The organism is Nostoc cycadae WK-1 (assembly GCF_002897135.1).
In the GTDB taxonomy this organism is placed as follows: domain Bacteria; phylum Cyanobacteriota; class Cyanobacteriia; order Cyanobacteriales; family Nostocaceae; genus Nostoc_B.
The window spans coordinates 1-115343 of sequence record NZ_DF978435.1; the positions used below are offsets into that span (position 1 = coordinate 1).

The 115343-nt window shown below is 40.5% G+C and carries 92 protein-coding genes, 3 pseudogenes and 1 CRISPR repeat array (1 of these 96 running past the window's edge); of the genes and pseudogenes, 52 read left to right on the plus strand and 43 right to left on the minus strand.

Annotated elements, in window-relative coordinates:
• Positions 1–163 (plus strand): annotated as a pseudogene (locus tag NCWK1_RS30245) (ISAzo13-like element transposase-related protein); the annotation flags it as partial.
• A 176-nt stretch (positions 164–339) separates the two neighbouring features.
• On the opposite strand, the gene aat reads toward NCWK1_RS30245, so the two are convergent.
• Positions 340–915 (minus strand): leucyl/phenylalanyl-tRNA--protein transferase, encoded by a 576-nt coding sequence (aat, locus tag NCWK1_RS20700; protein ID WP_103126005.1) that lies wholly within the window; start codon positions 913–915, stop codon positions 340–342.
• Between the two features lie 104 nt (positions 916–1019).
• On the opposite strand from aat, the gene NCWK1_RS20705 reads away from it, so the two are divergent.
• Positions 1020–1349 (plus strand): hypothetical protein, encoded by a 330-nt coding sequence (locus NCWK1_RS20705; protein ID WP_096578966.1) that lies wholly within the window; start codon positions 1020–1022, stop codon positions 1347–1349.
• Positions 1350–1410: 61 nt separating this feature from the next.
• Here NCWK1_RS20705 and rpsN read toward each other — a convergent pair whose 3' ends face one another.
• From rpsN to rseP, 3 genes are all read right to left on the minus strand, one after another.
• Complete coding sequence (rpsN, locus tag NCWK1_RS20710) at positions 1411–1713, minus strand: 30S ribosomal protein S14 (protein WP_044500173.1); 303 nt, start codon at positions 1711–1713, stop codon at positions 1411–1413.
• 72 nt (positions 1714–1785) lie between these two features.
• Entirely contained in the window at positions 1786–2454 is a 669-nt protein-coding gene (gene nth, locus NCWK1_RS20715) for an endonuclease III (RefSeq protein ID WP_103126006.1), read from the minus strand.
• Positions 2455–2595: 141 nt separating this feature from the next.
• The gene (gene rseP, locus NCWK1_RS20720; RefSeq protein WP_103126007.1) at positions 2596–3669 is read right to left on the minus strand and encodes an RIP metalloprotease RseP; all 1074 of its coding nucleotides are present in this window, start codon (positions 3667–3669) and stop codon (positions 2596–2598) included.
• 644 nt (positions 3670–4313) lie between these two features.
• On the opposite strand from rseP, the gene kdpA reads away from it, so the two are divergent.
• The 8 genes and pseudogenes from kdpA to NCWK1_RS20760 form a co-directional block, all read left to right on the plus strand.
• On the plus strand, positions 4314–5999 hold the full coding sequence (kdpA, locus tag NCWK1_RS20725; protein ID WP_103126008.1) for a potassium-transporting ATPase subunit KdpA: 1686 nt from the start codon (positions 4314–4316) through the stop codon (positions 5997–5999).
• Between the two features lie 169 nt (positions 6000–6168).
• Positions 6169–8274, plus strand: coding sequence for a potassium-transporting ATPase subunit KdpB (kdpB, locus tag NCWK1_RS20730; protein ID WP_103126009.1), 2106 nt, complete (start codon positions 6169–6171; stop codon positions 8272–8274).
• 86 nt (positions 8275–8360) lie between these two features.
• The gene (locus NCWK1_RS20735) at positions 8361–8609 is read left to right on the plus strand and encodes a potassium-transporting ATPase subunit F (RefSeq protein ID WP_096578956.1); all 249 of its coding nucleotides are present in this window, start codon (positions 8361–8363) and stop codon (positions 8607–8609) included.
• Between the two features lie 35 nt (positions 8610–8644).
• Complete coding sequence (gene kdpC, locus NCWK1_RS20740; RefSeq protein ID WP_103126010.1) at positions 8645–9247, plus strand: K(+)-transporting ATPase subunit C; 603 nt, start codon at positions 8645–8647, stop codon at positions 9245–9247.
• A 129-nt stretch (positions 9248–9376) separates the two neighbouring features.
• Positions 9377–10525 carry a universal stress protein gene (locus NCWK1_RS20745; RefSeq protein WP_103126098.1) on the plus strand — a complete coding sequence of 383 codons (1149 nt, stop codon included), beginning with the start codon at positions 9377–9379 and terminating at the stop codon, positions 10523–10525.
• A gap of 24 nt (positions 10526–10549) precedes the next feature.
• Positions 10550–11491: a SprT-like family protein gene (locus tag NCWK1_RS20750; protein ID WP_103126011.1), complete on the plus strand. Its 942-nt coding sequence runs from the start codon at positions 10550–10552 to the stop codon at positions 11489–11491.
• A 167-nt stretch (positions 11492–11658) separates the two neighbouring features.
• Complete coding sequence (locus tag NCWK1_RS20755; RefSeq protein ID WP_103126012.1) at positions 11659–12333, plus strand: hypothetical protein; 675 nt, start codon at positions 11659–11661, stop codon at positions 12331–12333.
• A 60-nt stretch (positions 12334–12393) separates the two neighbouring features.
• Positions 12394–12606, plus strand: a pseudogene (locus tag NCWK1_RS20760) (glutathione S-transferase family protein); the annotation flags it as partial.
• Positions 12607–12635: 29 nt separating this feature from the next.
• Here NCWK1_RS20760 and NCWK1_RS20765 read toward each other — a convergent pair.
• A complete protein-coding gene (locus NCWK1_RS20765) occupies positions 12636–13856 on the minus strand; it encodes an ISAzo13 family transposase (protein ID WP_103126013.1) in 1221 nt (406 codons plus the stop codon).
• An 82-nt stretch (positions 13857–13938) separates the two neighbouring features.
• Here NCWK1_RS20765 and NCWK1_RS20770 point away from each other — a divergent pair.
• Positions 13939–14748 (plus strand): annotated as a pseudogene (locus NCWK1_RS20770) (glutathione S-transferase family protein); the annotation flags it as partial.
• 114 nt (positions 14749–14862) lie between these two features.
• Positions 14863–15903, plus strand: coding sequence for a glycosyltransferase family 2 protein (locus tag NCWK1_RS20775; protein WP_103126014.1), 1041 nt, complete (start codon positions 14863–14865; stop codon positions 15901–15903).
• Here the strand turns inward: NCWK1_RS20775 and NCWK1_RS20780 are convergent.
• From NCWK1_RS20780 to NCWK1_RS20795, 4 genes are all read right to left on the minus strand, one after another.
• The gene (locus NCWK1_RS20780; protein WP_103126015.1) at positions 15892–16662 is read right to left on the minus strand and encodes a hypothetical protein; all 771 of its coding nucleotides are present in this window, start codon (positions 16660–16662) and stop codon (positions 15892–15894) included. The two genes, NCWK1_RS20775 and NCWK1_RS20780, sit on opposite strands and share 12 nt — an antisense overlap.
• A 589-nt stretch (positions 16663–17251) precedes the next feature.
• Positions 17252–20035: a GAF domain-containing sensor histidine kinase gene (locus NCWK1_RS20785; protein WP_103126016.1), complete on the minus strand. Its 2784-nt coding sequence runs from the start codon at positions 20033–20035 to the stop codon at positions 17252–17254.
• Positions 20036–20361: 326 nt separating this feature from the next.
• The gene (locus NCWK1_RS20790) at positions 20362–20847 is read right to left on the minus strand and encodes an NADAR family protein (RefSeq protein WP_103126017.1); all 486 of its coding nucleotides are present in this window, start codon (positions 20845–20847) and stop codon (positions 20362–20364) included.
• Between the two features lie 233 nt (positions 20848–21080).
• Positions 21081–22106, minus strand: a complete 1026-nt coding sequence (locus NCWK1_RS20795; RefSeq protein ID WP_187308200.1) for a Gfo/Idh/MocA family protein — start codon at positions 22104–22106, stop codon at positions 21081–21083.
• 271 nt (positions 22107–22377) lie between these two features.
• On the opposite strand from NCWK1_RS20795, the gene NCWK1_RS20800 reads away from it, so the two are divergent.
• From NCWK1_RS20800 to NCWK1_RS20830, 7 genes are all read left to right on the plus strand, one after another.
• Positions 22378–23139 (plus strand): DUF928 domain-containing protein, encoded by a 762-nt coding sequence (locus tag NCWK1_RS20800; protein WP_103126018.1) that lies wholly within the window; start codon positions 22378–22380, stop codon positions 23137–23139.
• A gap of 90 nt (positions 23140–23229) precedes the next feature.
• Positions 23230–25461, plus strand: a complete 2232-nt coding sequence (locus NCWK1_RS20805) for a CHASE2 domain-containing protein (RefSeq protein ID WP_103126019.1) — start codon at positions 23230–23232, stop codon at positions 25459–25461.
• A gap of 70 nt (positions 25462–25531) precedes the next feature.
• Positions 25532–26935 (plus strand): folate/biopterin family MFS transporter, encoded by a 1404-nt coding sequence (locus tag NCWK1_RS20810; RefSeq protein WP_103126020.1) that lies wholly within the window; start codon positions 25532–25534, stop codon positions 26933–26935.
• A 39-nt stretch (positions 26936–26974) separates the two neighbouring features.
• Entirely contained in the window at positions 26975–28480 is a 1506-nt protein-coding gene (locus tag NCWK1_RS20815) for a carotenoid oxygenase family protein (RefSeq protein WP_103126021.1), read from the plus strand.
• Between the two features lie 179 nt (positions 28481–28659).
• Complete coding sequence (locus NCWK1_RS20820) at positions 28660–29949, plus strand: Glu/Leu/Phe/Val family dehydrogenase (protein ID WP_103126022.1); 1290 nt, start codon at positions 28660–28662, stop codon at positions 29947–29949.
• A gap of 199 nt (positions 29950–30148) precedes the next feature.
• Positions 30149–31429, plus strand: a complete 1281-nt coding sequence (gene serS / locus NCWK1_RS20825) for a serine--tRNA ligase (RefSeq protein WP_103126023.1) — start codon at positions 30149–30151, stop codon at positions 31427–31429.
• Positions 31430–31552: 123 nt separating this feature from the next.
• On the plus strand, positions 31553–32071 hold the full coding sequence (locus tag NCWK1_RS20830) for a hypothetical protein (protein ID WP_103126024.1): 519 nt from the start codon (positions 31553–31555) through the stop codon (positions 32069–32071).
• 266 nt (positions 32072–32337) lie between these two features.
• On the opposite strand, the gene NCWK1_RS20835 is transcribed toward NCWK1_RS20830, so the two are convergent.
• Positions 32338–33636, minus strand: coding sequence for an FAD-dependent oxidoreductase (locus NCWK1_RS20835; RefSeq protein WP_103126025.1), 1299 nt, complete (start codon positions 33634–33636; stop codon positions 32338–32340).
• Positions 33637–33648: 12 nt separating this feature from the next.
• A complete protein-coding gene (priA, locus tag NCWK1_RS20840) occupies positions 33649–36195 on the minus strand; it encodes a primosomal protein N' (RefSeq protein ID WP_103126026.1) in 2547 nt (848 codons plus the stop codon).
• Between the two features lie 784 nt (positions 36196–36979).
• Here priA and NCWK1_RS20845 point away from each other — a divergent pair.
• From NCWK1_RS20845 to NCWK1_RS20895, 10 genes are all read left to right on the plus strand, one after another.
• Entirely contained in the window at positions 36980–38149 is a 1170-nt protein-coding gene (locus NCWK1_RS20845; protein ID WP_096578922.1) for an RpoD/SigA family RNA polymerase sigma factor, read from the plus strand.
• A 1044-nt stretch (positions 38150–39193) separates the two neighbouring features.
• A complete protein-coding gene (locus NCWK1_RS20855) occupies positions 39194–41551 on the plus strand; it encodes a family 2 encapsulin nanocompartment cargo protein terpene cyclase (RefSeq protein WP_222838803.1) in 2358 nt (785 codons plus the stop codon).
• A gap of 68 nt (positions 41552–41619) precedes the next feature.
• Positions 41620–43029, plus strand: coding sequence for a family 2B encapsulin nanocompartment shell protein (locus tag NCWK1_RS20860; protein ID WP_103126027.1), 1410 nt, complete (start codon positions 41620–41622; stop codon positions 43027–43029).
• A 104-nt stretch (positions 43030–43133) separates the two neighbouring features.
• A complete protein-coding gene (locus NCWK1_RS20865; protein ID WP_103126028.1) occupies positions 43134–44543 on the plus strand; it encodes a family 2B encapsulin nanocompartment shell protein in 1410 nt (469 codons plus the stop codon).
• Between the two features lie 41 nt (positions 44544–44584).
• Positions 44585–45067 (plus strand): GNAT family N-acetyltransferase, encoded by a 483-nt coding sequence (locus NCWK1_RS20870; RefSeq protein WP_103126029.1) that lies wholly within the window; start codon positions 44585–44587, stop codon positions 45065–45067.
• A 557-nt stretch (positions 45068–45624) separates the two neighbouring features.
• Positions 45625–45960 (plus strand): cytochrome c6 PetJ, encoded by a 336-nt coding sequence (gene petJ / locus NCWK1_RS20875; RefSeq protein ID WP_103126030.1) that lies wholly within the window; start codon positions 45625–45627, stop codon positions 45958–45960.
• Positions 45961–46038: 78 nt separating this feature from the next.
• Positions 46039–46956: a tetratricopeptide repeat protein gene (locus tag NCWK1_RS20880; protein ID WP_103126031.1), complete on the plus strand. Its 918-nt coding sequence runs from the start codon at positions 46039–46041 to the stop codon at positions 46954–46956.
• Positions 46957–47161: 205 nt separating this feature from the next.
• Positions 47162–49252 (plus strand): TonB-dependent receptor plug domain-containing protein, encoded by a 2091-nt coding sequence (locus tag NCWK1_RS20885; protein WP_103126032.1) that lies wholly within the window; start codon positions 47162–47164, stop codon positions 49250–49252.
• Positions 49253–49291: 39 nt separating this feature from the next.
• On the plus strand, positions 49292–49588 hold the full coding sequence (locus NCWK1_RS20890) for a hypothetical protein (protein ID WP_103126100.1): 297 nt from the start codon (positions 49292–49294) through the stop codon (positions 49586–49588).
• 223 nt (positions 49589–49811) lie between these two features.
• Positions 49812–50072, plus strand: a complete 261-nt coding sequence (locus NCWK1_RS20895) for a MoaD/ThiS family protein (protein WP_096578908.1) — start codon at positions 49812–49814, stop codon at positions 50070–50072.
• 101 nt (positions 50073–50173) lie between these two features.
• Here NCWK1_RS20895 and NCWK1_RS20900 read toward each other — a convergent pair whose 3' ends face one another.
• Positions 50174–50698 (minus strand): DUF937 domain-containing protein, encoded by a 525-nt coding sequence (locus NCWK1_RS20900; protein WP_103126033.1) that lies wholly within the window; start codon positions 50696–50698, stop codon positions 50174–50176.
• Between the two features lie 213 nt (positions 50699–50911).
• On the opposite strand from NCWK1_RS20900, the gene ypfJ reads away from it, so the two are divergent.
• Both ypfJ and NCWK1_RS20910 read left to right on the plus strand, forming a co-directional pair.
• Positions 50912–51760 carry a KPN_02809 family neutral zinc metallopeptidase gene (gene ypfJ / locus NCWK1_RS20905; protein WP_103126034.1) on the plus strand — a complete coding sequence of 283 codons (849 nt, stop codon included), beginning with the start codon at positions 50912–50914 and terminating at the stop codon, positions 51758–51760.
• 207 nt (positions 51761–51967) lie between these two features.
• On the plus strand, positions 51968–52291 hold the full coding sequence (locus NCWK1_RS20910; RefSeq protein WP_103126035.1) for a DUF1825 family protein: 324 nt from the start codon (positions 51968–51970) through the stop codon (positions 52289–52291).
• A 113-nt stretch (positions 52292–52404) separates the two neighbouring features.
• Here the strand turns inward: NCWK1_RS20910 and NCWK1_RS20915 are convergent, their stop codons facing one another.
• Positions 52405–54327 (minus strand): transglycosylase domain-containing protein, encoded by a 1923-nt coding sequence (locus NCWK1_RS20915; RefSeq protein WP_096578900.1) that lies wholly within the window; start codon positions 54325–54327, stop codon positions 52405–52407.
• A 174-nt stretch (positions 54328–54501) separates the two neighbouring features.
• Between NCWK1_RS20915 and tyrS the strand changes: the two genes are divergently transcribed.
• From tyrS to NCWK1_RS20930, 3 genes are all read left to right on the plus strand, one after another.
• Positions 54502–55698 (plus strand): tyrosine--tRNA ligase, encoded by a 1197-nt coding sequence (gene tyrS / locus NCWK1_RS20920; RefSeq protein WP_103126101.1) that lies wholly within the window; start codon positions 54502–54504, stop codon positions 55696–55698.
• A 40-nt stretch (positions 55699–55738) separates the two neighbouring features.
• Entirely contained in the window at positions 55739–56452 is a 714-nt protein-coding gene (pyrF, locus tag NCWK1_RS20925; RefSeq protein ID WP_103126036.1) for an orotidine-5'-phosphate decarboxylase, read from the plus strand.
• Between the two features lie 93 nt (positions 56453–56545).
• Positions 56546–57154 carry a hypothetical protein gene (locus NCWK1_RS20930; RefSeq protein WP_103126037.1) on the plus strand — a complete coding sequence of 203 codons (609 nt, stop codon included), beginning with the start codon at positions 56546–56548 and terminating at the stop codon, positions 57152–57154.
• Between the two features lie 37 nt (positions 57155–57191).
• Here the strand turns inward: NCWK1_RS20930 and NCWK1_RS20935 are convergent, their stop codons facing one another.
• From NCWK1_RS20935 to NCWK1_RS20960, 6 genes are all read right to left on the minus strand, one after another.
• On the minus strand, positions 57192–58052 hold the full coding sequence (locus NCWK1_RS20935; protein ID WP_103126038.1) for a bile acid:sodium symporter family protein: 861 nt from the start codon (positions 58050–58052) through the stop codon (positions 57192–57194).
• Between the two features lie 112 nt (positions 58053–58164).
• Positions 58165–60519, minus strand: coding sequence for an arylsulfatase (locus NCWK1_RS20940; protein ID WP_103126039.1), 2355 nt, complete (start codon positions 60517–60519; stop codon positions 58165–58167).
• Between the two features lie 75 nt (positions 60520–60594).
• Positions 60595–61032, minus strand: coding sequence for a YidH family protein (locus NCWK1_RS20945; protein WP_103126040.1), 438 nt, complete (start codon positions 61030–61032; stop codon positions 60595–60597).
• Positions 61032–62330: a cytochrome P450 gene (locus NCWK1_RS20950; RefSeq protein WP_103126041.1), complete on the minus strand. Its 1299-nt coding sequence runs from the start codon at positions 62328–62330 to the stop codon at positions 61032–61034. The genes NCWK1_RS20945 and NCWK1_RS20950 overlap by 1 nt, the downstream gene beginning before the upstream one ends.
• Positions 62331–62704: 374 nt before the next feature.
• On the minus strand, positions 62705–62908 hold the full coding sequence (locus tag NCWK1_RS20955) for a hypothetical protein (protein WP_245894962.1): 204 nt from the start codon (positions 62906–62908) through the stop codon (positions 62705–62707).
• Between the two features lie 187 nt (positions 62909–63095).
• Complete coding sequence (locus NCWK1_RS20960) at positions 63096–64280, minus strand: NAD(P)H-quinone oxidoreductase subunit H (protein WP_096578886.1); 1185 nt, start codon at positions 64278–64280, stop codon at positions 63096–63098.
• Positions 64281–64910: 630 nt separating this feature from the next.
• On the opposite strand from NCWK1_RS20960, the gene NCWK1_RS20965 reads away from it, so the two are divergent.
• From NCWK1_RS20965 to rsmH, 4 genes are all read left to right on the plus strand, one after another.
• The gene (locus NCWK1_RS20965; protein WP_103126042.1) at positions 64911–70340 is read left to right on the plus strand and encodes a trifunctional serine/threonine-protein kinase/ATP-binding protein/sensor histidine kinase; all 5430 of its coding nucleotides are present in this window, start codon (positions 64911–64913) and stop codon (positions 70338–70340) included.
• A gap of 380 nt (positions 70341–70720) precedes the next feature.
• On the plus strand, positions 70721–71425 hold the full coding sequence (locus tag NCWK1_RS20970; protein WP_096578882.1) for a nuclear transport factor 2 family protein: 705 nt from the start codon (positions 70721–70723) through the stop codon (positions 71423–71425).
• Positions 71426–71627: 202 nt separating this feature from the next.
• The gene (locus tag NCWK1_RS20975) at positions 71628–73541 is read left to right on the plus strand and encodes a M48 family metallopeptidase (protein WP_096578880.1); all 1914 of its coding nucleotides are present in this window, start codon (positions 71628–71630) and stop codon (positions 73539–73541) included.
• A gap of 199 nt (positions 73542–73740) precedes the next feature.
• Positions 73741–74637 (plus strand): 16S rRNA (cytosine(1402)-N(4))-methyltransferase RsmH, encoded by an 897-nt coding sequence (gene rsmH / locus NCWK1_RS20980; protein WP_103126043.1) that lies wholly within the window; start codon positions 73741–73743, stop codon positions 74635–74637.
• 125 nt (positions 74638–74762) lie between these two features.
• On the opposite strand, the gene NCWK1_RS20985 is transcribed toward rsmH, so the two are convergent.
• The 6 genes from NCWK1_RS20985 to NCWK1_RS21010 form a co-directional block, all read right to left on the minus strand.
• Complete coding sequence (locus NCWK1_RS20985) at positions 74763–75401, minus strand: MotA/TolQ/ExbB proton channel family protein (RefSeq protein WP_096578876.1); 639 nt, start codon at positions 75399–75401, stop codon at positions 74763–74765.
• 69 nt (positions 75402–75470) lie between these two features.
• Positions 75471–76223 carry a DevA family ABC transporter ATP-binding protein gene (locus tag NCWK1_RS20990; protein ID WP_103126044.1) on the minus strand — a complete coding sequence of 251 codons (753 nt, stop codon included), beginning with the start codon at positions 76221–76223 and terminating at the stop codon, positions 75471–75473.
• Between the two features lie 13 nt (positions 76224–76236).
• Entirely contained in the window at positions 76237–77397 is a 1161-nt protein-coding gene (gene devC, locus NCWK1_RS20995; RefSeq protein WP_103126045.1) for an ABC transporter permease DevC, read from the minus strand.
• A gap of 39 nt (positions 77398–77436) precedes the next feature.
• Positions 77437–78723 carry an ABC exporter membrane fusion protein gene (locus NCWK1_RS21000; RefSeq protein WP_103126046.1) on the minus strand — a complete coding sequence of 429 codons (1287 nt, stop codon included), beginning with the start codon at positions 78721–78723 and terminating at the stop codon, positions 77437–77439.
• Between the two features lie 23 nt (positions 78724–78746).
• Positions 78747–79337, minus strand: a complete 591-nt coding sequence (locus NCWK1_RS21005; protein WP_103126047.1) for a TetR/AcrR family transcriptional regulator — start codon at positions 79335–79337, stop codon at positions 78747–78749.
• Between the two features lie 374 nt (positions 79338–79711).
• Positions 79712–80692 carry an aldo/keto reductase gene (locus tag NCWK1_RS21010; protein ID WP_096578866.1) on the minus strand — a complete coding sequence of 327 codons (981 nt, stop codon included), beginning with the start codon at positions 80690–80692 and terminating at the stop codon, positions 79712–79714.
• A gap of 389 nt (positions 80693–81081) precedes the next feature.
• On the opposite strand from NCWK1_RS21010, the gene NCWK1_RS21015 reads away from it, so the two are divergent.
• On the plus strand, positions 81082–81768 hold the full coding sequence (locus NCWK1_RS21015) for a hypothetical protein (RefSeq protein ID WP_103126048.1): 687 nt from the start codon (positions 81082–81084) through the stop codon (positions 81766–81768).
• A gap of 392 nt (positions 81769–82160) precedes the next feature.
• Here NCWK1_RS21015 and NCWK1_RS21020 read toward each other — a convergent pair whose 3' ends face one another.
• Positions 82161–83516 (minus strand): hypothetical protein, encoded by a 1356-nt coding sequence (locus NCWK1_RS21020; protein ID WP_340641211.1) that lies wholly within the window; start codon positions 83514–83516, stop codon positions 82161–82163.
• Between the two features lie 225 nt (positions 83517–83741).
• Positions 83742–85664: a tRNA uridine-5-carboxymethylaminomethyl(34) synthesis enzyme MnmG gene (gene mnmG / locus NCWK1_RS21025; RefSeq protein WP_103126049.1), complete on the minus strand. Its 1923-nt coding sequence runs from the start codon at positions 85662–85664 to the stop codon at positions 83742–83744.
• 419 nt (positions 85665–86083) lie between these two features.
• On the opposite strand from mnmG, the gene NCWK1_RS21030 reads away from it, so the two are divergent.
• Positions 86084–86917, plus strand: coding sequence for a D-alanyl-D-alanine carboxypeptidase family protein (locus NCWK1_RS21030; protein ID WP_096578860.1), 834 nt, complete (start codon positions 86084–86086; stop codon positions 86915–86917).
• A 56-nt stretch (positions 86918–86973) separates the two neighbouring features.
• On the opposite strand, the gene NCWK1_RS21035 is transcribed toward NCWK1_RS21030, so the two are convergent.
• Positions 86974–88068: a glutamate--cysteine ligase gene (locus NCWK1_RS21035; protein WP_103126050.1), complete on the minus strand. Its 1095-nt coding sequence runs from the start codon at positions 88066–88068 to the stop codon at positions 86974–86976.
• A 204-nt stretch (positions 88069–88272) separates the two neighbouring features.
• Between NCWK1_RS21035 and NCWK1_RS21040 the strand changes: the two genes are divergently transcribed.
• The 3 genes from NCWK1_RS21040 to NCWK1_RS21050 all read left to right on the plus strand — a co-directional run bounded on the left by NCWK1_RS21040 (position 88273) and on the right by NCWK1_RS21050 (position 90795).
• Positions 88273–88944 (plus strand): Mo-dependent nitrogenase C-terminal domain-containing protein, encoded by a 672-nt coding sequence (locus NCWK1_RS21040; RefSeq protein WP_103126051.1) that lies wholly within the window; start codon positions 88273–88275, stop codon positions 88942–88944.
• A gap of 129 nt (positions 88945–89073) precedes the next feature.
• Positions 89074–90102, plus strand: coding sequence for a GTPase ObgE (gene obgE, locus NCWK1_RS21045; RefSeq protein ID WP_103126052.1), 1029 nt, complete (start codon positions 89074–89076; stop codon positions 90100–90102).
• A gap of 111 nt (positions 90103–90213) precedes the next feature.
• A complete protein-coding gene (locus tag NCWK1_RS21050) occupies positions 90214–90795 on the plus strand; it encodes a Uma2 family endonuclease (RefSeq protein WP_103126053.1) in 582 nt (193 codons plus the stop codon).
• Positions 90796–90818: 23 nt separating this feature from the next.
• On the opposite strand, the gene NCWK1_RS21055 is transcribed toward NCWK1_RS21050, so the two are convergent.
• Complete coding sequence (locus tag NCWK1_RS21055) at positions 90819–91946, minus strand: acyltransferase family protein (protein ID WP_103126054.1); 1128 nt, start codon at positions 91944–91946, stop codon at positions 90819–90821.
• Between the two features lie 475 nt (positions 91947–92421).
• Here NCWK1_RS21055 and NCWK1_RS21060 point away from each other — a divergent pair, with 475 nt between their 5' ends.
• A complete protein-coding gene (locus NCWK1_RS21060) occupies positions 92422–93318 on the plus strand; it encodes a UTP--glucose-1-phosphate uridylyltransferase (protein WP_103126055.1) in 897 nt (298 codons plus the stop codon).
• A 161-nt stretch (positions 93319–93479) separates the two neighbouring features.
• On the opposite strand, the gene NCWK1_RS21065 is transcribed toward NCWK1_RS21060, so the two are convergent.
• The 3 genes from NCWK1_RS21065 to NCWK1_RS21070 form a co-directional block, all read right to left on the minus strand.
• Positions 93480–93779, minus strand: a complete 300-nt coding sequence (locus NCWK1_RS21065; RefSeq protein WP_245894963.1) for a hypothetical protein — start codon at positions 93777–93779, stop codon at positions 93480–93482.
• 116 nt (positions 93780–93895) lie between these two features.
• The gene (locus tag NCWK1_RS30465) at positions 93896–94021 is read right to left on the minus strand and encodes a hypothetical protein (RefSeq protein WP_281259151.1); all 126 of its coding nucleotides are present in this window, start codon (positions 94019–94021) and stop codon (positions 93896–93898) included.
• Positions 94022–94110: 89 nt separating this feature from the next.
• Positions 94111–94299 (minus strand): hypothetical protein, encoded by a 189-nt coding sequence (locus NCWK1_RS21070; RefSeq protein WP_096578843.1) that lies wholly within the window; start codon positions 94297–94299, stop codon positions 94111–94113.
• Between the two features lie 547 nt (positions 94300–94846).
• Between NCWK1_RS21070 and NCWK1_RS21075 the strand changes: the two genes are divergently transcribed.
• Together NCWK1_RS21075 and NCWK1_RS21080 are read left to right on the plus strand one after the other, a co-directional pair.
• Positions 94847–95083, plus strand: coding sequence for a hypothetical protein (locus tag NCWK1_RS21075; protein ID WP_103126056.1), 237 nt, complete (start codon positions 94847–94849; stop codon positions 95081–95083).
• A gap of 22 nt (positions 95084–95105) precedes the next feature.
• Positions 95106–95381, plus strand: coding sequence for a hypothetical protein (locus tag NCWK1_RS21080; protein ID WP_187308201.1), 276 nt, complete (start codon positions 95106–95108; stop codon positions 95379–95381).
• 60 nt (positions 95382–95441) lie between these two features.
• Here NCWK1_RS21080 and NCWK1_RS21085 read toward each other — a convergent pair whose 3' ends face one another.
• Complete coding sequence (locus NCWK1_RS21085; protein WP_103126058.1) at positions 95442–95999, minus strand: Uma2 family endonuclease; 558 nt, start codon at positions 95997–95999, stop codon at positions 95442–95444.
• Positions 96000–96264: 265 nt separating this feature from the next.
• Between NCWK1_RS21085 and NCWK1_RS21090 the strand changes: the two genes are divergently transcribed.
• Positions 96265–97920: an iron uptake porin gene (locus NCWK1_RS21090; RefSeq protein WP_103126059.1), complete on the plus strand. Its 1656-nt coding sequence runs from the start codon at positions 96265–96267 to the stop codon at positions 97918–97920.
• A 118-nt stretch (positions 97921–98038) separates the two neighbouring features.
• Here NCWK1_RS21090 and NCWK1_RS21095 read toward each other — a convergent pair whose 3' ends face one another.
• A complete protein-coding gene (locus tag NCWK1_RS21095; protein WP_103126060.1) occupies positions 98039–99355 on the minus strand; it encodes an ABC transporter ATP-binding protein in 1317 nt (438 codons plus the stop codon).
• 185 nt (positions 99356–99540) lie between these two features.
• On the opposite strand from NCWK1_RS21095, the gene NCWK1_RS21100 reads away from it, so the two are divergent.
• Positions 99541–100809, plus strand: coding sequence for an FAD-dependent oxidoreductase (locus tag NCWK1_RS21100; RefSeq protein WP_103126061.1), 1269 nt, complete (start codon positions 99541–99543; stop codon positions 100807–100809).
• A 255-nt stretch (positions 100810–101064) separates the two neighbouring features.
• Positions 101065–101471: direct repeats of the CRISPR family, unit length 39 nt; unit sequence GTATTGAATCCCTAATAGGGATTAGTTGAAATTGCAATG.
• A gap of 247 nt (positions 101472–101718) precedes the next feature.
• On the opposite strand, the gene NCWK1_RS21105 is transcribed toward NCWK1_RS21100, so the two are convergent.
• Positions 101719–103110, minus strand: coding sequence for a lysophospholipid acyltransferase family protein (locus tag NCWK1_RS21105; protein WP_187308202.1), 1392 nt, complete (start codon positions 103108–103110; stop codon positions 101719–101721).
• Between the two features lie 176 nt (positions 103111–103286).
• Here NCWK1_RS21105 and NCWK1_RS21110 point away from each other — a divergent pair, with 176 nt between their 5' ends.
• Complete coding sequence (locus NCWK1_RS21110; RefSeq protein WP_096578829.1) at positions 103287–104006, plus strand: class I SAM-dependent methyltransferase; 720 nt, start codon at positions 103287–103289, stop codon at positions 104004–104006.
• A 167-nt stretch (positions 104007–104173) separates the two neighbouring features.
• Here NCWK1_RS21110 and NCWK1_RS21115 read toward each other — a convergent pair whose 3' ends face one another.
• The 7 genes from NCWK1_RS21115 to NCWK1_RS21145 are packed head-to-tail and all read right to left on the minus strand — an operon-like array spanning position 104174 to position 110263.
• A complete protein-coding gene (locus tag NCWK1_RS21115; RefSeq protein WP_103126062.1) occupies positions 104174–105541 on the minus strand; it encodes an NAD(P)/FAD-dependent oxidoreductase in 1368 nt (455 codons plus the stop codon).
• 20 nt (positions 105542–105561) lie between these two features.
• The gene (locus NCWK1_RS21120) at positions 105562–105801 is read right to left on the minus strand and encodes a hypothetical protein (RefSeq protein ID WP_096578827.1); all 240 of its coding nucleotides are present in this window, start codon (positions 105799–105801) and stop codon (positions 105562–105564) included.
• A 47-nt stretch (positions 105802–105848) separates the two neighbouring features.
• Positions 105849–106511: a cytochrome c oxidase subunit 3 gene (locus tag NCWK1_RS21125; protein ID WP_103126105.1), complete on the minus strand. Its 663-nt coding sequence runs from the start codon at positions 106509–106511 to the stop codon at positions 105849–105851.
• A 33-nt stretch (positions 106512–106544) separates the two neighbouring features.
• On the minus strand, positions 106545–108209 hold the full coding sequence (locus NCWK1_RS21130; protein WP_096578826.1) for a cytochrome c oxidase subunit I: 1665 nt from the start codon (positions 108207–108209) through the stop codon (positions 106545–106547).
• Entirely contained in the window at positions 108196–109146 is a 951-nt protein-coding gene (locus NCWK1_RS21135; protein ID WP_103126063.1) for a cytochrome c oxidase subunit II, read from the minus strand. Before NCWK1_RS21135 ends, NCWK1_RS21130 begins: the two co-directional genes overlap by 14 nt.
• A gap of 20 nt (positions 109147–109166) precedes the next feature.
• Complete coding sequence (locus tag NCWK1_RS21140; protein ID WP_103126064.1) at positions 109167–109772, minus strand: DUF2231 domain-containing protein; 606 nt, start codon at positions 109770–109772, stop codon at positions 109167–109169.
• Positions 109769–110263 (minus strand): DUF2231 domain-containing protein, encoded by a 495-nt coding sequence (locus tag NCWK1_RS21145; RefSeq protein WP_103126065.1) that lies wholly within the window; start codon positions 110261–110263, stop codon positions 109769–109771. Before NCWK1_RS21145 ends, NCWK1_RS21140 begins: the two co-directional genes overlap by 4 nt.
• A 571-nt stretch (positions 110264–110834) precedes the next feature.
• Here NCWK1_RS21145 and NCWK1_RS21150 point away from each other — a divergent pair.
• From NCWK1_RS21150 to NCWK1_RS21160, 3 genes are read left to right on the plus strand one after another with little or no spacing between them, the layout of a single operon-like run.
• Positions 110835–111647 carry an SDR family oxidoreductase gene (locus NCWK1_RS21150; RefSeq protein ID WP_103126066.1) on the plus strand — a complete coding sequence of 271 codons (813 nt, stop codon included), beginning with the start codon at positions 110835–110837 and terminating at the stop codon, positions 111645–111647.
• Positions 111648–111690: 43 nt separating this feature from the next.
• Positions 111691–112629 (plus strand): cation diffusion facilitator family transporter, encoded by a 939-nt coding sequence (locus NCWK1_RS21155; protein ID WP_103126067.1) that lies wholly within the window; start codon positions 111691–111693, stop codon positions 112627–112629.
• Positions 112630–112673: 44 nt separating this feature from the next.
• Positions 112674–115067: a glycoside hydrolase family 15 protein gene (locus NCWK1_RS21160; RefSeq protein WP_103126068.1), complete on the plus strand. Its 2394-nt coding sequence runs from the start codon at positions 112674–112676 to the stop codon at positions 115065–115067.
• Positions 115068–115328: 261 nt separating this feature from the next.
• Here NCWK1_RS21160 and NCWK1_RS21165 read toward each other — a convergent pair whose 3' ends face one another.
• Positions 115329–115343: the 3' end of an LL-diaminopimelate aminotransferase gene (locus tag NCWK1_RS21165; protein WP_103126069.1), read on the minus strand. Its footprint extends 1221 nt past the window's final position; the window shows 15 of its 1236 coding nt (coding positions 1222–1236); its start codon lies beyond the right edge, outside the window — the gene reads right to left on this strand; its stop codon occupies positions 115329–115331.

Genomic DNA, 115343 nt, shown 5'->3' on the forward strand with positions numbered 1-115343 from the left:
TCATACCCCCACAACCATCGGCTACGTAATTCAAGCTGTACTTGATGAAAATCATTATCCTACGTGCATAGAAGTTAGTCCTGAAGATTTTAATGCCATTGCCATTGAGCGGCACGCTTTTCATGGTGAGTGGAACTATCAGAGCAAACCAAGAACAATAGCCTTATTGTTCAACTTATTTTTTCCTGGTTCCTTACCAGCAAAGAAAATCTCTTTGGCGGAGTGTCTGTAATGCTACATCCAGATCAGGTTGATAATCTGTGTAGTACCAGTAAACTTCTGCACCCATAGAAATTAGTCGCTAAATCTTAAGAATGAGCAACATTATGTCCTACATTCTTACACCAAAGAACAGCGACGCTGTAATGCTTTATGAAGTAAAGTTTGATATTCTTCATCGCCAATACCGTAAGCACCAAAGCGTTCTAAATGGGGGTTCATCATTTGAGCGTCAAACAGGACAAATTGTTTTTGGCGTAATCTTTCTACTAACTTAACCATTGCTACCTTTGAGCCTTCGGGAATGCGGTAAAACATCGATTCACCGATGAAAGCGCCGCCAATGACTATTCCTAAAATACCGCCTGCGAGTTCATCACCTTGCCAAGTTTCAAAACTGTGAGCAAAACCTGTTTTATGCAGTAAAAAGTAAATTTCTTTTAATTCATCTGATATCCAGGTTGTTTCTCGGTTCGCACAGCCAGCCACAACAGCCGGAAAATCCCGGTTAATTGCCACGGTAAACCGTTCTTGATTCAAAACGCGCTGCAAAGACTTAGGATAGCGGAATCGCTGATCTAAAGGAATCAAAGTACGATCGCGGCTACCATACCAACCCAAGCCATGATCGTCATCAGCCATGAGAAAATAGCCTTGAGCATAGCCTTGAATAATAGCAGCGATATCATATTGCATAGATCAAACTAAAAATAAAAAATATCAGAGGAACGCAATTTGATGCGATCGCCATCCTCTGCGCTCCTCTGGGATATATTAAGCGTCCCTCTGCGTTTACCAAAATGACACAACCAATCCCATCCATTACCCTACCACCAGCTAACGACCCTCTCCTTGAAGGTGAGTGGTTACAAGAGCGTTTGTTGCGGTGGTTAGATGCAGAATTTATCCCGGAAGCAATCAACCAAAAGATTGCTCAACGAGCCGCGCAAATTTTTGTGCGTCAACGTATGGAAGGAGAAAACGACTTAGGCTCTCTGGTAATTGCCATTGTCACAGAGATGCAGGCGTTTGATTTTTCCAAAAGCTTTTATGGAGAGTTTGCGATCGCTAACGCCGTCAGCGATCTACTCTTAGAAAGTCTGGGTATAGACCGTTGCTGTGGTCAATAATTTTGTCATTTGTCATTTGTCTTTAGCAAATTACCAATGACTAATGACTAATGACCAATAACTACCAACTAGACTTAACCACTCCAGGTAACAAACCTTCGTGCGCCCATTCCCGCAGAACGTTCCGAGACAGTCCAAAGTCACGGTACACACCTCTGGGGCGACCAGTTACCCAGCAGCGATTGCGGCGACGGTTGGGCGCACTGTTCCGGGGTAGTTGTTGAATTTTCCGATGAGCGTCCAGTTTCTCTTCTAAAGATTCAGCCTGTCTGAACTCTTCCAGCAGAGTTTCCCGCTTTTCGGCATACTTTGCGACTAACTTGGCGCGTTTTTTCTCGCGCTCAATCATACTCTTCTTCGCCATACATTCTAAATAAAGACAGCATTTTCCATTCTACAGTGTCCTAATCAATTCTAGGGATACTCCTTAATTTACCTAGCCTATTGTCATCACTTTATGAGCAGTAGGACACAAATCAGCTAACTCACAAGCCGCACAAGCTGGAGAACGGGCTTTACAAACAGCACGACCATGATAAATTAGCCGAATTGACCAATTTTCCCAATCTGCTTGGGGTAATAACTTCATTAAATCTTGTTCAATTTTGACTGGTTCAGAATACTTGGTTAAACCTAACCGCTGACTCAAACGCTTAACGTGAGTATCCACAGTCACCCCAGCATTTATCCCATAAGCATGAGCTAAAACAACATTTGCCGTTTTCCGCGCCACACCAGGCAATTTTAATAAATGCTCCATTTGGTTAGGAACCACCGAATCAAAATCAGTCACAATCATTCGACAGGCGGCTTGAATATTCTTAGACTTATTGCGATAAAACCCTGTCGAACGCACCAAGTTTTCTAACTCGTCTAAATCGGCATTGGCTAAACTGGCTGCATCTGGAAATCGACTAAATAAAGCTGGTGTAACTTGATTAACTCGCTCATCTGTACACTGAGCCGAGAGAATAGTAGCAACTAGTAATTGTACAGGTGTTGAGTAATTTAATGAACAAGTTGCATCTGGATAAAGATGTTTGAGACGATGGAGAATCTCTAACGCTCGTTGTTTTTTAGATGGAGATTTGCGGGTAGTTGTCATACTAATTCGTAATTCGTAATTCGTAATTAAGAATTACATAGTTAAAAGTAGGTACAAAATAAATTAGCCTGCTTGTGCAGGCTTTGTTTGATTAGCACCAGACTTAAGTCTGAGCGCGTTGAGAGAATTTTTCCACCCATCCTACTGAGTGGTTAACTGGATGGTTTCTTTAACTATTAAGAAAATGCCTAATCCTAAAAGTAGCACCAAGCCAGTTTGCATTACACCTTCTTGAATACGGCTAGGTAAGGGTTTACCACGCAAACCTTCAATTAATAGAAAAGCTAATTGTCCGCCGTCTAATGCTGGTAAAGGCAAGATATTGATAATGGCTAAGTTAATGCTGATAATCGCGGCAAAAGATAGTAAATTTGTGCTGTCATCAGCCGCTAATTTTGCACCAACTTTCACAATATTAACTGGCCCAGAAACTTGTCCGATGGTTTGTTGAAAGTTAGTAATTAACTGCCCAAAACCGTTGAGTGTACCAATAAATAGTTGTTGAAAGCGGTTAGCTGCAATACTAAAAATCTCGAAAGGACTGTTAGGTTTACGAAAAACTGGTTTACCATTTGGCCCTAGTTGAATTCCCACCAAGCCTTTACCATCAGCGCCTAGGGCTGGGGTTAATTTTAGGGAAACTTGTTGATTTTTCTGTTGAACTTTGAGGGCGATTTCCTGATTGGGATGAGTTTGAATTTCTTTGGTCAAGATAGCGGTGGATTTGTCTGAAGCCGGGAGTTCTTGACCATTAACTGCTAAAACTATATCACCTTCTCTAATGCCGGCTTGATAGGCAATGGATTGTTCATTAACTGGTTGAACAAGCACACCGGGTTGATAGTTGAACTTTTCTGGGATGCCAACAATACCCAATTGGAGAACTAGCACTAAATAGGCAAATATTAAATTTGCAATTACTCCTGCACTGATGACGATCGCCCGATCTAACACTGGACGGTTACGCAGCAGATTCGGGTCGTTGGGTGGAATGTCACTATCTGGGTCATCATCGGGAAAGCCCACAAAGCCACCCAAGGGAAAAGCACGGACAGCATATTCGGTTTCCGTTCCTTGGTATTTCCACAAAACTGGGCCGAAACCCAAAGAAAAACGGTTAACGTGAATGCCTTGAGACCTTGCTGCTATAAAGTGTCCCAGTTCGTGTACCAAAATTAAAATAGCCAAGACTGCGATCGCTGCTAAAACTGACATAAAGCAAATTAGTCAAAATATGCGGATATATATGTTTATTGTAGTAGTTGCGGATGGAGTACACAGATAAATCCTGTAACTGCTGTTGAGCTTGATTAATTGCAAACATCTGCCAAACTTCTACAGATGTTTTTTGCCATGCTAAATATGTAAATACAATAGCTGCACCTATTGTATTAAAGGTGTATTCTAGTAAATTTTTATTCCTCTGTTACAATTCAATGTGCAATGCAGACGAATAAAATATTGAATTGCGATTAGTATACTAAAATACTCACAGATTGGTGCAATTACACAAACAATGCTGATGCACCAACTCAAACAGTAACTAATATTAAATTTTAAATACTCTTGACAGAAACTTTAAAAAGTCACTAAAAAATTGTAGTGAATAAACACAGTAAATCTAGATAGATATATTGAGACTAAATAAAATATTGCCAAATTGCTCACAATCTCATCGTCAAATAGTTCACTCTTATAGCAGAATTCAAGCTGCGCCGTGCGCTTCAACCGCACGGAGTGCGAAGTAAAACAGTTTATCTCTCTATCTAGAGACATAGATTGGCTACGTTAAGCGGAAATCGACAATATATCTAAAATAATTAGCTTGCGAGTATTAAGTTAAACTGAGCGCAAAATAAATGGGACAAGGTTTTTTACAAATCGGCTTGACACTGTGTCTTGTCATAGCGATCGCCCCTATATTGGGAAGATACATAGCGCGTGTGTTCATGGGAGCGAGAACGTTGCTTGATCCTCTAATGAACCCAATTGAACACAGCATTTATCTGGTAGCAGGCGTTAACAGAAAAGATGATATGACAGGCTGGCAGTATATCCGGGCGATTCTTGCCAGTAATCTTGTTATGGGTATTTTAGTTTTTGGTTTGATACATTATCAAAGATTTTTACCTTGGAATCCCAATAACTTCTTTTCCCCGCGTTGGCATACCTTATTACACACTGTTATTTCTTTTGTTACCAACACCGATCAGCAACACTATGTTCCAGAGACAACCCTGAGTTACTTCAGCCAAGTAGCAGCTTTAGGCTTTTTGATGTTCACCTCAGCAGGTACGGGGTTGGCGGTGGGAATCGCGTTTATTCGTGGGTTGACTAGCAAAAGGTTAGGTAACTTTTATGTTGACCTAATTCGTGGCATTACCAGGATATTACTGCCAATTTCGGTAGTTGGCGCGATCGCCCTTGTTTTATTAGGCGTACCGCAAACCATCGATAAACCATTGATTGTGGAAACGCTAGAAGGAAGCACACAATACATTGCCAGAGGCCCTGTAGCTTCCTTTGAGATGATTAAAATGTTGGGTGAGAACGGTGGTGGTTTCTTTGCAGCAAATTCCGCCCATCCCTTTGAAAATCCCAATGGCGCATCTAACTTAATCGAACTCATCGCCATGATTTCCATTCCCGCAGCCTTGATATTCACCTACGGGATGTTTGCCAAAAATCTCAAACAAGCTTGGCTGTTATTTTGGATGATATTTACCGCTTTTGTGATTTTAGTTTGGGTGACAGTCAGTGGCGAACTGCAAGGAAATCCCCTCATTAACGGCACATTGGGAGTAGAACTGCCAAATTTAGAAGGTAAAGAAGTCAGATTTGGAGTCATACAAACAGCACTGTGGGTAGTGACTACCACCGCCACAATGACTGGTGCAGTTAATGGAATGCTCGATTCCCTAATGCCTCAAGGATTATTTGCGACATTATTTAACTTATTTGTGCAGATTATTTGGGGAGGACAAGGTACAGGTATAGCTTACTTGCTAATTTACTTAATTCTCACCGTGTTCTTAACCGGGTTGATGGTGGGACGCACACCAGAATTTTTAGGACGCAAAATCGAAAAGCGCGAAATCATTCTCGCCAGCGTTGTGCTGTTAATTCACCCCATTATGATTTTAATTCCCAGCGCGATCGCCCTAGCTTATCCCTTTTCTCTCTCAGGAATTACAAACCCAGGCTTTCATGGAATCTCCCAAGTAGTTTATGAATATGCTTCAGCCGCAGCTAATAACGGTTCCGGCTTAGAGAAACTCAATGATAATACCCTGTGGTGGAATTTAAGCACAGGATTGAGTATGTTGGCTGGCCGTTATATCCCAATTATTGCCATCTTGCTATTAGCTGAGAATATGTCGCGTAAACCAGTCACACCAGAAACAGCAGGAACACTCAAAACCGATTCATTACTATTCACCACAGTGACAGCGGGCATAGTACTAATTTTAGGCGTATTGACATTTTTTCCCGTTTTAGCCCTAGGCCCCATCGCTGAAGGATTTAAACTAGCATCTGGCAGTTAAAAAAGTGCTGAGTTGAAAGTGCTGTTAGCGGTAGCGGGGCGTTTAGCCCGTGCTGAGTTGGGAATTGAGAACAAGAAATAATTCTTCCCCTGCCCCTCTGCTTCCTCTGCCCTCTGCCCCCCCTGTCCCCCTGCTCCCTATCTCTATCCTCCCTTGCACTACTGAATATATGAATCCAGTTGCACCTACCCCCAAATCTAAAACACCAAGAGCGCGTCCGAGCGATCGCCGCCAAGTGCGAAAAAAAGCCAAAATAAATAATCAAGTAATTTACATCAGGGCCATCAGGGATGCTTTTATCAAACTGAATCCCATAGTAGCCATCAAAAATCCGGTGATGTTTGTGGTGTGGATTGGCACACTGATTACCCTCGCTGTCACCATTGATCCCAACTTATTCGGCCCTACGCAACAGCGAAATCCCCAATTATTTAATGGTATCCTCACCGGGATATTGTTTTTTACAGTCTGGTTTGCTAACTTTGCCGAAGCCGTAGCCGAAGGACGGGGTAAAGCCCAAGCCGATGCGTTGCGATCTACACAATCAGAAACCATTGCCAAAAAACTCGCCTCCGATGGCTCAATCTCTGAGGTTCCTTCCACAAGTCTTCAAAAAGGTGACAACGTATATATCATGGCTGGCGATATCATCCCTGCTGATGGGGAAGTAATCATGGGTGTCGCCTCGGTGGATGAATCTGCAATTACGGGTGAATCTGCACCAGTTCTCAAAGAATCAGGTTCAGATGTCGCTAGTTCCGTTACAGGTGGAACACGCATCATCTCTGACGAGTTAATCATCCGCGTCACAGCTGATCCCGGCAAAGGTTTTATTGATCGGATGATTAATTTAGTAGAAGGTGCAGAACGCAGCAAAACACCCAACGAAATCGCCCTCACAGTATTACTAGCTGTATTAAGCCTCATATTTTTGTTTGTTGTCGCTACCTTGCCAGCATTTGCCTACTACGTTCAAAGTCCTGTCAGTATCCCAGTTTTAATTGCCTTATTGGTAGCATTGATCCCCACAACCATTGGTGGCTTACTCAGCGCCATTGGGATTGCAGGTATGGATCGAGTCGCCCAATATAACGTTATTGCTACCTCTGGACGAGCAGTAGAAGCCTGTGGCGATGTCAACACTTTAATTTTGGATAAAACTGGCACAATTACCCTCGGCAACCGTTTAGCCGAAGAATTTATCCCGGTTAATGATCATTCTATGCAGGAATTGGCTTATATTGCCCTGATAGCCAGCATATTTGACGATACACCAGAAGGCAAATCCATTGTGCGACTTGCAGAAAGATTAGGCGCTCGATTAGATTTTGATCCCCACCAAGCCGCAGCCGTGGAATTTTCAGCCAAAACCCGGATGAGTGGTACAAATTTAGTCAATGGACGAGAAGCCCGCAAAGGTGCAGTCGGAGCGATTAAAGGATTTGTTCTTTCCCGCAACGGCCGAGATACCCCAGAGCTAGATGCTGCATACCAACGAGTTTCTCAACAAGGGGGTACACCTCTAGCAGTTTGCTTAGATCAAGAAATTTATGGTGTCATCTATCTCAAAGATATTGTCAAACCCGGCATTCGTGAGCGTTTTGCCCAGTTGCGTCGGATGGGTGTGCATACTGTCATGCTCACAGGAGACAACCACATTACTGCATCTGTAATTGCTCAAGAAGCCGGTGTGGATGATTTTATTGCCGAAGCCACACCTGAAGATAAAATCAGTGTCATTCAACAAGAACAGGCTGAAGGCAAACTAGTCGCCATGACAGGTGATGGAACTAACGATGCTCCCGCATTAGCACAGGCAAATGTTGGTGTGGCGATGAATACTGGTACTCAAGCTGCTAAAGAAGCAGCCAACATGGTAGATTTAGACTCCGATCCTACCAAACTCATCGATATTATCAGTATTGGTAAACAACTGTTAATTACCCGTGGGGCATTGACAACATTTTCTATTGCTAATGATATTGCTAAGTATTTTGCAATTATTCCGGTAATTTTTGCAGCTACTAACCTGCAAGGTCTGAATATTATGAATTTAACTAGCACAAATTCCGCTGTGCTATCGGCATTAATTTACAATGCTGTGATTATTCCCGCGTTAATTCCCCTAGCTTTGAAAGGTGTGAAATTTAGACCCCTGACAGCTAATCAATTACTCAAACGCAATCTTTTGATTTATGGCTTAGGTGGTGTGATTGCACCGTTTATTGCGATTAAGCTATTAGATTTGGTGATTACAGCAGTGGGACTGGCTTAGAAAGGCAAAAAAAAGTAAAAAGGCAAAAGTAAAAGAAGAAAAAAATTATTTTTTGCCCTGTTAGTAAGGGAAATTAGCAGATAAATATGAATAAAGAGCCGAGAAATTTAATGCAGGCGATCGCCTATATTTGGTCACAACTGCCTAAACAAAAACTGGCGATCGCAATTCTGATTGGACTTTGCCTAAATTTAGGAATTTCTCGCAGAGTTTATGCAGCTACTAATACCACATTACAAATTCAATTTACTTGGGCTTATGGTATTTTGGGAGCGATTATTTTCGGGCTAATAATTTACTTATTGATTGTAGTTTTTCAACCAGAACGCTTCTAAAAAATAAATTTAATCTTCAGCACTCAGCACTGTTTATGATAATTATTCGAGAAACACTTAGAGCAATTCGTATAACTTTGATACTGTGGTTGCTAACGGCACTAATTTATCCTTTAGCAATCCTGGTTATCGGTCAAGGTTTATTTCCTTTTCAAGCTAATGGTAGCGTCATGCTGAATATAGATGACAAGCCTATTGGCTCGGCTTTGATTGGTCAAATATTCACTGACGATCGCTATTTTCAAGGTCGTCCTAGCACAATAAGATATAGCCAAGGCAGAAAGGCTAAACCAAATGGAATATCTGGTGGTAGTAATCTTGCTCCTAGTAACCCAGAGTTGCTCAATCGCGTGATTGAAAAAGCAAATGAATATCAAGAAGAAAGTATTCAACCAATTGAAGATTTAATTTATACCTCTGGCTCAGGTGTAGATCCACATATTTCTTTAAAAGCCGCCAGAGAACAAATAGCAAGAGTAGCTAATGCCCGTGGTATCAAAGAAGATGACATCATACCTTTACTGAATAAGTTTACTGATGGCAGATTTTTATGGATTTTTGGCGAACCAGGAATTAATATTTTGCGGTTGAATTATGCACTTGATTTACAAGATATCAATCGTAAGCTCAATCAATGAAATGAAGTATGAAGTTTGAAATTAAATTTTTGGCTTTCATAGTTTGATAATTGCTAATTTTTAGAAGAATTTTCTAAAAATTAGCAATTATGTATGATACATACAGCAACTCTCAATCTAAAATCCAAAATGGTCTCAGGTGCAGCTATCAATTCTTCTTACCCAGTACGTCGAGGTAAACATAAAATCTTCATTGGGATGGCTCCGGGTGTGGGTAAAACCTACCGGATGTTAGAAGAAGGAACAGCGCTCAAACAAGAAGGAATTGATGTAGTTATTGGATTGTTGGAAACCCACGGACGTAAAGATACAGCAGAAAAAGCATCTGGGTTAGAAATTATACCCCGTAAGGAAATTTCTAGAGGTGGGTTGACGCTGACGGAAATGGATACAGAGGCAATTTTACAGCGATGTCTACCCACAAGCAGCTATGGCTATAAGTCTCAATTAGTTTTAGTTGATGAACTCGCTCATACCAATGTCCCTGGTTCCCCACGAGAGAAACGCTACCAAGATGTAGAAGTAATTTTGGCTGCGGGTATTGATGTCTACTCCACAATGAATGTGCAGCATTTAGAAAGTCTCAATGACTTAGTAGCGCGAATTACTGGGGTAGTTGTCAGGGAACGAGTTCCTGATAGGATTTTAGAAGCGGCTGACGAAGTGGTGGTGGTAGATGTTACGCCAGAAATGCTGCAAGAAAGGTTATTAGAAGGGAAAATTTACGCCCAGCCAAAAATTCAACAAGCTTTAGATAACTTTTTTCAGCGCCGTAACTTGATTGCTTTACGAGAATTGGCTTTGCGCGAGGTAGCAGACAACATCGAAGAAGATGCGATCGCCTCTACCCCTAATGGACAATTTTGTAACATTCATGAACGAGTTTTAGTCTGTATATCCACTTATCCTAATTCCTTGCAATTACTGCGGCGTGGTGCGAGACTGGCTAATTACATGAATGCGCCACTCTATGTTGTGTTTGTCGCTGATCCTGAGCGCTTCTTAAGTAAGGAGGAAAGCTTACACATTCACAACTGTGAAAAGCTGTGTCAAGAATTTACAGGTACTTTTCTGCGTGTCACCAATGGTAATATAGCTCAAGCGATCGCCGAAGTTGCTGAGAAATACCGCATTACTCAAATTGTAATTGGAGAAAGTCAGCGATCGCGCTGGCAAATCCTCCTCAAAGGTTCTTTAACCCAAAAACTCGTCCGCTTATTGAAAAATATCGATATTCATATTATCGCTAGTGATAAACAATCTTCAGTTAAAATCTGAATATTATTCATTCCACAGTATCTCATGAAAGTTGAGACTATCAGCATTAAAAATATCAAAGTTCAGCAAAATCATATTCTAAAAAATATTCTTCATTTAGCATCTACTCCTAACCAAAATACTGCCCAATATCAACAATTAACTGATACTTTAAACAAAATAGTTGCCACGATTGAACAGATTTGTGATAATCTGCAAATCACACCAGCGAATCTGACTAATTCATCTCGTAAAATCTATTCCTGGTTCAAGTTTCTCACAGAAGAACAAAACTTAAAGCTTCATCTGATTAGCACTTACCGTGTGCAACAAATAACTCAACAAATTCTCTCCCAAGTAGGACAAGATGTAGTTGAAGTTATGATTGAATTCACGAATTTAGCCGGATTGTATCAAGGTAAAAGGTCTAGTAAAGTTGCTTATCTCAAGATTAATGAAGGTTTTATTAATGCTTCTGAAGAAGTCTTGCAAGCATTAGTCAGATGTATGCTATTGGGCAAAACATCGGCAAGTACTAGACTGATTAGAGAATTTGCCAGTTCAGAAGAATATAGTTCTGTTCTCCTAGATTTGGATTTAATTGCTGACGTAATCGCCGAAAATCCTCAAGGTAATTTTTATAATTTAAATGACTTGTTTGACGAACTCAACCATGAATACTTTGCTGCTAATCTTGTCAAACCGCGGCTGACATGGAGTCAAATCAAAACCTACCGTAAATTTGGACACTATGAGCCAGCGAGAGATCGGGTAGTCATGAGTACAAGCCTTGATCACGTTAATGTACCCAAGTTTGTTGCTGAGTTTGTTTTATACCACGAATTACTCCATAAGTACCACGGCACAAAGTGGGTAAATGGTAAACGAATGGTTCATACCACCCAGTTTCGCACTGATGAGAGGCAATTTAAATTATACGCAGAAGCAGATAGATGGTTAAAAAAGTTAGCTTCTCATCAGAGTTGATCAAAAAACTTTCGGCTGGAAAATCCCACCCCATCAAGGTTCCATACCTTCACTCCAAATTTAAGTATGTTTGGGGTTTTTTATGGAGATTTTAGTAGTACAATTGTTCTAGTGGTAGACCTCTGAGCGATGCGTTGCCGACGCGAAGAAAAAACATATCAATAACTATGATGACACCATTACAGGGTATAGTTGCAACCCAAGTGAATTCTCAAACCATCACTCAATCGAAGTTTGAGCAATCTTCTGAACACAAAGCTAATCGCCTAAAGAGCGCTAAAATCGACAGTCTGGCTTTTCAAAGGCTCACTGATGTTACTAAGGCAATATTGCATCACGCCTTTTGGTTAGCAGAACAAAAACAACAGCTTTCTTTACGAGATTATAAACAACTACTTTTAGATCATGGTTGGCAAGGTGAAGAAAAGCGCTATCTCAAGATTGCAGCAGCATTTGCGAAGTTTTCACCTCAAGATGTCGCCCAAGTTGAACCGAGAACCATCTATCAGTTGGCAGAAAATAGCAAAAAGTACCAACAAGTCATCAATCGGTTACTGGACTTAAGCATTATTAATCAAGAGAGTGTGCGTTCTTTAATTAAAAAGCAGCGTACCCCCAAAATAACTAAGTCGGAAAAACCCAGTATTTGGCGACGGACAAAAAATGGTGGGAGATATTGTCAAATTCCGCCAATTCATGAACCTTCAGAACAGACTGGTGTGACTTTGCAACGTATGATGGATGAAGAAGGATTGAGCGCCCAGCATATTGTGGCAGAAGCGATCGCTCTCAGGCAAGCATATAAACAAGGGCAATTAGTCCACGCCGAAGATAACAATTAAATTTTCCGCGACAATAGAGTTGTAATTGAGCATAAGTGCGTAGACGCACACCACTCAACTATGACTGATACCAAAATTAAGAAAAAAGGCAAATCTTTGCCGCCAAAGCTCATCATCGGTTTGGGTAAGTTTGTCTGGACAACTCTTTGGCATATTATGATGTCCCGACTCGCCCCCCGTAATAAGTCAGGAGAATACATTCGTCCCGACAGCCAATTTAGAAATGTTGTTAGTCAAGCCGAAGCTAATATTTATCAACCAGCCACGGGACGTTAGGAACCAGGAAAAAATAAGTTGAACAATTAGGCTATTGTTCTTGGTTTGATCTGATAGTTCCACTCACCATGAAAAGCGTGCCGCTCAATGGCAATGGCATTAAAATCTTCAGGACTAACTTCAATACCCGTAGGATAATGATTTTCATCAAGTACAGCTTGAATTTCTAAGCCGTTGTTTGTGGTGGTATGAGTGATGAGATTAATGACTACTTGAAGGCTAGTTAAAGGTTTGCCCCGCCAGTTGGTGGTGATGTGGCAGAACATCCGATGTTCGATTTTGTTCCACTTGCTGGTACCAGGAGGAAAATGGCTCACATGAATAGTTAAACCAGTTTCATCAGCCAAATCTTGCAATCGCAGCTTCCACAATTTAGTACGATAGCCATTAGAGCCGCCACAGTCAGCAGTTAGGAGTAGATGTTTACTATCAGGGTACAATGGCTGACCCATCTCCAACCACCAGTGACGGATAGATTCAACGGCAAATTCCGCTGTATCGTGGTCAATGCCAACACTGACCCAGCCTTTATTCAACGTCAGGTCGTAAATACCATAGGGAATCGCTTTTCCTAATTTTGGGTCAACAAAATCATGTATTCGTACTTCGAGGGGTTCTTCTTGAGGCTGCCATTCCTGTCCAAGATTCTTAAACTCTCCAATGAGTTCTTTCTTTTTTGTATCCACTGAAATCACTGGTTGACCCAGGTTTTGGAATTGTTCAACCTGCTGATTTATGTACAAAAATTGTGCATCCCGGTCTTGATGTGACGAGCCAGCCAGAGTTTTACGATTTGATTGTAAGCTGTACCCTAACCAACCTAATAAGGTATGTACTGTTCTTGGGCTAACTTTGTGTCCCATTCGTTGTAATTCACCTGCCAATTTCGCCCCGCTTTTGCTCGTCCAACGTAAAGGTGACTCTGGATCTCCTAATGTTGTTGGTTCTACTAAAGATTGCAAGTCTTTTACTAGGGTTAAGTCAATCTCTTCTAGTAGTTTTCTTCCCCCACCACCAGAGCGAATTTGCTCTCGATTGGCTGATTGATTCTGATTCTCTAATTCCTTTAGACCTACATAAATTGTCGTGCGCGACAGTCCTGTTGCTTGGGCTACTTGGCTCACACCTCCCCTTCCCATTGCTTGTGCTTCTACCGCTGCCCACAGCCTACGGGTTTTCTCATTCAAATATGGAGAAAAACATTCATACTTTGTTTTGATTGCCTCTACTAAGTCAGCTTTTGACATGGGTTACTTTACCTGCCCGATCCCATGCTTTGATCCTAGCTCTGTCTTCAATTAGTGTTCAACTTATTTTTACCTGATTCCTTACAAACTTTATGTTGGACTAGGTTGTCCTTGGGCGCACCGCACACTAGTTGTCAGGGCGCTCAAAGGTTTAGAAGATGTCATCTCAGTCACTACTGTTGAACCTTCTGCGGAGTCTGGGGGTTGGGTATTCACCAGCGAAGACGAAGGTTGTCAAACTCTGGCTGAATTGTATCAGCTTGCTCAACCTGGTTACACTGGGCGCAGTACAGTTCCGGTGTTATGGGACAAACAAACCAAAAGCATTGTTAATAACGAAAGTGCGGAAATTATTGTCATACTGAACTCAGAATTTAACGAGTTCGCTACAAATCCCACACTGAATCTCTATCCAGCAGAACTCAAAGAGAAAATTGACTGGTGGAACCAAAAGATTTACACAAGTGTTAACAATGGTGTGTATCGTTGTGGCTTTGCCCAAACTCAAGCAGCATACAACCAAGTTTGTGATGAACTGTTCGCCACCCTTGATGAAATTGACGCAGCCTTAAATACAAGCCGATATCTTTGCGGCAACAACGTTACCTTAGCAGATGTGCGTTTATTCACAACGCTGTTTCGGTTTGACATTGTGTATTATGGGTTGTTCAAGTGTAACCGTCACCGCATTCAAGACTATCCCAATTTGGGAGCCTATTTGCGCGACTTGTATCAGTTACCAAGTGTTGCAGGCACTTGCGATTTAGAGAGTGTCAAGCAAGACTATTATGGAAATCTTTTCCCGCTGAATCCTGGTGGGATTGTGCCGAGTGGCCCTGATATGGCATTTATGTTAAAACCACACAATCGTGAAACCATTGGAGTGCATTAGCCAGCACTTAAATTAGCAATGATTTCCAGGTATTTGCTTCAGAGGCGTTTATTATGGTGTTGATAACACCTCTATTGCCAATTTCTTGTGGTTTCAAAATACACAGAAGTAGATATGACTCAACCATTAGTAACGCTTGGTATCTGTACATACAACAGAGCCGCAAGTTTATGTCAGCACTGTCTTGCTGCATTAGAAAAGCTGACATATTCCAACTATGAAATTATTGTTATTGATGATTGCTCATCTGATAAAACTCAAGATGTATTACATGAGTACAAAGAAAAATTAAATAGATTACAGTTTTTTCGTAATGACAAAAATCGAGGTCTTTGTTATTCACGAAATCGGATTTTAGAAAAATCTCAAGGAGAAATTATTGTATTTTTTGATGATGATGTTAGTATTTTTCCTAGCTGTTTAGATGAAATTGTTAAAGCATATTTGCAAGATTCCGCAGCTTTGTTTGCTTGGGGAGGAGTCTATCAATGTCATGGTTCACACGATAGTAATAAACTAACCTTTGGCAGTGGTAGTTTATTTTCTATGAGACGCATAGTTGCCAATCATTTTCGATTTGATACTAATATTCGATATTTTAAAACTTATTGTTGCGAGGAGCATGAATTTGCTCGAAGAGTGCAACGCCAACCAGGAAAAATTATCCAAATTCCCACCGCCAAGGCAAATCATTACCAAGCTCCTGCTAAAAATAGAGCATGGCGAGGTTTAGGAGGAGACTTAAATTATCTTTATGAAAAAGCTAAACATGGTTCTATCTTGAAGTATTACCAGTCTTTGTTAATTGGTATTCAATATACTATTGACTGTATTATCTTCAAGCATAAGGTTGAAAAAGATTACTATCAGCACTATTACAGAGAAGCAGTTCATTCATTTCATCAAGTACTGCTCCTTCTTAGAGATGGCAAGTTTTTAATTGCCAGTAAATATTTATTTAATATAATAGTTGATGTGCCGATTAGGGCATTGATTAAGCGCAGGATAGAAGCAAAACAGGCTGATAAATTTAGGCAATTATTTGCAAGTGCTGATAATATAGATTTGCAGAGTGAATTTGTGCAGTATAGCAATTTCAATACAAAAGACAGTCGAGAGCTACTTGTAGATATAGAGAGAACTTCAATAAAATAGCTTAAACCGTGCTAACTGAACTTCTAAGGCTTTGATGAGAATTTTATTGAGTTCTGTACTATTTTTAAATGGCAAAATTTGTTGTGTAGGTAAGTCAAACGGAATTTTACCTTCTAACTCTGGGCGCTGCATGTGTGCTAACAAAATTTGTTCGGAGCGTTTACTTTGAATTGCATAACCAATTTCTATGCAAACATTGGGACTAGGAATTAATTGCTGATTTTCTTTACCGTCGATGCTGGCTATAGGTGTAGTATCTGCAATAAACAATAGACTCTTACGGATTTTTCGCATCATAGTCCGATTTAACCGCAGAGTTCCATCACTAGGTCTATAAGATTCTACTAATGTTAAAGGCAGACGCGATCGCATATTCAAAATTTCTAAGCTTTTTTGCAATCCCTCTCGCAGGGCATCGCTTGCTGCGCCATACTCAGTTTGATAGCATAAAAAAATCGTTGGGTCTAATTGGGCTAATAATGCTTGTTTGGTGAAATAAATTTCATGACTGATCAAGTCAATATTAGCTACACAATAACCACCACTACCTTCAACATAAAATTCAATATTTTCCCCTTCCAGATAACGCTCAAACCAAACTGACTTTTTCACCTCATCGCTATCTTCTAAAAAGTCTGCACGTAATGCCGATCGCAATAGACTTTTTTTACTAAGGCGAATGTCTGGTGGACGTTTTTCTAATTCTGCGATCGGTTCATAATCCTGAACATACCATGCTCTGAGCGCAATAATTGACATAAGGCGCTATTTCACTATTTCTGATTATTTAACTGTTTATTTAACTTGATACAAGCTTACACTGATTTCCCTAAACACAACAACACCCAAGCATCTACTAACTTCGATTATTTCCTCCTCTTGTTTCTTCTAGCCAGGGATGTAATCTATTTCACCACTCAAAACAAGCAATGAAAACCAGTTTACAGCGCCCCCTGATTCTCAATATTTGAGGAAATATCAGCGTTCGCGTTGGGTGTTGTTGTTTTTGAACGAGACAGATATGAACTCAACAGCTTTTTACCTCTTCTTTTATTGCAATCTTGCTGTTTAATCTGCCAGGAAAGCTTGGTCGCTTCATTTATTAGATTATCACTTGTAGATTGGCATGGATTTTTCTGCAACTAAACTTTACTTTTAAAGTCAAAATCAACAACTTAAAAATCAAAAATTAGAACTGATAAGCATTGGCTTTGATTAATCAAATCACTTGTGAAATTTTGGAAATATTTTGCCTACTCAATTGTTGCTGTTGTTTAATAAATGCCAGGATTACTAAAGTAATCACTCCCTTTTGATTAAGATTTATTGAATAATAAAAATCAATTCACTATTGTAAGTCTATGCCTAGGGTCTTTTCTACTTCCTGTTTATCTCCCACATTAAATTTACGTAACAATTTAATAGGAATCTCAATCCAAAATTCTGTTCCCTTACCTAGTTCGGAGATACAGTCCATCATGCCACCATGTTTTTCTACAATAATCTGGTAACTAATTGCTAGTCCTAAACCTGTACCCTTACCTACAGATTTGGTGGTAAAAAACGGATCAAAAATGCGCTTCCTGACTTCTTCTGTCATTCCTAGTCCATTATCAGCGATGCGAATTAATACGCGTAATCTGTCTGTTGATAATCTAGTAGAAATCGAAATCTGAGGCTTAGAAAGCTGAGATTTTCCCTGTGCTAACTCCCCTTGATTCTCCAAGGCATCAATGGCGTTAGTGAGAATGTTCATAAAGACTTGATTGATTTGTCCTGCATAACATTCTATCAATGGTAAATCACCATAGTCTTTGATGATATCAATGCCAGTAAAATAAACACTTGATTTCAGGCGGTGTTGCAAAATTAAGAGCGTATTATCTATGCCTTCATGTAAATCAACGGGTTTATTTTCTGCCTCATCTAAGCGCGAAAAGTTACGTAAAGATAATACAATTGATCTAATGCGATCGGCTCCAACCTGCATGGAAGAAATCATTTTTGGTAAATCTTCAGATAAAAATTCTAAATCAATGGCTTTGGCTGTAGAGCTAATTTCATGATGCGGTTGGGGATAGTGTAATTGGTAAAGGTCGATTATTTTTAATAAGTCTTGAGTGTACTTACTTGCATAGTGTAAGTTACCGTAGATAAAATTAACTGGGTTGTTGATTTCGTGGGCGACACCTGCAACTAGTTGTCCCAAACTAGACATTTTTTCAGTTTGAATTAATTGGGTTTGTGCTGCTTGAAGTTCTAACAAAGCTTGTTCTAATTGTGTAGCTTTAGCTGTAGCTTCAGTTTCAGCAGCACAACTTTGTTGATAAAGTTGTGCTTGCTGAATAGCGATCGCAGCTTGATCTGCTAACTGTTGGATTAAATTAATTTCTGTATCTTGCCAATCTCTGGGAGTTGCACACTGATGCACAATTAGTAACCCCCAAAGTTGGGAACCTATATTGATGGGAACAGTTAAGTTGGCTTGTATTTGCAGACTCTGCAAAAATTCTTGGTGACAAGCACTTAAATGATATGCAGAGACATTATTAATTGCTTTAATTTTACCTTGAGAAAGAAAACGAGCAGATTCATCAGGGAGACAGCCGTCTGGTGTTGTAATGCCCAAAGTTGATAACCAAGTGCCATTGATTTCTTCAACAATGACTTCACCCACAGATTCACCAGTTTTTTGATAAATTATTACTCTATCTGAATTAAGCAGCGATCGCACTTCATAGACAATAGTTTGTAAGGTAGTTTTTAAGTCTAATGAACGGCGAATTTGCTCAGAAACTTGTTTGATTACTTTAGTAAACGATAATGATTTTTCTAGTTCTGCGGTTTTCTCTTTTACTCGCACTTCTAAGTTAGCGTTGAGCATTTGTACTTCTTGGTACATTTGTTGCTGCTGAATCGCAATAGAAAAGCTATAAGATAAAGCCTGTGCTAGAGAAATTTCATTATCTGTCCAGGCAACGGCCTGCCCGTTTCTTTCTTCTCGCCACACATCAAAAGAAATTTGTGGTAACTGTTGTTGAGGATGTTGCTCACGTCGCCCAGCCCATAATATTTCGGTGTTGAATTCTGGGCGAAAAACACTTAACACACCAATAAATTGCTGTCGGTATTGCAAAGGCATGACTAACATACCTCGAATTTGGGTTAACCGAAATGCAAATGCTAACACACGCAAATGTGCTTCATGATAAAGGTTATTCGTCACCCAAATTTGCCCTTGTTTGCATTCATCCATCCATTTTTGCCACACAGGATGTTGTTCGATGATGCTAGTTTCTAACTCTAATGGCATTTTTGGTTGCTCGCCATAAGTGTAAATTTCTGCTGTTGGCTCAATGTAAAGTCTACCGCCTATGCCATTTAAGGCTGTGATAGTTGCTTCTAAAGCTGCTTGTAATTCAAGTTTTGGTAATTTATGCAGCAGAGTAGTTACGTGATTAATCGTCTCTTCCCGCTTTTGTCTTGCCAGAGTTTGGGTATACAGATTACTTTGGGCAATAGCGATCGCAACTTGATCAACAACTTGCTGGATTAAGGTCAATTCTGCTGGCAAAATTTCTCGTGGTTGACTGTGATGCGATACTAATAATCCCCACAGTTTAGTTTTGAGTAGTTCTCCTTCCACTTCGCTATGTAAAATTGGCACCACTAGGGAAGACTGTACTCCCATTGCTGTGAGATATTGAATGTGGCATGGATCTACTTGTCGATAGTAGATATTTTCACTTTCTAAGATTTCCTTTGTGTCGTTCGACTGTAGCGACGATAACCCGATTTTGCCACTAGATACATCCACAATTACACGTTGCCGTTCTAACAGCAGCCTGTTTCTGCTTTCTGTGGGAATATCTGTCGCTGGAAAGTGCAACCCTAGCAGGGATGGTAAAATCTGGTCATGAATAGATTCAGCAATAACCTCACCACTACCATCCGCCTCAAACCGATACACCATAACTCGGTCTGTAGATAAAAACAAACGAATTTCGGCAACGGTGGCTGTTAAAATATCTGGCAGTTCCAGCGATCGCCTGATCCGGTTAATTATCCGGTGTAATAAGCCTTCTTGCTGAAAAGCAGGCTGCGAACCGCTTGGGTTATCAGTATATTCCATTGCCTAGTAAACCTAATAAAAAAATAATTAAACTATGTTAAAAAACCCAGCCAAACCTGAGTCGCCATTTCTATCTTTAACGTTTAATAACTAAAGAGAAAATATTAATTGTCAACTAATTTTATACTTACTGCCGAATGCTGTATTCGGTGATATTATGCAAATCACCAAATTCCAAAATTTTTTCTATAATTTTCAGAGATTTTTATAATTTTTTTATTTTTGAGCAAACAAATTAAGTAAATATAATGAAATAGTTGCTAAATTTTTTGAGTTTAGGGAATGTCAGCATTCCCGTATCAGTATCGCTATTTTTTTATATGTAGCTATTCTGTGAGGCAATCACTGGTAATTACTGAGTAAAGGCGTAATCGGCGAATTTCTTCGCGCACATTCATCAAAATTTTACCAAGATGGTTGTTACCAGTTTTATCTGTACCACAACCCCAAAAATAGTCAGTGGGAGAATTCTCAACAATCATCTCATCACCTGTGGCTAGTAAAATTTCTCGAATATCGGTATGGGTGAGAAACTTTTTGAGTACAGCCTCGCGCATAACTTGAGTTTTGACTACATCCCAATCTAAACGGAGTGTACGTGAATTACAGCGCCCTAAAGCAGCGGCCTCTTCTGGTGTAGCAGCAGCATGAATCACAGGTATAATTACGGCATCTTTGCTACCGACAAACTTTTGGGCTTGATAATAATGCTCAACTGTTGACCAATAAGTACCGTGGATTTGGATGGGATGGGAAGAAAAGTTAGAAAAACAACCGTAAGGCTGCCAAACTTTGTAAAAGTAAATGGTCATTTGAAAACTTGTATTTATATATATTCACTCTAGCGGAGTCTCTACAGCCTTCACCAATTCCCGCAGAAGTAATACAAAGGACTGACGCACACAAGTTAATTTTTGAGATTGGGTATAGGGGTGTAAGGATGTTTTACACCTACACCCTTCTCTAAAACCTAAATTTTTCGGTTTCTTACATAAGTCCCAACTATACCCGTCGAAAAAGCCTTTCAACCCTGTTCCCTGCAATATTAAATAGTAGTTAAAAAAACAGGTTGACCACCCTGATTGAGAGATGTGGTTAAAGCAGCCAAAATTTTGACTAACTCTGCACCTACCCGACCCGATGAGACAACTGGAGGTTGATTCTGGAGTATAGATTGAATAAAGCGATCGCACACTTGTTGTAAAGGTTCTCCTGGCTGTAATTCCACTACCTCTCGGCTTTGATTCACAGGGAGAAAATAATTTTCCTGACGTTCAAACTCACCATGTAATAAAGTTAACGGTGCAGCAGGAGACATTTCATCAAAGATTAAACTACCAAGACTACCCACAACGGCTAATCGTCTTTGTTTATCTGGGTTGAGCCAGCATAGGTGAATGTATGCTTGAAAGTTATTTGGGTATGTCAGCGTCACCCAAACTAAATCTGCTAAACCAGATGGGGAGTTTTCTTTAGTTTGCAACCAAACTGTTCCCGTTGCTTGCACCTTTACAGGTATTTGACCCAACCAGTTATTAAAAATTGCAATATCATGAATCGCTAAGTCCCATAGTGCATCAACATCTTGGCGGACTGGCCCTAAATGAGTGCGAGAAGCATAGCCATAACGTAATTCACCTAATTTACCAGCGGTTACTACTGCTTTTCCGGCTGTAACCGCTGGGTGAAATAAATAGGTATGATCAACCATCAAGATTAACTGCTGTAACTCTGCTAAATAGCAAAGTTCCTCACATTCTTTGGGGTCTAAAGTTAAAGGCTTTTCGGCTAAAACATGATATCCCTGCTGGAGAGCATCTTTGATTAAAGGATAGTGAGTTGTAGCTGGGGTGGCGATCGCTACTGCTGTCAAATCTGGGATTTCTTTTAAGGCTGTCCACTGAGTTGTTAATAATACGCTCTCATCCAAGTTAAATTGCTGCTTGACGGCTGTTAATCTTTCTGTATGAGGATCTACGACTGCGACTACATTAACTTGGGGATGCGCTAAAAAATTCCGCAGTAAATGTACGCCCCAACGCCCAACCCCAATAACTGCGATTTTAATCATTGGTTAATCGTCAAAAGTCAATAGTCAATAGTCAGCGGTAAAACTGCGATCGTCAACAGTGAAGATGCCAAGTTTGTCATTACTATTGAGTTCACCTATTTATACATCAGTTTTCAGTAATTTTTAGTGAGTGTAAACTCTGAAGTTGATTTTGGGAACACTGATATTTAGCTGACTGTTGAATGCTAGGTCTTACTAAATTCCTGGAACAAGCTCGTACGTAAAAATTTATCAGTTTTGGTAAATCTCAAACCAAGGCACTATCATCAATATGAAATGGATTAAGTCATCTGTACATTTTGCAGTCTTTTCAATACTGTGCTTAGATGTTCTGCCAATTTCTAGTCTCACAGTACAGGTCAAAGCTGAATCTTTATCGAAAGCAAAAGCATGGGAAGTTAGCCAAGCATTTAAGCCACCAAAACGAGGAGATCCACCTCCAAGCGCAGGCGGTTCCACTCGTGGTTCTGCTTGTTTGAAAGGTAATAAAAAAATAGTTCCTTTTCTACCTCCAAATAAATTAGGTTTAACATTAGCTGAACGTCCAACATTTTTCTGGTTTGTTCCCCAATCTTCAGTCAAAACAGCCAAGTTTATTCTCTTAACTGATAAAGATGAGAACTCTGTTTATGAAACAACGTTAACACTACCAAACAAACCTGGAATTATTAGTTTTACACTCCCTAATACTGCCCCAGAACTGACAGTTGGTAAAACTTACCATTGGTATTTGACGGTTGTTTGTAACTCTCAAGATTCCAGTACAAATCCTTGGGTAGATGGTTGGGTAGAACGAACTGAAGCAGAAGCTTCATTGTCAGCCGCATTGGCTAAGGCGCAACCTCGGAAGTTACCTAGTATTTATGCAGATGCTGGGATTTGGTATGAAGCACTAGCTACTTCAGCACAATTACGCCGCACTGATCCGAAAAATTGGCGAGTCAGAATGGATTGGTGGACATTATTGAAATCAGTCAAGTTAACTGCACTGGCCTCTGAGCAATTTATTGATTGTTGTACAAGTGAAAAATGAGTAGCAAATAGAATTAAAAATACAAAAGGCAAAAGTAAAAACATTAACATCTTTTGCCTTTTTATTTTTTATTTTTTACTTTGAAAATTTATGATGTGGTCAAAACTTAAGTCGCAAATTTGGCAATGGCGGGGTGTTTTATTTGCTGTTCCTAGCGTGACAGCCTTAGTAATTGGATTGCGGTTAATGGGATGGTTGCAACTGTTGGAATTAGTTACATTAGATCATTTTTTTCAGATGCGTCCATCAGAACCAGTTGATAGCCGCATTGTAATAGTTGAAATTAATGAAGCAGATATTCGCCAGCAAACGCAGTGGCCGATGACCGATGCAGCTTTGGCTAGTGTATTAGAGCAAATTAAGCAACAAAAACCAAGGGCGATCGGTTTAGATATTTATCGTGATTTACCTGTTAATCCTGGGCATCAAGCTTTAGTTAAAGTCTTGGCTTCTACGCCTAACATTATTGGAGTACAGAAAGTCTCTGATACTATTGATAGTTCTGCTGTGAATGCGTCTCCAGTATTGAAGCAACGCCATCAAATTGGCTCAAATGATTTGCCTATAGATGGGGATGGCAGAATTAGAAGAGGATTACTCTACGTTAATTTAAAAAATGACGAAGTTCTCGAAAGCTTTGCTTTGAAATTGGCTTTACTGTATTTAAAATCAGAAGGGATTACAGAGAAACCATCAGCAAATAACCCTAATTATTTACAGTTAGGTAAAGGTATTTTTCCAATTTTTGAAGCTAATGATGGCGGCTATGTCAACGCTAACGCTGGTAGTTATCAAATATTGATCAATTACCGAGGACGAATACAACAGTTTACAAAAATCTCTTTGAAAAAACTCCAAGAAAATCGCATCCCGCCAGACTTGATGCGCGACAAGGTGGTACTAATTGGGGCAACTGCGGAAAGTTTAAAAGATTTATTTTATACGCCTTATACTAGTTTCTTTGCTGGCTCCGAACGTATGGCTGGTGTAACTATTCATGCAAATTTGGTTAGTCAAATTTTGAGTGCAGCTATAGATAATCGTCAACAGATCCACAGTTTACCTGACTATTTAGAATATCTGTGGATTTTGAGTTGGTCGATCGCCGGCGCAACTTTATGCTGGATACAACGCCACAGCATTCATCAAAAAATCCGCTTGCCGATTAATGTGGTGTTAACGAGTGGTACTTTAGTTGGCAGTAGTTTTGTCGCTTTTTTAGCTGGTTGGTGGATTCCAGTTGTCCCGTCATTTTTGGCTTTAGCAGGTTCAGCGATCGCAGTTACCCAATACATTGCGGAAAGCGCGACAGGTATGCGGAAAACTTTTGGCCGCTATCTCACAGATGAGGTAGTTGCTAATTTACTTGAAAATCCTGCTGGCTTAAAAATCGGTGGCGATCGCCGCAAAGTCACGCTGCTATTTTCTGATTTACGTGGTTTCTCGGCGATGTCGGAACAATTGTCACCAGAACAAGTTGTGACAATTCTTAATTTTTACCTAGGAACGATGACTGAGGTAATTAATCAGTACAAAGGTACGATTAATGAGTTTATGGGTGACGGTATCTTTGTCATCTTCGGTGCGCCGATTCATCGTCCTGATGATTCCGAGAGAGCGATCGCTTGTGCTGTGGCCATGCAATTAGCGATGCAGCAAGTTAATGAACACAATAAAAAAATGAATCTTCCTATCCTGGAAATGGGAATCGGAATTAATACAGGTGAGGTGGTTGCGGGTAATATTGGTTCCCAAAAACGCGCTCAATATACAGTGATTGGTAGCCATGTTAACTTGGCTTCCCGTGTAGAAACTTATACAGTCGGTGGACAAGTGTTAATTTCGGAAAATACCCTCCAAGATGCTCATATCAAACTGCATATTGGCAGTCAAATGCAAATCCAGCCGAAAGGCATCAGAGAACCGATTACTATTTACGAAATTTGCGGCGTTGGTGGTCAATATAACTTGTTCTTACCTAATGATGATGTCGGAATGGTGACACTCAATCAACCGATTTTAATAGAGTATACAGTTTTACAGGGTAAACAAGCAGTTGGCACAGTCTTTCAGGGTGAATTGATTAGCCTTTCAGAAAAAGTTGCCCAAATGCGATCGCTAAATTCCTTAGAAATTTTAAACAACCTCAAACTGAAATTACTAGATACCGAACTCACCACCGAAGAAGATATTTACGCTAAGGTGATGAAAAAATCTGATGTTGACGAACATATTGTGACAATTCGCTTTACATCTGTACCACCAAAGGCGATCGCCATTTTGGAGTCAATAGTCAATAGTCAAAAGTTTCATAATTCATAATTCATAATTCAGACTTCAGACTTTCTCGATATTATAGAAAAGTAGACAAAACTTAAAAAATATTCATCAAATGCTCATTGACTCCTCTGGCTTGTCCAAGGTCAAAGACTCAGTAAAAGAAAAAATCTTCTTCGGCCATGAACCCAGTGCCGAGTTAATTGCTATTCTGAGCGTCTACTTTGTCCAAGGGATTTTAGGACTGGCGCGTTTAGCGGTTAGCTTTTTCTTAAAAGATGAATTATTGCTGAGTCCGGCTGAGGTATCGGCAATGTTGGGAGTTGTCGCCATACCTTGGATGATTAAGCCATTATTTGGCTTTATGTCCGATGGCTTACCCATTTTTGGTTATCGTCGCCGTCCCTACCTGATATTGTCAGGGATACTTGGAGCTATTGCTTGGGTGAGTATGGCCACAATAGTTCATAGTAGCTGGGCAGCAACAATGGCGATCGCCCTCAGTTCTCTAGCTATAGCTGTCAGCGATGTCATCGTTGATTCCCTAGTCGTAGAACGAGCCAGAGTAGAATCTCAAGCCGATGCAGGTTCACTACAATCTCTCTGCTGGGGTGCAACTGCATTTGGAGGTTTAGTCACAGCATACTTTAGCGGGATGCTGCTGGAGCATTTTACTACCCGCACAATATTTTTAATTACCGCCACCTTTCCCCTCATTGTTTCGGGAGTCGCTTGGTTAATTGCTGAGTCTCCTGTTAATAAAGATACTAACGATACTAATAACGCTAACTCCCTGAGTATTAAGCATCAACTCACCCAGCTACGCCAAGCAGTCAGCCAAAAAACAATATGGCTACCAGCCGCCTTCGTCTTCATTTTGCAAGCTACCCCAACTGCTGAATCTGCCTTTTTCTACTTCAGCACCAACGAACTCCACTTTGAACCAGAATTTTTAGGGCGAGTCCGCCTAGTAACCAGTCTCGCCTCTTTATGTGGCATTTGGATTTTTCAACGTTTTTTGAAAAGCGTGCCATTCCGCGTCATTTTTGGCTGGAGTACTGTTATTTCCGCAGTGTTAGGCATGACAATGCTGCTTTTGGTAACTCACACTAACCGTACTTTGGGTATAGATGACCGCTGGTTCAGTTTAGGCGACAGCCTCATCCTCACCGTCATGGGACAAATCGCCTATATGCCAGTATTGGTATTAGCCGCTAGACTTTGCCCCCCTGGAGTAGAAGCAACTTTATTCGCCTTATTAATGTCAGTCTTCAATTTAGCAGGTATGGTTTCTTATGAAGTTGGAGCCATTATCATGCACTGGCTAGGAATCACCGAGAGTAACTTTGACTCACTGTGGATTTTGGTAATTATCACGAACCTCAGCACCTTATTACCCCTAGCATTTCTCCAATGGCTACCAAAAGACGACACGCAAACCGAAGCATTACCAACTCACAGCGAACCATTCATCCAAAATTTAATACTCCAAGAACAAGAATCACAAGTTGTTGAATAAAAATCTCTTTGCGTCTTTGCGCGACATCAATCCTAGACTATGCAGAATTTAACAAACCAACAGACATCAACCATTAATAAATCCTACAGTTCTGAAGATTGGCAGGGAGCCTATCAATCTATCACCCAAGAATATGACTATTGGATTGATGACATAGAAGGACAAATCCCGCCTGAACTGCAAGGTACCCTCTTGAGAAATGGCCCTGGACTGTTGGATGTGAATGGACAACGCATTCATCACCCCATTGATGGCGATGGAATGATTAGCCGCATCACCTTTACTGATGGTCGCGCTCATTTCCGCAATCGTTTTGTTCAGACTGAAGACTATTTAGCGGAACAAAAAGCGGGAAAAATTCTTTATCGCGGTGCTTTTGGCACTCAAAAGCCCGGCGGCTGGTTAGCTAATATCTTCGATTTAAAAATCAAAAATCCTGCTAACACCAGCGTTATTTATTGGGGAGAAAAACTTTTAGCACTGTGGGAAGGGAAAGAACCTTATCTTCTTGACCCCTACACACTAGAAACCTTGGGGAAAGAATATTTTCACGGTTTTTTGTCAGAGGGTCAACCTTTTAGCGCCCATCCCCGAATTGACCCCAGTAGCTATCAAGATGGCGGCGCACCTTGTCTGGTGAATTTTTCCAGCAACCCAGGATTATCTACCAAAATTAGTATTTTTGAACTTGACCAAACAGGTAAGGCTCTCAGAAATCAGGACTACATTATTCCTGGTTTCTGCTTTATCCACGATTTTGTCATTACCCCTAATTACTACATCTTCTTTCAAAATCCTGTCACCTTTAATCCCATATTGTTCAGCTTGGGAATCAGCAGTGCAGCAGAAAGTATCAAGTTTCAGCCCAACAAGCCTACTCGCATTTTAGTAATTCCCCGCAATCCCGAAAAAGGACAACAAAATATCCAAATTTTAGAAACTCAGGCGGGCTTTATTTTCCATCATGCAAATGCTTTTGAGGTGGGAAATGAAGTGTTTATTGATACGATTTGCTATGATAACTTTCCTGAACTAGAGCCTGCAAGCGATTTTCGCCAGATTGATTTTGATCAGTTTCCATCGGGTAATATTTGGCGGTTTCACCTGAATCTCGATCATCAAACGGTGCAACGGAAATTGATCACACAAAAAAGTTGTGAGTTTCCTAGCGTCAATCCCAACCAAGTTGGACGTTATTATCGGTATTTATATGTAGCTGCGGCTCATGCAGAGACGGGAAATGCTCCAGCACAAGCCATTCTCAAACTTGATTTAGAAACGGGAGAACAACAACTTTGGAGCGACGCACCCCGTGGTTTTGTAGGTGAGCCAATTTTTGTTCCACGCCCTGGTGCTGAAAAAGAAGACGATGGCTGGATACTAACTTTAGTTTACGATGCAGCCTATCACCGTTCAGATGTGGTGATTTTAGATGCCAGTAATTTAGCCAAAGGTGCGATCGCCCGCCTACACCTAAAACATCATATCCCTTATGGATTTCATGGTAATTTCACTTCCGAGATATTTTGTCCAATTGATCCCTAATGTATAGATATTGATTTTTCACTGTTTATCAACCACAGTTGAGATGAACTGTGGTTTTTTTAAATAAAATACAAAATTGTAACAAAAACTACAGAAATTAATTATTTTTTGAGCATAGAGGATAAGCTAGGCATATATGTATCCGGTTCGCAAAGATACCGCGATTAGGAGAAACTTTTATGATTGCCACACCAACAATGCCGCTGGAAGCTGCTACCCCAGCCCATATATGCCCTTTTGATCAAGCTTGTAGCTACTTAGAAGCTGCGGCCAAAGAATTAAGGTTAGACCAAGGTGTATTGGAAATTCTCAGCCACCCGCGCAAGGTGGTGACAGTTTCCATTCCCGTGAAGTTAGATAATGGTGAAATACGCGTATTAGCCGGACATCGGGTACAACACTCGGATATTTTAGGCCCCTACAAAGGCGGAATTCGTTATCATCCGGCGGTCACACTGCGAGAAGTTTCCGCACTGGCAATGTTGATGACTTGGAAATGTGCGTTGTTGGGTATTCCTTATGGTGGTGCAAAGGGAGGGATTGCGATCGCCCCGGAAAATTATAGTGTGGGAGAATTAGAACGCATTACCCGTCGTTACACCAGCGAATTAATTAAAGATATCGGCCCTTCCGTAGACATCCCTGCGCCAGATATGGGTACTTCTGCCCGTGAAATGGCTTGGATGATGGATACTTATTCAGTCAATATGGGTCATGCTGTACCAGGAGTTGTGACTGGTAAACCGCTTTCCGTTGGTGGTTCTCTCGGTAGGGAAAAGGCTACTGGACGCGGGACGATGATTATTGTGCGGGAAGCATTGGCAGACCAAGGCAGAACTTTAGCAGGAATACGAGTTGTTATTCAAGGGTTTGGTAATGTTGGTGGTGCAGCAGCCGAATTACTATACGAAGCGGGAGCGAAAATCATAGCTGTTTCCACAGCCACAGGTGGGGTATATGCTGCTGATGGGTTGGATATTCCAGCATTAAAAGCTTACGCCGCCGAAAATCATCACAATCTGCTTAATTTCCCCCACACTAGAGCCATTAGCAATGCTGAATTACTCACTTTGCCTTGCGATGTCTTGATTCCGGCTGCTTTAGAAAACCAAATTACGGCAGAGAATGTTGATCAAGTACAAGCGCAAATTATTGCTGAAGCCGCTAACGGCCCTATAACCTTGGAAGCCAACAGAGTGCTTGAAGCGCGGGGTGTAACTGTGCTACCAGATATTTTGGCGAATGCTGGGGGTGTAGTGGTGAGTTATCTAGAATGGGTGCAAGGTTTATCTTACCTATTCTGGGATGAAGAACGGGTCAACCGCGAAATGGAACATTTGATGGTGCAAGCTTACCGTCAAGTTATTCAGCAGTCTCAAATGCGGCAAGTACCCCTGCGGTTAGCAGCGTATACCTTGGGTGTAGGAAGAGTAGCACAGGCATTAAGCGATCGCGGTCTTTATCCTTGATAATCTGACAAAGTAGAGATGTTGCCATGCAACGTCTCTACAAAATCTATTTTTAGTTGAATCGGCAACCCACAACTGTGCAAATTTGCTTTTTGACAGATTTTTCCAGTTTCAGCCAGCCAAAAATCATATATGCTGAATTTTTGTATGTTAACTGTATTGATCAAGAAGATTCTAGGCTAAAAACTGAGAAAAATCTGTGCTGGATATCAAGCAAATACGGGAAAATCCGCAATTAGTACAAGAACGGTTGAACAGTCGTAGCGGTAATTATGACATTCAGCCGATATTAGGGTTAGACAAGCAACAACGAGAATTGGAAGTGAACCGCAGTCAACTCCAAGCTCGGAGTAACGAAATTGGTAAACTTGTTGGGCAGAAGATGAAATCTGGTGTTAATCCCCAAGACCCAGAAATTCAAGCTTTGCGTGATGAAGGTAACTCCATTAAAGCTCAGTTGAGTGAACTGGAACCAAAAGAAAAAGAATTGAAGGCTGAAATTACCCAGCTTGTACTAGCTTTACCCAACTTACCGAGTGACTCCACACCTGTAGGTAAAGGTGAGGAAGAGAATGTAGAAGTACGACGTTGGGGTGATGAGTACTTACCCCAGAACTCTAATATTCTACCGCACTGGGAAATTGGGGAAAAACTAGGTATTCTCAATTTTGAGCGTGCTGTCAAAATTGCCCAAAGTCGCTTTGTCAACTTAATTGGGTCTGGTGCAGCGTTAGAAAGAGCATTAATTAACTTTATGCTGACAACGCAAACCGCAGCAGGCTATGTAGAAGTTAGTCCACCCTTATTAGTAAATACTGATTCTTTAACAGGAACAGGTCAATTACCAAAGTTTGCCGAAGAAAGTTTTAAGTGTGCCGATGATGAATTGTGGTTGATTCCTACAGCCGAAGTTCCTGTTACCAATCTTTACCGTGGGGAAATTTTAGCAGCGGAAGATTTACCTATTTACCACTGTGCTTATACTCCTTGTTTCCGGCGAGAAGCTGGCAGTTATGGGCGAGATATGCGCGGTTTAATTCGTCTGCATCAATTTAATAAAGTTGAATTGGTGAAAATTGTAAATCCTAGTTCTTCTTTTGATGAATTAGAAAAATTAGTAGGAAATGCTGAAGCAATTTTACAGGCTTTAAAATTGCCTTACCGTGTGATTAATCTCTGTACTGGTGATTTAGGTTTTGGGGCAACTAAAACTTATGATTTAGAAGTATGGCTACCATCTTCTGGCAAGTATCGAGAAATTTCTAGTTGTTCTAATTGTTTTGATTTCCAAGCGCGACGGGCTGATATTCGCTTTAAGGAAGCTGGTAAAAAAGGCACACAATTTGTCCATACCCTCAACGGTTCTGGGTTGGCTGTGGGAAGAACAATGGCAGCAATTTTAGAAAATTATCAACAACCAGATGGGACTATTTTGATACCGGAGGTTTTGCAACCTTTCTTAGGGCGTGAGGTGTTGTAATTAAAAATTGGTGAATAAGTAGAGACGTTTTAATTAGCGTCTCTACAATTTTTTATGAATTTGTAGAAAAATAAAATATAGATTGTATAGATTGCCGTATTACTCGGTTAATTGTGATTACAAATGTATAAAAATTGGCAAGTTAAACGTTGGGTTACTCCAATTGCTGATTTAAGTTCATTGGTGATGGTTTCGTTGATTGATGATGGAATGCTTAATATCACGATTGAAGCACCTCTATTATCCAATCGACCTCGTTGGCGTTTCACCTTTGATAAATATCCTGCTTATCGTAATATTCTTGAAGAGTATCGTCTGGGTTTATGGAAGCATCTAGATGAATCCCATCAACGCTGTGGTAATACATTTATTGTTAAAAACTCACCTTGGATTGCTTCATTTCAATCCCAAGAACCATTTTTGGAACTTTATAATCCACATTTAATACACTATGTAATTTCAACAGAGGATGATGTTATCGAGATTTTAGCACCTTCTGTAGAAGTGACCTATTTAGGCAATACTGACCTATATGAACCAAAAGCTGGTAAATCAATAGTCTTCTATAATCCAACTGATCGAGAACAAATAGAAAAAGCATTTCAAGAAATTGTTGAAAGCCAGAAAAATAGTAAAGAGTAGAATATTGAATTTTGCGTAGTGTGTTATGTAGAAATGCCGATTGAGGAGTGCGATTGGGAGTTAGTGTAGTGAGTTAACTTATACAACAGGATTTACGCAAAAGTATGAATAAACGAACCGAAAAGGGCGCATAGACGCGATAGCGGCTACTCTTCGAGAACGCCTAAAGGCGAACCCGCAGGGTAGAACACGAAGTTATTAATAGTTTGAGAGAGTTCTTGCGTAAGTCTTCTACAAAATCCAGTATGAATTCTGACTCTTTAATTCTATTTTGATAAAATCTCTTGATTTGATTTTTTAACTTTAGCTATCCAATTTTGATATAAATTGAAAATTTCCAAGTAAGAAAGTTTGCCTTCAGCAACAAGTTCAAATAATGAAGGTAAGAAGAATTTAGGGAATATTCGAGACAAATATTTACTTAGACTATTCCTGAATAACAACTCAAAAAATAACTTTTTCGAGACAGGAAAAGCATAATCACTTAATTCTACTACCGCCATGCCATCTGCTTGACGTTGAAGCGTAAACTGTTCCACCGCAACAGCTAAATTATCAGAATATTTATCCAAAATTTGATTAAAAATAGTTGCGTCTTCTAACGCTGCATTGCAGCCTTGACCGAGAGAGGGGGATACTCCATGCGCCGCATCTCCAATTAACAGCACGCTATCGCCTTGATGGTAGCGGTTACAGCGTACTGTTAGCACTCTGGATACAGGTCTATTGGCAAAATCTTCGGCTTCTGATTCTGGGAGTATCTGCCCAATTTCTGGAAAATTATGGCGAAAATAGCTCAACACTTCTTGCTTATTAGCTAGTTCAGGAATTGTTTTATCTTTGTGAGGAAACAGTACAACCCCACTCCAGCTACTGTCTGTCTGATACACCAATAAAACGGTTGTACCGTTATCTAACCGCCAAGAGTGGACTTTGCCTTTTTGCCAGTTGATGCCTAATTTGGGATCTAAGGGTGGTAAAAAAATAGATTTGTAGTCGTTTACAACATAATTTTGTTTACACTGAAAGTTCTCTGTTTTGAGAAAACTTTCTCTGACTACTGAACGCGCCCCATCTGCCCCAATTAATAAGTCATAATCAACGGTGATTTCTGCTTCAGAATCAAGTTTTTTAAACTTTACTTGCTTGGCGGCAAAATCTACTTGTGTACATTGATGGTTAAAGTGAAGATTGACTTGATTGCCGCCTTTGATAGTTAACTGTTCTAATAATTTAATCACCAAGCTGGTGCGGTCAAGGCTCAACTGTGAGTATTTTCTACTAAATACCCGTGTTTTACCATTCTTTTGGTGCAGCACTGCTCCGTTGGTCTCTAAGCTGACGGCTTTAACTGCTTCCTCCAGTCCTTCAATTTGCCGTAAAGCATTTATTCCCCTTTGACTAAGAACGATAGAAAAGGTGCGAGATTTGGAGAATGGAACTGTTTCCGGATCACTGCGAAAATCAAAAATATCGATATGATATTTTTCCTGACGGTGTAGCAAGTAGTGAGCGAGTAGAACTCCGCTAGGGCCAGCACCAACGATCGCTACTTTTTTCACCATAATTCAACAACCTCATAATATATTCACTGGGTCAACATCTATAGTCAAGCTAACGCGATCGCCGCATAAGTCTCTGATTTCTTCCCAATTGGGTAACTGGGGTAATTCATCAGGACTAAATTTCAACAAGATTTGCCACCGATAACGGTTCGCTACCCGCATTACACCCGCAGGTGCTGGGCCAAGGATTTCAAATCCTGCATTACTACCCAAGTGTGTAGCAATGATTTGGGCGATATTCTGCACTTGTAGAGGATCAAGGCTGCTGAGACGCAATAAAATTAACCTGCCGTAAGGAGGATAATCTAGGTCTTGGCGTTGTTCTAATTCGGCTTGGCAAAAAGATTCATAATCATGGGTGCGGACTGCTTCGATTACCTGATGTTCTGGGGTGTAAGTTTGCACTATCACTCTCCCCGCATCATCGCCTCTCCCGGCGCGTCCGGCTACTTGGGTGAGGGTTTGAAATGCTCGTTCACTGGCGCGATAGTCTGATAAATGCAGCAGTCCATCAGCAGCAACAACACCCACTAGTGTTACTTGGGGTAAGTCTAAACCTTTGGTAAGCATTTGCGTCCCGACTAATAAATCGGCTTCACCGTTAGCAAACTGAGTCAGTAAGGTGCGGTGTGCGCCTTTGTTACGGGTGGTATCACTATCAAAGCGGATGCAACGCAATTGGGGAAACTCTTTGGCTAATTCCTGGGTAATGCGTTGCGTTCCGCTACCAAAGAATTTTAAGTAAGGCGAACTGCAATCGGGGCAGAATTTGGGATGCGATCGCACATAATTACAATAATGACATTGCAATAATTGGGGCGCTCCCTCTTCTGTATGGTGATAGGCTAAGGACACATCACAGTGCGGACATTCCATCACATAGCCACAATTACGACAAGACACAAAGGTACTATGTCCCCGGCGATGAATAAATAAAATTCCCTGTTGTTTTTTTTCTTGCAGTTGTCCTAAAGCTGCTTGCAAACTGCGACTAAAAATTGACCGATTCCCCTGCTGTAATTCCAGCCGCATATCTACTACCTCAACCGGCGGTAATGGGCGCGAGTTGATGCGTTCTGGTAGTGATAAGTAGTGAGTGCTTGCTGAGTGCTGAGTCGAAGAATTTTCCTCTACCTCCTGCCTCCTGCCTCCTGCCCCCTGCCTCCTCACACTCACCCAACTCTCCAGCGACGGAGTAGCCGAACCTAAAACTAGAGGACAATTTTCTAACTCAGCCCGCCATTGGGCGACGGTGCGGGCGTGGTAGGTGGGGATGGGAGAATCTTGTTTAAAACTGCTGTCGTGTTCTTCGTCTAAGATAATTAAACCGAGATTGGGTAAGGGGGCGAAAATTGCACTACGTGTGCCGATGACAACTTGAGGTTCGCCTGTGAGCATTTGTCGCCAGGTGTCGTAACGTTCGCCTTCGGAAAGGGCGCTGTGATAAACGGCGACTTTGTTACCAAAACGAGCGCGAAACCTATCGGTGAGTTGGGGTGTGAGTCCAATTTCTGGGACTAAGACTAAAGCTGATTTGCCTTGATGCAGTAGTGGAGCGATCGCTTGTAAATATACTTCTGTCTTGCCGGAACCTGTGATTCCATGTAACAAGACTTGAGCAAATCCATTGATACTATTGATAGTTGCTAAGGCGTTAGCTTGGGCAGCATTTAAGGTTTTTGGCTGATCTTGGGGTAATGTCGGACTTTGTTCTGCCCGTAAAATTTCCCGTTCTTCAATGACGATGTAGCCTTTTTGTGCCAAGGTTTTGAGGATGGAAGAACTGGCGCTACAAATTTGTAGTAGTTCGCTATGCCATAATTCCCCACCGCGACGGCGCAAGACTTCGATAATTTCTCGTTGACGCTGAGTTAAATCGCGATCGCTGACATCAATTAGTGTGACAGCTTTTTGTAATTTGGGGCGAGTTAGTCGTGGCGCTTCTAAATAACTTTCTACCAAACCCAAGCGCAACAACTCCCGTACTCCCCGATAGGTGAATTTAACTTTTTGTTGCAAATAGGCAAAGCTGTAATCTCCCGATGGTTGAGTCTGTAAAAGTTGGAGAATTTGTTGTGCAGGGGGACTCAGAAAATTGACAGTTGATAGTTTTGTGGTTGTTTGCTCTTGACTCAGTTGAGTTAATTTGATGCGACGTTGCGATCGCCCTAATAATCCCGGCGGTAAAGCGACGCGAATCACTTGAATCAAGGGCGTATAGTAATATGTCGCCACTCGATTTAATAATTCCCAATAATGGCTGGGAAAAAACCCCACACTTACAACATCTTCTACTTCCCGAATTTTGTCTGCCGCTAAATTAGGCGTTGCTAATAAGCGAATGGCGATCGCTCCTAATTGTTGTGCGCCAAATGGCACAGTTAATATATCCCCTGGTGTTACTTCTAACTGCGGTGGCAATCGGTATGTAAATAATCCTGTAGCTCCTGGGCAGTCTACCAAAACTTCAATGTAGCGATTACCCAAATTTTGGGCTTGGTACGATTCTCCTGGCTCCGCAACTACTAAATTTTGTAAATTTAAGTCATTAATATACATATTTTTTGTTTTTTATTGACAGGAATTTATTATCCCTTCACTTAGCTCTCAAAAATCAAAGTTTTTTCTCTATAAAAGGTAAAATGTATTTCGCACTACTTTTATCCCTAATGATACTTGATAAGTTTCCTGTTATGTAACGTACTAGACAAATCAAACTTAGCTATACGTGCAATAAATATTTGAAGTCCACCCACGATAAAAACACAAATATATCTCTGACTATTTATGAAATCATTTGCCTATTTACGAAATATGGCATAGCCTTTTTCCGCCCATTGATAGATATTCAATTATTGGTGTATATGAGATGCTTTTATACAAATAATTGATTTCAGTTAATTAAATTACTGAAATTTTGACCTTTAGAAAATTTTATGAAATTCTCATAACCCCAAAATCAAGACTTTAAATTTCGCCATTAATTCCTACCCCTAACACTGAAAAACTTTATAAAAATATAGGAAATTTTAAGAAATGGTACTAATTACTTTGTTTCTTTTATATTTTTTAAGGTTGAGGATGGTTGAGGGAGTTTGACAGATTTAGGGATTAATCAAAAAATAAGAAGTATATCTGTTAGAACCTGAGACAATTAATTTTTAGGTGCAATAACCAGTATTGGTGAGAGGGTTCTATCTAGCAGGAACCAAAAAATGACAGCTAGAAAAGAATTTTTGGTTTTGCTAAGTAATTAGTAGAAACTTGTACTTTGCTATAGAGAGGGTGCATTTGTTTCTAAGGGGAAACTACCAAATTGCAAGCGAGTAGCTGTCAAGGAATTATGTACCAAACAAAGCAACCATCCCTAAAGGAAACTATGAATATTGCTGAATTGGGAACAATGGAAATACTGGAAAACGCTGTCGAGACAGAAGAGCAACTACTCGAAAGTTTAGAAATATTGGTAGAAGAAGAATCCCCAATTCCAGAAAATCTCGACTCAGAGGAACGTGATGGGGATGAGATGGCAGCGGCTCGACCTTCAGGATATAACAAAACCGAGCATGATGATGCTGTAGGTGCATTTTTTAAAGAAATGGCACGTTATCCGCTGCTGAAACCAGATGAAGAAGTAGAATTAGCGCGGCGAGTTCGATTTTTAGAAGAAGTCAGAGAAATTCAAGCCGCCTTACAAGAGCAACTGGGACAACAACCAACTAAAGTCCAAGTAGCTGCTCAATTAGATTTAACAGAAAAGCAATTAGAAAGCCGCTTATATCAAGGTCGAGTAGCGAAACGCAAAATGATTCGCTCGAACCTGAGATTAGTTGTATCAATTGCCAAAAGATATTTAAATCGCGGAGTGCCTTTTCTAGATTTAATTCAAGAAGGGGCGATGGGTTTAAATCGCGCTACAGAAAAATTTGATCCCGATAAAGGTTATAAGTTTTCCACTTATGCTTACTGGTGGATTAGACAAGCAATTACCAGAGCGATCGCCAATGATGCTCGTACAATTCGCCTGCCAATTCATATTGTTGAAAAACTTAATAAACTCAAAAAAGCTCAACGCGAACTTAAACAAAAACTTGGTCACAATCCCTCAGAAGCAGAAATGGCCGCTTCTTTGGAAATGACCGTTCAACAATTACGCCAACTACAACAACTACGCCGTCAAGCACTTTCCCTCAACCACCGTGTCGGTAAAGAAGAAGACACCGAATTGATGGATTTATTAGAAGACGAGGACAACCTCTCTCCCGAAGCAAAAATGAATGAAAACATGATGCGCCAGGAGATTTGGGAAGTTTTAGGTGATGTGCTAACTCCACGAGAGAAAGACGTAATATCTTTACGCTATGGACTCACAACCAGTGAACCCTGCACTCTAGAAGAAGTTGGCAATATGTTCAACTTGTCCCGTGAACGAGTACGCCAAATTCAAAGCAAAGCCATGCGAAAATTACGCCGTCCGCACATTGCTAAACGTCTGAAAGGTTGGCTAATTTAAAAGTCAAAAGTCAAAAGTGATAGCTATAGTTATAGTGCTTAAGACATCTATAGATATTAACTCTCCCTGCTTTTAGAAGCAGGGATGCAAATTGATGCTAAAAATTGGGCTAAAGCTGCAAATCTGGTGCTTTTTACGTTATCTTTCTAGAGAAAAAATCTCTGTAGGACAGTCAAAAGTCCCATATAAGTCTTAGCTAAATCTAGATTTATACCAAGTCATCAAAATTTTGATACACATACAAGAACCTTAGGGGCATTCGCTCTTAGTATTTCCGCAGAGTACTTATGTTCGCACTTATACTTGTATTTGTATTATCCATAAAGTGAAATAGTATTAGTACTTATTTCTCTGTGGATTGGTTTTTCTAGATGGAAATTGGGAACGAAGCTTTTTAACTACTCTGGGACTCAATAAGATTTGGTTAACTCACATCATTGCATTGCTGTCTTTGGCAATGACTAAATTACTTATTATGTTTTAAAAAAAATTAATTATTTACTTCCTGATCTACTCAATTATTCTTTTAAAGATCTTAACTGTCTTAACTGTCTTAACTGTCTGTTTAATTATTTTCTTAACTGTCTTAACTATCTCATTCATCATCAATAAAGTTTTTAACTCCTATTGCATTTTATTTATAAAGCTGAGATTATTTGACGGAAAGATATTTATAGCAAGTTTTGGAGATGAAGCAAAAATAATAGTTAAGTAAACCAGAAGATGACCAATTTCTTTGGTAAGTTCGAGTTTATCTGGACAGTAGAACTAGTTTTTCAAAGCAGCAATTCATGGTTGTTTTTGTATACATTTATTCAGGCTATTGCATAATCAAATTTTCCGAACAAGCCACTCAATTGATTTGTTTATATACAGTAATAAGTGGCTGAAATTAAACAGTTTCAATACATTTTAGTGAAAGGAACTTATGGAATTTCTGATTAAAAGGAGAAGCCTCATAGTTATTAAATAGTAACCGCAAATATGAAATTGACAAGATTTCAATCAAAACAATGAGCTTAAACTCATAGGTATAAACGGACAATGACTTCAAAGAAGCAACCTTTTAAGTTGCCAAGTTTTTATGTACCTTGGCCAGCACGGTTGAACCCAAACCTGGAAGCAGCACGGGTACATTCTAAAGCTTGGGCTTATGAAATGGGAATTTTGGGAGGAGCAGAAGGCTCAGAAGATTATGGAATTTGGGATGAGCGCAAGTTTGATGCCCATGACTACGCACTATTGTGTTCCTATACCCATCCAGATGCCGATGAACAGATGCTCAATCTGGTAACTGACTGGTATGTTTGGGTATTTTTCTTCGACGATCACTTCCTTGAGCTTTATAAGCGTACCCAAGATATGGTGGGTGCCAAGAAGTACCTCAATAGACTACCAGCGTTTATGCCTGTGCAGCCCCAAAAAACGCCGCCAGAACCGACCAATGCCGTAGAAAGAGGTTTAGTCGACCTTTGGAATCGCACCATTCCCAATGCCTCCCAAGACTGGGTAATTCGATTTTCGGAAAGTACAATCAATCTTCTGAAAGAATCTCAGTGGGAACTCGCCAATATCAGCCAGGATCGAGTTGCTAACCCCATTGAGTACATTGAGATGCGCCGTAAGGTAGGGGGAGCGCCCTGGTCAGCTAACCTAGTGGAACACGCGGTTGGGGCAGAAATTCCGGCTAGGATAGCACCTACTCGACCAATGCGTGTCCTCAAAGACACTTTTTCTGATGGGGTACATCTGCGAAATGACATCCTCTCTTACCAAAGAGAAGTAGAAGAAGAAGGGGAAAATGCTAACTGTATCTTGGTTTTAGAACGATTCCTTGATGTGAGTACCCAAGAGGCGGCCAATCTCACTAACGACTTACTCACATCTAGAGTGCAACAGTTCGAGGACACCTTTGTCACAGAGCTTCCTTCCTTGTTCGAGGAATATGGTCTGACTCCTGATGAGCGCCTGAAAGTCGTTCTATATGCCAAAGGACTTCAGGACTGGCAATCAGGAGGTCATGAGTGGCACATGCGATCGAGCCGCTACATGAACCAGACATCAGACAAATCTTCCACAGCAAGCTGGTTTTTAGGCGGCCCTATTGGACTAGGCACATCGGCCGCCCGTCTGGGAGACTTACACGATAGTTTGGGACTAAAACGCTTTAAAAGCTTCACCCATGTTTCCTATCAACCTGTAGGGCCAGTCACCCTACCACAGTTTTATATGCCCTTTTCCACCAGTTTGAATACCCATCTAGAAGAGGCTAGGCGGCATTCTAAAGAATGGGCGCGTCAAATGGGGATGCTGGACGTACTGCCAGGAATGCCAGGCATTTTCATCTGGGATGACCACAAATTTGATGTGGCTGACGTAGCCTTATGTGGTGCTTATATTCATCCCAATGGCTCTAGTGCTGAGTTAAATATCACAGCCTGCTGGTTGGTTTGGGGAACTTACGCTGATGACTACTTCCCTGCACTGTATGGCTCTAGCCGCAACATGGCTGGGGCGAAAATCTTCAACTCTCGGTTATCTGCCTTTATGCCTCTTGATGGAGATGCCATTCCCGAAGCCACCAACCCAGTCGAACGGGGTTTAGCGGATATTTGGATGCGGACGGCTGGCCCCATGACCCCTAATGCTCGTCGTCAGTTTCGTCGAGCGATTGAAGATATGACGGAAAGTTGGTTATGGGAATTGGCTAACCAAATCCAAAATCGCATTCCCGACCCGATAGACTATGTGGAAATGCGTCGAAAGACCTTTGGCTCCGATCTAACCATGAGTCTGTCTCGACTTTCTCAAGGAGATGAGATCCCACCAGAAATCTTTCACACTCGAACTATGCAGAATATCGATAATTCGGCAGCTGATTTCGCCTGTCTGACGAACGATATTTTTTCTTATCAAAAAGAAATTGAATTCGAGGGCGAGATTAATAACGGTGTGCTGGCGGTTCAGAATTTCCTTAACTGCGATATCCCCCACGCTGTGGCAATTGTTAACAACCTGATGACCTCTCGTGCCATTCAGTTTGAACATATTGTTGCTACTGAACTCCCTGCCTTGTGTGATGATTTCGGACTAGATACAAATACCCGCAAGAAACTGTACGGATACGTCAAGAAATTAGAACAGTGGATGTGTGGGGTACTCAAATGGCATAGAGCAGTAGACCGCTATCAGGAATTTGAATTGCGGAATAATTCAACCCAAAAGAGGTTACTTCAAGGCCCTACAGGCTTAGGCACTGCGGCGACTCAGATTAGACCAAGTATTGGTCAGCAAACAACTCAAACCAATGTTCAGCTAGTGGTGCATAACTTACTGAGTAGCTCAACAGGGTTAGGGACTTCAGCGACCAAAATCGGAACCCTGTTAGGAAGGAAAGGTTAGTTCAATCTGAGTCTTGATTCCGGTCAATCAAATAGTTTGTCAATAAACACTATCAATGGAGATTCATCATGACTAATACAGCAAATACTCCCTTAGAAAATCAAATTGAGCAATTGCCAATGAGTTTGCAGACCGAAGCGGCGCGTAATTTGGCAACAACCACCAAAACCCAACCCCAGATGCAGGGCATTACCTCACGGTGGCTCTTAAAACTGCTGCCTTGGGTAGAAACAGTGGGTGGTAGCTATCGGGTCAACCGCCGCTTAACCTATACAGTTGGGGATGGACGAGTCAGCTTTACTAATACAGGCGCTCAAATACAGGTTATTCCGCAAGAACTCACTGAGTTACCTTTGTTGCGGGGATTTGAAGATGCCGGGGTATTAAATGCTTTAGCTAGTCAATTTGTGCAACAGGAATTTGCTGCCGGAGATGTGATCATACAGGCAGGTCAAGCAGCTGATCAAGTATTGTTGATTGCTCATGGTAAGGTCAATAAAATTGGCCCAGGCAAATATGACGATCAAGTTGTTTTGGCTGTATTAGCTGATGGCGACCATTTTGGTGACTACGCTTTAGTGGAATCCCAAGATATTTGGGATGTGACTCTCACAGCCATTACCCGTTGTACCATCTTGTCTCTGCCTCAAGCAGCCTTTCAAAACCTAGTTAACCAGTCTGAAGCTTTACAAGCGCAAGTAGATCAATTCCGGGCAAAATTGCGCCAACCCAAAAATCAATACGGGGAAGCCTCGATTGATATTACCTCCGGCCACCTTGCAGAGGCAGTATTACCTGGGACTTTTGCAGATTATGAAATCAATCCACGAGAATATGAGTTAAGTGTTGCTCAAACCATTTTGCAAATCAACACACGGGTTGCTGACCTCTACAACGAACCCATGAATCAGACTGAGGAACAATTGCGGCTCACCATTGAAGCATTACGTGAACGCCAAGAACACGAAATGATTAACAATCGTGACTTCGGACTGTTACACAATGCTGATCTCCAACAACGCATTTTTACCCGCAGTGGCCCTCCAACTCCTGACGATCTTGATGAGTTGATCTCTATTGTTTGGAAAGAACCGAGCTTTTTCTTAGCTCATCCCCGCACTATTGCTGCTTTTGGTCGGGAATGCAACCGCCTAGGACTCTATCCCGATCCTATCCCTATGGGTAATAGTGCAATTCCAGCTTGGCGTGGTATTCCCATCTATCCTTGCAATAAGATTCCCGTTACCAAAGAGCGTACTAGCTCCATTATGTTAATGCGTGTGGGAGCAACTAACCAGGGTGTTATTGGTCTGCATAAAACTGGTATTCCTGATGAATATCAGCCTAGTTTGTCTGTCCGCTTCATGGGTATAAACGAAAAGGCCGTTATTTCTTACTTAGTTAGTGCTTACTACTCTACAGCCGTTCTTGTTCCTGATGCCCTAGGCATTCTTGAAGATGTAGAAGTTGGTCTCTAAGTATTCAAAGATCCTCTCCAAAGTAGGGGCTAACGAAAGTTTGCTCCTACTTTCCAATGCTCTCTTTTATGAATGTCAATTTAGTCGGATGAAACGTTAACTGTATGACAGATGCTTTGATTAGGCCTGATTTAGACCAAGAAAACAGGCAACTCCAGATGAGCTTAAGCACCAAAGGGGCGCGGAATTTAGCCAAAACCACGAAAACCCAGCCCCAGATGCAGGGTATTACTCCTAGGTGGTTGTTACAGATGTTGCCTTGGGTGCAAGTTACGGGTGGGGCCTATCGGGTTAACCGTCGCTTGACATATCCTGTTGGCAATGGACGGGTTAGCTTTAGTAATATAGGGAATCAAGTAAGAGTCATTCCCCAAACACTTTGTGAACTATCTTTACTGCGCGGGTTTGAGGATATTGAGGTACTCAACGCTTTAGCAGACCGCTTTGTGCAACAAGAATTTTCACCTGGTGAAGTAATTGTACAGGAAGGTCAAGCAGCCGATCGCGTGTTATTAATTGCTCATGGTAAAGTTAATCAGCTGAAGGCAGGCAGATATGAGGCGGAAGCTTTACGGGATATTCTAGCTGATGGCGATTGTTTTGGTGGCGAAGCTATAGTTCTATCTCAGGAAACTTGGGAGGTTAGCCTAAAAGCTGTTACCCGCTGCATAGTTTTGTCTTTGCCAGTACAAGCGTTTCGGGAGTTGCTCAACCAGTCTGAAGCTTTGCAGACTCAGGTCGATCGCTTGAGAGCAATATTGAGCAAACCCCAGGATAGGTATCATCAAGCGGCGATCGCTATGTCTGCGGGTCACAGTCCGGAAACTGAGTTGCCCACAACATTTGCTGATTACGACTTGAATCCACGGGAGTATGAGTTAAGCGTCGCGCAAACCATTTTACGGGTGAATACGCGAGTTGCTGACCTCTACAATGAACCGATGAACCAGACAGAGCAGCAATTACGGTTGACTATTGAAGCGTTGCGGGAACGGCAAGAATACGAAATGCTGAATAACCCTAATTTCGGGTTGTTGCACAATGCTGATCTCAAGCAACGCATTTATACCCGCACCGGGCCACCAACTCCAGATGATTTTGATGAATTGCTGTCTCGACGGCGCAAATCCCATTTTTTCCTAGCTCATCCTCGTGCGATCGCTGCTTTTGGCCGGGAGTGTAACCGTCGTGGAATCTATTCCCCCAGCAGAGAGGTAAATGGCAAGATTGTACCTGCTTGGCGCAACTATCCGATTTTTCCTTCTAACAAAATTCCGATCACCAAGGAGGGTACTAGCTCTATTTTGGTATTCCGTGTCGGAGAAGAAAACCAAGGGGTAGTAGGTCTACACAAAACGGGTATCCCTGATGAATACCAACCCAGTTTATCTGTGCGGTTTTTGGGTATCAACGAGAAAGCGATTATTTCTTATCTTGTCACTGCCTACTACTCCACTGCCATTCTCATACCCGATGCACTTGGTATCCTAGAAAATGTCGAAATTGGCTGCTAATAATTAACAGCAGGGTAAACTTTAGCAACCGTATTGAACTAATGACCGATTTAATTTTGCGTTTTGCTGAACCTGCTGATAGCAACGTACTATTTCAATTAATTAAACAGTTGGCGGAGTATGAGAAATTATCTCATGCCGTCACAGGAGATGTTGCGGCACTCCAAGAGCATCTATTTGGTTCGCCAAAATATATCGAGGCTATCTTGGCAGAATACCAAGGACAGGCTGTAGGCTTTGCCTTATTCTTTCACAACTATTCTACTTTTCTTACCAAGCCAGGAATTTATCTGGAAGACTTGTTTGTTTTACCAGATTATCGCCGTCAAGGTATTGGTAAAGCGTTGTTAACTAAACTCGCGCAAATTGCTGTAAAGCGAAATTGTGGACGCTTAGAGTGGAGTGTCTTAGATTGGAACGAGCCAGCCCAAGCATTCTACCGTAGTATGGGAGCCAGCATTTTAGATGATTGGCGAATTTGTCGCGTCACAGGAGAAAACCTGACAATTTTAGCAGCAAAGTAATAAAAAATAGGCTAGTACAACAAGGCAAAAGTCAAAAGGAAAAAGAAAGAATAGTGATACCACAAGCCTTTTAGCAATTCCAAATGGTCTGTTTATTTCCGCCGACCTATGCTGTGGCAATCCTATTTGATTTATGAACGTTGAGAGGCTCAGATCCCCGACTTCTTAAAGAAGTCGGGGATCTTTAGTTTACAAATAATTTAGGACTGCTATAGTGGCGTGACAAGGCTAAAAAGGGTATGAAATTAGAACAAATTAACCGCCGATGAACGCGGATAAAACTAATTTATATTGCAACATTTAAGGCTTAACACGCCATTACTAGTTTTTTTCATTTCATACTTTAATATTCAGCTACCAATTACATACTGATTGTGAGTATAGCAAGAGTGCGATCGCCGATTCTGATATGAGCTTTTCTTAACTCATTAGATATGGCTATTCAAAATTATTACAGCGAAGTTTGACAGCCTGTCTTTTGACGCAGGTAATTTAATCAACTGACAATTGTGAATGATATCGTCCGCAATTAAAGTTGGTTTCAGAGAGAACACTCCATGAAAAAAATCATTTCAGTTATGCTGTTAGGCATTGCTATTTTCACATTTGCCTTCAGCAGCCCAGCATTAGCAGCAGATACCGCCAATGGAGCTAAAGTATTTAGTGCTAATTGTGCTTCTTGTCACGCAGGTGGTAAAAATTTAGTTAATGCTCAAAAGACCTTGAAAAAAGAAGATTTAGAAAAGTATGGCATGAACTCAGCAGAGGCCATTATTGCTCAAGTAACAAATGGTAAAAATGCTATGCCTGCTTTTAAAGGCCGTCTAAAACCTGACCAAATTGAAGATGTAGCTGCTTACGTACTAGAACAAGCAGACAAATCTTGGAAGTAGAGTTAGTATAGATCTCTACAAACTGCGGGGCTAATTGTCCCGCCGATTTTATTGTTGCCGAAATTGTCGCTAGTACTTATGACTAATTTTGGGCGGTTTTTATTCAGTTTGCTAGTTGTGTTTCCTCTAACTTTTGCTATTCAGTTTTTACCTACATCACCTACATTGCTTACCCAAAAAATAACAAGTGATTCGTTTCATTTAGGTGTAATACAGATGCAGCAAGGTAACTATGAGGAAGCGATAGAGCATTTTGACCAAGTAATTGAACAGCAAGGAAAAACCACTTCTGCTTACAGTAATCGCTGTCTTGCTTATCTCTATTTACAAGATTACCATCAAGCGATCGCTGATTGTACCGCAGCTATAAATTATTCCCCAAATAATCTGGAAGCGTATCTAAATCGGGGTTTAGCACATTACCGGCAAGGTAATTATATCAGTGCTATTGACGATGATAATTTAGCGATCGCTCACAAACCTCATGATTTTCGTGCCTACTATAATCGAGGCGTAGCTCATAACACCCTGGGTGATCACACATCGGCCATTAATGATTTTAATCTGGCATTAACGCAAATCCCTCAAGTAGTCAATGTATTATTTGCAGATATTTACAACGATAGGGGTTTAGCTCATTTTCATCTGCATAATTTACCCGCAGCAATGCACGACTTTAATTTAGCGATTCGTTTCAACGCTAAGGATTATCGAGCTTATTTTAACCTTGGTTGTGTGTGTGGTCGTAATGGCGACAACACAGGCGCAGTCAATCATTTTTCGGAAGTTATTCGGCTAGATCCCAGTAATGGCCAAGCTTACCTGAATCGAGGTATTGCTCAGTATTATCTAGGGTACCATCAAAGAGCGATCGCTGATTTGAACAAGGCATCTGAGTACTTTGAACACAAGAACCAAAAAGTTGCCTACGAAACAACTATAGATCTACTCCAGCGCTTGCAATACGAAATTCAACTTGCAGTTGAAGTCGCTTGAATAATTCACAAATAGGGCGAACGGCTGTTCGTCCCTACAGAAATGAGAATCATGACTCTATTTTTATAGCTTTTTATACCATAATATTTGCTTCTTTTCTCAACAATTACTTCCTGTAAATATGACAGGTTGTCGTTTGACAAGATTTTGCAATAACCGTAACAATACCCATTGGTGATAGTTTTTACTGGGTGTGAGACAAAACGTGAGAAAGAATTATTGGCTGCTAGTTGCTTTACCAAATTTGTTCATAACTTTGCCTGCTGAAGCCATTGAAATTGAAATTCAACAAACTGGCAATGAAGTAACGCCAATAACGACAAGTATTCCTGACTTAAAAGAAATTGAGTTACCTATTATTAATGCTGAATTATTAACTCAAGAAACGAGTAATGATATAGAATTTAATCCAGAAAATCAGCCAGAAGTAGAAACACAAACTGTTGAAGATGCAGATATTTCTACAGAGGTAATTGGAGAACAAGATACTTTCTCTGGCTCTACACCTGTTTATGTAATCGAAAAAGAAGAAATTCAAAAGCAGGGTGCTACTAGCGTTGCTGATGTGTTAAAAAGATTGCCTGGTTTTGCGATTAATGATGTTGGTCGTGGTGCAGATATTCACACAGGTACATATTATCGAGGCGCTTCAATTAATCAGTCTGTATTTTTGATTAATGGCAGACAGATTAATAATAATGTCAACACTTATCATGGCACAACTGATTTAAATAGTATTCCTGTGGAATCAATCGAGCGAGTAGAATTATCTAGTGGTGTCGCTTCTACTTTGTATGGTTCCTCAGCTTTTGGTGGCGTTGTGAATATCATCACCAAAGAAGGTTATGGCAAACCAAAGCTAACGGGTAGTGTGGAATATGGCTCATTCAGCTTAAATAATCAACAGACTAGTTTTGGTGGTTCAGTTGGTGCGGCTAGATATAATTTCAGTTTTGAAAGATTTTTTACCGATAACCGTTATCGTGTTCCTGTAGGCGCAGCTAACCGTGATTCTCAAGGTTTTTTATCTAATGCAGATACAGCCACAAGCAGTTATTTTGGCAACATTGGTTTAGATTTAAATTCTCGAAATACTTTGAATTTAGATGTTACCGCCCTGAGTAGCCGTCGAGGTTTAATCTTTTTTGGTTTCCCTTTACAAAGAGACCGTTTAGACCATGATGGCTTGAATATTGGTTTATCTTGGAAAACTCGTTTAGGTAATGGCGATCGCTCCAATCTCACAACTACAATTGGTTACAATCAAGACTATTTCAGTACTTATGGCCCGACAGGTAACTTTTATCGTACAGGTGCTTTAGATACACAACAGTTATCAGCCAGAGTAGACCATGAGTGGCAATTAAGCCAGAGCAATAAATTACGTTGGGGATTGGATTTAAAAAATACTAACTTAAATGGTGATGTATTCAGTAGCGACCCAAATCGCATTACTAATAATGAAACTGAAAACAGAGATTTATTAAACACAGCTCTATTTGCTGTCAATAGTTGGAATCTCAGCCAAAATTTTCAACTTGATTTAGGACTCAGACAAAGCTTTGATACAAAGTTTGGTAATTATCTCAATCCTAGTGTGGGCTTACGTTATGCCCTCACACCAACACTAGCCATGCGCGGAAGTTGGGCTGGCGGACAACGCAACCCCGGACTAGACCAGTTATATGTTTATGACACAGTGCATGGTTGGGAACCAAACCCCGATTTAGACCCAGAAACAGGCTCTAGTTGGACTGCGGGAGTCGATGTCAAATTTGCAGAAAATTTGACTGGACAGTTTACTTATTTCGGCAGCAGCATAGATAATCGTTTGGGCGTAATAGCCGGACGATGGACAAATATTGGGCTAGTAGATACCAATGGTTTAGAGGCAGCCTTACAACTAAAACTAAATTCTGGCTGGTCAACTTTTCTCAACTATACCTATACAGATGCTCAAATTAAAACAGGTACAGAAAGAGGCTTACAGTTAGGTTTGATTCCCTATTCTTTACTGCAAGGTGGTATTGGGTATCAAAATTCTGGTTGGCAAGCTAACTTGTATATGACATACAACAGTGGTGCGCGTCGAGCCTTATTTAATAGAGCCGGAGACCAAAATACAGATTTTGTCCCATCCTATTTCAACTTAGACTTTAGTGGTCGCATTCCTGTAGCGGGCAATTTAGGACTGACAGTTTATTTAGAAAACTTACTGGGTGAGCAATACGAGCGAGTGAATCGCATTTATAGTCCTGGATTTACTTTCCGTTTAGGCTTAAATTCCAGTTTGTAGATATGAGATATTCCGTCTCAATCAATTAAAATGGCTGGTATGAAAGCCAGAATCGACAATCAAGTATTATTTCTTCACCATCAAGACTTGCCAGAGTTTAAGAAAGGCGGTTCGGTGGTGAGAAATTCTTATTTTTGGGCGCTACGTTCCATTGCGGGTCGGGCTTCGCGCTATAGTGATTGGGAATATGAGTCAGAAGTTTGGTTTGCACTCAAGCGAATGCTGTTGTCATTTGCTGAGTCTGGGTATTTAGGTTACAGAGAAACTTTGTTGGAATTTCCCCTAGAGATGGGAGAAATCCCTGATGTGCTAAGAGATGTATCAACTTGGGAGTAATGCGGGAATATTCTCCAGCCTTAACAAGTAACCTTTTGCATTGGTTCAGTTTAATTTTCTCATCATTTTTTCTGGACGAATGGATGATAGTATTTTTGCTAACCACATTAGCAACATCTAATTTGTGCTAGTGAATACAAATGGCAGTTTCTCAACTTGCTGTGTCATTGTTAGGTCTGGGAAACTCTAGATTGAGAAAAGTTCTAGAATACCAAGCTTTTGTATGTCTAAATCTGCAATTACAGTCACGGTAAAATTATTCGCTGCTTATCAAGAAGCCTTTGGAATTTCAGAATTGGTCTTGGAATTTCCTGAAGCTACACCTGTAAAAGCTGTATGCGATCGCCTGATTGCAGAACGCCCAGAACTCGCTAAATGGCGTGACATCACTCGCTTTGGGATCAATTTAATCTTTGTTGAACCAGATACATTACTGCAAAATGGTGATGAAGTGGTACTGATTCCACCTGTGAGTGGCGGCTAATAAAAAAGTTAAAAAGTAAAAGGCAAAAGGCAAAAGTATGTTACTGAATACATACGTCAGTCGTCAGAATGAACGTATGTATTTTGTTTAAACAAACCCTATCATTTGCCGAGATACTTACTAACCAAGCGAATCGCATCTGTAATGTCCACATCGCCATCCCCATCTGCATCCAAAAAGCTACTCAGTATAGAATTACTACCAGATTGGGGATTTTGAGCGTTAGCACCTGATTGTAAAAAATTCAGAACTACTGGCACTATTGAAGGTAGTAATTGTTGAATAGTTCCAGTATCTAACCCAGTGCGCTGAGAAACTGTTTCAGCTACTTGTTGCTGCATCTCCCCAGAAAACAGCGAATCTACAGCTTCTGGATTAGGAGAAGTACCAGCATATTGATTTACTAAAGCTTGAGCTTCATCTGCGCCGCTGGTAGCTTGCTTTTCTTGTAAAGAAGAGCGTACATAATTGCCCACAATCCCCAAAACCGTTTGGATAGTTGAGGAATCTGCACCAGTGCGATCGCTCAGTTGTTGTAAGGTGTTGATAATATCGCCTAGTTGACCTAAACCACCTTGTTGATTGAGATTAGTAACAGCACCGAGAATTTGGTCAAACAGTCCCATAAATTTTTCTTCCTGATGAATATTTGTGCAGATTAGCTGAACTTTATCCTATTAACAACCTATCTGAAGAATTACAGTTGTTTGTTGCTAGTTTAACCCCAGGTAGAAGAATTTAACGCCTGAAATCGGTAATATCAGCCTAAAAGGTAAGTATAGATTTTATCTTACTTACTGCAAACTTGGCTTTGTTGGTGATTTGGACAAGTAGTAATTATGCGTTGGCAATTAGGTCGTCGGAGTACAAACGTCGAAGATCAGCGGGGAATGCGAGTTTCGGCTCCCGTGGTTGGTGGTGGGATTGGCGCACTACTGCTATCGCTGGTGGTGGCGCTATTAGGTGGTGATCCTAGAGTAATTTTAGAACAGAATAACTCACCTAGCGATCGCCCAGTCACGGAGTCACCGCAGACACCAGCCCAAGACCAAATGGCTGATTTTGTTTCCGTAGTGCTGGCTGATACAGAAGATACTTGGAGTGAAATATTTCAACAAAGTGGTGAAAAATACGTTGATCCGAAGTTAGTGCTGTATTCTAATGCGGTGGAATCGGCTTGTGGTTTTGCACGTTCGGCAGTAGGGCCATTTTACTGTCCGCAAGATCAAAAAGTGTATATTGACTTGAGCTTTTACCGTGATTTAAAGAATCGCTATCAAGCACCAGGAGATTTTGCTCAAGCTTATGTTATCGCCCATGAAGTTGGACATCATGTCCAGAATTTGTTGGGAATTTCCGATCAAGTGCGATCGCTACAACAACGAGCCGATCAGGTAGAAGCAAATCAGTTGTCTGTGCGCCAAGAACTCCAAGCAGATTGTTATGCGGGAGTTTGGGCAAATCACGCCGAGCGATCGCGCCAAATTCTGGAAACTGGTGATGTCGAAGAAGCCTTAAATGCTGCTAGTAGTATTGGTGATGATCGCTTACAAGAGCAAGCTAGGGGTTATGTAGTTCCAGAATCTTTTACCCACGGCAGTTCCGCCCAAAGGGTAAGCTGGTTTAAGCGAGGTATTCAAACAGGTGATCCGCAGCAATGTAATACCTTTAAAGCCGCTAATCCTTAGAGATACAAAGCCTTACTTACCACTCTCTTTTTCAATCTAGAACATAATCAAATTAACAGAAATCAAATAAAGTCAAGTGTTGGAATCAAGATGAAAAACCGTACTTTAACCGAAGTTGGTTTTTTATATGAATCCCCTAGACTAGAATAAAAACATAAGCATCACTATAAGCTGCTGAGTGTCAGTACTCAGTTAAATATAAGCAACATGGGATTCTTTGATTCTGAGATAGTTCAGCAAGAAGCAAAAGAGCTTTTTGAAGATTACCAAGCCCTAATCAAACTTGGTAACAGTTATGGCAAATTTGACCGCGAAGGCAAAAAGCTGTTTATTGACCAAATGGAAACCATGATGGATCGCTATCGCATCTTTATGAAGCGTTTCGAGCTATCAGAAGATTTTATGGCGCAAATGACAGTAGAACAGTTAAAAACCCAGTTAGGTCAGTTTGGCATAACTCCACAACAGATGTTTGATCAAATGAACTTCACCCTAGAACGGATGAAAGCCGAACTGGAAAAACAGCCCTAGAGATAATTAAGTATTTGGTATCAAAGACTTTCGTGCAGAAAGGCAAAGGCGCAGAGAAGAAACTTCCCCTCCGCGCCTGTCTACACCTGTCGTTGGCTTTTGAAAAAATGCTTTTAATTTGATTTAGGGCGAGGAAACTGAGAAGGCGATTTGAATTTTTCTACTGGTACACCTTTGAGAGCCTTAGTCATAAAATCTTTCCAAATAGGTGCTACCATACCGCCACCAGTTGCACTGCTGGCTAATTGTCTGTTGTCATCTCTACCCACCCAGACAGCAGTTGTTAATTGTGGCACAGTACCAACAAACCAAATATCTTTTTCTGATGAAGTTGTACCGGTTTTACCCGCCACTGGACGGTCAAGAGCCGCCGCTTTACCAGTTCCTGAGTTAACTACTGTTTGCATCGTATCAATAATTGCAGCAGCAGCCCAAGGATCAAGAACCAACTGAGGTTTAGGAGTATTATCTAGTAAGACATTACCACTGCTATCCGTCACACGGGCAATAATTGTTGGTGATGACTGCCACCCATAATTAGCAAAAGTAGCATAAGCACTTGCCATTTCTAATGGTGTCACACCGATCGCACCTAATGGCAACGAAGTTACAGGTTCCATCGGACTCATAATGCCTAAAGTCCGACAAGTTTCTATAACTTTAGACATCCCAACAGCTTTACCTATTTTAATTACAGGGATGTTGCGAGACTGCGCTAAGGCAGTCCGAATCGGCATCGGCCCGCGGAATGAACCATCGTAATTTCTGGGATAGTACCAACCATTACCATCTCGATAGCTCACAGGAGAGTCATCTACTGTTGAATCTGGTGTGTATTTACCAGTAGCAAAAGCTGTATAGTAAACGAATGGTTTAAAGGAAGAACCAGGCTGACGTTGAGCTTGTGTAGCTCGGTTAAACTCGCTAACTTTAGAGTCTACACCACCTACCAAGGCTTTGACAAAATGGGTGCGCGGATCAATGGCTACCAGAGCAATTTGATTTTTGTATAACCCTTGTTCAAGTAAACTGTTATGCCATTTTTTCACCGTATCTTCAGCCATAATTTGGAATTTAGCATCAACTGTAGTTTGAACTCGCATCCCACCTTTGAGTAATGCGTCACGTCCAAACTTCTTCGCTAATTCCTGAGACACAGTGTTAGAAACGTAAGGTAAAGCACTACCTTGAAAAGACCTAATTCTGCCTAGTTTAATCTCTTGCTTTAAGGCATCATCATATTCCTGCTGGGTAATCCACTTCAATTCCAGCATCCGCCCCAATACTTCTTTTTGCTTTTGTTTGGCCAGCTTCATACTCGCAAAGGGGCTAAATTCCTCTGGCGCTTGAATTAAACCTGCCATCATAGCAGATTCAGCAATAGTTAAATTTTCGGCTGACTTATCAAAGTAACTACGTGCAGCTGTTTGTACACCGTAATTATTGTGACCCCAATACACTTGATTGAGGTACATTTCTAAAATTTGGTCTTTGGTAAGAATTTGCTCTAGCCGAATGGCCAAAACAGCCTCGGCTAATTTTCGAGTAATGGCGCGTTTTTGCGACAAAAACAAATTTTTGACCAACTGCATGGTGATGGTAGAACCACCTTCTTTCACACCACCTGCTACGGCGTTAACTACAATGGCACGTCCTACACCTGTAGGATTAATCCCGTGGTGAGAGTAAAAATGTCCATCTTCACTGGCTAGTACCGCCCGTTTTAAATTGGGCGAAATTCTATCTAAAGGTACAACCTCACGGTTAGCTTCCCCGTGAACACTGGCAAGCAATTTACCTTTAATGTCATAAATATAAGTCGTTTCTGATGGCAAGAAGTTACGCAGTTGTCTGACATCTGGCAAATTGCGGAAACTAATTGCTAAACCAACTAGCCCTCCAGCTACAATAGAGCTTGTCAGCATGGTTATAGATAACAAAGTACCGCCAGTTATCTGACCTACGCCTTTCAAAAACTCAAAACCAGATGAAGGCCGACGTTGTGGCTGCTTATTTTCAAGAGTCCTAGACGACACGGTGATATCACTTCCTCACTTGTAAATTTAACTGTAATTCATCGAAATGCAGCAAGGTGGTTAATTTTTTGCAATTATATTAATTTGGCAGATGAAAAAACGGACAAATTGCCAGTGAATGTAACCAACCTAACTTCTCAAATAAAAAGTGTAGTTAATAGCGAATCTCCTATTATGGCGCAAGATTTTTCTTGGCTGCATCGTGGGATAGTAGAAGTATTCCCCCAACCGACTGATATTAATAGCGAAATTGAAAGTTTAGAGAAACGCCTAGCAAATAGTAACAGACCTCTGAGGGTAAAATTGGGAATTGACCCTACGGGTGCTGATATTCACTTTGGTCATAGCATACCAGTACGAAAACTGCGAGCGTTTCAAGATGCTGGTCATACGGCAGTTCTGATTATCGGTGATTTTACGGCTCGCATTGGTGATCCTACAGGTAAATCTGAGGTGCGTCGCCAACTGACCCAAGCCGATGTGGCACAAAATGCTCAAACTTACTTAGACCAAGTGCGCCCTATTTTGGATTTTGACACACCAGGACGCTTAGAAGTGCGCTATAACTCCGAATGGCTTTCCCAGCTTAATTTAGGAAAAATTTTGGAGTTACTTTCTACCATGACGGTGGGGCAAATGTTAGCTAAGGAAGGATTTGCTGAACGTTATAAAAAAGAGAATCCGATTTTCTTGCATGAGTTCCTTTATCCGTTAATGCAGGGCTATGATTCTGTGGCCGTTGAAGCAGATGTAGAACTAGGGGGAACTGACCAAAAGTTTAACATTGCTGTGGGACGGGATTTACAACGTCATTTTGGGCAAACACCACAATTTGGTTTACTGCTACCAATTTTAATTGGTACAGATGGCGTGCAGAAAATGTCGAAGTCTTTGGGTAATTATGTCGGCTTGTCGGAACATCCAGGACAAAAATATCAGAAGTTACAAGGGGTTCCCGATAATTTGCTGGCGCAGTATTTTGAACTTCTGACTGATTTACCTTTAGATAAATTGCCAGAAAATCCGCGCGATCGCCAGATGCTGTTAGCTTGGGAAGTGGTCAAACAATACCACGGCGAACAAGCCGCAAATGAAGCCAAAGAAGCAGCTAAAAGTGGCGGTAAGGAAGGTGCTGTTCCTGAATTTTCCCTGGCAGAAATACCCCATTTTCCAGCAAAGTTGGCTTTTATACTCAACGCCACTGGCTTGTGTAAAAGTACAGGTGAAGGTCGGCGGAAAATTCAAGAAGGTGGTGTACGCTTAGATGGCGATCGCATCACCGATGTTGATATCACTTACCAGGAGCCTAGTGAGTTGTACGGACGAGTACTGCAAGTTGGTAAAAATAAGTTTGTGCGTTTAGTACCGTAAATTGGGGAGTAGGGAGTGGGGAGTAGGGAATAAAAAACTCATGACAAATGACAAAATAATCGTGGCTTTGGATGTGCCTGATTTGGAAAGTGCGATCGCTTTGGTAGACAAGTTAGAATCAGTCAGTTTTTGGAAGGTTGGTTTAGAGTTGTTTACTAGCACTGGGCCGAGAATTTTAGAAATATTAAAGTCTCGGCAAAAGCGCATCTTTCTAGATTTAAAATTTCACGATATTCCCAATACGGTGGCTGGGGCTTGTCGCAGTGCGGCGCGTTATGGTGTAGATTTACTGACAATTCATGCTACATCTGGTAGAGATGCCCTCAACGCAGCTACACAAGCAGCCCAAGAAGGTGCAACCCAAGCAGGTGTGAAACCACCTAAATTAATTGCAATTACGCTGCTGACAAGTATTTCTACTAGGCAGTTGGCTTTTGACTTAAAAATTCCTCTAGAGTTACCCGAATTTGCCCTAGAAATGGCATTGATGGCGAAAGAATCAGGACTAGATGGAGCAGTATGTTCACCACAAGAAGTGTCACAGTTGCGGCAAAACTGCGGTGATGAGTTTTTACTAGTTTGTCCTGGAGTGCGTCCAACTTGGGCAGAAAAAGGTGATCAAAAGCGATCGCTCACTCCTTCCCAAGCCATTCAAGCTGGTGCAAACTATTTAGTAATTGGTCGTCCAATCACAGCGGCGGCTGAACCTGAGTTAGCCTGGAAGCGAATTTCTGAGGAGTTAACTACAAAATAAGCAGGGGTGCAGAGTGCAGGGGGAAAATAACCGCTAACAAATGATCAATGACATTTCAAGTCAATCACCCACGAAAAAATCCCACAACCAAGCATGAAAATAGTTGCTTCCTTACTCCCCCTCATAGTTTCTACCTTCTGCCTAGTAATTGCCAATAGTCTTGACAACTCACCATTCTCACAACAACTTACTCGTTCTCTAGCCGCAGACAGCGGTGTAAAGTCTGCTTGTAGAGAAAAAAATCTGGAAACATTAACTAATGAACTTCTGCGAGATTTACCGGGCTATGCCAATCGCGCCAGTCAACGCGCTCGTCGTCGTAAAAGAAGTAGTGATACTTACAGCTATATGGTGTTAGCAGGTAGACCTGAGTTTCAACCTCTACCCTTAAATCCTGCTGGTGATGATTTAGGTGAGCAAAAAAGTTCTACAACGGGAGTTGAGCAAGTTTTTTTTACTACTTTAGAACGGCAATATATAGACAGAAAAGCAATTGAATTAGAAGAATTTCATTGGTTGTTTTTGACAAAAACTCAAAATGGTTGGCAATTGGTAATGATGTTGACTCAAACTGGTTCCTTGGCTAACAAACAACCACCCACACCACCACGAGATAGTAGCAATGGTACAGTTGCCCAAGGAATAAAAGCTTGGCTGCGAGATTGTCAGGCGGAGCGTGTGCGCGGGACAGTAAGAAATTGAGTTAAAATTCTTAGGTTTAATGTTGACTCATAACGGGTTAGTTTTCCTGCGGTAATCCGGCTAATCTGCGTTTATTCCAGATTGAGTAGGGAACACCTACAAAAGCTCCCAAAATTAGATAAGCCACCAGTGTCGGAATCACCTGCTGTTGTACATGATTCAAAATAGCAATAAACAAAGCTAAACCAAAATTGCGAGCAATACAGAAAATCGCCAAGGTAGATCGGGTATCATCATCAAATCTGCCTAAAGCGTGTCCTATTCCTAGAGAGGCAATCACCATAATTGCGATCGCTACCAGTGGTAATTCCCCAACTTTGGAAAACATTGGCAGCCCTAAGATGCACACTAAAACAACCAGCACCAAAAAGAGACTGTTAGCAATAAAAGTCAAGGGTTTAGCAACCTGTTGGGTAAATGTAGGCGCGAACTTTTGCATCAAAATACCGACACTAACAGGTAATAACTGCACCATAATCACTTGTCGGGCAACTTCTAAAATTGCCACCTTTGGTGAAATACTCGCAAATAAGGCGGTAAAAATCGCCAAAGTGATGGGAGTAACAAAAACCGCAAGTATTGCCAGAGTTAGCTGAAGACTTGCTGAGTAGTGGAAGCTGCCTCCAGCCTGTTGCGATCGCTTTGTGGTCAGAGGCGCACCCGGAGAAGCTGCAAGTATTGCCAATCCGATCATCACTGCCGATGGTAAGTTAAACAGTTTCAACAGGAGAATAACTACTAAAGGAACCAGCACAACAACCGCTAAAAGCGCACGGAATACTAAAGCAGGTTTTCGCCAGAAGGAGCGCATCTTTTCAAAAGAGAAGTTGCACCCTATGGCTAACATCAGAGAAAAAATAGTGACTTTAACGAGAACCAGTAATAAGGGATGGTGCATGGCTCCACTGATAGCGTAGCGTTAGTGAGTCCGCAAGCGTCTTGCAATTTTTAATTAATAATTTTTAATTGGAGCGTTCGCGCAGCGTCTCGTAGATAAGCGACTTGACTCTCTACTGTCGTGCCAGAATGGTACGCATTTCAGCTTCCTTATCTTGAATCAAATCTCCACTAACATCCACTATCACACTATAAATCTTGCCCGTAAACTTGAAGGGCGGTTCATAATCAGGTGTTACAGGCGCACCAGGGGCAATTCCACAAGTCACACCACTGGTCAGACCTAGTGCTAAGGGAGTAGTTACAGGGACATCGGCTTGCCCAACTAATTTCCCATCGATATAAAGTTCAGCGCAACCTGGCGTTCCTTTCCCCTTGGCTAAATCTGGTTGACCCGTGACTTTAAACTCAAAGCGCAACTGGTGACGACCTTCCGGCACAGATGACCCAGACTCGACATGATAGAGCGATCGCGCTACATAATTATGAACCCAGTGCAGTTTGCCATCTTTGACATAGAAGGAGTAGCCACTATCATTACCTCCATGAGCCAGTAATACTCCTTCTGCGCCACCTGTGGGAATTTCCACATCAGCCGTAATACTGTGAGAACGATTAAGCAACTTGACGGCACTATTGGCTGGGATTGCCTGAGTATCAGGATAGTAAGTATAGCGGCTACGATTGACGGCAATCTGAGGACGTTCTTCTGCAAATCGTTGTACGCCTCTGCCATCCACAGGCAACACATTGTATTTACCCGCCTCTACGTACCAAGTGGCAATCATTTCAATTAATTTAGGGCGATTATCAGCCGCAATATTATGATTTTCCGAAAAATCTGAGGCGACGTGATACAGTTCCCAATGATGAGTATCCAAATCCGTCAGAGTTTCTGCCGAAATCGCCTCACCAAAAAACTGACCTGCTTCTGCAAATGAGGGGCCAGGCCAAGGACAAACCGCCCGCCAACCATCATAGTAAAGAGAACGATGTCCCATCATCTCGAAATATTGGGTCAGGTGCTTAGTAGGTACGGTACTATGATTAAAAGTATGGGCAAAGCTGACACCTTCAATGGGAGATTGAGTAACACCCTTAATCGTTGTTGGTGGTTCAATTTCCAGTAATTCCAGCACAGTCGGTACTAGGTCAATAGCATGAGCGTACTGAGTACGGATTTCACCTTTTGCCTCAATGCCTTGATTCCAATGGACTATTAAGGGATCACTGATTCCACCCCGATAAGTTTCCCGTTTCCAACGACGGAAAGGCGTATTACCTGCCCAAGTCCAACCCCAAGCATAATGGTTGAAAGTTTCTGGACTACCTAGCTTATCTAGTGCCTTGAGATTTTCCTCTAGGGATTCTGGTACATTGTTAAAAAAGAGGTTCTCATTAACTGAACCAGTTGGCCCCCCTTCAGAACTTGCCCCATTGTCCGAAATCACCATAATTACAGTATTCTCGAACTCACCAATAGATTTAAGAAAATCGAGTAAGCGACCGATATGGTGGTCAGTGTGAGTTAAAAAGCCAGCATATACTTCCATCATCCGAGCATAGAGCCGTTTTTCTGCGGCTGAGAGGGAATCCCAGTGCGGGACATCGGGATCATGGCGGGAGAGTTCAGCATCTGCGGGGACAATCCCCATTTCCTGCTGACGGGCAAAAACCTTTTCCCTGTAAGCTTCCCAGCCATCATCAAACTGTCCGGCGTAGGCATCAGCCCATTCTTTCGGCACATGATGGGGGGCGTGCATCGCACCAGGACAGAAATACATGAAAAAGGGTTTATTGGGGGCAACCTGCTTGGCATCAGCGATAAAGCTAATTGCCTTGTCTGCCAAGTCTGCGGTTAAATGGTAGCCTTCTGCGGGGGTCTTTTCTGGCTTAACGGTGTGGTTGTCATAAACCAAATCTGGATAATACTGGTGGGTTTCTCCGCCCAGAAAACCATAAAAACGTTCAAAACCGCGACCGAGAGGCCAACGGTCATAGGGGCCAGCCGCAGATAGCTGGTTTGAGGGGGTTAAATGCCATTTCCCGATCGCATAGGTGTTATAACCCTTCTGTAGTAATATCTCCGAGAGAAACCCATTCTCAAAGGGAATATTCCCATTACTACCTGGATAACCGGTAGAACCTTCTGTGATGCAGGACATGGCGTTGGAATGGTGATTGCGCCCAGTGAGAAGGCAAGAACGGGTGGGTGAACACAACGCCGTCGTGTGTAGATTGTTGTAGCGCAAACCATTGGCGGCTAGTGCGTCTAGGTTGGGTGTTTTGATGGGACTTCCGTAACATCCAAATTGCCCAAAGCCTGTATCATCGAAAACGATAAATAGGACGTTGGGTGTACCTTCTTTAGATCGCAACGGTTCTGGCCAAGCTGGACTAGATTTATCAACTGTCCGACCGATGACACCGGGGAAAGTATTTCCTGGTTTGTATTCACGCAGAGACATAAATCAGACCTCTTGAGAATATGTAATTTTTAACAAAAGCCCCGAAATTCTATGTCCTCTTTAGGAGAGGTTAATTTATAAATTCATTGCCCTAATTAGCACACCAATAAAACTAACTAAGCCAATTATGAGTAAAGCCACTCCGATAATTTCCGCACTGTGAGAAGTTTCATAGGTATAGTGATTATTTTGGATTTGTTTAAGTAACCGATGGTGTTCTCTCAACCCTAAAACCATTGCCAACATTCCCGTACCAATGAAAGACAACCCCACAATCACCGAAAATCTGACTGGGTTAAGATGATGACTAAGACGAGTATTTTCAATCGCTCTGACAATGGTAGGGATACCAAAACCAAAACCAATCAACGAAAGACAGGTGCGTATCCACGCCATTAATGTGCGGTCTGCTGCTGCCCGACTGCGGTATTTAGCTAGTTCTGTCCGATCTGCTGCTAAGTCATTGGTAGATAACTTTTCAGGTGTTTCTGAGTTTATGGGTAGCTGACTCATTAGAACCGCACAGGTAAAGCATCAAATCCCTTAAAAACTAAGGTACTACGACGGGGAACGGGGGGTCTTGTCGAATCAAACTGAAGATTTGGAAACCGCTTCAGCAAAGTAGAGAAGCAAATATTTAATTCCATCCGAGCCAAAACTGCACCTAGACAAAAATGGATACCAGGGCCAAACCCTAAATGTTCATTAGGCGATCGCTCAATGTCAAAATTGTCTGGTAAAGGAAATTTTGCTGGGTCGTGATTAGCTGCTGCTAATCCCAATGCAATCACACTACCTGCGGGAATTTTTTGACCACCAATTTCTATATTTTCTTTGGCAATGCGAAATACAAAGGACACCGAACTGTCATAGCGGATGATTTCTTCAATCGCTGATGAGATAAGGGCGGGATTATCCTTGAGTTTCTGTAGCTGTTGGGGATGATTGAGCAAAGCTGATACCCCATTGGGGATTAAATCAGTAGTAGTTGAACGGCCAGCATTGAGAATGAGAATGCACAGGGAAGGTAATTCTGCAAAATCCAGGTTTTGCTCTGTGTAAGCCATTGTCAGCAAGCTAATCATATCTGTTCCTGGTTTTTGACGGCGTTCAGCTACGAGTTGGTTAATGAAAGCCGTGAATTGAGCAGCACTAGTATCAGCTTTCCGCGCCAATTCTTCTATGTTCTTAGATGGAGCACCCCAGAAAGAACTGGTATCCGTTGCCCACTTAATTAGGTTAGCGCGATCGCTTTCTGGTACACCAAAAATCTTGGCGATAATTAAGCTAGGTAAGGGTACAGATAGGTCAGAGACAATATCCATATAACCCTGATGTTGCACTTGATCTAATAAGGTATCAGTCGTTTTTTGAATAATGCTCCGCCAGCTTTCTAAAGCACGGGTTGTAAAGCCTTGATTCGCTAGTTTTCGCATCCGCGAGTGATCAGGTGGATCTTTTTCAATCATCGAGTTACCCGTCAGTTGCAAAAAGTTTTGAATCAAACTGACATCTAGATTACCCAATTGCTGAATAAACAAAGTCCGTCGGTCAGAACTAAGCCGTTCATCTCGCAAGGCAGCTTCTACATCTTGATATCGAGTTAAAATCCAGTAGCCCAAAGATGCTTCATAGTGAACTGGATCTTCTTCGCGGATACGTTTGTACAATGGATAGGGATTAGCAATTATTTCTGGTGCAAATAAGTCATAAGTTAAGGACTGATTGCGTTTTGCTAAAGTACTTTGATTATCTTCTCCATTTAATCCTAAATGCTCTGGGGGAATTAATAGGGTAATAGGTGTATGCATAATTAGTAGGAGATGACTATGTTTGCGGAGTAGGATTTATAGCGTTGCATAAGTATGGGATGAATTGGTCGTTGAAACCGTTGGAAATACGTTCAAAATTGGGCGAAATCATCCCATGATATGGCTAACGCCAAGCTGCGCTAACAGTAACGCCGTGATTTATTTAAGCATTTTGAATTTTTTCCATGCCCAAAAGTCTTTCAACGAAACTATGAATGGTTTTCTCCTAAATTTAGAGTTGGTGATCCCCCCAGAGTAAAAGTTTGATAAATAATTTATCTCTGCCGAACAAAAGATATATTTGCTATACAATTTCTACTTATGGAATGATTTGGGCAAAACTTTTTTATAGTAGTCTTTACTCGATGTGCGACTTATGAGTAAAGAACGCCTGCAAAAGCTCCCAAAATCACATAAGCCACCAGCGTTAATATCACCTGCTGTTGTACATGATTCAAAATAGCGATAAACAAAGCTAAACCAAAATTGCGAGCAGTACAGAAAATCGCCAAGCTAGAACGCGTATCATCATCGAGTCTGCCTAAAGCTTGTCTAATTCCTAGAGAGGCAATCACCATAATTGCGATCGCATTTTCTATAAATGGAGTTGCAGAAATAGATTTTGCTTTCGCATTTATTATTTTGGCGATCGCGTTTTCTATTAATGAATCAATTTTTCCTAAGTCAGTTTCTCTATTAAATTTTCACTTCCAATTACTTTGTATTTTAGGGCAGGCAAAATGCCTACCCTAAAAGAATCATCGCTTATCTGTCTACAGATCCCATGATTACGTCAATACTACCGAGAATCACCACAACATCTGCAACTTTCATACCCCGCAATAAATGAGGCAGAATTTGTAAGTTGTTGAAATCTGCTGGGCGAATTTTCCAGCGCCAAGGGAAGACATTATCATCACCAACGAGATAAATGCCTAATTCACCTTTACCGCTTTCGACACGGGCATAAATTTCACCTGCGGGCATTTTAAAAGTGGGGGAAACTTTCTTGCCAATAAACTGGTAATCAAAAGCATCCCACTCGGATTTTTTGCCAGCAGCTAGGCGTTTAGCTTCTAGGTTTTCGTAGGGGCCGCCGGGTAGTCCTTTGATGGCTTGCTTGATAATTTTCACGGATTCGCGCATTTCTCGCATCCGCACCATGTAACGGGCTAAACAATCACCAGTAGTTTCCCACTGAACGTCCCAGTCAAAATCGTCATAGCACTCGTAATGGTCAACTTTACGCAAATCCCACTTCACGCCAGAAGCGCGTAACATAGGGCCAGACAGCCCCCAGTTAATTGCTTCTTCGCGGGTAATTGTGCCAATACCTTCAATACGACGGCGGAAGATGGGGTTATTGGTAACTAACTTTTCGTATTCATCAACTACAGGTAAAAAGTAGTCACAAAATTCGAGACACTTATCTACCCAACCATAAGGCAAATCAGCAGCTACACCACCAACGCGGAAGTAGTTGTTATTTACCATCCGGTAGCCTGTAGCCGCTTCCCACAAATCGTAAATCATCTCCCGTTCTCGGAACTGATAGAAGAAGGGAGTTTGTGCGCCCACGTCAGCCAGGAACGGGCCGAACCACAGCAAGTGGTTGGCGATGCGATTTAGTTCTAGCATAATGACGCGGATGTAGCTGGCGCGTTTTGGTACAGCCACACCAGCTAACTTTTCTGGGGCGTTAACAGTAACAGCTTCGTTAAACATTCCCGCTGCATAGTCCCATCGACTAACGTAGGGGACGTACATAACAGTGGTGCGGTTCTCGGCAATTTTTTCCATACCTCGGTGTAGGTAGCCGATGACCGGTTCACAATCAATGACATCCTCGCCATCCAATGTGACAATTAGCCTCAGAACCCCGTGCATTGAGGGGTGGTGTGGCCCCATATTCAGCACCATTGGTTCAGTACGGGTTTCTAGTCTTGCCATAAATTCCGTGTTCTCCCATGATCAAAAGTTGAATGGAACCGCGTAGATGCCAACCAGACCGATAAAATCGTGTCTGCCAAAATTAAGTTTGTAGGGGCAATAACTTGAGGGTAAACCCTACATCCATTGCCAATACAGAAGTTTGTTGGAGAAGAGGTGGCAGCAGAGGGATTTTATGATGTTTCTTTTTGTTTCACTTCTTCAACTATTATATGGAGCTTGAGATGCCGGAAATTCAGGCATCGGAATTTTTTCAACTCTGTGTTAGCAAATCGAAAAATTTTTCTCCTCAAGTGCGATCGCAAAGCTTCATCTATTTTAAGTACAAGCACAGTAGCTTTTAAAGCAATGTTGTACTTAGAATAATCCTAGGGGTCATCTTATAGGAGAGCTTGGTAATTTACTGAATTTAACTAATTTTTCATAATCCAAAATGTTCTGTTGTAAATCTGTCTCTGTATATTTCTATCAGTTTTAACTGCAAGTTGATACTCAAAAAACTGATATGAGGCATTAAGAAGATACATGATTGTGATAATTGCTGGAGCAATGGGAATAATTAAATAAGAAGCTCTTCCATAACTAGCGAAGATTTTATTAAAAATTTTGTCCCTTTAAAATTAAAAATCAATGGCACACCTTACAGAATATCCAATTAAAGCCACGCTCCATGAAGGAATTCAAACTATTATCTATCGCACTCAAATACCAGAAACTCAACAACAAGTTATTCTCAAGTTACTAAAAAATGAATATCCTAAATTGGAAGCTTTTACTCGCTTAAAAAATGAGTATTTAATTCAGCAAAATCTAGATTCTCCTTATATTATTAAGGCTATCTGTTTAGAGAATTTTGAGCATCGTGTAGGACTAATATTAGAGGATTTTGGTGGGCAGTCTCTAGCACAAATTCTTAAAAATAAAGAACTTGAATTAACTCAATCTTTAAAAATCAGTATTCAATTAACTAAAGCTTTAGATTATCTTCATCAACACCAAATTATTCATAAAGATATTAAACCTAGTAATATCATTATTAACTCGCAAACAAATTTAGTTAAACTTGCTGACTTTGGTATAGCCTCGCGTTTAAATAAAGAAACTCCCCAATTTACTAATCCTAACTGTGTTGAAGGGACACTCGCCTATATGTCCCCTGAACAAACAGGGAGAATGAATCGCATTCTTGACTATCGGAGTGATTTTTATTCTCTGGGTGTAACTTTATATGAAATGCTCACTCAGCAAATACCTTTTTTCAGCCCAGATCCCCTGGAAGTTGTTTACCGACATATTGCAGTTACAGCAATCAATCCTCAGTCTTTAAATCCCAACATTCCCACCGCAGTTTCAGAAATCGTCATGAAACTGATGTCCAAAAATGCTGAAGATCGGTATCAAAGTGCAACAGGATTATTAGTTGATTTAGAAACTTGTCTGGAAGAATTAGAAAGTAGAGGAGAAATTACTAACTTTATTCCAGGTCGTTTAGATGTTTTAAGTCAGTTATTAATCCCGCAAAAGTTATATGGACGAGAAGCACAAGTCAATGAACTTTTAGCTGCGTTTGAGCGAGTTAATTCTGGAACTAGCGAAATTATGCTAGTTTCTGGGTATTCTGGTATTGGCAAATCTGCGTTAGTTAATGAAGTTAATAAACCAATTACCCAACGTCAAGGTTACTTTATTTCTGGGAAATTCGACCAATTAAAGCGGAATGTTCCCTACGCTTCATTAATTCAGGCTTTTACTTATTTAGTGCGCTGTTTATTGACTGAAAATCAGGAAAAAATAGCAACATGGAAAACCAAAATATTAGCAGCATTAGGTAGTAATGGAAAGGTTATTACTGATGTTATTCCTGAAATTGAATTAATTATTGGCAAACAACCAGAAGTTCCAGAACTAGGAGCAACAGAATCTCAAAATCGCTTTCATCGTGTTTTTGAAGATTTCATCCAAGTTTTTACTCAAAAAGAACATCCATTAGTTATCTTTTTAGATGATTTACAATGGGCAGATTCTGCCACTTTAAACTTAATTAAACTGCTCACGACTAACTCTAAAAGCCAATATTTGTTATTTATCGGTGCATATAGAGATAATGAAGTCAGCCCCACTCATCCTTTAATTCAAACAATTGAAGAAATTCAGCTTACTGGCACAATTGTTAATAATCTTGTTCTACAGCTTTTAGATTTAAATCATGTTAATCAACTGATTGCTGAGACTTTGCAAGCAAGTCGCCATACCCAAGAGAGAGATGTAAAGTCTACAGCTTTTGAACAGCAAATTAGCCAATTAGCCGAATTAATTTTTAATAAAACAGGCGGTAATCCCTTCTTTTTAACCCAATTGCTACAAGTACTTTATCAAGAATACTTGTTGAGCTTTGATTTTAATAGTCAACAATGGCAGTGGAATTTAAAAAAAATCCAATCAATTGGCATCATTGATAAAAATGTAGTGGAACTGGTTGCCAGTCGTCTAGAAAAACTACCTCAAGTCACCCAAGAAGTTTTGAAATTAGCAGCTTGTGTAGGCGATAGATTTAGTCTAGATGTACTGACAATCATCAATGAAAAATCCCCATCAACGACAGCCAATGAATTATATCCTGCTTTACAAGCTGGGTTAATTCTGCCTTTAAACGAAAATTATCGTATTCCTTTAGTTTTTAATCAAGAAGAAGCGGTCAAGTTAAAATTTGAGACTGCCAAAATCAGTTATAAATTTTTACACGATAGAGTACAACAAGCTGCCTATTCATTAATTCCCGAATCGCAAAAGCAAGCGACTCATTTAAAAATAGGTCAATTGCTTGTCCAAAATACTCCCAAAGAGGAAATAGAAGCGAATATTTTTGATATTGTCAACCAATTAAATGTAGGCGTTAATTCGTTAATTGACCAATCACCAAAAACGGAATTGGCAAACTTGAATTTAATTGCCGGACGTAAGGCAAAAGCATCGACAGCTTATGAAGCTGCTTTAAAATATTATAAAATTGGGATAGAACTTTTAAGTGTAGATGCTTGGCACACTGAATATAACTTAGCAATAAGTTTATATGAAGGCGGTGCTGAAGTTGCTTATCTTGGGGGCAATTTTGCCCAGATGCAGCAATGGGCGAATGTAGTGCTACTAGAGGGTCAAACCTTACTAGAGAAAGTGAAGGTATATGAAGTACAAATTATTGCCTCGATTATCCAAGGTCAACAATTAAAAGCCATTCAGACAGCATTATCAGTGCTGCAATTACTAGGAATTAAAATTCCCGATAAACCAACAGCAGTTGAGTATGAACAAAGGATAGAGGAGATTACAGCTAATTTACAAGAAAGAGCGATCGCAGATTTAATCAACTTACCATTAATGACCGATCTGCAAAAGATAGCAGCAATGAGAATTCTGATGGGAGTTCTCCCTGCGGCTTTCCAAACTGCGCCTGAGTTAATGCCTCTCATTGCCTATGAAATGGTGATTTTATCTTTAAAATATGGCAATACATCTGTTTCTGCATACGGTTATAGCTTATATGGATTACTGCTTTGCGGAGTCCAAGGGAAAATTGATGTTGGCTATGGATTTGGTAAACTGGCATTAAATTTAGTCTCGCAATTTAATTCTGAAGAACTAAAAGCGAAAATTCTCACAGTTGTTAGTGCTCATGTTATGCACTGGCAAGAGCATATTCAAGAGACATTCATCACCGCTAAACAAGGATATGCTAGTGGTTTAGAAACCGGGGATTTAGAATATGCTGGGTATTGTGGATATATCTATCCTTATCATTCATTTTGGTTAGGTAAAGAACTCTGGATTTTAGAAAAAGAACTGGCAGCTTATTGTGAATCACTGAAAAAAATCCAGCAACAAGTTGCCTTAACTTGGAACTCAATATATTTGCAAACAGTATTAAATTTGAAGGGCAGTCCAGAGAATGTTTGCTGTTTAATGGGTGAAGCTTACGATGAACGAGTGATGTTACCAGTGCATCAGCAGGTGAATGACTTGTACACGATGAACCACCTGTTTATTAATAAGTTGATGCTGGCTTATATGTTCGGTGAACATCAGCAAGCTGTAGAATATGCAGCAATGACAGAAAAATCTTTAGGCGGCGTTACGGGGCTATTTGTTGTTCCCTTATTTTATTTTTATGATTCTTTAGCACAACTGGCCAATTATCATACAGCTTTAGAATCTACGCAGCCAGAAATTTTAGAAAAAGTCCGAAATAATCAGCGAAAAATGGAACTTTGGGCGAATCATGCACCCATGAATCACCTACATAAATTTTATTTAGTTGAGGCAGAAATATATAGAGTTTTGCAGCGCCACCTAGAGGCGATGGATTACTATGAGCTTGCAATTCAAGCATCACAAGCTCATGGTTATCTCTTAGATGAAGCTTTAGCATACCAGTTAGCTGGAGAATTTTATCAGTCTTTAGGGAAAGAATTAATCCAGCAAGCTTATATCACTAAAGCTTATTATGCCTGTATTCGTTGGGGTGCGATCGCCAAAGTTAAATACTTAGAAGTAAAATATCCTTTTTTAGTTAAACAAACCACTAATACCGAAACTTTTACGTTCAAACCAGATATCACTCACATGACAACTACCACTACTACCAGTAGTGGTTTAAGTGATTTCTTGGACTTAAATACTTTTGTTAAAGTTTCTCAAGCAATCACCAATGAAATTGTTTTAGAAAATTTGTTGGGTAAGTTAATCAAAATTTTGTTAGAAAATGCTGCTGCCCAAAAAGCCGTATTACTACTAGTAAAAGAAAATCAGCTATATATCGAAGCTGCGGGTAATGCTGTAGATGAGATAGCCACAGTTTTACACTCAATGCCTGTTGAGGGTTATCAAGATTTACCTGTGTCTGTGATTAATTATGTTTTCCGCACTCAGGAAAACTTGATATTAAATGATGCGATCGCTACTGAGCCTTTTAACCTAGATAGATATATCCAAGCATCAAAATCTAAATCATTACTTTGTTTGCCAATTATCTATCAATCAAAACTCACTGGGATTATTTATTTAGAAAATCAACTGTCAACTGGGGCATTTATTCCCGAAAGAGTGCAAGTATTAAAAGTCTTGATTTCTCAAATGGCGATCGCTATTGAAAATGCTCGATTATATGCTAACGAACAAGATAAGTCTCGACAATTATCCCACTCTTTACAAGACTTACAGGCGGCACAATTACAAATTATCCAAAGTGAAAAGATGTCATCTTTAGGCAATTTAGTTGCCGGAGTAGCACACGAAATTAACAATCCATTGAGCTTTATTTCCGGTAATCTTGACTTAGCCAAAGATGCTGTAAATGATTTAATTGACTACCTGCAACTTTATCAGGCAAACTTTCCTAGCCCTGGAGATGAAATTGCTGATAAAGCTGAAGAAATAGATATAGATATCCTGTTAGATGAATTACCCAAAATGATTGATGGGATGAAAACAGGTACAAAACGAATTAGGGAAATTAGTACTTCACTGCGTACTTTTTCACGCGCCGATACTAAATCTAAAGTATCAGCGAATATCCATGATGGGATTAACAGTACCTTGATGATTTTACAACATCGCTTAAAAGCTAATTCTGATCATCCTGGTGTCCAAGTTATTAAAGAGTATGGCAATATTCCCTTGGTAGAATGTTACCTAGGACAGCTGAATCAAGTCTTTATGAATATCTTGGCTAATGCCATTGATGCTTTAGAAGAAGCTTACTCTGCCCATAAAATGTCTGATAATTCAGCAGATATTAATAACATAATTACTATTAAAACAGAAGTAGATCATCTTAATCAATATGTAGTAATTAAAATTAAAGATAATGCACAAGGTATGCCAGAAGAAGTTAAAGCATGTATTTTTGACCATTTATTTACTACTAAAACTGTTGGTAAAGGCACAGGATTAGGTCTATCTATAAGTCGGCAAATCATTGTTGATAATCATGGTGGTAGTTTAAATTGTGAGTCTGTTTTAGGAGCAGGTACAGAATTTATAATTTCTATTCCTATCTCTTGTTGAGTATTAACTATTGATAATTATTTAATCTATATACCCGTTTTCTTCAAGGAGACGGGTATTATATTTTCATATTTATTTTATAAATTTTTTATAAACTAAAAGTAGTTATACCGAAATATTTTCAAATGAGAATAATAGCCTTGAGACTATTTTTATCACTACAAATTAGTTGGAATCCTCAGTTACATCTAATATATAAACTGTTATTAATATTTATATGCCCAAAAGTTATTAAATAAATCTTGAGGGATAAGTTTTCACTGGTGAAATAAAAAAAGTTTAGCTATTTGTAATTTCAATTAGTTAAATAGTTCCCTGTCTCCAGTAATAAATCATAACGAAATTCCAGACATAAACTTTAGATATCAAAAGTTAATTCCATGAAAAAAAGCAGAGAAATTAAGCAAGTAGCATCAAATCTATTTTCATTACTTGTAAAGCGGTTAAGCTTGATTTTACTGGCTGGTGTGATGGTTCTGCTAGTGGGAAGTAAGTTTGATGCAGTAAGTGCATCACAACCGAATGCAGAATCTGAAATTGAAAGTTTGGCAGTTTGTTACGCATTAGGAACTGATGCTATTGGTCGCGGAAATTTGCAAGAAGGTATAAATACTTACCAAAAATGTTTTACTTCAGATGCTAAAATAACAGCAATTTTTCCCAATGGCGCTCAGGCAACATTTATTGGTGCAGTTAATTGGGCTAATTTTGTCTCTTCAGTATTTCAAGGTAATGGATATACGGCTACTCAACATTTGTTGGGTAGTTTCGATATAAATGTCAACAATAATACAGCAACCATGTCCTCTTACCTTCATGCAACCCATAAGCTTTCCGATACCAGCATTGACGTTGCGAATGGTACCTATGTAGATAAAGTTGTCATTCAAAATGGTAAATGGAAAATTAAGGAACGTGTTCTGACACTGATTGATTTCTTAAATCTTTCTTCTCCTGGTTCTTCTGAAGCGGAGGTTTCTTCAGCCGCTAGAAGTAGTAATTCTGTTTCTAATACTTCCTCTGATGATTCTGATTCTAATAATTCCAAAAAACCACATAAACCACATGTTGCTGGTTATATGTAAGAAGGTTACACAGAGTTTAATTTGGGCTTAGTCAAAAGTTAGGACAGGTATTTTACCTGTCCTAAAAAGTATCAACTCAGAGCATTATATATTTACGTAGAATGGCACAAAGAATAAATGACTTCAGACTTCTGCATTTTTACGTAAGTCAAGCAGATATTATGTCAGCTATATTGCAAATTGAACGAGCTAGTAAACATCTATGGCTTTCGATCAACAGCGTTTTGATAAGCTAATTCAGAGATTAGAAATTTTTGCTAGTCAACAGCCGCCTATTTATAGATTGCAAGTTGCGTTTTTGGCTGTGTTGGGCTACGCCTATATATTTCTTATTTTAGCAGTAACAGTAGGATTGCTGGTAGGTATTATTTGGTTAATGCTTACTACTAAATCATCATTTGGCACTTCAGCACTGAAAGCTGTGATTGTTTTGGTAGCGATCGCTATTATACTGGTGCGATCGCTTTGGGTATCATTTCCCCCACCCACGGGGTTAGCATTACGTCGCAAAGATGTACCTAGCCTATTTTGCTTAGTTGATGATATCTCCTCAAAACTCAAGGCTCCACGATTTCATCACATCTTACTGACAACAGATTTTAACGCCAGCGTCGTCCAAAGACCACGTTTAGGTTTATTTGGCTGGTATCAAAATTACCTGATTGTGGGCTTGCCATTGATGTTAGCATTGCCTCCTGAACAATTTCGGGCGGTTTTAGCCCATGAGATGGGACATATTTCGGGAAATCACAGTCGTTTTGCAGCTTGGATTTATCGTCAACGTCTAACTTGGTATCGTATTGAAGAAGGACTAGGAAAAGGTGGCAATGAATCATCATGGTTCATATTTAAACAATTTTTGCAGTGGTACATTCCATTTTTTTATGCGTATTCTTTTGTGTTAGCACGGTTGAATGAATACGAAGCTGATAAATGTGCTGTTGAAATAGCAGGAATAGAACACTCTGCTAAAACTCTGATGAACGTGGAAGTAAAAGCTAGATTTTTAGAAAATTATTTTTGGTCTGATATTTATCAGCAAGTACAGACAGATATTGAACCACCAAAAACCAGTTATACAGCGATGCAAACAGCTTTGGCTCAGGGAGTACCGCTGAAAGAAGCCAGTATTTATTTAACTCAAGCACTTGCAAAAAAAACTAATAATGCAGATACTCATCCTTGCCTAACAGATAGATTAAAAGCTTTGGGTTGTATCCCTAGCATTCAGGAAGAATTAGCGGTATCTGCACCAGTCAGACTCAGTGCGGCTCATGAATTTCTAGGGACTTCCTTAGAAAAATTTAGAGCTGATTTTAGTCAAACTTGGTATGAGAAAGTAGCAACACCTTGGCGACAAAAATATGCAGAAGTTCAGCAATCATTAGCTTTATTAGAAAAGTTGAATGCTAAAGCTGAGAGACAACAGCTATCTTTGGGAGAAGCGACTACAAGAGCTTTGCTCACATTTGAGTTAGACGGTGAAGAAGCTGTTATACCGTTATTACGAGAAGTTATTAATTTAGATCATAACCATGCTTCCGCTAATTATTTACTAGGACAAATATTATTAAAACAAGAAGATGCCAGCGGCATCGAACATATTGAAAGAGCGATCGCTCAAGATATAGACATAGGAATTGACGGTTATCAGATAATTTTTTCGTTCCTGAAAAAACAACGACAAGATGATCGGGCTGAACTATATCAAGAGCGTGCCGAAAAGCATTATGATTTAATATTGCGAGGTCAAAAAGAACGTTCTAGTCTACAGACAAATGATGAGTTTAAAGCTCATGATATTTCAGAAGCAGAGATAAATAAGCTGCGTCAGCAATTATCTCGTTATCCACATATCACAACTGCTTACTTAACGCAAAAAGTTGTGCAGTATTTCCCAGAAAAACCACTTTATATTTTGGCTGTAATGCGAAGTTTTAGCTTTTGGGAAAATAATCATGATGCTGATAACGCACAACTGGTTGATGCTCTGTTAAAAGAAGTTGAATTACCAGGGGGAGTATTTTGCTTTATTTTGAACAGTAATCTCAATTTTGAGAAGAAATTCAAACAAATACCAGATGCAACTATTTACCAACAGAAAATAAAAAAATGATAGCTTTGATTCTTCATATCTCTGCGTGCAGTCAATTTCTATCCAGATTCAAATAGATAATAAATCTGTGTGGTAATATTGTAGGGAAATTCTATTTTATTTGTGAGAATATTTTTAACGAACTGCAACGAGCGCAGAGGGCGCTAAGATAAAGTTTCACAAATTATTTAGAACTACTACAGATTTTTTTCTAAGTCTAATGAATTCTGACTCTTCCCCATCGCTAATTATTGACGAACAGATATTTTATCATCTACCTGTGTTACCGCAAGAAGTAATTGCAGGTTTAGCAGTGTCTGGGAAAGGTCATTATCTGGATACAACTGTAGGTGGTGGTGGTCACAGTCGCTTGATTTTGCAAACTGCGCCGGATATACAGTTAACGGCTATTGACCAAGATGAGGATGCTTTAGCCGCAGCTAAAAAAGAATTAGCGGAGTTTGGCGATCGCGTAAAATTTATTCAAAGTAATTTTGCTGCTTATCCGTTTCCCGCAGGGACTTTTAACGGTATTCTCGCCGATTTAGGAGTGAGTTCTTATCAGTTAGATACTCCAGAAAGGGGTTTTAGCTTTCGCCATACTGCAAGTTTAGATATGCGGATGGATAAGCAGGGTTTACTAAGTGCGGCTGATGTGATTAATGAGTGGGATGAAAGGGAACTTGCGGATATTTTCTTTAAATACGGTGAAGAACGATTATCTCGACGTATTGCTAGACGCATTGTTGAACGTCGTCCCTTTTCCACAACGACACAGTTAGCGGAAGCGATCGCCTCTGCTGTTCCCCCCAAATACCGTTATGGTAGAATTCACCCAGCGACCCGCGCCTTTCAAGCTTTGCGAATTGTCGTCAATGATGAGTTAAAGTCTTTAGAAACTTTTTTAGAAAAAGCACCAAACGCCCTAGTTCCTGGTGGGAGAATTGCTGTGATTAGTTTTCATAGTTTAGAAGACCGCTTAGTTAAGCATGGTTTACGCAATTCTCCCTTACTGCGAGTGCTTACGAAAAAGCCAATCACAGCCCAAGAATCGGAAATTGCTCATAACCCGCGATCGCGTTCTGCCAAACTGAGAATAGCAGAAAGAGTCAACTGAAGTCTGAAGTCTAAAGTCTGAAGTCTGAAAGTTTATTTTTTGAATTGATTTAGGAATAGCGAAGACAGTTAGCAAATCAGGAAATAATAAAATAAAACTTGAACAGCAAAAGATTTTTAACTCTGTTACCTGTCACCTCTTCTTTCATAACGACGACGATAGAGTAACTCTAACTGTCCGCCATACTCTTGAATGCGTGCAAGTTGGCGCTGGTAGAGTCCTCGGAAGGTGTTTGCAAACAACAGTGTAAAAATAGCCACGACTAATCCTGATGCGGTGGATACCAAAGCTTCACTAATCCCAGCAGTTACCCCGACTGTTGTTGTACCACCCACATCACCAATATTTAGCGAAGCAAAGGACGCAATTAATCCTAAAACTGTACCCAGCAAACCTAATAATGGTGCAAGACCGATAATCGTATCAAAAATGTTTTGAAAGCGTTTGAGTAAGGGTATTTCGGCTTGTGCTTCACTTTCTAGCGCCAAACGAAATTCTTCTGGTGTTGGTTCTTCTAATTCTAAAGCGGCGAGAAAAATTCGGGCGATGGGTAAGTCTGTATTTTGCTGTAATTTGTCTAAAGCACCAACCACATTATCTGAGCGATATAGCTTGAGTACTTCTTTGACAACACTATTTTGGCGATTGGTAATTCTGATCCAAAATAGAACACGTTCAATAATCAAAGCCACTGCTAACAGAGAGAACCCCAGCAGCGGCCACATAACCACGCCACCAGCGACGAATAAATTGCTAATTTGCATTTTAGTCAAGAGTCAATTGTCATTGGTCATTTGTCATTAGTTATTCTCCTCTGTACCTCTTGCTTGTATTCAGTGCATTTTGGTTACTACATCTACACCATCACTTTTGAGTATTCCATCTTCCATATAAATGATGCGATCGGCAATATCTAAAATCCGGTTGTCATGGGTAACTAGCAAAATTGTACAGCCTTGTTCCTTAGCGAGTTTCTGCATTAATTCCACAACATCACGTCCAGATTTTTTATCGAGGGCGGCTGTGGGTTCGTCTGCTAAGACAATTTTAGGATGGCTGACTAAAGCACGGGCGATCGCAACTCGTTGTTTTTGTCCCCCAGAAAGTTTCTCTGGGTAATAATTTACACGTTCGCCTAAACCAACTGTTTCGAGCATGGCGATCGCTTTGGCATCCATATTTTCATTAAGATATTCATCATGCAATTCTAAAGACATACGCACATTTTCTTTTACTGTCAGAAATGTCATCAAATTATGCGCCTGAAAAATATAGCCAATCTGACGACGTAGTACTGTTAGTTTTCTTTTACTAGCACCGCAAATTTCTTGTCCTAAAATTTTTAAACTACCTTCTTGGGCAGAACGTAGTCCACCTAATAAAGTCAATAAGGTGGTTTTACCCGAACCAGAAGGGCCGGTCATAATTACAATTTCACCAGCATTAATCTCTAAATTAATATCAAATAAAACTTGTTTTTTTAGTCCCCCTTCCCCAAAGTAGTGATTCAATTTATGGACGGTAATCACAGGTTCTAAATTAGCAGATAAGTTAGAAGAGTTGACTGGCAGAGATTCTTGTAACATAAAATTTTAATGGTTAGAAAATATCAGCAGGATCAGCAGAACTGAGTTTACGCATAGCGATCGCCCCAGACCCTGTACACATGATGACTGTTAAAATAAACACAGTGATTGCCCGTTGTGAATTCATAAAGATGGGCAACATAGTGGCAGTGTAGGCGAGTTGATACAAACCTATAGAAAAGAAAAATGCCGGAATAAAACCTAAGAAAGCGAGAAATAATGCTTCTTGAAATAAGACTACCAACAGATAGCGATCAGTGTAACCCATTGCTTTCAGCGTCGCATATTCGGGTAAATGGTCAGAAACGTCGGAATAAAGAATTTGGTAAACAATAACGATACCAACAATAAAACCCACTCCCACACCTAAACCAAAAATAAAGCCAATACCTGTACCGTTAGACCAGTAGGATTTTTCAATTTGCGCGAATTCTTCTGGGGTTAAAACTACAACATCTTTGGGTAATCCAGCAGCTAGTTGCGCTTGTATTTTCAACGGTTCAGCATCTGGTTTAAGAGTAATTAACCCAACCTCAATGCGGTCTGGCTTCCGTTCAGGAAAGATTTGTAAAAAAGTAGAGTCACTGGTGATGACATTACCATCCGCCGCAAAAGATGCACCATTACTAAAAACGCCTTTGACGCGGATATTTTTATTGTTCAATTCCGTGTCAAACTGACCTGTTTTTTGAAAAATATCGCCCACAGCGCCATATTCTGGACGACCTGCTTGGTCAAACAGAACTTGATTTAATTGTTTGATGGGGTCTAGATTGTTTTGAATTTCGGGAAAATTAAACGCAGATTTTGCCGGGTCGATACCCCAAACTAAAATGGCGCGTTCTAACCGAGTTTCGGGATTGCGCCATTGTCCAGTGCTGATATAAACCGGATTCACTGACTGTACACCCTCATAACCTAATGTTTGGTACAGTCGCTCTCTCGAAAAACTTTTAACAGAAAACAGGGTTTGAAATTGGGGATTAATTAATACCAAATCTGCCTGTAAACTGCGATGTGGTTTAATAGCCGCATCAAACAATGCCCCTTCAAATCCCATCTGAATAAATATCAGCATATCGGCAAAGGTAATACCTGCGACTGCTATTAATAAACGAGTTCTTTCTTTTAATAATTGCCGCCATGCTAACGGCGTTTTGAGGAATATTTTCATATTTGCTCAATGTCCCAAGAATGATACTTCAGACTTTTTTTAAATTTCAATTGCTGCTTGCACTTGTAAGTTGGTGAAACCTGCAACTTTTTTACTATCTTCATGGTTGAGGCGAATTTTCACTTCTACAACTCGGCTATCTAAGTTTTCTCCGGGTTGGTTACTAAAGACGTTTTGACGGTTGACTTGTAAACCAACGTAGAAAACTTCACCGCGCAGTTCGCCGTTAAATGCTTGGCTAGTTACTACTGCTGTTTGTCCGAGTTTTACTTTGCCGATATCTGTTTGATAGACTTCTGCAACTGCAATCATCTGTTGGGTTTGAGCTAAGTCTGCAATGCCGTTATCACTCATTTTTTCGCCAACTCTGGTGTGAATCTTGAGTATTTGTCCGGTCATTGGCGCTCTGATATAAGCTGCTTGTAAGTCAGTTTGGGCGCGTTTGAGTGAAGCGATCGCATTTTCAACTTCCATTCTGGCAGCTTGCACATCCACGGGGCGGACTTCGGCAATACTGGTGAGTGTGGCTTTGGCTTCACTGACTTGCTTGTTACCAGTGGCGTTAATTCGCGCTAGGGAAACTTTCGCTTCCGCTAGTTGTCTGCTGGCTGTGGAGTTAATTCGCGCTAACACTGCTTTAGCTTCGTCTAGTTGTTGTTTTGCTGTTTCAACCAGCAAGCGTTTACTATCAAAGGCAGAGTTAGAAATTGCACCTTCGGTATATAGCGTTTGATAACGTTGATATTCGGCTTGGGCGTTGTTTAATTCTGCTTCTAGCCTTTTAATTGCTGCGGCTTGGGCGATTCTATCACCTTCCCATTGGGCTTCGATCCGGGCGATCGCTTCTCGTTGTCCAATTGAATCTCCTACAGATTGAGCTTGTAGGCGTTCAATGCTGGCTTGTTGTGCCAAAATTTCGCCAGTCTTCGCACCTGCTTTAACTTGATCAAGTTTGGCTTGAGCCACGCGTACTTGTTTTTCGGCTTGGAGTACAGCAGTTTCTAAGCGATCGCGTGAATCTAAAATTGCGACTATCTGCCCAGCTTGAACAATATCGCCTTCTTGGACACGAATTTCTTGGACGCGATCGCCATCCAAAACCAATGGTGCAGATAAGCTAATTACTTCTGCTTCTGGTTCTAGTCTGCCTAAAGCTGTGACTTTCGGTAATGATGTTGTGACAGCCGGTTCCTGAGAAGCAGTTCTTCCCATTTGCCCAAACTGGGAAATACCATAAACCACAATTCCACCAGTAATGGCGGTAGCTGCAATTATTAAACCCAGTAATTTTTTATTGGCAGGTTTCAATAGTAAATTTTGTCCCATATTCCCCTCTAAAAATGAAATCTCTAATTAACAGAACTAGTAACGTTATGTTGCAAATAAACAGTCAACATTTTTCCTAGTAAAGCGCACTGTTCAACAAAATCGATTGTTTCGTTACCACATAATTTCTCCAGAATTAACCCATTAATAAAGCTCAAGACAAAAGAGGCTAAAACCTTATCTTGAACTCCCAGAAACTTACAAGCAGCTTGCTGATAACGCTGATTAGCACCTTGAAAAACACTACTCTGATGCCGCATTTTTTTTGCATCTTGGTGCTGACAAAAATCCACCCAGACAAACGTCCATTTAATAAAATAATCTTCATTTTTTACTAGATATCTTCCTAACGCTGCCATTGCTTCTGACAGAGTTTCCTTGCCCTCTAATTCCGCCAAAGCTGCACTTACATCCTGTTGCGAAATCTCTTCTACTAGTTGTTCAAATAACGCTTCTTTACTAGAAAAGTAGTGATACAACGTCCCCGTGGAAACCCCCATTCCTTGAGCAATCTGCCGCATAGTAACGGAGCCATAACCTTTTTGGGCAAATAAATCAAAGCATTTGCACAGAAGTTCTTTGCGGTATTGGTCATGGTCAACAATCTTGGGCATGGGTCAATTTTTATTTATATCGAACGCTCGTTATTTATAATCTACTAACAAAGGTCTGCTCAGGCAAGACATTGATAAAAACAAACACTACTCCAACAAAAGTTACATTTTTCGATTTTATGTAGTGTTGTTTAACGATGAATAAGATCTTAATGCAGGCAACTTGCTGAGTTGAAGAAGACTATGGCTGTAATTGCTTAATTTATACTTGTATACACTTCTTAATTTATTCCTAAATATCAGCCCTGTCAAGGAGAAATCAAGGTGTAGTTAGACAAAAGTAATAGCGTTATAAGACTCAACAGTTGTAAAAATATAGTATGTTAGGTCATTGAATGAGACCCAACATACTGATGATTTTTAGGCTGCGTTCCTTAACGGTTAACAGTACTCATATCAGAATAGCGTTCCCCTGCGGTTACGCCTTTGGGTGCAGCAGCTTCAAGGCGATTTAAATCTTCTGTTGTCAAAGTAATCTCAGTAGCAGCGATATTTTCCTCTAAATAAACACGGCGTTTTGTACCAGGGATAGGAACAATATCTTCACCTTGGGCTAAAAGCCAGGCTAGAGCAAGTTGACTGGGTGTTACGCCTTTTTCTGTGGCGATCGCTTTTACTTGGTCAACTAATTGCAGATTTTTGTAAAAATTATCACCTTGAAAGCGCGGAGCATTTCTGCGATAGTCATCAGCGGCTAAATCATCAGGGCTAGTGATTGCGCCTGATAAAAATCCCCGCCCTAGGGGACTGTAAGCCACAAATCCAATTCCCAGTTCCCGGACAGTCGGGAGAATTTCGTCCTCTGGGTCGCGGCTCCAGAGGGAGTACTCTGTTTGTAGTGCGCTAATTGGATGGACTACCTGCGCCCGTCGGATTGTCGCAGGTGCTGCTTCCGAAAGTCCTAAATAGCGGACTTTACCTTGCTGGACTAACTCGGCCATTGCGCCTACGGTGTCTTCAATTGGCACATTAGGGTCAACCCGATGTTGATAGTATAAATCAATTACTTCAACTCCCAAGCGTTGCAGAGAAGCATCACAACATTGATGCACATATTCTGGTCTACCACTAACACCTTTCCAACCGCCATCTTCAGTCCGGACATTACCAAATTTGGTTGCTAACACTACTTGATCTCGGTGTTCTTTAATGGCTTTGCCGACTAATTTTTCATTGGTAAACGGCCCGTACATATCAGCAGTATCAAGGAAATTCAACCCAAGTTCTAAGGCTCGATGAATAGTGGCGATCGCTTCTTGTTCATCACGACCACTATAAAATTCAGACATCCCCATACAACCAAGTCCGAGTTCAGACACTGCTAATCCTTGCTTGCCGAGTTTTCTAGTTTTCACAAAAACATATCCTTCTGATTGAACAAAACACCGCTATTTAGCAGTATTTTAATCATCAAGTCATCTAGCCAAAGAAATACTTAGCCATCAATATAGGATTCATATTTGATAGTTGAAAAAAATCAGTACATTTCTATCTACCTTATTTGCTTTTTCCTCTCTACACAAGTATTTTAAGTACTCACGCTAGATTGCTATATTATCTAATTTATCGAAATGATCTAAAAATAATTCATTCAATTGCAAATAATAAATATTGCAATCATGAGACACTAAATCTAAGATGACTTGTAATAGTTTTTGCAACCTGCATTTACTATTCGAGTGGACTTTAACTACTCAATTAGTCAATCTTCATTCTAGTAGATTACCTAATTAAAAAAACAATTATGTTTGATGCAAAAATCAACTGGCTGCTGCCTGTAGCTTTAACTATAGTTAGTTTAGGGTCTAATTTACAAAGTGTAAAAGCACAGAGTCCATATAATTATTATACATTTAGTGCAGATTACACTACTTCAGTTACCATAGATCCCAGCTTTAGACCAGATTTAGGTATTGTGAGAGCAACCATTACAGGTGAAAGTATAGAACCTGTTCCTTATGGTTTGAATTTCTTTATTAGTAATACCTACGGTAAGCTAAATCCTATTGAAAACCCAGCAATTAACCGATATACTTTCAATTCTGATCCTAGGGTATTTGGTTTAGATGAAGAACCAATACTTGCTGATAGGTATTATGGCGGTACTAATGAATTATTTGGAACAGCCAGTGACAGCGCGGAAATTAACTTTGCCGAAGGTACTATCAGGGGTGGTGGTACTATAACTATTTCTGGTGGTAAAGGCTTATTCAAGAATGCTACAGGTACTATAACTTTTACTGAGGAAGACAGGCTGAACCCACCGGGAACGCCTTCTCAAGGGTTGGCTAAATTGAACTTTAATTTGCAAACTTCTCAGCCAGTTCCCGAACCAAAAGCCAGTATCACCTTCATTGGTATGGCTGTAATTGGAATTGCTTTACGAATTAAAGGCCATATTCGTCGCAAAGGTAATAGTTCACTTTTTTAAAATTGATAGACAGTCAAACAATTTTAGATTGACTACATCCACAAAAGCAAAATAATAATTCAAAATTCGGAGGGTCAAAAGTTCTGGAATATTACCGTAAATACTAGGGGTGCAACTCTTCTCTATATAAAAATATATTACGGTAATATTACTGGATAAGCAAAAAAAGTATGTTATACTATCTAAGCAGGATTACACAAAATAAAAAACCTGCATAAGCAGGCTCTTGGATTGATTTGCGCTAAATAAAGTATAGCGTTCTGTTACCATGACTAAATTAGAGTAGAACATAAAGTTAATCTACTCTTGATATATATGAGCATTTTAGTCAGCTTTTAATTGTGATATTTTTAGCCAACGAGCTTGCCTTTATCAGCCAAAGCGATCGCTAACTACAACTTTTGCCCTGTATAAATAGAGCGAACTTCACCGTTACGACGGATAATCGCTTCTCCGTTGTTGACCTCTACTAATGTCCAGCCACTAGTACCAATACTTTCTCCGATATTGATGCGGCGAGTCACACCGTCAACTTGAAATAAAGCCGCAGATTTATTACCTAACTCCAATACACCCTCTAAAGTATGACTGGGAGCAGCTTGAGCGCTGGATGCTAAGTATACTTGTTGAGTAGTTCTTGGTGACGCAGCTAAACTAGCCACTGAAGGTTGTGCAGCCCGTAGTGGTGCCACTGGTAGGGACGGAATTGGACTTGCTGATTGGCGCACTGTAATTGGTGTAGTACGCACAGCCACAGGTTTGAGATCTGTCCGCACAGCAGCCGCTAACATGTTGACACTGACAGGTTTACCTGGTTGCTTAACAGTATTTAAGGCAGTTTTGACAGCATTAGGTTGGGTTGTTTGTCTAGCATTGGCTATGGGCGGTAAAGCGATGGGAGTTCCCGGAAGCCTTGGTAGCCCGTAGCGCATAGGTGACGGCGCTTGATAAACAGGAATATAGATGCGTTCAACAACGTTGCTTGCAGAACGGTTAGGTGTAGGTGCTGTGTTGTTAGAAGTTAGGGGAGATGGCAAATTACCGATTGGTAAACTACTAACAGATGCAACGGATGTAGGACTAGAAGTTATCCTGTTGCTGATTCCGCTACGGAAAGAGGTTTGGTTTTGCTGATCGATGATGGCTAAAGAACCTAGGAGATAATCAGCTAAATCCGCCTCAACATCTGCGCGTGTAGGTAATTGCGCTCCTGACACTAAGATGTTTTGCTGGGTATATTTGCCAGTCAGAACAGAGAGAAATTCAGCGCGGAGTAAATAAATCGTACCAGCGATCGCTATCCCTACGGCAGTTCCTAAAATTACCAGTTTGCGAAAAGCAAGTCTGATTTTTTTAGGTCTTCTGATCCCGGAAGCCGTTGCTGGGGTATCAACTACAACTGTACTAGCGTGCTGGTGTCTAACTTGGGGAACGCTTTGGACGGTGCGGTTAAGAGTATTTGGTAAGACAATCTGCGGTATATTCAGTGTTTGCAGAGGCTCATAGTCTGAGTAATACCAATCGTTTACAGATGTTTCTTCTCTAGAACGCTGTGGTATGCGACCTCCATACCTAACAGTATGGGAAGATAAAGTGCCACTGCCATCTAAAATATCGTCAATATCGGCAAACAGATCATCCATCAAGCCATCAGCATAAATGTCGATTGACCAAGGCTCGTTGGTAATTAATTCTTCTGATGGCTCCGGAAAGATGAGATGGGTGTTGAATTCTTGTAACATAGGCATGATTTTGGGTTTTATTTGCCAGGATTAAGTAATGCTCTTAACACCTGGAAATCAGGGTTTTGCAAAGATATCAAACTGCCAGCCTAAACTTGACGAGTTTATTTTTATGTGGTATTAAATTCAACTGTAGTCTGGAGATGGCTAGTGATGCCAGTTTTGAATTCATGTCATCGATCATACCAATCTCCTTCCTTCTACTATACTCACGTTTGTTAAAACTTTAAGTTACGTTAACGCCGGAAAGTCTGTCTGGTGCTTTGTTTTACGCAATTCCAAATATATTAACAGTGCGTTAATATCCGCAGGATTTACACCCCCTATACGGGTAGCTTGGCCGATAGTCAGTGGTTTTACCTGATTTAATTTTTCCCGTGCTTCTTTAGAGAGGGTATCAATTTTGGCATAATCTAAATCCGCAGGTAGCTGGCGGTGTGCTTGACGGGCGGTTTGTTCAATTTGGTTTTGTTGTCTAGCGAGATAGCCAGAATATTTGATGTCAATTTCTGCGCCTTCTCTCTCAGCAGTGGTAAGGCTGGGGTTGCTTAAGCCATATCTATCTAGGTCAACATAATGAAATCCTGGTCGCCGCAGTAAGTCAGCGAGAGTAATAGAACCTTTGATTGCTTGTTGAGTATTAGTGGCGATCGCTTGGCCAATTTCCTCATGTTCTTTGATGCGGGTGGCGTATAACCGTTCTTTCTCCGCAGTAATTTGGGCTTGTTTGTTGGTGAATAATTCCCAACGGCGATCGTCAATTAAGCCAATTTCTCTACCCAAAGGCGTTAAGCGTTGGTCAGCGTTATCAGAACGCAACAGCAAGCGATACTCAGAACGACTAGTCAGCATTCGGTAAGGTTCGCGCAAGTCTTTTGTACATAAGTCATCCATCAGCGTGCCGAGATAACTTTGCTCACGCGGAAACACAATCATTTCTTGACCACGCACAAATCGTGCCGCGTTAATTCCCGCCACAATTCCTTGGGCTGCGGCTTCTTCATAGCCTGTTGTCCCGTTAATCTGCCCAGCACAAAATAACCCGGCAATCTTCTTCGTCATCATTGTGGGATAACACTGTGTAGCTGGTAAATAATCGTACTCCACAGCATAGGCTGGACGCAGCATCACACAATTTTCCAAACCAGGGAGACTCCGCAGCATAAGTAATTGTAGATTTTCTGGCAACCCAGTGGAAAAACCTTGAATATATAATTCGGGAATATCTCGTCCTTCCGGTTCAATAAAAATTTGGTGGCTTTCCTTATCCACAAACCGTACAATCTTATCTTCAATGCTGGGGCAATAACGAGGGCCTTTCGCTTCTACCCAACCACCATAAACAGGGGATAAATGTAAATTTTCTCTGATTAAACGATGGGTTTCGGCTGTGGTACGGGTCATATAACAAGGCATTTGTTCCCGTTCTACCCACGCCTGGGGGTCAAAACTAAACCAGCGAACTTCCACATCTCCCGGCTGGATTTCCATTTTACTGTAGTCCACTGATCGCTTATCTACCCGTGCAGGTGTTCCAGTTTTCAGCCTTCCAGTTTCAAAACCCAAGCGATTTAAAGTTTCTGTCAAACCCTCAGCGGCAAATTCTCCCGCGCGTCCCGCCGCCATTGATTTGTTACCCACCCAAATCTTGCCACCTAAAAAAGTCCCAGTCGTCAAAATTACTGTTTTACATTCAAACGCCACGCCAAAATAAGTTTCCACACCAACGACTTCATCGTTAGCACCCAAAACTAAATCTGTCACCATCCCTTCACGGATAGTCAAATTCTCTTGATTCTCGACAATAGCTTTCATCACAGCAGCATATTCGCGTTTGTCTGTTTGGGCGCGTAATGCCCATACTGCTGGACCCCGTGAAGAATTGAGGATACGCTTTTGCAAGTATGTGCGATCTGCAACTTTCCCAATTTCCCCCCCAAGTGCATCTATCTCATGGGTTAACTGAGATTTAGCCGGGCCACCCACCGCTGGGTTACAAGGTTGCCAAGCAATTTTATCTAAATTTAGGGTCAATAGCAGAGTCCGACAACCAAGACGAGCAGCGGCCAAAGCGGCTTCGCAACCGGAGTGACCTGCACCGACGACAATGACATCATAAGCGTCTTGGAATTCAATGGAATTGTGCATGGTCATACTTATACAACAGAGAGCTAAAAGCAAAAAAATTTTGGATTTTAGATTTGCAATTTTGGATTGACTGCGCCTATACAGGTAAGCATCTTGGGGATTTTAGGTTGATTCTATCCAGACGGGACAGGCACTTTACCGCAAAACTAATCCAAAATTCAAAACCCAAAATCTAAAATTCAGTATGGTCATTGATATTTTAGCTGATCCAGTGCTTTCAAGGATGCGCCTTGTTAATAAAAAAGCTATCAAAAGAACTAGTCATCTAGTATTAGTGAATTTCTAAAATTTAGAACTTATAATTATTAACTAAGTTGAGATAAACAAATTTAGTTTATTTCAGCCTGAATGTCTCAAATGTGACTAATTCTCTAGTATTTACACATATCATAAGTAGAAAATATATTTATAATTTTCAGAATTTCATGAAATATCTAATTAAAAAAGCGAAATTTATCTTTATTGCTATTTTTATTTGTTTGTCATTGGTAGCTAGTAATAGTATTCAACGTTCTCAAATTGCTACAAATTCTTCATCAACAAATCAATGCTTGGTTTCCGCAGTAACTGGCTGTACTGCTAATGCCCAAGAACCAAGTATTCCTAGCCAGCCCGTAACTGAGGAAGAGCGTTTTGTTGCTGGAATTATGCCAAAGTTAAAAGTAATGCCTATACCTGGAACGTTTGAATATACTTTATTACGTTCTTATGGTGCTGCATTTATTAATCCAGCAAATGATGTGAAATTGCCGCCAAAATTGATTTTTGATAATGAAGAAGATACGCAAGCATTCCAATCGCAACTGACATTAGAAAAAGTTGTTGGCACAAATGAATGTTATTTGCAAAAATCAGCAGCAGATGCTTTAAATAAAGCCAGATTACAATTTAATATTCCCTTAAAATCAGGTTATGGCGCTAGTGATTGTATGCGTAGCTTTGCCACAAATTTAAGGTTTTGGCATAAATATGCTAATAATAAAACTTTAGAAAAAGTCAAAGAAGGTAAAGAAACTGCAATTTTGGGGTTAGTTGCACCGCCAGGAACATCACAGCATCTTTGGGGATTAGCGATTGATTTAGGTGTATCGAATCCAAAACAAAGACAAATTCTGAATCAACATGGTTGGTTTCAAACCGTGGTCAAAGATGTACCACACTGGACTTATCTTGGTGTATCAGCAGAAGATTTACCTAAATTAGGTTTTAAAAATCAAGTGATTCAAGGAATTACTTATTGGCTAACACCTCTGGCGTAAATCTCGGACTTATGGGAGAAGTCGGGGAACTGAGCAAGCGCGATTTTGACTTAATATCAATAAGTTTTTCGTAATACTGCTTCTATTGAACCTAACTTATGAAACATTTCAATTAATTGATGTGATTTGCTTTGACGCTGCTCTAGCATGATTTTTAATGGTATTAATAATTGAGCATCTGAGTCATTATGGAGAGAGACTTCAGCAGCTTTTAAAACTTTTTTGGCATTAGCAAAAATATCTTGATTATCAAAGCCTTCTTTAGCGGAAATCTGGTGTAAAGCTGCATCGGGTGTAGTAACTCTACCCTGTAAAGTTTCATCTAATATCAAACCTTTGAATAATGCTAATAACGCCGCATAAATATTAAAATCATCGCAACTATCAAAAGCTTTAAATTCAATGCGTCCGATTTCTGCGGGAATGCGGGCGACTTTGGTTAATGAAGGGATACTTGTAATTAATTCTTCTGGCTTCTCGACAAAAACTAAAGTCGCTGAACGTTTACCTGTTCTAATAAAAGTTCTCACAGAAAGTCCTTCCCATAAACTCCCATTGTAAAAAGGAGAGCTATAAGTAAACGGGACAATATAGGGACTGTAATAAGTTAACTTTTTGCCAATATCAATTAAACGGTCAGTAGACATATTTGCTACAGATATATTCAAATCTGGCCCGTAGCTAACCATATAAATATTAGCTGTTTGTTCATCAGGATAAGCTTGTAGTTGTTTGATTTCAAAATCGTTTAATGGAGGTTGCGGTTCAAAAACAGTTTTATAGGGGTTATAACTCGCTAAAACTGGCATGTATCCAAAACTCTTTGCTACTTCCCGCAGTAAATGAAAACTTTGTGATAATTCATTAACTGCATCTTGAATATTAGTATGTATGGTTGTTCTAATTTCGATACCTTTAGCTGAACAATCAATTGGTTGCTCAGAGTCAGCAAATCTTTCAAACCCTTCAATATACCATCTTTTCTTTTTAATCCCAGCATCACCTACACGCAGTTGAGGATAGTCGTTGGGATAGATAGGCAATTTTTCTACAATTTGAGCAAAATCTGCAAATTTAGTGTGGGTAAAATCTGCAAACTTTCCTTCTTGGTTCAAAAATGCAACTTCATGTTCAATACCAAAATAAAACATAGCTTACACCTGGAAGAAGTTTAATTAGAAAAAATTCTCAATATTTTTTAAGAGTATTTTAACTTGCAGCGTGATCGGGAAGCGATCGCTTATAGCTTGTAGTTAGGAAAATAGCAAATCTTAAAAGCCTGTTAGTTAAAGGCACAATCAGTTACCTTCAAGGGTAGCCTAGTATTCACCGAGAGATGTTTGAGGCATAAGTGTATGACTAGTTTTGTGAAATCCCCATACAGTAGCGAACAAATTGCTGCTTGGTTAAGTGGACTGCTAACAATTGCTTGGGCAGATGGTAACTTTGATGACCATGAACAGCAATTTATTGCCAGTTTCACTAAAGAAGAATTAGCACCTAGCCTGAAATGGGAGTCTTTAGAAGTCATTACCCCAGAAGACTTAGCCGCAGTTTTAGGCAAAGGTACACAAGCAGCCGAAAATTTTTTACGTACAGCTGTGATGGTAGCGATCGCTGATGGTACATATTCTTCTAGCGAAGATCAAGTTCTCCACCAATTTTGCCAGGCTTTAGAACAACCAGAAGAAATTATCGAAGCCCTGCGTCATACCCTAGAGGTACAAGACCATCTGGTTTCTGCACCAGGCCTATCTCAAGTACCACCCCATTTACCACTCAACTCTCTGCGCGACTGGTTAGATGGGTTAGATGTACAAGACCCCAGAGTTGCTCGATTCTTATGCAAAATGATTCCCTCTCAGTGTCCATTTGAGCGCGATGTCACTCTATTTGGACGCAAAATTGTTCATATACCACCTTTGTGTAAGATTAATCCACTTTATGAGCAACTTGTCGGTTTACGTTTTCGCGCCCTCTCCTATTTGGCAGATGATTGCGGCGAGGATGTCACGCCCTATATTTGAGTGTTGTTAGCGTAACGGAAGTTGAGCAGCGTGCTGAGTGTTGAGGAATGAGTTAAAAGTAGAGAATAAAGATAAAGCATTGATTAAAAAACTTATAATTTAAAACTCACTCCTCAGCGCTTTGAGAATATGAAATTCATTGATCAAGTAGAAATTCAAGTTGAAGCAGGTAAAGGTGGCGATGGGATTGTCGCCTTCCGCAGAGAAAAGTATGTACCTGCTGGCGGCCCCTCTGGCGGAAATGGCGGGCGGGGTGGTTCAGTTATTTTCAAGGCTGTAGAAAGCCTGCAAACCCTATTGGACTTTAAATATAACCATCTTTTTAAGGCAGAAAATGGTGGTCGAGGCGGCCCGAATAACTGCACTGGTGCATCTGGCAAAGATTTAATCATCGAAGTTCCCTGTGGGACAGCGATTTATGATGCGGAAACTGATGAAATTATCGGCGATTTAATTGAACCTGAACAAATTCTAGTAATTGCTAAAGGTGGTAAAGGTGGACTAGGAAATCAATATTTTTTAAGCAACCGCAACCGCGCCCCAGAATACGCCCTCCCTGGTTTAGAAGGGGAAAGAAAAATGCTTCGTTTGGAGTTAAAACTATTAGCAGAAGTGGGAATTATTGGTTTACCCAATGCTGGTAAATCTACATTGATTTCATCTTTATCAGCAGCACGCCCAAAAATTGCCGATTATCCTTTTACTACCCTTGTGCCGAATTTGGGTGTAGTGCGGAAACCTACTGGTGATGGTACAGTTTTTGCCGACATTCCCGGCTTAATTGAAGGCGCAGCCGACGGTGCAGGCTTGGGACATGATTTTTTACGTCATATTGAACGCACACGAGTGCTATTACACTTGATTGATGCGACTAGTGATGATGTCATCAGAGATTACAATACAATTCAACAAGAATTGCAAGCTTATGGACGAGGGTTAGCAAATCGCCCGCAAATTTTAGCACTGAATAAAATTGACGCAGTTGATAGAGAAACAGTTGATTTAGATGCTTTGGCAACTCAATTAAATCATCTTGCTTATGCTCCGGTTTTTGTGATTTCTGCGGTAACGCGTAATGGTTTAGAGCCATTGTTACAGTCAGTTTGGAATATTCTTGACCAAATGAATGCTGTTGAAATAGAGCAGGTTTTGAGTTGAGTTAATTTAAAATAAAACAACAGATATTCCCAGATAAATTATCTGTGTCTATCTGCCTCTATCTGCGGTTAATTACTCATTATTTAGGCTTTTGTTAAAAGTCTAATAGTTATGCAGTTACAAGAACAACGCTATTATTCGCCTGAAGAATATCTAGAATTAGAGGTGAATGCTGAGGAAAAACATGAATATATTGATGGGCAGATTATTCAAATGGCAGGCGGAACGCCAGATCACAATCAAATTGCGCTTAATTTAGGAGGTATAATCAACTTCCTTCTCAAGCGTCAGCCTTATCGAGTCTTTGTTACAGATCAGCGTCTATGGATACCTAATAGGCGAATTCTTACTTACCCTGATGTGATGGTGGTGAAAACTCCTTTGGAATTTCAAGAAGGAAGACGAGACACTTTAGTTAATCCAGTATTTATTGCTGAAGTGTTGTCAAAATCTACTAAAAGTTTTGACCGCGATGAAAAGTTTGCTGCTTATCGTACGATTCCTAGCTTTCAAGAATATGTTCTGATTGATCAGTCTAAAATGCACGTTGAGCAGTATTGCAAAACTGAGAATAATAAGTGGATATTTTCTGAATATGACGATGCAGATGTGGTGTTAAGTTTAGCGGCTGTTCCTTGTCAGGTTTTGCTGGGGGATATTTACGATAAGGTGGATTTTAGTGTGGAGGAGTGACAACCTAACGCAGAGGGGCAAAGTTAAACTTTGAGAAACCAGCGTTGGCGATACATGAGAACGGCTACAGCCCACCATAATAAGACTGTGACTAGGGCGAATAGTAGTGAACCGTTAAAAGTGCCTGCCCAAGATGCGAAGATGTTTTGATAAATCCAGTTGTAGGTACTGGGGGCGGTTTCGCCTGTACCGATTTTGGTTTTGGCTAGGATTTTAATTAATAATACAGATGCGACGAAAAGAGCGATCGCATTTAAGCCCATAATTTCAAATGGTTTACTCCAGCGTTTGATTAATCGCACTTCGATAAGTTCATAACAAGCAGCTAGTAATAGTAATGCCCAACCACTGGTAAAAATAACGTAAGAACTTGTCCACAGTTTTTTGTTAATGGGGAACACCCAACCCCACCCCCAACCAATAATTAAGCAGCCAATACCAAATAAGGCTAACCCTACACTTGTCCGTGTTTGCACTGGCTGTTTACGTATCCATTGCCCTGTGAAGTAACCAGCGAGGACACTAACAACAGCAGGTATGGTGCTAAAAAGTCCCTCTGGATCTCCCATATTTTTGAAACCATCACCAGCATACAGATGCGCTTGCGGTATAATCAGGCGGTCAATATATGCGCCAAAGTTACCTTCCCGTGTCAGCGCACCAGCACCATATTCGGGAACTGTTACATACATCATTGTTAGCCAATAGCCGATGAGTAAGACTGCGGCTAGTATCCATTGTCCTTTGCGTGGGAGGTTGAGAACTGCCAAGGAAGCTAACAGATAAGTTAAGCTAATGCGCTGTAACACTCCCATAATGCGGATGCTGCTGAAATCAAAAGTCCAAACGCCTTTGTTCCAAAAGCCATTTAATAATAAACCTAAAGCAAATAAAATGGCTGCACGGCGAACTATTCGCCAATATACAGCAGCAGTGGGTTTATTTTCTGCGGTGTATTTTGACAAAGAAAATGTCATGGCTACACCAACAATAAATAAAAAGAAAGGAAATACTAAATCCGTTGGTGTGCAACCATGCCAGTCAGCATGAGCCAGGGGAGGGTAAACATCATCGGCTACTCCTGCCATGTTGACAAGAATCATACCAGCAATGGTGATGCCACGAAAAACATCCAGTGAGGTCAGGCGCATAGATGGAATGTTGTGTTCAGAGTCTAAACGGTTGCTTGTTATGATACTTCAGTGGCAATGAAGACTTGACAATATTTACTCAATACTTTGCTATGTTACAAAACAGCACTTAAGGATTTTCCTCACTTAAGTGCTTTTTCGCATAAATATACACCAGTTCACTTTATGGCTACAATCTTGAGAAAACACAAACTATCTATATTAAAGACGGATTGTGGAAATTAATTGCAACTAATGTATTGTGAAATGGTATCACTCCTTGCAATAGGTAACAATACCTCTGATGTGGCACAATTGAATATATAGTTAGTGACAGTTGAGCAACTGACACTATGACAATAGGTCATATTCATCAAGTTAAATTAAGCAAAGTATAGCCATATTAAGTTGGTAAATGTATTAGAAAAAGTTAGTGAGGATCAGCGATCGCTCTTTTAACAAAATCTCAAGAGCTAATTGTCAAAAGTGCTGAACTATGCCACACAATAAAGTTAGAAAAGCTGTAATTCCGGCAGCTGGTTTCGGCACTCGCTTGTTTCCAGCTACTAAAGTTGTCAAAAAAGAACTGTTCCCCATTATTGATCGAGATGGTAGAGCTAAACCTGTAATTCTGGCAATTGTCGAAGAGGCTATGAGTGCAGGAATTACAGAAATTGGCATTGTTGTACAACCAGATGATATAGAAATTTTTACAGATTTATTTAAAAATCCACCACAACCAGAACTGTTACAAAAGCTTTCGCCTGAAAATCAAAAATATAGTCGATACCTGCAAGATATTGGTGATAAAATCACGATTCTTACCCAAGAACAGCCAGAAGGCTATGGTCATGCAGTCTTCTGTGCTAAAAATTGGGTACAAGATGAGCCATTTTTGTTAATGTTAGGTGATCATGTTTACGCATCCGATACTCATAAATCTTGTGCTAGTCAAGTTTTAGATATTTACGCACAAGTACATCAAAGTGTAGTGAGTTTAACAACTATGCCAGCAGCAATTATTCATAAAGCTGGCTGTGTCACCGGAGTATGGCAAGAAACTAATTCTATTTTGCAGGTGACACAACTTGTAGAGAAGCCAACTGTTGATTATGCGCGTCAAAATCTGCGGGTAGTCGGTATCACGGATGATGAGTTTTTATGTGTATTTGGTTTGTATGTACTAACACCAAGGATTTTTGATTGTTTAGCCGAACATATCGAGAAAAATTTACGCGATCGCGGCGAATTTCAGTTAACATCCTCTCTAGATAGTCTATGCCAAGCTGAGGGAATGACTGGTTACATTGTGCAAGGAAAATGTTTCGATACAGGCTTACCAGATGCTTATCGGCAAACAATGATTGATTTTAGAAATATCTCAAAAGAGTAAATACGCAGTATTGTGTCAGCAAACTCTAGTTTTTGGTGAGATGCAGCCATAAAAAGACGCGCACAGCATTAGTGAGATTTGAGCCTGAGTTTGAAGTGGTATAGCTCATTTAACAAAGCCAAGTTTAGTATTGAGGTAAATGCAACTTATTTACTACTTGTTTATGAATGAGATGATTTTTCAGATGATCTTTCAGAAGATTTTTCCTGCTTGCCTTTTTTGATTAATTCCATATAAATATTAACCTCACTCACTTCTACATCATGTTCAATTCGAGTTACCTTCCAATTTTCCTTATTAATGTAAATTTCTTCGCCTATTCTAGGAATAAATTGTAAATCATAGAGTTTTTTCAGATAATCTTTTTGTTTTTCTTCCCATAATATTACTTTAACTATATCTCTACTCATAGTTAGCTTATCCTGTTTTGCGAGTAAACGAAAGTCACTGTTTAATGACATTCATTTCGCAAGTTTATCTTACTTATCCAATCTAATAGCGTAGTTTAAACCACATTATTTATAAGATTGCAGCTAAATTGTTGAGGATTTTTTTGGTGTTACTTTATGTTTACGCTTTAGCGATCGCATCGGCTACCTTCGTACCATAGTAGTGTTGCTGAAAATTGAGCGATCGCATCTTTTAATTTATTTGCAAAATAAGTTTCTACTTCACACACAAGAGAGATTAAACTCAATGACATACATTGTCTCCAAAATCATCAGTGTGCAGAGATTTAGATTTAGGAGAAATGTTTGTCATCTTTAGCGCACTAAATTTAAAGTGAAATATTCAATCTTGAATAATTAGAATTTTCTGCTTCAAATAATGCTGAAGTAATCTATCATTCTTAATAAAGTCCCGAATTTCCGTTAGCTGTTCGCTGCTAACTTCAGTTTCTCCAGGCACAAAACATATCCCTAAAATCAGTATATGAGGTGGAAGATATTTGCCTGTTTGTTTATATTTTACTATTGCCACACATTCACCATTTTTTATCTTTTATCAGGGCATTGCTATACACAAGTAGACTATGCTAAGTTATGTAACTAATGCCCAAGAGCAAGATACGCATTAGATAGTCTTGTGATCAAACCAAGTTACTTTTGTAGCACCATCCCTTTTAAGAGATTCTGAGGTTTAGTTATTGTCACAGGCTGACAATTTTATGGAAAAATTGCAGTTTTAACTAAAGAAACAGAAAAAGTGCTAAGTGTAGTCGATCACATAGCCGAAAATAATTCTCGCCCATCTAATCATAACATCCTCTAAAAGAAAGCTATGTGTAAATATTGTTTCATTAGACTCTACAATCCTGATGCAGAGTGAGTTTTAGTTGAAAATCACCCACAGTTATGAATTAACTGTTAAGTCTTAATTCTTGAGCCAGGAACTTTTGTTGACTCTTTGAACAGCTAATATCTTGATTTTTGTACACTTTTGCCAATTGATTAATTTTTAGACACAAATTAGGCACAAACAAGGAAACTGTGCAAATATAAAGAAAAGCTTAAGAGGTTAGAGACTCATGATCACCACTAAAATGATGCAACAGCTTTGGGCTGTAATCGAGTCTACTAATGTCAGCACCTTGCTCCAGTTTGATGATGTGGCTTTAGTACAACTGCTCTTCCAGCAATTAAACATCCAGCAGGAAGAAGATTTACAGGCAGATAGTAGCCTTAATGCTTATATACAATCTAAACTGCCTTTAATTCGAGACACTGCTGAAGGCAGATTATCCTTTAGCACAGAGAATCACTAATACAAAAGTTTACCAATCAAATATGATGAGTCACTGGCTCGGTATTGCGCTTGTAGCTTATCTAATTGGCGCGGCGATTGAAGGGATAAGTACAGCCAGTCAGCTATCTCATTCATTGCCGGAAATAACCAAAGATATGCAATCCCAGCCATCAGAATCTGCTAATCAACTTGAAGAGAAGTGGCGTGTTTTTGCGGCTATTTTCTCTGTAAGTGTTTGTGGAGCTTGTATTTGGCCTTGCCGTCTGCTTCACCGTTTAATTAAAAAGAAAGTTCCGTCTGAGAATTCATCTGATTGAAGTATCTTGATATCATACTGGGTATAGTGACAAATTTCCCAATATTAAACTTGAAAATATTTATGGTATTCCCGCTTGTTGAAAAATTTGTGCGGGTGTAATTTGTAGGGCTTCAAATAAAGAATCTTCTAAACTATCTTCACCAGCTTTTGTTTGTGGGTGTGCATCAGGATAAAAAATAGTAACTGTTTTAGCTTTTGCATCTACAACCCAAACTCTCATCACACCTGCTTCTAGATAATCTGTTGCTTTCGCACTCATTTCACCAAAAGTTTGGTCAGGCGAGATAATTTCAATGGCTAAATCTGGCGGTATGGGACAAGCCTCATCTTCAATGACATCCCTATTGAGGCGAGAGTATGAGACATAAAGTAAGTCTGGTACAGGAACCCAGTCTCGACTTTTGCGTTTTAACGTAACTGCCCATTCAACACCAACTTCACCGCGATTTTTCGCCCACGGCGTTAAAAGTTGAGTCAAAGCCAAAGTTAAACGTGAATGAAATCTTTTTGGTGCCATTTTAGGTTTCGCTTCTCCATTAACTAATTCGTAGGTGATATCACCTTGTGGTAAGGCGAGGAATTCTTGCAGTGTCAGTTGAGATTTGATTTGAGTCATAAATATCGCATCTCCTTGGCGGTTAAGTTTATTATCTGCGATCGCCTAACGGTAGGCATTGCTGAAAAAATCAAGATACTTTTGATGCTGAGATAATTGAAATAAAACCGCTAAACCAAGAGTTTACACTGAGAAATATCAAAAAATAGAGAAGTTTTGGCACAATAGCAGCTAAATCAGCAAAAGAGAAAATAAAGTATTATGGGATACATTTAGAAGATCGCGATCGCGTCATTCTAACAAAACAGTGTGAGGAAGAAAGAACATGTCTCATTTATTGTGGAAAACACTGGTGTTATCTCCAGTATGCTTAGGCGTAGCTGTTTTATTTTCCGCGAAGGTAGTTGCAGCTGAGATTGAAACTGAGTCACCAACACCTCAACAACAGTTAATTTCTCAAGCCAAAACTGAAGAAAATCAAGTTTTAGAACAAGTCAATCAATATAGTCTTGACGGTAAAAACCAAAATTCCCTATCTCAAGTCACATCAGTTTCGCAGTTTTCTGACGTACAGCCAACTGATTGGGCATTTCAAGCATTACAATCTTTAGTTGAGCGCTACGGATGTATTGCTGGTTATCCTAACGGTACTTATCGCGGTAATCGTGCTTTGACACGTTATGAATTTGCCGCCGGTTTAAATGCTTGTTTAGATAGAGTTAATGAACTGATTGCGACTGCAACTGCTGACTTAGTAAAAAAAGAAGACTTAGCCACACTTCAGCGTTTGCAAGAAGAATTTTCCGCAGAATTGGCAACTTTACGTGGCAGAGTAGATGCACTAGAAGCACGCACCGCCGAGTTGGAAGCCAATCAATTTTCCACCACTACCAAACTTGTTGGTGAAGCTGTTTTTGCTGTTACCGATAGCTTTGGCGACAACGATACTAACAACACCGTTTTCCAAGATAGGGTGCGTCTCGATTTTCAAACCAGCTTTACTGGTAAAGATATCCTACATACCCGGATTGCAGCTGGGAATGCCAGTGTTTTACCTTTAGCAAACAATACTTACGAGGGAACGCAAACATTTAACGTGTTCCTGGGTGGTAACAATAGCGCGTTTATCGATTGGTTAGCTTATTACTTTCCTGTCGGTAACTCGCAAGTTTATGTTGCAGCTACTGGCGGTATTCATAGCGATTACGTTCCTACCGTTAACCCCTACTTTGAAGATTTTGACGGTGGTAATGGTGCTTTATCTACCTTTGCTGGCGAAAGCCCAATTTATCGTATCGGCGGCGGTGCTGGTGCAGCGCTAAACTTAGCCTTTGGTGGTGGCGGAACTTTTAAACCTTCATTAACTTTGGGTTACTTGGCTGCGGAAGCAAATAGCCCCAATTCAGGTTCAGGTTTATTTGCAGGTAACTATGCAGCCTTAGCACAATTGAACTTGAATGTGGGCGATCGCCTGACCTTAGCTGCCACCTACGTTAACGGCTATCATGGTGCAGGTAGCGCCTTATTCGATTTTGGTTCAGTTACTACTGGTGTTGTTGGTACTCGACAAGCTAACCGCCAAAACTTGCCCGGTGTCGCTATTGACAGCGCCTACGCTAGTAATTCCTATGGTTTTGAAGCAGCTTTCAAACCTAGCGACAAACTTTCCATTAGTGGTTTTGTTCTGTACAGCCAAGTTACAGGCTTTGGCGCTAATGATGATGATGATATTTGGAGTTATGGATTAGGTGTAGCTCTACCAGATTTAGGTAAAAAAGGCAACGTTTTAGGTATTTTCGGCGGCGCTCAACCTTATGCTGGCAGTGGTAATAACAACACTCCATACCACATTGAAGGTTTCTATAAATACCGCGTCAGCGATAACATTTCCATTACGCCTGGTGTGATTTGGTTAACTAATCCTGGTCAAACTTCTGATGATGCAATCATTGGTACTTTAAGAACCACTTTCGTTTTCTAAAAGTTCTATTAATTAAAGATGTCTCTTGTTTAGAGATCAAGATACCCGACTTCTTAAAGAAGTCGGGTATCTGAGCAAATGCGATTTTCACAAATTCAATAGAATGGCCGGATTAATATTAAGAATTATTCGTCGGGAATATAGCTAAATCTGTTTCTGGGTCGAAAAAGTGAATTTTTTCAGGATTTATTGATAACCATAATTGTTCTCCAACACTTAGCTGTCTATCTGTGGGAACTCTCACTTGCAAGTAAGGCGCATCAGAAGATATTGGCGAGTCTGGTTCAGTTAGTCTGACACTCAAGAAAGCATCATTACCCAAATTTTCTACCAAATCTACTTTGACTGGTAGATTTTTCGTAGCAGGTAAACTCAGGTTTAAGTGTTCGGGACGAATGCCCAAAATTAAAGTTTGTTTATCATATTTTTGCAGTGCTTTTCCCCAAGTTTCTGGGAGTGTGAAACGAAATAGGGGATGGGTAATTAACAATGGTGCATGAAACTCTACCGGAATAAAATTCATCGGTGGTGAGCCAATGAATTCAGCCACAAAGCGGTTAGCAGGACGGTTATAGAGTTCTAATGGAGAAGCAAGCTGTTGAATTTGGCCTTGATTCATGATGGCGATGCGATCGCCCATTGTCATTGCTTCTGTTTGGTCGTGGGTAACATAAATCGTTGTTGTGCCTAATTGTCGCTGCAATTTGACAATTTGAGCGCGAGTTTCTGCCCGCAATTTGGCATCTAAATTAGATAATGGCTCATCCATTAAAAATACTTGGGGATTACGAGCGATCGCTCTTCCTAATGCTACCCGTTGTCTTTGTCCCCCAGATAGTTGTTTGGGTAAGCGATTCAGCAGCATTTCAATTTGTAACAACTGCGCCACAGACCGCACCTGCGTCTCAATTAATTTTTCTTTTGGCGAAATATAACGCAACCCTTTGGGTAAATTCTTCGTTCCCCCCACCAGAAGATTTTCCGCCCAATTAGGCATTTTATCTCCCCTGCTCACGCCAGTCGCCTCAACGGGGGGAACCCCCGCACGGCGCTGGCTCCCCTGCTCTCCTGCTCCCTGTCTTCCCCGACGGCGTAACCCAAAAGCAATGTTGTCATACACCGTCATGTGAGGATAGAGGGCGTAATTTTGAAACACCATTGCAATGTCTCGTTCTTTGGGCGGTAAATCATTGATTAAGCGATCGCCTACTAAAATATTGCCACCAGTCAGCGTTTCTAAGCCAGCAATTAACCGTAGTAGGGTGCTTTTACCACAGCCAGAAGGCCCCACCAGTACCATAAATTCACCATCGGCGATGGTCAAGTTAATGCGGCGCAAAACATTAAGATTATCTGCACGCTCTTGTGCTGCATTACTTTCGCCCTTACGGGGGGGGAAACTTTTATAAACGTTTTCTAAAATTACTTGTGCCACAGGTATTAGTTATTGTCATAGGTCATTCATCATAAGTCATTGGTCATTAACTAAAAACAAACGACCAATGACAAAGGACATTTTAGCGATAATACATCTTCCCTATGACTACAAAAAGTTAAAAAAATCGCTGGCATGATCAAAAGCCAACTACCCTTGATTTAGGGCTACCTAGAGGTGTTGTGATGACTAACCATCTACCGACAAATCCTATCCCCGACTCAAGTGTTAACCCAGCCCATGAGATTGTAGACTTACAAACCACCGATTGTTGCATTGTGGGTGGTGGCCCAGCCGGGGCTATTTTAGCGTTGTTATTGGCGCGTCAAGGCATATCTGTGATGTTGCTAGAGGCGCATAAAGATTTTGACCGCGACTTTCGGGGAGACACAATTCATCCATCAGTCATGCAAATTATGGATGAATTGGGTTTAAGCCATCGCTTATTACAATTACCCCATACCAAAATGCGCCAAATTAACGTCAAAACCCCAGAAGGTAGTTTTACTTTGGCAGATTTTAGCCACCTCAAAACACCTTATCCTTACATCACAATGTTGCCACAAGTGAAATTTCTGGAATTTATCACCCAAGAAGCGCAACAATATCCTCACTTTCAATTAGTTATGGGTGCAAATGTTCAAGAATTAATTGAGGAAAATGGCACAGTTAAAGGAGTGCGTTATCGCGGTGGTGGTGGTTGGCACGAAGTCCGCGCTATGCTTACAGTTGGTGCAGATGGTCGCCACTCACGGCTAAGACAAATAGGCGGATTTGAATCCATTGAAACTTCCCCACCGATGGATATTCTTTGGTTTCGCTTACCCCGCCATCCCGAAGATTTTGAAGGCGGAATGGGGCGTTTTGCGCCTGGTCATATCGTGGCGATGCTTGACCGTGGTGATGAGTGGCAAATTGCTTATGTGATTCCCAAAGGAGGATATCACAAATTGCGGGCGGCGGGTTTGGACGAGTTAAAAACATCTGTTGTTGAAGTTGTGCCAGAATTAAGCGATCGCCTATCTAGCCTTCAAGATTGGTCACAAGTCGCCTTTTTGTCTGTAGAATCGAGCCGTGTGAAGCGTTGGTATCGTTCGGGACTATTACTCATTGGTGATGCGGCTCATATTATGTCTCCAGTTGGGGGAGTGGGGATTAATTACGCCATTCAAGATGCAGTCGTAGCCGCCAATGTTCTCGGCAAACCTCTGCATAATAAATACTTAGAACTCCGAGACTTGGCAAAAGTACAGCGTCAACGAGAGTTACCCACACGCATTATCCAAGCATTTCAGACATTGATTCAAAAGCGAGTATTTGCTCCAGTACTCTCTTCTAATCGTACTTTTCAACCTCCATCATTTTTACGCTTGCCATTTTTGCGCGACTTCCCCGCCAGATTGATTGCTTTGGGGGTGTTTCCAGTTCATGTGAAATATTCAATCAACTCCTAATCCTCTCTGCGCCTCTGCGTCTCTGCGTGAGATATATCATCCCGCAATATACAAGGTTGGGTGGAACGAAGTGCAACCCAACAATATCAAAATATTTGAATTTTGGAAAAGAAGAATTTTAAGTCTCACGCAAAGGCGCAAAGGCGCAAAGAATTAAATCATAATAGAGTTTAGTGCAAGCTAAAACTCTTTTTTTACAACGAACCACAAAGGGCGCAAAGAACACAAAGAGAATAACCAATGCTTCACTGAATTGTATTGAATCCCTAATAGGGATTAGTTGAAATTGCAATGATTCGGTTGTTCTGTGTGGTAGATGGTAATAAAGTATTGAATCCCTAATAGGGATTAGTTGAAATTGCAATGGCAATCAGTACGCCCACCGCTGGAAGAATTAAATTTTGTGTATTGAATCCCTAATAGGGATTAGTTGAAATTGCAATGAGGGGGGAAGTCTTGAGTCATGTCTCGCACACATATTGAATCCCTAATAGGGATTAGTTGAAATTGCAATGTAGTTTGAGCAGAAGCACCCAAAGCAGTAGCGCCCTATTGAATCCCTAATAGGGATTAGTTGAAATTGCAATGTTTTTTCAAGCAAGATTTTACCTCTTAATTGACTGTTATTGAATCCCTAATAGGGATTAGTTGAAATTGCAATAGCGGGAGCCGGAAAAGCGCTCTGTATTTGGTTTTCAAGGTTCGATTTCGCGGATGGGCTAATTATAACATCAGATAATGTCAATTTATTTATATGAAATCTCTGAAACCCATATAAAATAATGTGCGCGGACGATTTTAATTTATTTTTTCTGCAAAACCCTGCACTGAGAGGAATACAGCCGTTTTTGCGGAATGCTAATTTTCTACACCTACCCATCCGCGCTTGTGGTCAAAATAAACAACAAATTAACTAATCAAATTCTCCAAAGCTGTCTGCAAATCTTGTGTCAAGGTACTTGCTGCTTGTCTGGCTGCGTGACGGTTATTTTGCGCTTTTTCCCAGCGTTCGGTGACAGAAATTGGTTCACCTACAGTAATTTGCACTTGTCGCAAACCTAAGCTTGGTCTTCCTGGTAATGTTGAGTCTTGAATTCGAGTTAGCATATCATACATAAGTAAGGCTGTCTCGGCAAACCGTTCGGATGTAGGTTGTTCTTGGAGATATGTTTCGGTGATGGCGACAAAACTTTCTACTATTCTCATGTGCTGCATTCGCAAATCTGCTTCTTCGGCAATCCAATCTGCCAATCCGCGTTTCAAGGGTGGTAATTTATGAATATCGGCAATGTCTTCTCGGTAAATATAATTCCAACCAGCATCTTCTAAACGCCGACAGCGGTCAATAAAGTTTCCCTGTGCTTGGATATTAAAATATTGTTCAGTAACTTTTAAGCTTGTATCTAATAAACGATGCAGTCGGGGAATTAATGTTTGATTAGGTATTTGTGGTAAGTCTTGATGATAAAAGCGGCGATAAAATTCTTCCATCTCAGTAATGAGATGTTCACCCAGCAGACAAATGCGTTGATGATAAATTTCTGTTGAGTTGTTAATTGCAGACTGAGAAATAGACTGTATTGCTAAACCGCTATCTGCTTCTAATTTACTTAACAACCAATTTAGTTTTGTCCAAGGTGGCTGAACATAACGATACTGAATAGCGACTGGTACTATAAATACTGTTTCAGTGCGATCGCTTTTTCGCAAGTCTTCTACACACCAAAAACCTAATTGCGCCACACCTGGTTCTAAGGGACTAACTATCCCACTATGACCATTAGTACCACCTTCCGGGGCAACGGCGATCGGCATTTTCCCATTAGCAAATAAATCTCGCGCTGTTTGAATAGCCAACCTGTCAACTCGTCTCCCCCGCCGCACAGGAACACCGCCAACACGGGAAAATAACCAACCCAGCCAGTTTCCCGCCCATATTGTCATCCCTCGTTCATAAATAAAGTGACTATGAATTGGTTCTTGTAATTTGATACCATGCTGACGCGCGGCTTTGGGAACAAGGCGCGATAGCAGATACAGCATACACAAGGGGTCTTCTACTTCTGGGTGGCGAAATGCTATCAAAAAGCGGATTTTGCCTGCTTGGAATTTTTGATATAGTTCGGCTAATATCTCTGCGTTCTCAGCTTCTATTTTGACCACTCCAGCCGTTAACCAAGGTCGTGTGCGAAACCGGAGGATAAATGGCAAGAACCACCGCATCATCTGGAGCGCCAGAGGGTTAAAATTTTGGGGAATAAATTTTAATGGTGGTTGAGTGGAGTGTATCGTTTTAGGCAAGCGTCTCTCCAGATGATGTTTCTTGCGATTGTACAATATGAGCTTTAGGTTGTAGCGTGGGCGTTGACGCGTTCGCGCACCATCTCGAAGAGAAACGTCTTGTCGTGAGACATCGCACAAATCTTTTCTCGCCAACTACAGTTTATAATCAACCATCCACAGCAGAAAATCAGCTTATGTCTAAGCAGTCTCCTAGTTTTCCGTTTAACTCTAATAATCCTCACTCCGATAAATGGCAGGAAAGAACATCACAAGTAGCTTATCGCTTCAACCGTCAATATCAAAACCAAACTTTTGAACTGCCGCCAGAAGTTCAATCCATGCCAATATATCAAGAATGGAAAGCGGGAATATTGGCTGGGAGGGCTGTTTCGCCGTTCTGGGAAATTGCTCAACCGCAGAAAAATCAACATTGTTTAGATATTGGTTGCGGTGTCAGCTTTTTGATCTATCCTTGGCGTGATTGGCAAGCATTTTTCTATGGGCAAGAAATTAGTAATATAGCGCGAGACACCCTTAATTCCCGTGGTTCTCAGTTAAACTCCAAGCTATTCAAAGGTGTGGAGTTAGGCGGGGCGCATCATTTAAATTATGGTTTAGATCAGTTTGATTTGGCGATCGCTACCGGATTTAGTTGCTATTTTCCCTTGGAATACTGGAACACTGTTTTGGGAGAAGTCCAACGAGTCCTCAAATCTGGGGGACATTTCGTCTTTGATATCCTCAACCCAGAACAACCTCTATCAGAAGATTGGGCGGTGTTAGAAACTTATTTAGGTGCAGAAGTTTTTTTAGAACCTCTAGCTGAGTGGGAAAAAATGATTAAAGCTGCTGGTGCTAAAGTCATTACACAGCAATCAGGCGAATTATTTGAATTGTATAAAGTACGGTTTTAGTTCAGAACATTTCCATCTCAATTATCCTTTCTGATTCGACAATCATCTTCTCTCAAGCCAATATTTAATATCCAATACAATGAATTCTTTATCCCCCAATGACTGCGAACAGAATTGGCAAATTTTTGAGCATTCTTCTGAATATTGATGTATTAATTGTTTATTACTTAGTCTTTGTTATCTTCATTGCCTAACATTTTTAATAATTTCCTCCCAACTAAAACACCAATAACACTTGCACCAACTAATTCCACTGCCTGGACAACTTTTTTACCTACATCACGAGGGTCGAGATGGTGATGAAATACCTCTTCATCCAGCCATTCTGTAGTGGCTTTAAAGTCATGAATTGGGGTTGGCAATAGTGTTAAATAAGTCCCTTGACGGATTAAATGCGCGGGTTCGCCTGTAACTTCAAAAATATTGAATAAGTTAGCAGCAGCATCATTTAATCCCAACTTCAATAGAGTTCCCCGAATATTAACCTTAAATGGTTTGAGGTCTTCTCCGAGAGCAAGTGCTTTTAAATTCCCAGCAATATTAGCTCCTTGTTGATAGGCGACTTGCGCTGTAGGAGGTAATGAATTATCTTGAACTGCTGCACAATCACCACCAGCAAACACTTCTGGAAAATCAAGCAATTGCATCGTGGGAGTAACTAGAGGACGGTGATGATGATCCCGATGTTCTTGAGGAATTGCTAACTCTTGAATCAGGGGATTAAGAGAAGTGCCAGCAGTCCAGATTGTGGTATGTGTTGGCAGTGTCTTAATTTCATCATTGCTTTTATATTCAATAGCATTGGGATAAACAGCAGTGGCTTCTGCCTCTTTAAAAATTTCTATTGCTACACTACGTTTTTGTAATTCTTTCTCAGCAATTGGACGCAACGGATCATTAATATCGCCATCAAGAATTTTTTCACCATGATTTAAGATAATCACTCTGATTTCAGTAGAATTTCCGCCTAAAGCTCTATACCAATGTGGCAGAAAATCAGCTAAAGTTGCTGCCATTTCCACACCAGAAGCACCACCACCAACGACAACTACTGTTAATAGTTTGCGGCGTTGTTCTATATTTTCTGTTTGAACAGCTTTTTGTAAACATTCCCGTAAATGCTTGTCAAGAGCGATCGCATCTGCTTGCGTCCAAAAAGGAAAGGCATTAACATTCGCACCCTCAACCTGATGATAACTAGTAACGCTACCTAACGCTAATACTAAGTTGCTGTAATTGTAAGAGTTGCCAGAAACTAATTTAACCTCCCGTTGATGCAAGTCTATGGACTGTACAGTATCTTGCACAAAGATGACTCCACTACCTTTAAGTAATTCCGAAAAACGCGGTACTACTTGAATAGCATCCATCTCGCCATCAAAATATTCATAAAGCAACGGCTTAAAGCAAAAACGCTCATTTTTATCAATCAAAATCACAGAACGAGGATAATGTTCATGAGCTAGGTGTAAAGCTGTAAATAGTCCGGTAAAACCACCACCAACAATTACAGTTTGATAAACTTGGCTGTTCATAAAATCTGAGTAATTTCTTGCTAGATGAATAAAAAGAAAGCAATGAGAATAGCACTAAGAGCAATGGCAAATATGAGAGCGTATTCAAATCTCCGGCTAAAAAATCCTACAGCCGCAATTAGAGCGATCGCTAGTCCGATAATGCCGACATACTGCTCTTTTTGTAACCCATGTGCAATCAATGGGTCTTGCTTTGCACCAGGAACTGGAGTTTCTTGAATTGCTCTTGGAGATGGTAATTCTTGTGCTAATAACTTCATGAAATTCCTCCTAAAAATACTGCTAACTTTTGAATATTTTTTTATGCCTACCAAAGATAGAGAAGAGAGAATAAAAACACCCAAATTATATCAACAAAATGCCAAAACAAAGTGGTTGCACTCACACCAAAGTGACCTTTTTCGTAGTTACCTTGTCTGAAGGAACGGACAAGCATAGTTATTTGCAGAATCACGCCAGTCAGAACGTGTAAACCGTGAAAACCAGTTAATACATAAAATGTTGAACCTACCAATCCCGTACTTAACCCAAAATCAAGATTTTTCCACTCAATTCCTTGACTTATTAAGAAATAAGTTCCCATACAAATTGTTATCAGCCATAACCAACGGAATTTATTTAGCTGATGATGCTTGAGAGCATTTTCTGCTGGTTGAATGACAAAGCTGCTGGATAGTAAAATTACCGTGTTAATAATTACAAAAATAGACAATTCCGGCCCCGAAATTCCCGGTGGTAGCCAATTTTTTGAGTGGGTTAAGCGCAGTCCAACGTATGTAAAAATAAAGCTCAAAAAAACTATAGTTTCTGACAACAAAAACACGGTAAACCCAAAAATTGCTTTACCATGATGGTCTTCAGCACGTCCACCACGGACTGGTAAAAAACGCTTGAGCCAATTTGGTAAATATTGCCGCCACCGTTCTAAAGGGATAGGACTTTCATCTACATGAATAACACCACGATTTATAGATTCATAACTTTTGTTATTTGCCATTAGTTCTTAGTTTTCTTGCTGATGATAGTCATGAGGTTCTATGACTGAGTATTTGGGGTCTCCATAGTCATAAGGTGGTCTTTTGACAACGGGAATCTCTTCAAAGTTATCTCGCGGTGGTGGTGAAGTCGTTGTCCATTCCAATCCTGTAGCCAGCCAGGGATTATTACTTGCTCTCTGTCCGTATAGCAAAGAACCCACGATATTAGCAATAAAAGGCAGTACAGAAACTCCTAATAAAAATCCTCCTAAACTAGCGAGGATATTCCATCCTTGATAACGTGGGTCGTAAGAGGAAATTCGGCGTACCATTCCCTGTAAACCTAATGGCAGCATAGGAAAAAAAGTGAGGTTAGCACCAATAAAAGTTAACCAAAAATGCACCTTACCCCAGCCTTCAGCGTACATCCGTCCGGTAATCTTCGGAAACCAAAAGTAAATGGCAGCAAAAATTGCCATCGTGATGGTGTTAAAAACGATGTAGTGGAAGTGTCCCACTATAAAGTAAGTATTGTGGACGTGAATATCAAACGGTACTGCTGCCAACATCACCCCAGTGACACCACCAAGCAGAAACATGGCCGCACCTCCCATAGCAAATAGCATGGGTGTTTCTAAGTGCAGCTTACTTTTCCAAATTGTGGCAGTCCAACCAAATGCTTTTACACCAGTTGGTACAGCAACTAACATTGATGTCACCATAAATAACATCCGCATCCAGCCAGGGGTAGCACTGGTGAACATGTGATGTACCCAAACAAAGATGCTAACTACAGCAATACCTAAAGAAGCAACAGCTAATGACCGATAGCCAAATAGGGGGTTCCGGGAAAAGGCTGGCAGCACCTCGGCAAAAATACCAAAGGCTGGTAATGCCATGATGTAAACTGCGGGGTGGGAATAAAACCAAAATAAATGCTGGTAAATAATTGGGTCGCCATTTTCCAAGGGCTTAAAAAATTGCGTGCCAAAATTAAGATCAAATAACAGTAGTATTAATGCACCTGTGAGGGAAGGCAAATTAACTAGCTGCAACAACTGGGCGCTGAGAACTGACCAAACAAACACAGGCATTCGGAAAAATGTCATTCCAGGGGCGCGCATCCAAAAAATTGTCGTGACAAAGTTCACAGCCCCCATAATTGAAGAGATGCCAATCAGGACGATACTCACAATCCAAATAAATTCACCGTTAATCGGCTGACCTGGGGGAATTTGCAAACTTATTGGTGGATAAGACCACCAGCCAGACTGCGCCGTACCATTGGGTAGCAAGAAACTGGAGATTAATAAAAGTCCGCTGGGTGGCAGAATCCAAAAAGAGATGGCGTTGAGCAGGGGAAAAGCCATATCCCGCGCGCCAATCATCAGTGGGACTAGGTAGTTAGAGATACCTGCATTGAACGGGATAATCCAGAGAAAAATCATGATTGTCCCGTGCAAGGTAAACAAGCCGTTGTACAGAGGACGATCAACTACATTTGATGCTGGCGTAATCAGTTCAGCACGGATGAGCATCGCCAACAGTCCGCCAATCAAAAAGAAAATGAAAGTCATCACCATATACTGAACGCCGATTACCTTATGGTCAGTGCTGAAACTGAAGTAATGTCGCCAGTTATTTTCAGGATCGTTTTGCGGCGTTGTATCTATAGAATCATGTGTCGTCATTCATTACTTTCCTTTCATTTGCGGTTAGCCTTTTGGGCGGTGCGCTCTGTGCGATCGCTGGCGGCTCAGGTGCTACAGTGTACCAGCCAGTTTTCAATAATGTTTTTGGTGGTTGGGTATACTCAGCAACAGCCTGATTTTTGATAGCTAGTGGTTGTTGTTCTGCTGTGGTCAGCCACTGGTTATACTCTTCAAGAGATTCAATGTGTACATTGGCATCCATCAAAGCAAAGTATGTACCGCTAAATAAAGCATCTTTAAGCTTGTATTCACCCATGCGAGTGGGTGTAACTACAAGGTCAATGTCGCGTCCGGGGACAATATACTGCTGTAAGCGGAACTCAGGGACGTAAAAACTGTGAAGTACGTCCTTAGCGTGCATATTCAGACGAGTCCGACGATTTACAGGTAAGTGTAATTCATCACTAGTAGCATTATTTGGATAGCGGAAAGTCCAATCCCACTGCTTTACGAACACCTCAATAGTTTCATCAGCCGGTTTAGGGATATCGCTGATTGATGTGGCATAGACTGGTTCTTCTAGAGGTGTATGCAAATGTACAACTTGTTGTAAACCTAGAATATCTAATTGCTGATAAATATTGAAGCTTTGGAAAGCCAGCCACAAAACTAGCAAGGTTGGAGCGGCTGTCCATAAAACTTCTAGTTTTATATCGCCTCTGGATGGATGTCCCTCGCTATAGTCATTTTTAGGTGCGCGAAAGAACAGTACCGAGTACACCATCATACCTACAAGGCCAAGAATAATAAACGCGCCAATTGAGGTTAAGAAGCTAAACAAACTATCTACCTTTTGTGCTTCTGCTGTAGCTTCCACAGGCAGCCAAGAATAGGCTTGCGCCCCAATCCAATTGCTCACAACAAGCAACACTGCAATATAACTAGCTATTAGGAAATATTCTAAAAATCTAGACATAAATTCAGAGTGTTTCTCGTTTATTTGGGTAGTAAGTTTGGGTTTGCGCCCTCTTGGAGTAACTTTGCAGCAGTGATGTGAACCCCGAATTCTGAGCCTAATTGCCCTCCTAAAGTTCCGTGAACATACAAGAGACCCATGATGGAAATGCCTACTAACAAGTAAAACCACTGCACTTGTCTGGAAGAATTTTTCAGCCAGTAGTAGCGTTGTAAGCCTCTCCAGACAGTCATCGCAACGATGATTCCTAACAACAAAACACCTCCCAAACCATGTAAAAGCATCGTCCAAGAGGCGTTTAATCCCCAATCACTTTTTTGATTAATTGGTGGGTTTGCCAGCATTAGCTCAAAAAAACCAAATGCGACAGTGAAAAATGTCACGACAGCAGCCCCTAGCAGGTTGTACCAACCAACATCGAATAAACCAGAACGGATGGCGGGAATACCCAAAAATTTGAAGATTGGTCTTTCGATGGGAAAAATAGCTCCTGCTATGTCAAAAAAGATGGCAATGATGAACAAACCCAGTGTCAGGTGTACTAACTGTGGATGGAGGGGAACTTCGTAAGGTAGTCCGTTAGCACCGAACCGCAAGCCTAAAGAGTCAATTAGTGGCGAGTTCATGGTGAAACTCCCTGCTTCATGGCTTCAACCACAGGCTCAACGTGCAACCCATATACCCAAAATAATTTGCTGCCGAGATATATTTGCAAGAATACTAGGCAAATTAAAAACGTTGCGACACCAAGGTAAGCAGGGGGTAATTTTAGGGGGTGGCGATCGCGAATTACAAACCGCCAAGCTGTAATAATGGCAAATATCGCCCCCAGTGACCAACCCATGAGGGTATGAAAATTAAGTGTAGGCTGGACTGCTGGATAAATTTGTGCCAGCCCTGCTTCAAACTCTCCAAAAATTATGGCTACAAAAATTGCGATCGCCGCAACAAACATATTCCAAAAACCAACCTCAAACAAACGTGTATTGCGGGTGAAATAACCAATGACATCGCAAATGAATGAGAAAAACACCATTGCAATGACAAAATGGACAACAATTGGGTGTACTGGGTCGGGGTACGGGAGATTTTGGCTATTCAAATTCAGCGCGAACATCGCTTTCTCCTGGCGATCGCTAGATGCTGGAATACAAATTAATCCTAAAACAAAGTCAAATTTATTCTTGAGTTTTCAGCTTTAAATTTCTCTCCACAAAAGTATTCTTAGTAACTCTTATCTAACAAATAGAATAAAGAATACTATCCCAAGAGTGATTTATTATCAAAATGATTTGTTGATTTTTGTTAATTACACTTGAAAATTTTTACATGAATAAATCTAAATTTGAAAAAATCTATTTTTACTTAAGAAATAAGTGCTGCTATCTTGATGATTTAAGAATTTCATAAAATTGTGAAAATGAAATGAAATTCTTCTAGCTCTTTGGCAAGAGTTTTTGATTCCTCCACTAGCTGGAGGCGATCGCCGCGGCAAACATCTAAAGTAATCCCAGAGTTAAAGCAATATATGTAGAAAATTAAATACATACTTGTGTGATTTTTATCACATTTTTAGCAATAGTTAAATTAGGAATTACATTCAATATTGTTAAATATTTTCATAGAAAGCACATTTTTTGGGATTAGCAACAATAAAACCCTAAATTTTAATAAATTAAGGAAACATTATGAGCTATTCTTCTTACCTGCTCAAAGGTCAAAAAGCACTGGTAACAGGTGCTAGTTCTGGCATTGGTGAAGCGATAGCTCGTTATTTGGCTTCCTCCGGTGCAGCTGTCGCGATTAACTATCATTCTGAAGCCGAAGAAGCCGAAAAAATAGTTGATGATATTAAAGCAAATAATGGTGAAGCTTTTGCCATTCAAGCTGATGTCAGCCAGGAAGACCAAGTTAAGGCGATGTTTCAACAAACACTCCAGAACTTTGGAACTATTGACATCTTAGTAAATAATGCAGGTTTGCAAAAAGATTCACCTTTTGTAGATATGACCCTTGATCACTGGAATCAAGTAATTGGGGTAAACTTAACAGGACAATTTTTATGTGCTAGAGAAGCAGCCAAAGAATTCTTACGTCGAGGAGTGCGACCGCAGATTTCATCTGCCGCAGGTAAGATTATCTGCATTAGTTCAGTGCATGAGGTGATTCCTTGGGCTGGTCATGTTAATTATGCTGCTAGTAAAGGCGGTATTCACATGATGATGCAAAGTATTGCTCAAGAACTAGCCCCCCATAAAATACGTGTTAATAGTATTGCCCCTGGTGCAATCAAAACACCCATCAATAAATCAGCTTGGGATACCCCACAAGCTGAGGCGAAGTTACTCCAACTAATTCCGGCAAAACGAATCGGAGATGTAGAAGACGTTGCCAAAGCCGCAGTTTGGTTAGCTTCTGATGATTCTGATTATGTCAACGGTACAACTTTGTTTGTAGATGGTGGCATGACTTTGTATCCAGGTTTTACAGAGAATGGCTAGAAAGTGCTGAGTATTGAGTAAACATCTTAATTTCCAATCCCTCATGGCATCAGATTCATCTAAGAAAACTATTTTTGCGGCGATGGGTGCTAATTTAGCGATCGCTATTACTAAATTTATCGCTGCTTTCATGACCAATAGTTCAGCGATGATATCTGAGGGTATTCATTCACTAGTAGATACTGCCGATCAATTATTACTGCTGCTGGGAATTCGTATGAGTCAAAAGCCAGCAGATGATAGCCATCCCTTTGGTTATGGGCAAGAACTTTACTTTTGGACTTTAATTGTTGCTATCTTCATCTTTGCCATTGGTGGAGGAATGTCTATTTATGAAGGCATAACTCATTTAATTAACCCCAGCCCCTTAGAAGACCCAATGTGGAATTATATTGTGCTAGGTTTAGCAATCATATTTGAGGGTTTTTCTTGGACTGTGGCTTTAAAGGAATTTCTGCCCACTAAGGGTAATCAAACTTTTTGGCAAGCAATTAAAAACAGTAAAGACCCTACAGTATTTACTATATTATTTGAAGACTCTGCGGCAATTTTAGGTTTGATTGTGGCTTTAATAGGAATTTTTTTAGGGCATTTATTTAACAATGTTTATTTTGATGGTATCGCCTCAATCATTATTGGCATTATCTTAGCTGTAGTTGCAGTATTACTAGCAAGAGAAAGTAAAGGATTATTAGTTGGTGAAAGTGCCAATCCTCAAACTGTTGCCAATATTCGCTCTTTATCGAAAATAGAACCAGGTGTACAAGAAGTGATTCGGGTGCTAACCATGCAGCTTGCGCCACAAGAAGTATTGCTCAACTTAGAAATCCAGTTTGCTAAAAATCTCACAGGTGAAGAAATAGCATTAACTGTTGAGAGACTAGAAACCAAGATTTGCCAAAAACATCCAGAAATAAAACAAATTTTTATTGAAGCTAAATCCTTAAATGCAACTCGCAAATCTTCGGCAATTTCTCAATAAACACAAAATCTCTAAATAACTAAAAAGCCACTCAAAGCTAAATCATGAAAATTCTCAGTCAAGAAAAGGCGTTTGGCTCACCAGGCATTGAGCCGCGCTGGACTCATGCGAATAAAGATGCAGTTGGAACAGCTTACTCTACCTCCAGTCATGTTTGGTTTACTATCTGGAACGGTGTTGTGACTGAAATATACCATCCAACAGTAGACAGACCCCAAATTCGAGATTTACAATATCTCATTTCTGATGGCAAAAGCTTTTTTCACGAGGAGAATCGCCATCTGCAATCAAAAGTAGAACACCTGTGGACGCATGGTTTAGGATACCGCATCACTAATTCTGATCCACAAGGGCGTTATACCATTATCAAAGAAGTGATTGCTGACCCGCATTTATCCTGTATTTTACAGCACACAAAAATCACAGGAGAGCGCGAGTTTATTGACCAACTTCATTTATACGCTTTGTGTGCGCCACATTTGGAAGTGAGTGGTAAAAATAATAATGGCTACACAGTAGAAGTAGCTGGACAAAATATTCTTGTAGCAGAAAAAGGCGGAACTTGGCTGGCGCTAGGTGCAACAGTCCCGTTTACTCGTCTTTCCTGCGGCTATGTGGGTCAAAGTGATGGCTGGACAGATTTAGCTGATGATTTCCAAATGGATTGGGAATTTGATAGTGCGGTAGATGGTAACTTAGCTCTCACTGGAAAATTAAATCTAGATAGAAGTGATGAGTTTACTTTAGGGTTGGCATTTGGCACAACCCTGCATAATGCAATTTCTACACTGTTTCAGTCCCTTAATCTGCCTTTTGAACAGCAGAAACAGCAATATAACGAACAGTGGAAGCGATCGCGCAACGATATCAAACCATTAGAAAATGTTTCTTATGATGATGGGAAGTTGTATCACAACAGCGTTAGTTTGTTGTTGGCACATGAAGACAAAACTTATCCCGGTGCTTTAATTGCATCTCTGGCTATCCCTTGGGGTGAAGCCAAAGACGACCAAGAGCAAGGGGGATATCATCTTGTCTGGACAAGGGACATGGTGAGCAGTGTAGCAGGTTTAGTAGCGGCTGGGGAAACAGATACAGCAGTGCGATCGCTCATTTATCTTGCCACCAGCCAGCAAGAAGACGGCGGATTTGCTCAAAACTTCTGGGTTAATGGCGAACCCTACTGGACAGGTATCCAACTAGATGAAGTCGCATTTCCCATTCTTCTAGCATGGCTTTTACACAAAGAAAAGGTAGCACTAAACTTTGATATTTATCCCATGATTTTGCGGGCAGCGGGTTATTTAATTCGTCACGGCCCAGTTACCCAACAAGAACGATGGGAAGAATGTAGCGGCTATTCACCTTCTACACTCGCTTGTAATATTGCTGGCTTAATCTGTGCAGCTAACTTTGCTCGTGAGCGTGGCGACAAAGCAACAGCAGAATTTATCGAAGAGTACGCCGATTTTTTAGAATCTCATATTGAAGACTGGACAGTTACTACCGAAGGAACCTTAGTTCCTGACATCAAACGGCATTATATTCGGATTACTCCATCAGATATCAATAATCCTCAACCTAACGAAAATCCCAATCAGGGAACTATTTTGATCAGCAGTCAACCACCTAGTAAACGAGCAGAATTTCCAGCCAAAGAAATTGTCGATGGCGGGTTTTTACAACTGGTACGTTATGGAATTCGTAAACCTGATGACCCAATTATTGTTGATTCTGTCAAAGTAATAGATGCAATCTTAAAAGTAGATACACCTGTTGGGTCTTGTTGGCATCGTTATAATTACGACGGCTATGGACAGCAAGAAGATGGCAGTGCTTATACAAGATGGGGTAAAGGACGTGCTTGGCCTCTCTTAACAGGAGAAAGAGGACATTATGAATTAGCTGCTGGTGGTGATGTCAAAACATATATCAAAGCAATGGAAGGATTTGCTTCAAACTCTTGTTTGCTTCCAGAACAAGTTTGGGATGAAGCAGATAAACCTGATGTGCATCTGTATTTAGGCAAACCAACAGGTTCCGCAATGCCTTTAATGTGGGCGCACGCTGAATATATCAAACTGTTGCGGTCAACTCATGAAGGTCAGGTATTTGATTTAATTCCAGAGGTAGCAAATCGATATTTAGGCGCAAGAAAGCAATGTAAATCATTAGAAATTTGGAAATTTAATCGTCAAATAGGCAAAGTTAAAAGAGGTTATACATTGCGAATTCAAGCTTTAGTATCTTTTCAATTACACTGGTCGCAGGATAATTGGCAAACTACACAAGATACGCCTTCTACTTCTACAAAGTTAGGAGTTGATTTTGTCGATATTTCTGTGTCTGACAATCAAAAACAGTCAATCAGCTTTACTTTTTTTTGGATTGATAGCAACAAATGGGAAGAGCAGAATTATAGCGTTGCAATTGATTAGCTATAGCTGTAGTCAGATATGTTAGGACAATTTGAAAGCTTGAATGCCAGGAATAATCAGACTTTTCCTCCTGCCTCCTGCCTCCTGCTATATTTTTTGAGCGCAGGAGAATAGCAATATGTCCTTGAACAAGCCTCATTCGATATTAGACCTCTTGCATGAATCAGATTGTGCCTACTAAACAAGTTAATTTTCCTTTGCGCGGCAGTCGCTTCAAGTCGGCAGAGCCGCCTAACGCGCTGCCTCGCCTACCATAAATTCCTACACCTTAAACTT

What these genes read in the sequence shown, in the direction of transcription:
- aat (WP_103126005.1), bottom strand. Translation starts at nt 915, where the DNA reads ATGCAATATGATATCGCTGCTATTATTCAAGGCTATGCTCAAGGCTAT.
- NCWK1_RS20705 (WP_096578966.1), top strand. Translation starts at nt 1,020, where the DNA reads ATGACACAACCAATCCCATCCATTACCCTACCACCAGCTAACGACCCT.
- rpsN (WP_044500173.1), bottom strand. Translation starts at nt 1,713, where the DNA reads ATGGCGAAGAAGAGTATGATTGAGCGCGAGAAAAAACGCGCCAAGTTA.
- nth (WP_103126006.1), bottom strand. Translation starts at nt 2,454, where the DNA reads ATGACAACTACCCGCAAATCTCCATCTAAAAAACAACGAGCGTTAGAG.
- rseP (WP_103126007.1), bottom strand. Translation starts at nt 3,669, where the DNA reads ATGTCAGTTTTAGCAGCGATCGCAGTCTTGGCTATTTTAATTTTGGTA.
- kdpA (WP_103126008.1), top strand. Translation starts at nt 4,314, where the DNA reads ATGGGACAAGGTTTTTTACAAATCGGCTTGACACTGTGTCTTGTCATA.
- kdpB (WP_103126009.1), top strand. Translation starts at nt 6,169, where the DNA reads ATGAATCCAGTTGCACCTACCCCCAAATCTAAAACACCAAGAGCGCGT.
- NCWK1_RS20735 (WP_096578956.1), top strand. Translation starts at nt 8,361, where the DNA reads ATGAATAAAGAGCCGAGAAATTTAATGCAGGCGATCGCCTATATTTGG.
- kdpC (WP_103126010.1), top strand. Translation starts at nt 8,645, where the DNA reads ATGATAATTATTCGAGAAACACTTAGAGCAATTCGTATAACTTTGATA.
- NCWK1_RS20745 (WP_103126098.1), top strand. Translation starts at nt 9,377, where the DNA reads ATGGTCTCAGGTGCAGCTATCAATTCTTCTTACCCAGTACGTCGAGGT.
- NCWK1_RS20750 (WP_103126011.1), top strand. Translation starts at nt 10,550, where the DNA reads ATGAAAGTTGAGACTATCAGCATTAAAAATATCAAAGTTCAGCAAAAT.
- NCWK1_RS20755 (WP_103126012.1), top strand. Translation starts at nt 11,659, where the DNA reads ATGATGACACCATTACAGGGTATAGTTGCAACCCAAGTGAATTCTCAA.
- NCWK1_RS20765 (WP_103126013.1), bottom strand. Translation starts at nt 13,856, where the DNA reads ATGTCAAAAGCTGACTTAGTAGAGGCAATCAAAACAAAGTATGAATGT.
- NCWK1_RS20775 (WP_103126014.1), top strand. Translation starts at nt 14,863, where the DNA reads ATGACTCAACCATTAGTAACGCTTGGTATCTGTACATACAACAGAGCC.
- NCWK1_RS20780 (WP_103126015.1), bottom strand. Translation starts at nt 16,662, where the DNA reads ATGTCAATTATTGCGCTCAGAGCATGGTATGTTCAGGATTATGAACCG.
- NCWK1_RS20785 (WP_103126016.1), bottom strand. Translation starts at nt 20,035, where the DNA reads ATGGAATATACTGATAACCCAAGCGGTTCGCAGCCTGCTTTTCAGCAA.
- NCWK1_RS20790 (WP_103126017.1), bottom strand. Translation starts at nt 20,847, where the DNA reads ATGACCATTTACTTTTACAAAGTTTGGCAGCCTTACGGTTGTTTTTCT.
- NCWK1_RS20795 (WP_187308200.1), bottom strand. Translation starts at nt 22,106, where the DNA reads ATGATTAAAATCGCAGTTATTGGGGTTGGGCGTTGGGGCGTACATTTA.
- NCWK1_RS20800 (WP_103126018.1), top strand. Translation starts at nt 22,378, where the DNA reads ATGAAATGGATTAAGTCATCTGTACATTTTGCAGTCTTTTCAATACTG.
- NCWK1_RS20805 (WP_103126019.1), top strand. Translation starts at nt 23,230, where the DNA reads ATGATGTGGTCAAAACTTAAGTCGCAAATTTGGCAATGGCGGGGTGTT.
- NCWK1_RS20810 (WP_103126020.1), top strand. Translation starts at nt 25,532, where the DNA reads ATGCTCATTGACTCCTCTGGCTTGTCCAAGGTCAAAGACTCAGTAAAA.
- NCWK1_RS20815 (WP_103126021.1), top strand. Translation starts at nt 26,975, where the DNA reads ATGCAGAATTTAACAAACCAACAGACATCAACCATTAATAAATCCTAC.
- NCWK1_RS20820 (WP_103126022.1), top strand. Translation starts at nt 28,660, where the DNA reads ATGATTGCCACACCAACAATGCCGCTGGAAGCTGCTACCCCAGCCCAT.
- NCWK1_RS20830 (WP_103126024.1), top strand. Translation starts at nt 31,553, where the DNA reads ATGTATAAAAATTGGCAAGTTAAACGTTGGGTTACTCCAATTGCTGAT.
- NCWK1_RS20835 (WP_103126025.1), bottom strand. Translation starts at nt 33,636, where the DNA reads ATGGTGAAAAAAGTAGCGATCGTTGGTGCTGGCCCTAGCGGAGTTCTA.
- priA (WP_103126026.1), bottom strand. Translation starts at nt 36,195, where the DNA reads ATGTATATTAATGACTTAAATTTACAAAATTTAGTAGTTGCGGAGCCA.
- NCWK1_RS20845 (WP_096578922.1), top strand. Translation starts at nt 36,980, where the DNA reads ATGTACCAAACAAAGCAACCATCCCTAAAGGAAACTATGAATATTGCT.
- NCWK1_RS20855 (WP_222838803.1), top strand. Translation starts at nt 39,194, where the DNA reads ATGACTTCAAAGAAGCAACCTTTTAAGTTGCCAAGTTTTTATGTACCT.
- NCWK1_RS20860 (WP_103126027.1), top strand. Translation starts at nt 41,620, where the DNA reads ATGACTAATACAGCAAATACTCCCTTAGAAAATCAAATTGAGCAATTG.
- NCWK1_RS20865 (WP_103126028.1), top strand. Translation starts at nt 43,134, where the DNA reads ATGACAGATGCTTTGATTAGGCCTGATTTAGACCAAGAAAACAGGCAA.
- NCWK1_RS20870 (WP_103126029.1), top strand. Translation starts at nt 44,585, where the DNA reads ATGACCGATTTAATTTTGCGTTTTGCTGAACCTGCTGATAGCAACGTA.
- petJ (WP_103126030.1), top strand. Translation starts at nt 45,625, where the DNA reads ATGAAAAAAATCATTTCAGTTATGCTGTTAGGCATTGCTATTTTCACA.
- NCWK1_RS20880 (WP_103126031.1), top strand. Translation starts at nt 46,039, where the DNA reads ATGACTAATTTTGGGCGGTTTTTATTCAGTTTGCTAGTTGTGTTTCCT.
- NCWK1_RS20890 (WP_103126100.1), top strand. Translation starts at nt 49,292, where the DNA reads ATGAAAGCCAGAATCGACAATCAAGTATTATTTCTTCACCATCAAGAC.
- NCWK1_RS20895 (WP_096578908.1), top strand. Translation starts at nt 49,812, where the DNA reads ATGTCTAAATCTGCAATTACAGTCACGGTAAAATTATTCGCTGCTTAT.
- NCWK1_RS20900 (WP_103126033.1), bottom strand. Translation starts at nt 50,698, where the DNA reads ATGGGACTGTTTGACCAAATTCTCGGTGCTGTTACTAATCTCAATCAA.
- ypfJ (WP_103126034.1), top strand. Translation starts at nt 50,912, where the DNA reads ATGCGTTGGCAATTAGGTCGTCGGAGTACAAACGTCGAAGATCAGCGG.
- NCWK1_RS20910 (WP_103126035.1), top strand. Translation starts at nt 51,968, where the DNA reads ATGGGATTCTTTGATTCTGAGATAGTTCAGCAAGAAGCAAAAGAGCTT.
- tyrS (WP_103126101.1), top strand. Translation starts at nt 54,502, where the DNA reads ATGGCGCAAGATTTTTCTTGGCTGCATCGTGGGATAGTAGAAGTATTC.
- pyrF (WP_103126036.1), top strand. Translation starts at nt 55,739, where the DNA reads ATGACAAATGACAAAATAATCGTGGCTTTGGATGTGCCTGATTTGGAA.
- NCWK1_RS20930 (WP_103126037.1), top strand. Translation starts at nt 56,546, where the DNA reads ATGAAAATAGTTGCTTCCTTACTCCCCCTCATAGTTTCTACCTTCTGC.
- NCWK1_RS20935 (WP_103126038.1), bottom strand. Translation starts at nt 58,052, where the DNA reads ATGCACCATCCCTTATTACTGGTTCTCGTTAAAGTCACTATTTTTTCT.
- NCWK1_RS20940 (WP_103126039.1), bottom strand. Translation starts at nt 60,519, where the DNA reads ATGTCTCTGCGTGAATACAAACCAGGAAATACTTTCCCCGGTGTCATC.
- NCWK1_RS20945 (WP_103126040.1), bottom strand. Translation starts at nt 61,032, where the DNA reads ATGAGTCAGCTACCCATAAACTCAGAAACACCTGAAAAGTTATCTACC.
- NCWK1_RS20950 (WP_103126041.1), bottom strand. Translation starts at nt 62,330, where the DNA reads ATGCATACACCTATTACCCTATTAATTCCCCCAGAGCATTTAGGATTA.
- NCWK1_RS20955 (WP_245894962.1), bottom strand. Translation starts at nt 62,908, where the DNA reads ATGGTGATTGCCTCTCTAGGAATTAGACAAGCTTTAGGCAGACTCGAT.
- NCWK1_RS20960 (WP_096578886.1), bottom strand. Translation starts at nt 64,280, where the DNA reads ATGGCAAGACTAGAAACCCGTACTGAACCAATGGTGCTGAATATGGGG.
- NCWK1_RS20965 (WP_103126042.1), top strand. Translation starts at nt 64,911, where the DNA reads ATGGCACACCTTACAGAATATCCAATTAAAGCCACGCTCCATGAAGGA.
- NCWK1_RS20970 (WP_096578882.1), top strand. Translation starts at nt 70,721, where the DNA reads ATGAAAAAAAGCAGAGAAATTAAGCAAGTAGCATCAAATCTATTTTCA.
- NCWK1_RS20975 (WP_096578880.1), top strand. Translation starts at nt 71,628, where the DNA reads ATGGCTTTCGATCAACAGCGTTTTGATAAGCTAATTCAGAGATTAGAA.
- rsmH (WP_103126043.1), top strand. Translation starts at nt 73,741, where the DNA reads ATGAATTCTGACTCTTCCCCATCGCTAATTATTGACGAACAGATATTT.
- NCWK1_RS20985 (WP_096578876.1), bottom strand. Translation starts at nt 75,401, where the DNA reads ATGCAAATTAGCAATTTATTCGTCGCTGGTGGCGTGGTTATGTGGCCG.
- NCWK1_RS20990 (WP_103126044.1), bottom strand. Translation starts at nt 76,223, where the DNA reads ATGTTACAAGAATCTCTGCCAGTCAACTCTTCTAACTTATCTGCTAAT.
- devC (WP_103126045.1), bottom strand. Translation starts at nt 77,397, where the DNA reads ATGAAAATATTCCTCAAAACGCCGTTAGCATGGCGGCAATTATTAAAA.
- NCWK1_RS21000 (WP_103126046.1), bottom strand. Translation starts at nt 78,723, where the DNA reads ATGGGACAAAATTTACTATTGAAACCTGCCAATAAAAAATTACTGGGT.
- NCWK1_RS21005 (WP_103126047.1), bottom strand. Translation starts at nt 79,337, where the DNA reads ATGCCCAAGATTGTTGACCATGACCAATACCGCAAAGAACTTCTGTGC.
- NCWK1_RS21015 (WP_103126048.1), top strand. Translation starts at nt 81,082, where the DNA reads ATGTTTGATGCAAAAATCAACTGGCTGCTGCCTGTAGCTTTAACTATA.
- NCWK1_RS21020 (WP_340641211.1), bottom strand. Translation starts at nt 83,516, where the DNA reads ATGCCTATGTTACAAGAATTCAACACCCATCTCATCTTTCCGGAGCCA.
- mnmG (WP_103126049.1), bottom strand. Translation starts at nt 85,664, where the DNA reads ATGACCATGCACAATTCCATTGAATTCCAAGACGCTTATGATGTCATT.
- NCWK1_RS21030 (WP_096578860.1), top strand. Translation starts at nt 86,084, where the DNA reads ATGAAATATCTAATTAAAAAAGCGAAATTTATCTTTATTGCTATTTTT.
- NCWK1_RS21035 (WP_103126050.1), bottom strand. Translation starts at nt 88,068, where the DNA reads ATGTTTTATTTTGGTATTGAACATGAAGTTGCATTTTTGAACCAAGAA.
- NCWK1_RS21040 (WP_103126051.1), top strand. Translation starts at nt 88,273, where the DNA reads ATGACTAGTTTTGTGAAATCCCCATACAGTAGCGAACAAATTGCTGCT.
- obgE (WP_103126052.1), top strand. Translation starts at nt 89,074, where the DNA reads ATGAAATTCATTGATCAAGTAGAAATTCAAGTTGAAGCAGGTAAAGGT.
- NCWK1_RS21050 (WP_103126053.1), top strand. Translation starts at nt 90,214, where the DNA reads ATGCAGTTACAAGAACAACGCTATTATTCGCCTGAAGAATATCTAGAA.
- NCWK1_RS21055 (WP_103126054.1), bottom strand. Translation starts at nt 91,946, where the DNA reads ATGCGCCTGACCTCACTGGATGTTTTTCGTGGCATCACCATTGCTGGT.
- NCWK1_RS21060 (WP_103126055.1), top strand. Translation starts at nt 92,422, where the DNA reads ATGCCACACAATAAAGTTAGAAAAGCTGTAATTCCGGCAGCTGGTTTC.
- NCWK1_RS21065 (WP_245894963.1), bottom strand. Translation starts at nt 93,779, where the DNA reads ATGTCATTAAACAGTGACTTTCGTTTACTCGCAAAACAGGATAAGCTA.
- NCWK1_RS30465 (WP_281259151.1), bottom strand. Translation starts at nt 94,021, where the DNA reads ATGTCATTGAGTTTAATCTCTCTTGTGTGTGAAGTAGAAACTTATTTT.
- NCWK1_RS21075 (WP_103126056.1), top strand. Translation starts at nt 94,847, where the DNA reads ATGATCACCACTAAAATGATGCAACAGCTTTGGGCTGTAATCGAGTCT.
- NCWK1_RS21080 (WP_187308201.1), top strand. Translation starts at nt 95,106, where the DNA reads ATGATGAGTCACTGGCTCGGTATTGCGCTTGTAGCTTATCTAATTGGC.
- NCWK1_RS21085 (WP_103126058.1), bottom strand. Translation starts at nt 95,999, where the DNA reads ATGACTCAAATCAAATCTCAACTGACACTGCAAGAATTCCTCGCCTTA.
- NCWK1_RS21090 (WP_103126059.1), top strand. Translation starts at nt 96,265, where the DNA reads ATGTCTCATTTATTGTGGAAAACACTGGTGTTATCTCCAGTATGCTTA.
- NCWK1_RS21100 (WP_103126061.1), top strand. Translation starts at nt 99,541, where the DNA reads ATGACTAACCATCTACCGACAAATCCTATCCCCGACTCAAGTGTTAAC.
- NCWK1_RS21110 (WP_096578829.1), top strand. Translation starts at nt 103,287, where the DNA reads ATGTCTAAGCAGTCTCCTAGTTTTCCGTTTAACTCTAATAATCCTCAC.
- NCWK1_RS21115 (WP_103126062.1), bottom strand. Translation starts at nt 105,541, where the DNA reads ATGAACAGCCAAGTTTATCAAACTGTAATTGTTGGTGGTGGTTTTACC.
- NCWK1_RS21120 (WP_096578827.1), bottom strand. Translation starts at nt 105,801, where the DNA reads ATGAAGTTATTAGCACAAGAATTACCATCTCCAAGAGCAATTCAAGAA.
- NCWK1_RS21130 (WP_096578826.1), bottom strand. Translation starts at nt 108,209, where the DNA reads ATGACGACACATGATTCTATAGATACAACGCCGCAAAACGATCCTGAA.
- NCWK1_RS21135 (WP_103126063.1), bottom strand. Translation starts at nt 109,146, where the DNA reads ATGTCTAGATTTTTAGAATATTTCCTAATAGCTAGTTATATTGCAGTG.
- NCWK1_RS21140 (WP_103126064.1), bottom strand. Translation starts at nt 109,772, where the DNA reads ATGAACTCGCCACTAATTGACTCTTTAGGCTTGCGGTTCGGTGCTAAC.
- NCWK1_RS21145 (WP_103126065.1), bottom strand. Translation starts at nt 110,263, where the DNA reads ATGTTCGCGCTGAATTTGAATAGCCAAAATCTCCCGTACCCCGACCCA.
- NCWK1_RS21150 (WP_103126066.1), top strand. Translation starts at nt 110,835, where the DNA reads ATGAGCTATTCTTCTTACCTGCTCAAAGGTCAAAAAGCACTGGTAACA.
- NCWK1_RS21155 (WP_103126067.1), top strand. Translation starts at nt 111,691, where the DNA reads ATGGCATCAGATTCATCTAAGAAAACTATTTTTGCGGCGATGGGTGCT.
- NCWK1_RS21160 (WP_103126068.1), top strand. Translation starts at nt 112,674, where the DNA reads ATGAAAATTCTCAGTCAAGAAAAGGCGTTTGGCTCACCAGGCATTGAG.